The sequence below is a fragment of the Streptomyces rubellus genome (assembly GCF_036323805.1).
Taxonomy (GTDB): domain Bacteria; phylum Actinomycetota; class Actinomycetes; order Streptomycetales; family Streptomycetaceae; genus Streptomyces.
Map to the genome: position 1 here is coordinate 1 of NZ_JAZDCX010000011.1, position 113,656 is coordinate 113,656.

Genomic DNA, 113,656 nt, shown 5'->3' on the forward strand with positions numbered 1-113,656 from the left:
AATGTCCCGGTCCGGCCCGAGAAGCGTTTTCGCGAATATCTGGGAACCGTCCTCAAGGGTTACCAGACCGGCAATTGCGACCACTCCGCCGGTGGCTTTCTCCACCTCTCCGGCCGCGTATCCCGCTTCCCGGAGACGCTTGATGAGTATCTCTTCGTCAGACACCCGGAAAGCACATCATATTTTTCCCGGACACGCCAGGGGCCCGTTCCGGTCACATTCACCGGTAGCCGCGGGCCTGGAGCGTGTACAGCTCCGCGTAGAGACCGCCGCGTCGCAGCAGTGCGGCGTGGTCCCCGGCTTCCGCGATCCGTCCGCCCTCGACCACCACGATGAGGTCGGCCATTCCCACCGTGGAGAAACGGTGGGAAACCAGCAGCGTGATCCCGCCGTCGGCCGCTGACCTTTCGGCCTGCGCGGCATAACGCTGGAAAAGGGCGTGTTCCGCCTCGGCGTCGAGGGCGGCGGCCGGTTCGTCCAGAACCAGCAGAAGCGGTCGGTCCCGCATGAACGCGCGGCCGAGCGCCAGTTTCTGCCACTGGCCGCCGGAGAGCTCCGCCCCGTCGGTGTAACTCCTGCCGAGCCGGGTGGCCAGGCCCTCCGGCAGCGCGTCGAGCACACCGCCCGCCCGCGCGCGTGCCAGAGCCGTCCGCACGGCCTCCTCGGAGCCGGCGCGGGGCAGATCGCCCACGCCGACGCTCTGCCGGACCGTGAACTCGTACCGGACGAAGTCCTGGAACGCGGCAGCCGTGCGGGCCCGCCACGCCTCGGGCGGTATCCGCCGGAGATCGACGCCGTCCACGAGGATGCTGCCGGCGGTCGGCCGGTAGAGCCCGCACAGCAGCTTGACGAGCGTCGACTTGCCCGCCCCGTTCTCGCCGACGACCGCGACCACGGATCCGGCCGGCAGGTGCAGGTCCGCGTCCCGCAGCGACGGCCTCGTGGCACCCGGGTACGCGAACGACAGCCCGCTCAGCGTGATGCCGTGCCGCAGCCGTCGCGGCACCGCCGCCGCACGGGCCGCGGCGGGCGGCGGCTCCGGTTCGGACGCCTGCCGCAGCTCCCGCATCCGCCGGTCCACCCCCGTCAGCCGCTGCAGTTCGGGCACCAGCGCCACGGTCTGCGCCACCTGCGTGTTGGCCTGCGCGGCGAGCACGACCACCAGCACCACATCGCCCACCGACTGCCGGCCGGCGACCGCCTGCCGCAGCATCAGCAGCACCGCCCCCACGTAGCAGGCGGCGAACACCAACTGGCTCAGGCCCCGCAGTGCGGCGGCCCGGCGCTCCGCCCGCCACAGGATGCCGCCGGCCCGCCCCCACAGCTCCGCGTGGCTGCCGCGCACCTCCTGTTCCAACCGGTAGGCGAGGAGTTCCTTGGCGGAGGAGGCGTCGGTCGCCAGGCGGACCAGATTGAGGGCGCGCCGGGTCGGCTCGGCGGCCCTGCTCCTGGCGTCGTCCATGAGCCGTTCGGCGTGCCGCCCCGCCAGCAGCGGCGGCACGGCGGCCAGCGGGAGCAGGAGCAGCAGCGGGTGCAGCAGGGCCAGCAAGACGACCGTGAGCAGCAGCCCGCAGCCGAGACCGGCCAGGGACAGCAGCGCCTGCAGCGTGTTGCGGGTCTGCCCGACCTCGCGTTCCAGCACCCCGAACAGGTCGGCGCGGCGCGGGGTCTCGTGGCTGTCCAGGCCGGCGGTCCCGTTGGCGAGGACGATCAGCTCGTCACCGTAGTGCAGCATGTTCAGCTCGGCGAGCTCGAAGTACGCGATGTGTGCGAAGTGTGCGCAGGTGAGCGCGGCGACGAGCAGCACGGCGACCAGCACCCCCAGTGCCGTCGCCCGCTCCGCCGCGCCCTCCTGGGCCGCGTCGAACAGCCCGCGCAGCCCCAGCCCCGCCAGGGGCATCGCGACGCCGCCGGCCAGCATCAGCCCGAGCGCCGTCAGAGTCCTGGCACGGCTGTGCCGCCAGCACATCCTCAGCATGTCCGCGGATGCCCGGTACAGACCGCCGCTCATCAGCGTGCTCCCGGCAGGGCCGACGGGGGGCGCTCCTCGGTGAAACGGTACGCCTGGAGCCGGAACAGCCGCGCGTACTCGCCGTCCGCGCGCATCAGTTCGCCGTGCGAACCCTGCTCGCTCACCCTGCCGCCCGACAGGACGACGATGTGGTCGGCGTGCCGCACGGTGGCGAAGCGGTGGGAGATCAGCACGGTGGTCACCCCGGGGCGGACGAACTCCTGGTAGAACCGGGCTTCGGCGCGCACGTCCAGACTGGCGGTGGGCTCGTCGAGGACGAGGACCCCGGCGCCGTGCCGCAGCCGGAACAGGGCGCGGGCCAGCGCCACCCGCTGCCACTGCCCGCCGGACAGCTCGGTGCCGCCGGTCAGATGCCCGGCCAGCGGGGTGCCGAAGCCGCCGGGCAGCGCCTCCAGTACGTCCGCCACACCGGCTTCGGTCGCCGCGGCACGGATCTCCCTCCGCGCCCCGGCGGCGTCCTTGCGGTGGACGGCGCCGTAGCCCACGTTGTCGAGGGCGCTGGCCTCGTACCGGTTGAAGTCCTGGAAGACGACCGCGATCCGGGACCGCCAGACCTCCGCCGGACAGTGCCCGAGCGGCGTGCCGTCCACGGTGATCCGGCCCTCGTCGGGCTCGTACAGCCGGGTGAGCAGCTTGATCAGCGTGGTCTTCCCGGCGCCGTTGGCGCCGACGATCGCCGTGCACTTCCCGGCCTCGATCCTCAGGTCGAGGCACTCGAAGACGCGCCGTTCCCGGCCGGGGTAGCGGAAGGAGACCCCGGAGAAGGCGATCTCCCGCCGGGGAGCGGGCGGCGGTGTTTGCGGGGTGTCCGGGGTCTCCGGGGCGTCCGGCTGTGCCGGGTGACGGGCCACGCCCTCCTCGAACGCAGTCAGCGCGTCATGGGCGTTCATCCCGAGGATCGTCTGCATGTCGGACTCGGGATAGAACTCACCGAGCCGGACGCCGATCAGCACGGCCTGTGTCGCCAGCGCCAGCCCGGTGAGCGTGGCCCCGCCCGCTCCGGCCGCCGCGACCGCCGCCAGCACCGCCGCCGTGATCACCAGGCCGACGACGGTGTACCGCAGATGGGGCCACAGCAGCAGCCGGCGGCGCTCCGCCCAGGCCGGTGTCATCCACTCCAGGGCCACCGCCCGGTGCCGGTCGCGCAGCCAGCCGGCCAGCCCGAAGACCCGGATCTCCTTGCCCGCCGCGGGGCGTGAGGCCAGATCCCGCAGATAGCGCTCCTCCCGCCGGAGCCCCACGAGTGACGACCAGCTCGACATGTGGCCCCGCAGGCCGCGGCGGAGCGAGTGGCGCATCGCCAGTACGGCGGCACAGACCGCGAACCCGGCGATCCAGGAGAAGCAGAACCCGATGACCCCCACGCAGCCCGCCAGCTGTACCCACCGCGCCAGCAGATGCAGCAGACCGGCGCACGCCTTACCGGGGCTGTCCGCGCCGGTCTCCAGCTCCCGCCGCGCCTCGCTGAGCCGCTCCAGCAGCCGGGGGTCCTCCAGCGGACCGATGCCCGGTCCGCACAGCGAGGCCGCGACGAGCCGGTCGAAGAGCGCCCCGTCCACCCGTCGCGCGACCAGCTCACCGAGCGCCCTCTGCCACGGGGCGAGCACCTGCTGCGCGGTGAACGCGGCGGACGCCACCGCGAACGCCGTCAGCACCCCCGACCACCGCGCCGAGCCGGTGCCCGCCACCAGCGCGCCGGGCACCCGGCCCACCATCACACTGCTACTGACCACGAGCACCACGGGCAGTACGCCCAGCAGCACGTCGCAGGCGACCGCCGCCGCCACCGGACCACGTCCGGCCGCGGGCAGCAGCGCCACGATCCGCCGCGGCCCGGCCCGCCGCGAGCGGGCCGCCGCCCGGCCGGAACCGGTCAGGCGGCGGCCCATCGGGCACCTCCGTGCATCTCGGCCGCTCCCGGCTCGAAGACCCGCTGTACGGTCGCCGGCGCGTCGACCGCCGTGTCACCGAGCCGGAACGCCGACTCCACCAGCGACCGGGCGGCGGCGACGTCCCCGCCGTCGTAGCACAGCTCCGCGAGGACGTCGCCCTTGTCGACGCGGTCCCCGACCCGGCGCCGCAGCAGCACACCGGCACCGTGGTCCACGGGCGCGTCGTACGTCAGCCGCCCCGCCCCGAGCAGCAGGCTCGCGTTGCCCACGGACCGCGGTTCGATCCCGGTGACCCAGCCCGATCCGGGCGCCGTGACCGTCAGCCGCCGCCCGGCGGACGGCAGCCGCTCCGCCTCCAGCGCGGCGGCGTCCGCCCCCTGCGCAACCGCCCACCGGACGAACGTCTCGTACGCCGTCCCCTCGTCGAGGACCCGGTCGATCCTGGCCATGGCCTGCTCGTCGGTGAGCGCGGCGTCGACGCTCTGCAGCATCAGCCGGCAGACCGCCGCGCACAGGTCCCACAGTCCGGGGACGCGCTCCCCGCGGAGTACGGCCAGCGCCTGGCGGATCTCCAGCGCGTTGCCCACCGCGGGCCCGAGCGGCTGGCTCATGTCGCTCAGCACGGCCCGCGCGTTCAGCCCGAACTCGGCGGCCAGGCCGAGCATCGTGCGGACCAGCTCGGTCGCACGGTCCCGTTCCCGGATCAGCGCTCCGGCGCCCGTCTTGACGTCGAGGACCAGCCCGTCGGCCCCCACGGCGGACTTCTTGCTGATGATGCTGGCCGCGATCAGCGGGATGCTCTCCACGGTGCCGGTGACGTCGCGCAACGCGTACGTGGCGCCGTCGCCCGGTGTCAGGTCGGCACTCTGGCCGGTGAGGACCATGCCGACGGAGGCGAGCATCGGCGCGATCTCCTCGACCGGGATCGTGGTCCGAAGCCCCCTGATCGACTCCAGTTTGTCGAGCGTGCCCCCGGTGAAGCCGAGGGCCCGGCCGGTCATCTTCGCCACCGGGACCCCGCACGCCGCGACCACCGGCACCACGATCAGCGTGGTGGTGTCCCCCACGCCGCCCGTGCTGTGCTTGTCCACGACCGGGCCGTCCACCCGGCTCAGGTCCAGCCGGCCGCCGCCGGTGGTGTGGGCCCGCGTCAGGGCCACCAGTTCCGCCGCGGACAGCCCGCGGCAGGCGACCGTCGCGAGCCAGGCCGCCATCTGGTAATCCGGGATCCGGCCGTGGACGTAGTCCGTGACGATGCCCTCGATCTCCCCGGCGTCCAGGACCGCTCCGGCGCGTTTGCGGCCGGTCGAGCCGATGACCCGGGCGGACGCCGCGGCGTCGCCGAGGTCACCGGCCGGCGGGACGGGACTCATACGGACTCCTTCCGCGCTCCGGGCGCCAGATGGGCGGCGACCTTGCCGGCGACGGCCCGTACGGCGGCCAGATACCGCTCGTCCTCCTCCTCGAAGCCCGCCGGGGCACAGGGAACCGAGATCTTGAAGGTGCGCGCGGCGAGGCGCTCGGCCACCGGGAACTCCGTCCGCACACAGGCCCGGTCGTACGTGGTCACCGGCGACATCGGATGCCGGAACAGATGCAGCGTGTGCAGCGGCGACGTCGCCTTCGGGATGTCTACGTCGTCCAGCCCCTCGGCGTTGCATGCCGCCACCAGCCGGTCCCGGCCGCCCGGAACCCGGCCCGGATCGACGTCGAAGAGCAGCGCGTAGTGGGCCGAGGTCCGCTCCGGCGTCGACAGCGTCAGCGGCGTGACCCCCTCGATCCGCGTGAAGAGCCCCGCGATCTCCTCCGCGAACGCCTGCTTCCCCTTGATCCAGGACGGCAGTTCGGCGATCTGGCCCACGGCGAAGGCGACGCCCAGCGGATGCGCCCGGTACTTCAGGCCCAGACCGGTCACGGAGTACGGATAGAGCGGCCCCTGGGGATCCATCTCCTTCATCGCCCGTTTGTTGAAGTGCCCCAGCAACTGCGCCCGGTCGTACACCTCCCGGCTGCGGGTGGCCAGTACGCCGCCCTCGCCGGCGGCGACGAGCTTCTGGGTCTGCAGACTCCAGGCCGCGGCCGCGCCGAAGGTGCCCACCGGGCGCCCGCGGTAGGTCGCACCGTGCGCGTGGGAGCAGTCCTCGACCAGCGCCAGCCCGTGCTCCTCGGCGAATGCCACAACGGCGTCCATGTCACACGGCAGACCCCACATATGCGTGATGACGACCGCTTTCGTGCGCTCGGTGACCAGCCCCGCCGCAGCCTCCGGGTCGAACGAGCCGTCGGGCCGGCAGTCGGTCAGCACCGGCAGCGCGCCCAGCTGGAACAGCGACGCGGAGGTGGCGAAGAAGGTGTACGACGGGCAGAGAACCTCGTCGCCGGGGCCGAGACCGATGCCGTAGAACGCCGAATGCAGCGCGGCGGTACCGGAGTTGGTCACCAGACTGTACGGAAGGTCATGGGCGGCCGACCAGGCGTCCTCGAACTCCGCCACCACACCGGAGCGGTCGTACAGCGACAGCCTGCCGCTCTCCAGCTGCTTCAGAACGCGCTCAGACCACTCCGATCGCCGCTTCGGCCATGGATACGCCGTCGGCCGGCTCAGTACCGGCTGTCCCCCGTCGATGGCCAGATCCGAAACGGGCATCCTGGGTCTCCTCGTGCAGCGGTCGTACGGAGGTCTGTCGGGAAATGGAGCGATAGAGCGACTCGATGGTGGCGGTGACGCGTACACCGTCCTGCACCTCGCGTTCGGTGACGTCCGGGTCGGAGAGATGGTCGAGCGTGTTCACCAGCACGCCGGACGCCGAATCCCAGGAACGTTCGCCGGTCACCCGCTCGACCGGACGGTTCGAGCGGTCGAACCGCTCGAGACGGTCCCGGGTGAGCTCGATGTGCCCGCCGGAACCGTAGACGCGTATCAACTCGCTCTTCTCGGACTCACAGAGCGAGAGGCGGAGTACTCCGGTGACACCGTTCGGATAGGTCAGTGTCGACAGTGTGGTTTCTTCGACGTCGTAGGCGGCGTCCGGATTCAGCTTGGGCGCCGCACTCGCGTAGACGAGCGACGGCGTTCCGAAGAACCAGTGGAGCAGATCGATGATGTGGTAGCCCATATCGATGATGGCCCCGCCGCCGGAGGTTCTCGTCTCGGCCCGCCAGCCGGCCTGGTAGGCATCGGTACTGAGCTGGTAGGTGGCGTCGAAGTGCCTGACGGCGCCGATCCGCCCCAGCGCGTCCTTCGCCCGCAGGTACAGCGGGTGATGGCGCCGCTGGACACAGAGCCTCAGGTGGCCGCCGTGTTCCCGGACGGCCGCGGCGAGGTCGCGGGCCTCCGCCGGCGACAGGGCGAAGGGCTTCTCCTTCAGCACGGGGATGCCGCGGCGGCACAGCTCCAGAGTGATCTCGTGGTGGGTGTGGTGCGGCGTGGCGACGATGACGAGGCCGGGGTCCACGGCGTCCAGCAGGGATGCGTGATCGGGGAAGAACCGCGGACGGGTGGCGTGTCCGTTCCTGGCGAGTGCCTGGATCAGACGCGCTTCCGCTGCCGGGTCCACATCGCATGCCGCGACCAGTTCGATGCGCGACGACAGACCGACGAGGGCGGGTACGTAGTCGTCCAGGGTCCTGCGGCCGACACCGATGACTGCACAGCGAATGACAGGTAAGCCTGACAAGTTGACCGACCCTTTCCAGCGGCTCCTATGGATTTACGGGGAATCTTCAGCCGGTGATCCGGAGAGGGCGGGGCGGTCGGGCCCCGGCCCGCTTCGGTTGGCCGGATGCGGCGACGGTGGGGAGGACGGCGATGCCGTCGTGGAGACGGGCGGCCTCCTTCCCCGCCGATCCGGCGGGGGAGGAGCAGGCCGGAGAAGCCGGGCCCGTCGCCGAACGCCACGACGGAGGTGCCCGATCTCCGGCCCAGCCGGGCCCGCCCCTCCTCGTGGGGCACCCTCACGGCCGCATGGCGGTGGCAGCGGCCTCCGGTCCGTCCGCACGTGCGACCGGCATCCTCACCGTGGTGCGGACGGCTGACGAAGGCCGGTCCCGGGCGCCTTTCGCCGTGTGCGTGACCTGGGTCATCTCTGGTTCCTTTCTCACGGAACGGTGTTGCGTACATCTCGTGCGTGAGTGAGCTCATGCCGGGCAGGCGGCAGCCGCACCGCGGCCGGTCAGTCCCGGCGGTCACCGGGTGGAACCGAAGGTGGGTGCGAGACGGCAGGAGCGGCCGTGCGCCGATGGCACGGGCATACCCGGCCCCGAGGCGAACTGAGCCATCGGCCGGTCCGGAGCGGGGCGCGGACCGGCGCTCACCAGGACTGCTGAGGGATCGCCCGGTGCGGGCCGGGCCGGTGCCGACGCGTGAGGGTGACGGTCAGGGACGACGGGCGGACGCGCCTGTGAGGCGTGGCGTCGCTCCGGTGACAACCGGCGTCAGGGGACACCGGGTCCGTGCCCGGTGTGTACGGAAACCTATGGTGACGAGATGATCGGGATGTTCTGGAACGGCCATCACAGCGCTCAATTCCCCCGTAGACAACCCAGGGCGGCGATACGTCAGCACGCCGACCTCGATACGGACGCAGAACATGCTGCTCCCCGCCACCTGCGGCCCGGGAACGTTCCCATGAGCCTGGCATGGCCATGCGGCCGCGTCAACAGATCATGGGCAAGCCTCTGCCCGGCCACCCCGGTGGACGAAGCCCTCGAACCGGAACATCCCCGGTCGGAGACCTCCGCACGGCTCCCCGCGAACACCGGCGGAGCACGGCGACGGGCTGCGGCCCGCCAGGGCACCGACTTCCCGGAACAGCACTCTCAGCGCAGACGTGACGTGTCGCCGAAACGCGCATGGATGCCCCCGCTCCGGTGTGGAGACGCCTGAGGAGGGTGCCGGGGCCGGCTCCGTGGCGAACAGCGACTCGCCGGACGCTCCGAGCCTGTATCAGCACCCTGATCGCCGTGACGTGGCTGACGGCAAGGACCGTCCGACCTTGGCACCGGGAGATCAGGCCATCCCTGATCCGGGCCGTCCGCCGTGCCATGTCGGCGAAACTCGCTACGCTCCCGGTGGGCGCCGCCCCGGTCGACGCGTGCCACGCAGCCGGGTCCCCGGGGAAACGGTGCGGTGACCGGACCGGCGAGGCGGCCGTCGGCCGTGACGTGACCGAGGAGGGAGCCCTCGGCGTAGCCGTACCCGTGGTGCTCGCAGTACGCGGCGACCTCGGCCGACGGCTGGTTGCGGACGTGGAACCCGTCCGGATCGGCGACGACCCACCAGCCGCCGGGATGGGTGGCCATCACCTCCCGGACGAGCGCGGCGTCAGGTCCTCGTGCCGGGGCCCTCACACCTCGGCGAACGCGTACCCGGCCCGCCGCGCCACCTCCTGCGAGTCCCCGGGAGGGATCCTCGCGGCTCACGACGTGCCGCAGTGCCGCACCACGTGGCAACTGCCGGCGCGGGGCCGCTGGTGGTGGTCGTGATCCAGGGCGCAGGGCGACAGGGCGGTGCGACGGACATGAAGCGGATGGTCACACGGCCTCCCGCCCGTCGCGCCGCGCGGTGACGAGGAAGGTCCGGATCTCCGTCTCGACCAGCGGGCTGGGCTCACAGACGGGGTACAGCCCGGCGTCACGCAGCAACCGGGTGGCCGCCGCCAGGCGGCCGTCCAGGTCCTGGACCTCGGCCACGACCCGGTCGATGCGGGGCCAGTCGTCGGCGTCGATGCCCTCCAGCACGTCGATCTCGGCCCCTTCGACGTCGATCTTCAGCAGATCGACGCGTCCGTCCCGCGGCAGCCACCGGGAGAGGCGGTCGACGGGCGCGGTGACCTGGTAGCCCCGGTGGTTGGCCGCGGCGTCCTCGTCGGGATACTTCTCGGCGAGGACCGCGATCTGCAGCGCCTTCTGGTCGGGGTAGCGGGTCGAGTTCCCCGGCAGCCGGGGGTAGTAGGTGAAGGAGACCGCCTCCTTGGGGGTGCGGCCCACGCCGTACGCCTCGACGCGGACGTCGGCCAGCCGGTGCAGGGCGATGTTCCGGTCCAGGGCGCGCCGGGACTCGGCGACCGGCTCGAAGGCGATGACGCGGGCGTCGGGATGGCGGAGCTTGGTGTAGAGGGTGAACATGCCGATGCAGGCGCCGACGTCGACAACCAGCGCGCGCGGTGGGAGCGGCATCCCCTCGTAGCAGCCGTGCTCGAAGATCTCCCGGTACTGAAACCTCGCCTCGTCGGGGCTCTGCGCGTAAAGCCGCAGGCCGTTGGCGAAGGTCGTCAGCGTTGGTGATGCCACCCGTCCCCTCCGTTCCCTGCCTCTGCCCGTCCCCGTCCGGGTCTGTCCGCCGAGGTGAGTCTCGGAGTGGCCCCGCGGTGTTGTCAACGGACCGTCCCGGTGTCGGTCTGTCTGCCGAAGGGAGGGCCGGATGGGACCGGTCTCGCGCACCGGGTGGTTCCTGGCGCACGAGGAGTGGCAGCCTGAGACCCTGGTGGCGGGGGGCCGCACCGCCGAGGCCGCCGGTTCGACGCGTTGCCGGTCTACGGCCACCTCCAGCCGTGGGCGGACGAGGGCGGCCCGGCGCTGTGGGAAGAACGCCCTAATCGTTCGGGTGTGCGCACACCGTGTGGTCCCCAGCCGGTCCCCGAGGGGCCGGCCTGTGGGGGAGTTCCGGGCCGCGCCTCCTGCCGTGAGTTCACTGTGCGGATGCGACGGGGGCCCGTGGCTCAGGTGCAGTGCGAGCGGCACGGCTCGCAGAGGCTGCCGGTCCTGGACATCGACGGCGGGGGCTGCCTGGGAACGGCTCTCCCCTCGGCGGCGGGTGCCCGGTCTGCTGCTCATCGGCCTGTCGCCATGGCGAGCCCATCGGTAGCCGCCAGGGCAGTTCGGGGGTGAGGCCGGTGGGGATGGCGTCGAAGGTTTCTCCGACGCGGCGGGCGAGGGCCTCGGTGCCGCCGTGGCCGCGCCACCTGTCACGGCCGTCGGGGGTGCGGCCGGCCGCCCGGTCGCGGGCTCCGCAGCGTCTGCTCGGCGAAGGCGAGCGCGCCGAGCAGGCGCAGGCCCCCGGCTGGTGACCCCTCTTGCCGCGGATGCCGCCGCTGGAGTGGCGTTGACATCCTCGGCTGCCTTGGCCATGCTCTCGGAGAGCGCTCTCCGACGGTGGGGCGAGGGAGGTGGACCGGTGACCGAGGAAGACCTCACCCGGCTGCTGGAGAAGCTTGACCCGCGGCAGAAGGTGCACCTGCTCACGGGAGCCACCACCTGGCGCACTCGCGCCGAACCGGCGGTCGCGCTGGGTGGGATGACGATGTCCGACGGCCCGGCGGGGGTGCGGGGGGAGTTCTGGGATGAGCGGGACACCTCCGCGCTCCTCCCCTCCGCTTCGGCGCTCGGCGCGATGTGGGACGAGGGCCTGGTCGAGCGACTCGGGGGGCTGCTGGCGGCCGAGGCCCGGCGCAAGGGTGTGCACATCGTGCTCGCGCCCACGCTCAACCTCCACCGTTCGCCCTTGGGCGGCCGGCACTTCGAGTGCCTCTCCGAGGACCCGGAGCTCGCCGGACGCACCGGAGCCGCGCTGGTCCGCGGCATCCAAGCGCACGGGGTCGCCGCCACGGCCAAGCACTACGTTGCCAACGACTCCGAGACCGACAGGCTCACCGCTGACGTCCGGGTCGGCGAGCGCGTCCTGCGCGAGGTCTACCTCGTCCCGTTCGAGATCGCGGTGGAGGCCGGCGTCTGGCTCGTCATGGCCGGTTACAACGGCGTCAACGGAGCCACCATGACGGAGAACCTGCTGCTCGCCGCGCCCCTCAAGGAGGAGTGGGGCTTCGACGGCGTCATCGTCTCCGACTGGGGCGCGGTGCGCTCCACCGTGGCGTCCGCCCGAGCGGGCCAGGACCTCGCGATGCCGGGACCCGAGAGCCCGTGGGGGGACGTCCTGCTGGAGGCCGTGCGCGACGGGACCGTCGCCGCGGAGGCCGTCGACGACAAGGTCCGCCGCCTGCTCCGGCTCGCCGGCCGGGTCGGTGTGCTCGGGCCGACGGAGACCGGCCCCGCCCCGATCCCCGCGCCCGGCGAAGGGCGGCTGCTGCGGCAAGCCGTGGCTGCCGGCTCCGTCCTGCTGCACAACCGCGGCCTGCTGCCGCTCGACGCCTCGGTTCTGCGGACCGTGGCGGTGGTCGGCGCGCACGCCGCGGCCCCCAGGACACAGGGCGGCGGCAGCGCCGGGGTCTTCCCGCGCAGTGTGACGACACCGCTCGACGGCCTCCGTGCCGCGCTCGCGGGCCGGGCGCGCGTCGTTCACGCCCCCGGGCCCGCCGTCGCCGTGCCGCCGCCGCTCGGGACCGCGGACTGCCGGGACCCGCGCGCCGGACGGCCCGGCGTCCTGCTGCGCGTGCTCGACGAACGGGGCGGTGAGCTGTTCGCGGAGCACCGTCTGTCCGGCCGCCAACTGGAGCCGCCGCTGGTGCCCGGCGCGCACACGGTCGAGATCGGCGCGCTGCTGACCCCGGCCGTCGACGCCGAGTGGACTCTCGGAGTCGGCGGCTTCGGCCGTATGAGCCTCACGGTGGACGATCAGGTCCTGGTCGAGGGCGTCTTCCCGTGCGAGACGGACGATCCGGCGGTGATCCATGTGAACCCGCCGTGTCACCACGGTCGTATCCGCCTGGCGGCGGGCCGGACCGTGCACATCGTGGCGCGCCGTGAACTCGTGGCCGGCACCGGCCGCGCCACCCTGGTGACCGCCGGACCGCTGCCGGACCCCGACGCGGCCCTCGCGGAGGCGGTCCGGGCTGCCCGCGACGCCGATGTCGCGGTGGTCTGCGTCGGCACCACCGAGGACAGCGAGTCCGAAGGACACGACCGGACCGGCCTTGCCCTGCCGGGCCGCCAGGACGAACTGGTACGGGCGGTGACGGCCGTCAACCCGCGCACCGTGGTCGTCCTGAACGCCGGCGGCCCGGTGGAGACGCCGTGGCGCGAGGAGGCCGGAGCGGTGCTGCTGATCTGGTTCCCCGGGCAGGAAGGCGGCGCGGGCCTCGCCGACATGCTGTTCGGCCGGGCCGAACCGCAGGGGCGCCTGCCCACCACCTGGGGCGCCTGCCTGGCCGACGCACCCGTGACCGCGACCCGTCCGGACGCCGGGGTACTCCGTTACGAAGAGGGGCTGCACATCGGCTACCGGGCCTGGCTGCGCGAGAACCGCGAGCCCGCCTACTGGTTCGGGCACGGTCTCGGCTACACCACGTGGGCTTACGAGGACGCGGAGGTCCGCGCCGGGGCGCGGGGAGAGGACGCCTCCTTCGCCGTGGAGGTGCGTGTCCGCAACAACGGCGGGCGCCGCGGCCGCGAGGTGGTCCAGGTGTACCTGGCCAGACCCGGCTCGGCGGTCGAACGCCCCGCGAGGTGGCTTGCGGGGTACGCGCCGGTCGAGGCGGGACCGGGGGAGGCGGTCACCGCGGTGGTGCGGGTTCCGGCCCGTGCGCTGCGGCACTGGTCGAAGGCCGACCGCGGCTGGCGGGTGGAGCCGGGCGCGTACCGGGTGCTCGTCGGGCCGTCCGCGGGAAAGCTGCCGCTGACCGCCACCGTGGAGGTGTGAACCGGGTCCGGAGGGCCTGGACGATCCTGGTGGGAGAGCGCTCCCGCGCTCCCGGGCACCGCCGATAGGCTACGGGCATGACCAGGAAGACGCCCACCCTTGAGGACGTCGCGCGGGAGGCGGGCGTCTCCCGCGCGACGGTCTCCCGGGTCGTCAACGGCATCCGCAACGTGGACTCCGCGATCCAGGACGTGGTGCGGGACGCGATCCGGCGCACCGGTTACGCCCCGAACCGGGCGGCGCGGTCGCTGGTGACCCGGCGCGCCGAGACCATGGCCCTGGTGGTCTCCGGCGCGGGCGACGACTCCGAGAGCGAACAGAACGCGTTCGCCGCCCGGATGCTTGCCGACCCCTTCTTCGGCCGGGTCGTCAGCGGTGTCGTCGGTTTCCTGCGCCCGCGCTCGATGTACCCGGTGCTGATGTTCGCCGAGACGGAGGCTGCCCGGCAGCAGGTCGTGGCGTACCTCCGCCAGGGCAGTGCGGACGGCGCGCTGGTCTTCTCCACGCACGCAGAGGACCCGCTGCCGGTGCTCCTGGCCGCCGAGGGCCTGCCCTGCGCCCTGTTCGCGCGACCGGTCCCGCCGGCTTCCGTCACCTACGTCGACATGGCGCACCGGGACGGCGCACGGCTGGCGGCCGAGCATCTGCTCGCGCGCGGCTGCCGGCGCCTGGCCACCATCACCGGACCGCTGGACCTGCCTGCGGCTCAGGACCGGCTGGCCGGTTTCCGCGACACGCTGGCCCGCCACGGCCACCCCTACGTCCCGATGGCCGAGGGAGGCTTCACCACCGACAGCGGCAGGACCGCGATGGCACGGCTGCTGGCCGAACATCCCGATGTCGACGGGGTGTTCGCTGCCAACGACCTGATGGCGCAGGGAGCCTGCGAGGTCCTGCGGGAGGCCGGGCGGCGCGTACCGGAGGATGTGGCGGTGATCGGCTTCGACGACTCCGGGGTGGCCGCCGCCTGCCGGCCGCCGCTGACCACGGTGCGGCAGCCGATGGAGGCGATGGCGGCCACGATGGCGCGGCTCCTGCAGGAGCAGATCGAGGGGAAACTCCCCGAGCCCACGTCGGTGATCTTCGACGCGGAGCTGGTGATCCGGGCCTCGGCCTAGCGCTTCCGGCCATGGTTCGTCGTCGCTGCCGGCCCTGCCGCGTTCCTGTGGCGGGGGTGGGTGACGGGACCGGCTGAGCCTGCTCCGCTTCGGCGGACCTGTCGGCCGAGGAGGCGGTCCGCGCAGGGACGTCGCGTGCCCGCCGCTTTCCCGTGGACGGTCCCGGCGAGGGCCGGGACCGCCCACGGGAGTCCGGTCGGCGGTGAGGAAGAACGGAGAGAGCGCTCTCGCGACAGGGGGCGGGCGGCCGGCCGGGCTGCGTGCCGGTTCGGCCGTGGAGCGGGAAGGGCCGGGACCCGGCCCTTCCCGCTCCACGGGCCGGTCAGGGGAGCTCGTGATCCTCGTTGAGGACGGCTCCCTCTGCGGGGTGGAACTGGTCGTAGCCGCGGGTGTCGCACTGCAGACCACCGTTGATGCAGTGCTCGACCATGGCGGCGAGCGTTGCCTCGTCCCAGTTGTTGACGAAGTCGTAGTGGAACGAGTAGCCCTCGCCGCTGGCCAGGCGGACCCGGGAGGTGTCGCCGTCCACCGGGAAGGCCATCTTGAATTCGATCATCGGAACCGCGACCGGGTGGCTCTCGGGGCAGACGTCCTGGTTGTTCTCGATCACCGGGTAGGCCATGTGGGCCTGGTGGCCGGGTGAGTCCAGGTGCCGTCCGTCCCAGCAGCTCGGCGCCTGGAAGCGCACGTTCAGCAGACTGCCCTCGGCGCACCAGTCCGGGATGTTGTCGTTCTCGTAGTCGTCACCGCACTCCCAGCCCTTCTCCGTCGCCTCGATGAAGTCCTCGGCGCTCTGGTCCGGGCTGCCCACCACGTAGCGCAGCCCGGTGGGGAAGGGGCGCACCGACTCGTGGTCCCTGATTCCGGACTTGTAGTAGATGACCTGCGGCCCGACGGGAAGGATCTCCTCGTCGCCGTCATACATCGTCGGCATCCAGTAGGCCGACAGGTCGGCCGGCACCACGCAGGTGGTGTCACCGGCGTCCAGGGACGCCACGTCGCTGAACGCGTTGGTGGTGGTGTTCCCCATGAAGGTGTGGTTGTGCGACTTCCCCGGCATTCCCGGATAGACGATGGGGTCATCGGAAGCGGTGTGGCTCACCGAGCAGTTGGCCTGGAACTCCCGGTGCTCGGCGAACGGCGGGGCGGGGTTGGGCTCGATGCCCTCGGCCGGCTCGTCCACCGGGATCCACTCACCCGGCGGGGGATCCATCGCCGTCCGATGGGACGGGTGCTCCGCGGTGGCCGGTACGGGGGCGCGTTCCCCGGCCGGCGCGGCAGAAGCGCCCACTCCGCCCGTCCCGGCGGTGACGAGCGCGAGTGCCGCCGTCACGAGCGTGCCGGACAACAGGGTTGACCTACGTATCATCTGTACCTCCGTGCGACTGGGGTTGGAGAACGCTCTCCGAACTGAAGTGCGCGTGTGTTGAGGATCTGTCGATGCTCCATGGGCAGTCCGGACAGGCCGGAACCCTTCCGGAGCTCCACGGGACGGCGGCCGGTTCGGGAAGAGAACCCCCTGGCCGCACGCCGGAGGGCCGGGCCGTCCTCTGCGGCCCCGCTTTCCGTACGCGGACCGGCGTCAGCTGTAGACGCCGAACTCGTAGAGCGAGTAGCCCCAGCCGGTGCCCCGGGCGGTCAGGTGCAGACGTACATGGCGTGCGGTCTCCGACACGTCGATGGCGTCGATGTCACCGTTGCCGGTGGTGGTGGAGTACGCGCGGCGCCAGGTGGTGCCGTCGTCGGACACCTGCACCTCGTAGGACCTGGCGTAGGCCGGGTCCCAGTGCAGTTGCAGCCCGCGGATGGCGGTCCGCGCGCCGAGGTCGACCTGGATCCACTGCGGGTCGCTCCACTCGCTGGCCCAGCGGGTGCCGGCCCTGCCGTCCGTCGCCTTGGCGGGCGTGCACGGGCAGTCCCCGTACCCGGCCTGGTGGGAGGAGGCGGTGGTCGGCTTGTTCAGCGCCACGTTGGTGCCCTCCACGGGCGGCGGGACGACCTTGACCGACTTGGCCTCGATGCCCGCGTTGCCGTGCCCGTCCTCGGCCTGGACGTAGACCTTCCACACCCCCAGCCGCTCGGGGGCGGCGACAGCGAAGGTGCCGTCGCCGGTGGCGTGCCACTCGGCTTCCACCAGGCCCTTGTCGCCGGTGGCGTAGTTGCCGCTGAGCAGGATCCTGTACGTGATCGGGTCGCCGTCCGGATCGCGGACGTCGGCGCGGATGGTGAACTCGCCGCCGGCCGGGGCGGACGACGCCGGTGAGACGGACATGTCCGTGATCACGGGCGGGGTGTTGCTCCCGGCCGTGGAACCGGTGTACGCCTTCTTCACGGCGTAGTACGACAGCCTCTTGTGACCGCCGGGCAGCAGGTTGAACCAGACGCCGCCGAAGTCGTACTCGGTGCCGTAGTGGAAGAGCGTCGCACCGAGCGCCACGCCGCGGTGGCCGGTGACGCAGTTCCACGCCTCGGTGTAGCCCTCGGCCTTCTGCACGTCGGTGGGCTCGTCGGGGACGCCGTTGACGTCGTCCGGGACCTCCCACTCACCGGCGGGACCGGTCTCGGTGATGATGTACGGCTTGGTGTAGCCGCCCTTCTCCCAGTCCTCCCGCACGCCGCAGATGTCGCCGTAGGCGTTCATCGAGTACAGGTCGAGGTCGGGGGCGTTGCGCTGGTAGTACGGCCAGGCGCCGGTCCACGCGTCGGTGGAGGTGACGGGGTGGTCGGGGTCGATGGCGTGGATGGCCCTGGCGACGTCGTTGACGAAGGTGGTGTAGGCGTCGCGCTGCCGCTCCAGTTCCTCGCCGCCGTAGCAGTTCTGCAGGCCCAGCACCGACTCGTTGCCGACGTTCCACATCAGGGTGGCAGGGTGGTCCTTGTAGGCGTCGACCCACCTGGTGAACTCGGCGAGCATGTCGTTCTTGTACGCGGTGTCGGTCAGGTAGTTCACGCAGCCGCCGCTGCCGGGCCCGCCGCCGGGCTGGAGCCAGAAGCCGTTGATCACGCGGATGCCGTGCTCCGCGGCGGTGTCGAGCAGCGGCTTCGTCGAGCCGTCGGTGCCCCAGGTGCGGATGGTGTTGACGCCCATCGACCTCACGTCGGGCATGTAGCGCGGGGCGTCGGCGACGGACGGTCCCCAGGTCAGCCCCTTGACCGTGTACGGCTGGCCGCCCACGGTGAGCTGCCAGTCCCCCTGGGAACCGGTCACCTCGACCGCACCGCCGGCGGGTGGCGGAGTGCCGCCCTCGTCCCCGTAGACCTGGAACTCCCACAGCGAGTAGCCGTATCCGGTGGCGCGGTCCGTGCCGAGCACGCGGACGTGGCGGCCCGTGCCCGAGACGGCGAGGTCGTCGGTGCCGCCGTCACCGTCGGTCACCGTCTTCAGGGTCCTCCAGTCGGTGCCGTCGTCGGATGCCTGGATCTCGTACGCCCGGCCGTGGGCCGTCTCCCAGGTGAGCACCACGCGGCTGAGGTCCGTCCGTGTGCCGAGGTCGACCTGGATCCACTGCGGGTCGCTCCACTCGCTGGCCCAGCGAGTACCGGTGAGGTCGCCGTCGACGGCCGCGGAGGCCGTGTGGCCCGCGCCCTCCTGGGAGGAGGCGGTGGCGGGTTTCCCCTGCGAAAGCAGGGTCTCGGCGGCTTCGGCCCGCGGTGCCGTCACGACCGCGAGGGACGAGGCCAGCAGCGCGAGGAGGGTGAGGAGCGGTGTTCTGATGCGTGGGCGCGCGTGAGCGGCCGCATGGGGTCTGTACACATTCTCTCCTGGCGGTAGGAAAGGACCGGCTCCCGGAGCCGGTTCGGAGAGCGCTCTCCGAGGAGAGTCGCGCGCAGTTGTGCACCTGTCAATATTGCGAGGGCGGCTTCTTCGGATTGCCGGGCGGTCTCCCGCTGTGAACGGACTGCGCGCCGGTCCGGTGTGGCGGCGGCCGGACGGCCGCCGGTGTCGTGCGACGCGCCGTGGGCCCGGCCTGCCGGCGGGGAGTAGTGGGACGGGGCCCACGACGGGTGGACGGCGTGTGCGCTGTGGTCGGTGGTTGTGGCCCTCCCGGCGCCCGGGGGTGACACCGGGCGCCGGGAGGAAACGCGGACGGGCCGGAGGTGCCGGCCGTCAGGGGTAGGACACCACCACCGAGGGGATGGTGTCGGAGCCGTGCGGGGCCGTGGACGCGCCGGTGTCGTTGATGACGTGGTTGTAGTGGCCCATGCCGCCGAGTGAGACCACGAGCAGGTGGTGGAACCTCACGCCGGGCTTGACCGGCGCCTTGAAACCGTGGTCCTGCACGATGGTGGGATCGACGTTGTAGTTGCAGTAGCTGCCCATGGCCCAGCCCTCGTGCCGGTCGACGGAGTCGTCGACGCGGTAGGCGGCGTAGCCCTTGGTGTCGCCGTTCTGGATCGCGGCCTGGTTGGGCGCGTCGTACGCCTTCTCGTTCTGGAAGAAGATCGTGCGCCCGTCCTCGCCGTACCACTCCACGTCGTACTTGTTGAAGTGCTCGACGAACAGCCCGGTGGCCAGCACGTCGTCACCGTGGACGCGGACGCCGTAGTCGGCCCGGTTGGTCTCCCAGCCCACGCCCTCGCCGTGGTCGGCGCGCCAGACCCAGGTGTGGTCGATGATCACGTCGTCGCTGTGGACGGCCATGCTGGTGGTGGCCTTGCCCGGCCCGGCACCGCCGATCCGGATGTAGACGTCCTGGACGGTGGTCGGGTTCGCCGAGTGGTCCGCCGAGGCGTTCTCCGGCCCGACCTCCAGCAGGGTGGGGGAGTTGACGGGGCCCGCGTCGATGAGGAACCCGGCCAGCCGCACCCCGTCCACGTCGGCGACGCGCATCGCGGTCACGCCGTTCTCGGGGATGATCGTGGCCAGGCCCAGGCCCAGCACGACGGTGTCGGCGCGGTCGATCTCGATGGTCCGGTCGACGTGGTAGACGCCGGGGGTGAACAGCAGGTGCAGGCCCTGGTCGAGCGCGGCGTTGATGGTCGCCGCCGTCGCCCCGGGCTTGACCACGTAGAACCGCTCCAGCGGCAGCGACCGGCCCTGTGGGGTGCCGTTCCAGGAGACGCCGCGGGCGTTCGTGCGCTTGGCGGGGACGAACACCTTGTAGGCGTCGCCGTCGAGGTACAGGAAGGGCTTCTCGCGGGAGATCGGGGTGGTCTCCAGCGTGGTGTAGGGCGGCTCGGGGAAGCTCTGGGTGGGTGCGCCCTCCACACCGGAGAACGTCATGTTCCACACGCCGTTGGTCCAGCCGCCGATGGAGCTGTCGCGGGTGTACCACTGCTGCTGGGAGTACGGGGCCACCATGCCGTCGACCTTGCTGTCGGCGATGTAGCCGCCGCTGGCCCAGCCGTAGCCGGAGGGTGCCAGGTTCAGGCTGCCCTTGACGTGCATGCGACGGAAGGACGCGGCCTGGGAGACCGCCCACCGGTTGGTGCCGTTGACGGGGTTGACCGCCAGGTTCTCCGCGGCACGCCAGAAGTTCTGGGTGGCGTTGCCGTTGAACCAGCCGGCGTCCACGGTCACGTCGCCGTTGATGGTGGTGTCGTCGGGCTTCAGGCCGAGGCCGGCGATCTGCGTGTAGAAGCCGATCTGGGCGTTGAGGCCGTTGTACGTGCCCGGCTTGAACAGCAGGGCGTGGCGCCCGCTGCCGAACTGCGCCGACTCCTGCTCGTCGAAGATCTCGTCCAGCTTCCCCTGGATGTTCGGGGTGGAGGGGGCGAAGACGTGCACGTTGGGGCCGAGGTCGCCGCCGCCGGTGATGGGGCCGCCGGTGTCACCGGTGGTGCCGTACACCTGGAACTCCCACAGCGAGTAGCCGTAGCCGGCGGCGCGGGCGGTGCCGTACATCCGCACGTAGCGGGCGGTGCCGGAGACCTCCAGTGTCTCGGTGCCGCCGGCACTGGTGGTGGTGGAGTGGGCGGTCGTCCAGTCGGTGCCGTCGGTCGAGAGCTCGATCCGGTAGGCCTTGGCGTGCGCGGTCTCCCAGCGCAGGACTACCCGGCTGACGGTGGCGGGCGCGCCCAGGTCCACCCGGATCCACTGCGGGTCGGAGAAGGCGCTCGACCAGCGGGTTCCGGTGTCGCCGTCGACGGCGTGGGCGGCCGGGGTGCCGCCGTTCTCCTGGCTGGAGGCCGTCGCGGCCTTGCCCTGGGAGAGCAGGACCGGGGCGGCCTGTGCGGTGGTGGCGGGGACGAACGCCAGCAGGGTGGCGATCAGGGCGGTGACGATCAGGCCGACCATGGCGCGCCGGCGTGGCAGCGAGGATCTGGGCAGCGTCAGCGAACTGGCAGGGGGAGCAGGCATGTGGGGGTTCTCCTGGATCGACGAGGAAACGCTGGAGAGCGCTCTCCGGGCAGCAGATGGTTTCCTGCCCGTGTCGGCCGGGTCAAGAGGTGCGAAGGTATTTCCCCGTCAGGGAAAGGGAGTTGAGACTTCGACGCGGTCGGAGTGAGCCTTCGGGGCGATCATCGTGAAGGTGCCGGCAGCCTGCCGGGAGGGCGGCGGGGGGGCGCGTACCGGAGCGGCGGATCCGCCGGTGGCGGCCGGACGTCCACGGACCGGAACAGGGGCGCGGTGCGGCGGTCAGCCCTGGCGCGGAACGCCCGCCACCGCCCGCGGGCCCGCCCGGCCGACCGCGGCATCGGCCTCGCCAGCCGGCTCGTCCCGGCGTCCGCCGCGGGCGAAGAAGTCGGCGAGCGGCAGCGTCGCGGCGCCGACCGTCACGGCGTCGGGACCGAGCCGTCCCGGCTCGATCGTGACCCGCTCGCCGGGGTGCCGCAGCGCGTACGCCGCCGTGTAGCGCCGTACGGAGTCCAGGATGTACGGCGCGAGCTGCAGCCCGGCCCAGCCGCCGAGGAGGATGAGCTCGGGGTTGTGGAGGTTGATCAGGTTGGACAGGCCGGCGCCCAGGTACTCGGCCGTCTCGTCGAGGACGGCCAGCGCCACCGGGTCCGGCGCGGTGCCGGCTTCCCCGGGATGCGCGGCGGCGAGCAGGGCGGTGACCGCCGTCTCCTCGTCGGTGTCGGGGGGGAGTGACGCGCCGGCCTCGCGCCAGCGCTGGACCAGCGCCTCGGCCCCGGCATACGCCTCCAGGCAGCCGAGCGAACCGCACCGGCAGCGGCGGCCGCGGACATGGACGGTGATGTGCCCCCACTCCGCCGCGCTGCTGCGGGCGCCTTTCAGGACCGCTCCACCGGTGACGATGCACGCGCCGACCCCGGAGCCGAACAGCACGACGACCGCGTCACGGGCACCGCGGCCCCCGCCGAACCACATCTCGGCCTGGCCGAGGGTCTTGGCGCCGTTCTCGATGAAGAAGCGGGCCCCGGGCGGAAGGACGGCCGAGGCGCGCAGCAGCGTCTCCAGCGGGACCGCGTCCCAGCCGATGGTCTGCCCGTGCACCACCGCGCCTTCCGGCGAGCCGCGGTCCACGATGCCGGGGACGCCGACACCGGCGCCGAGGATGAGGTCGGCCGGTACGCCCGCCCGGCCGACGACGTCGGCCACACCGCCGCTGATGTGCCGCACGACCGACGCCACGTCGTGGCCGTCCCGGGGCAGGGGGCGCTCGCAGCGGGCGATTTCCGCGAGGCCGAGGTCGAACAGCTCGACCCTGACCCGGGTCTCGCCCACGTCGACGCCGATCAGATAGGCGCAGGTGGGGGAGACGCGCAGCAGGGTGCGTGGGCGGCCGCCGTCGGAGTCGACCGTGCCGGCCTCCTCCACCAGTCCCTCGCTCAGGAGCTCGGCCACGATGGTGCTGATGGATCCGGAGCTGAGCCCGGTCGGGGGGCCGAGAGCCTGCCGGCTCCTCGGGCCGTCGAAATACAACTGTTGCAGTACCGCGCTACGGCTGTTCCGCCGCAGGTCGCGCACGGTCTGTCTGCTCGGCTTGGCCATGTGGCTCCTTCCCGGTGAGCAACATACCCGTGCCCGATCCCTTGACGCGAACTTCGCTCGCCTCTTAACTCGCGCCTTGAATTAAGTCGTGAAACCGTTCGGGATCGAACAGCACCTCCATCGGCCTTCCGGAAAGGGACGACTCCGCCATGCGCAGAACCAGAGCCGCCACCGCCCTCGCCATCGTCACCGCCCTCGCCGCCACCACCGCCGGCTGCGGCGGCGGCGCCAGCACCGGTGACGGCTCCCCGAAGACGCTCACCTACTGGGCGTCCAACCAGGGACCGAACATCGAGGCGGACAAGAAGATCCTCACCGCCGAACTGAAGAAGTTCGAGAAGGAGACCGGGATCAAGGTCGAGCTGGAGGTCGTCCCCTGGTCCGACCTGCTCAACCGCATCCTCGCCGCCACCGCATCCGGCCAGGGCCCCGACGTGCTCAACATCGGCAACACCTGGTCCGCCTCCCTCCAGGCAACCGGCGCCCTCCTGCCCTGGGACCAGGAGGCCTTCGACAGGATCGGCGGCCGGGACCGCTTCGTCGACTCCGCACTCGGATCCACCGGCGCCCCGGGCGAGCACCCGGCCGCCGTCCCGCTGTACTCCATGGCCTACGCCCTCTACTACAACAAAAAGGCGTTCGAGGACGCGGGCATCGACAAGCCACCGGCCACCTGGGACGAGCTGGTCGCCGACGGGAAGAAGCTCTCCAGGGGAGGCAAGTGGGCCCTGGGCGTGGAGGGCTCGAACCTGTCCAACAACATCCACCAGGTCTTCGTCCTCGCCAAGCAGCACGACGCCGACTTCTTCGACGCCTCCGGCAAGCCCGACTTCACCTCCGACGGCGCCGTTGCCGCCGTCAAGCAGTACGTCGACTTCATGGCCGAGGACGAGATCGTCGCCCCGGGCAACGCCGAGTACGCCCAGAACCAGTCCCTCCAGGACTTCGCCAGGGGCAAGACCGCCATGGTCCTGTGGCAGACCGCCGCCACCACCTTCAAGGCCCACGGCATGAGCCCGGACGAGTGGGGCGTCGCACCCGTCCCCGTCCCCTCCGGCACTCCCGAGGACGGCAGCGTCCCGAACTCCATGGTCGCCGGCATCAACATGGCCGTCTTCAAGAACACCGACAACCTCGACGGCGCCCTGGAGTTCGTGGAGTTCATGACCAGCGACGAGGAGCAGAAGATCCTCAACAAGACCTACGGCTCCATCCCGCCGGTCAAAGCCGCCCAGCGGGACGAGGCGTTCGACACCCCCGACCTGACCGTACTGCGCGACACCCTGGCCAAGAGCGCCGTCCCGCTCCCGCAGGTCCCCCAGGAGTCGCAGTTCGAGACCGCGGTCGGCACCGCCGTCAAGGAACTCTTCGCCGACGCCGCCGCCGGGCGCCCGGTCACCACCGAGTCGGTCAGGGAGCGTCTGACCAAGGCCCAGCAGCAGATGCCGAAGTGAGCGGTCCCGCGATGACCGTCACCGCCGCCGAAGAGCACGCGCCGCCGGGCCGCCGCACCACGCGGTCCGGCGCGGGGCAGGCGGAACCGCGCCGGCGGCCCCGGCCGCCCGGGCGGCTGCGCCGCGCCGGTTTGCCCTACCTGTTGCTGCTCCCCGCCGTACTCCTGGAGCTCCTGGTCCACCTGGTGCCGATGGCCGTCGGCATCGCGGTGAGCTTCAAGGAGCTGACCCAGTTCCACATCCGCGACTGGGGCGCGGCTCCCTGGACCGGGCTGGAGAACTACCGCGTCTCGGTCGACTTCGACGCGCCGGTCGGCCAGGACCTGCTCGACTCCTTCCTCGTCACCTGCGTCTTCACCGTCCTCGCAGTCGGCCTGTGCTGGCTCATGGGGGTGGCGGCCGCGATCTTCCTGCAGGAGAACTTCCGCGGCCGGGGCCTGCTGCGGGCGGTCTTCCTCACTCCGTACGCGCTCCCGGTCTACGCCGCCGTCATCACCTGGGCCTTCATGTTCCAGCGGGACAACGGCATGGTGAACCACGTCCTGCACGACCAGCTGGGACTGACCGACGAACCGTCCTTCTGGTTGCTGGGCGACAACAGCTTCATCGCGCTCGTCGTCGTGGCCGTCTGGAAGAACTGGCCGTTCGCCTTCCTCATCATCATGGCCGCACTGCAGAACATCCCCAAGGAGATGTACGAGGCCGCCGCGATCGACGGTGCCGGAACGTGGCAGCAGATCCGCCGGATCACCCTGCCGTCCCTGCGCCCGGTCAACCAGGTTCTGGTCCTCGTCCTCTTCCTGTGGACGTTCAACGACTTCAACGTGCCGTACATCCTGTTCGGGGAGTCGGCGCCCGAGGCGGCGAACCTGATCTCGGTCCACATCTACCAGTCCTCGTTCGTCACCTGGAACTTCGGCACCGGATCGGCCATGTCGGTCCTGCTGCTGCTCTTCCTGCTCGTGGTGACGGCCGTGTACCTCCTGGCCACCTCACGGGGAAGGAAGGCAGCCGATGTCTAGTACCCGGGCCGACCGTGCCGGCACCGCCCGGCGCTCGCCGACCGCGCCGCCGCGCTCCTTCCTGTGGGCCCGCCGGGTCTTCCTCACCCTGCTGACCGGGTTCGTCCTGGTTCCGGTGTACGTCATGGTCTCCAGCTCGCTGAAACCGCTCCAGGACGTGTCGGGGAAGTTCCGCTGGCTGCCGAGCGACCTGACGATCCGTCCGTACTTCGACATCTGGGACACCGTCCCGCTCGCCGACTACTTCGTGAACTCCCTGATCGTGGCGGGCGCGGCGACGGTCTGCTCGGTGGTCGTCGCGGTCTTCGCGGCCTACGCCGTCAGCCGTTACCGCTTCCGCGGCAAGCGGGTCTTCACCGTCACGGTGCTGTCCACCCAGATGTTCCCCGGCATCCTCTTCCTGCTGCCGCTGTTCCTCATCTACGTCAACATCGGCAACGCCACCGGGATCGCCCTGTTCGGCTCCCGCGGCGGCCTGATCCTGACCTACCTCACCTTCTCGCTGCCGTTCTCCATCTGGATGCTGATCGGCTACTTCGAGTCGGTCCCGCGGGAGTTGGACGAGGCCGCCACCGTCGACGGCTGCGGGCCGCTCGGCGCGCTCTTCCGCGTGGTCGTCCCCGCCGCGATCCCCGGCATCGTCGCGGTCGCCGTCTACGCCTTCATGACCGCCTGGGGCGAGGTGCTCTTCGCCTCGGTGATGACCAACGAGGCCACCCGCACCCTCGCCGTCGGCCTCCAGGGCTACGCCACCCAGAACGACGTCTACTGGAACCAGGTCATGGCCGCCTCGCTCGTCGTCAGCGTGCCGGTCGTCGCCGGATTCCTCCTCCTCCAGCGCTACCTCGTCGCCGGACTCACCGCCGGGGCCGTCAAATGACGCACGCGCTCCCTCCCGAAAGGATCTCCGTGACCGATCCCCTCGACCTCGCCACCCTGCCCGCGGACTTCACCTGGGGCGTGGCCACCTCGGCGTACCAGATCGAGGGAGCCGTCGCCGAGGACGGCCGCGCGCCCTCCATCTGGGACACCTTCTGCCGCGTCCCCGGCGCGATCGCGGGCGGCGACACCGGTGACGTGGCCTGCGACCACTACCACCGCTGGCGCGAGGACATCACCCTGATGAAGGAGCTGGGCGTCACCGCGTACCGCTTCTCCATCGCCTGGCCGCGCGTCGTGCCCGGCGGCGACGGCGCGGTCAACAAGGCGGGGCTCGGCTTCTACGACCGGCTCGTCGACGCTCTGCTGGAGGCAGGGATCACCCCGAACGCGACCCTGTACCACTGGGACCTGCCGCAGGCCCTCCAGGACCGCGGCGGCTGGCCCGTACGCGAGACCGCCGAGCACTTCGCCGCCTACGTCTCGGCGGCCGCGTCCGCTCTCGGAGACCGCGTACGCCACTGGGCCACCCTCAACGAGCCCCTGTGCTCCGCCTGGATCGGCCACCTCGAAGGCACGATGGCGCCGGGGCTGACCGACATCACCGCCGCCGTCCGCGCCTCGTACCACCTGCTGCTGGGCCACGGCCTGGCCGCCCAGGCGGTCCGGGCCGCCGCGCCCGGCGCGGAGATCGGCATCGTCAACAACCTCTCCACCGTCGAGCCCGCCTCCGACTCCGAGGCCGATCTCACCGCCGCGCGCCGCATGGACGGACACACCAACCGCTGGTGGCTCGACCCCGTGCACGGCCGCGGATTCCCCGCCGACATGCGGGAGGTCTACGGGGTTGAGCTGCCCGAGCGCCCCGGCGACCTCGACACCATCGCCCAACCGCTGGACTGGCTGGGGCTCAACTACTACTTCCCCATGGTGGTCGCCGACGATCCCGAAGGCCCCCGGCCCTTCGCCCGGCAGATCCGCCGGGGCGGTGTGCCCCGCACCGGAATGGACTGGGAGGTCGACGCGGGGGGCCTGGAGGCCCTGCTGATGCGGCTGACCGACGAGTACGGAGCCCGCAGGCTCTACGTCACCGAGAACGGCTCCGCCTACCCCGACACCGTCGGCCCCGACGGCGCCGTCGAGGACCCCGAACGCGTCCGTTACCTGGAGGAGCACCTGGCGGCCTGTGCCCGCGCCGCGGCCAAGGGCGCGCCGCTGGCCGGCTACTACGCCTGGTCGCTGCTGGACAACTTCGAGTGGGCCTACGGCTACGACAAGCGATTCGGCCTCGTCCACGTCGACTACGCGACCCAGAAGCGCACGGTCAAGAGCAGCGGCCGGCGGTACGCCGAGATCATCGGCATTCACCGGTCCCCCACACCCGGCTCGGTCTGAGACGCCTTTCACGCCCCATGGCGGGCCGAAGCCGCAGTGAAGCGGCTCCGGCCCGTGTGGTGTGCATGAGTGGAAGGGAAGAACATGCCCTGGGGCTTCCCCGCGATGTCGGACACTTGATGCTTACGCCACGAGGGCGTGTCCTTGCTCGTGTTGCTGCCGTGTCTCCAGCGGGGTCAGGCAGCCCAAGTCCGTACGCTTCCGCAGACGTCTGCGGCTGCATAAGGTCTCGACGAAGGTGAGGATTCCGGGCCGGGCGGTGGCCCGGCCGGGCCGGTGGCGGGCGCCGATCTCTGTCCTGAGCAGCGCGAAGGACGACTCAGCGGCGGTGTCGTCGGAGTGCGAGCCGGTTCTGCCCGTGCTCTTCGCAGTCCCAACCGGTTGAGCTCGTGGCGTAGTCCGTCGGAGGTGTGCTCCGAGCCGCGATCCGGACGCGCGATGCAGCCGGGCTGGAGCCGGCCGTGTCCGGCGGCCGTTGTCAGCGCGTCCGTGACGAGCGGTGCCCGATGGTGATCGGCCACCGAGTAACCGACGATCTCGCGGGTCGCCAGATCCAGCCAGCCCTCGTCGGTGGGGATGAAGACGATGTCGCCGACCAGCTTCTGTCCCGGCGCCACGGCGGTGAAACCCCGGCCGACCGGGTCCGCAGCGGGTAGCGCCTTCCTCGCCGGGCGGGTCAGGGTCTTGCGTCCGCGCCGTGCGGTGCCGACGATGCCGCGCTCGCGTATGACATGCCCTGCCCTCCCCCGCAAGCGGGGGTTACCCCCAGCGGTTGATCCGGTGGCCGAGGCGGCACAGCTCGGCGTGAAGTGCGCGGTACCCCACAGGCGCCGCGCGAGGCGAGACGCAGCACGGTGGTCTCATGGGCAAGAGCGTCGCCCGCCGCCTTTCCCCAGGTGGAGGAGGAACGGGCGACTTTCAGCAGCCGGAACAGGCGAGCGACACCGAAGACGGCCAGTCCGGCCGGCTGCTCCCGGCCGCGCGGACGCCCTCGGCCGCCGGGACGCTGGTCATCGCCGCCGGCGCCCTCGCGCACGGTGTCACCACCGCCCCCGACCTGGCCGTCGCCGCCCTTGATGACACCCTGCTGCTGCGCTCCGGCGCGGCCCCCGAGGTCCGGCCCGACCAGGCAGCCACCGGGCCCCTGTGGTCCGCCCTGGATCAAGTGCTGGGTACCCGGCAGGGCCGGTTCTTCAGCCGGGCCGAGCAGGAACGTCCCGCGCCCCTGGCTGTCGGTGCTGCGGCAGGCGGGCGTCCCCGTGGCCGACAAGAGGGAGTACGCGGCCCGCGTCCGCGAGTACGACGGGCGGCGGCGCGTTCTCCAGGGGCCCCTGCACAGCGACGGTTGGAACGGGGACAAGGCCTGACGCTCCCCGCCGCTGTCCAGGACCACGGAGACGGGCGGGCATCGAAGATCCTCGCGTCGGGACACCACGGGCGGGCCGCCCCCATGGGAGCGATGTGCGGAATGGACTGTTCCCCGCAGGGTACTGGCGGATGGACGCTCACCACTCGGGCTGTGACGAACGACTCCGAACCGACGCGAGGAGACCATGCGGGAGTTCCTGGACCTGGGCGTCATGCTGGTGCTCGCGATCGGCGCGGTCGCCGGGCTGCGCCTGCTGCACCGGCTGACGGCCGTCCGGGCGGCTCCGCTGCTCGCCGCCCCCTTCCTCTCCGGCGATATCCCCGACGAGCATGCGCTGTCGCGCTTCCACGCCCGCTGGTACGCGCTGACGTTGCTGTTCCTCGCCTTCGACGTCGAGATGCTCTTCATGTACCCCTGGGCGGTCGTCGTCGCCGGGATGGGCGCGGCGGCGGTGGTGGAGATGTTCGTCTTCCTCGGTCTGCTGATGTGCGGAGTGCTGTACGCCTGGCGCGAGGGGGCCCTGCGGTGGGCCTGAGCACCGCCCTGCGGAACCTGACGGAGCGCCTGACGGCGTCGGCCGCCGGCGGACCCTGCGTCCTGCTGGTGGTGTGCCCCGGGGCCACGGCCGTACGGCTGGCGGCGGAGGTGGCCGTCGCCGGACTCGGCGGGCGCCTGGCGGACTCACCCGCGGAGGCGGACGTCCTGCTCGTGGCAGGAGAACCGTCCGAGGAGATGCGAGCCGCCACCGACGTGCTGTGGGGGCAGATGCCGGGGCCGCGTGTGCGGGGGGATGTGACGCGGCCACAGGACGCGGAGGCGGTACTGCGCGCTCTCCTGCCCGCGCTCACCGGTCCGGGGCAGGAGGCGGAGGCCGCACGGCGGGACGACGAGTGGGGGCGGGACGGGAAAGGGGACGATCACGGCGGGCACGGCGGTGGCCACGAAGGTCATGGTGGTGGGGACGGAGACGACGGCGGGCACGGTGGCGAGCAGCGGTCCTACGACGGTGGCGAAAACCACGTCGGTGGCCACGAAGGCCACGGTGGCGGCCACGGCGAGCACGGGAGTGGTGACGGCGGCCACGGCGGCCACGGAGGCCACGGTGGGATGCAGATGCCCGGTGGGCTGATGATGGCCGACCGCGCCGAGGACCGCGACGGACTGAAGCTGGACGTGCTGCACGTGCCGCTGGGGCCGGTGCTGCCCGACTGGCCTGCCGGACTCGTCATCGACACCGTCCTGCAGGGAGACGTCGTACAGCGGGCCGAGGGGCGGGTGCTTCCCTCCGCGGGTCCGTGTCCTCCACCCTTCTGGCACGCCGATGACGGTCGCACCGTTGCTCCCGGAGCCCGTACGGCCGCCTGCCATCTGGACTCGCTGGGACGGCTGCTCGCCCTGGCCGGCTGGGAGGACGCCGCGGCCGGGGCCCGCCGGCTGCGCGACCGGTTGCTCGCGGGCGAGCCGGCGGACGCGGTCCGCGCGGACTTCGGATCGTGGCGGCGGCGGGTGGAGCGCTCGTGCACGCTGCGGTGGGCGACGGACGGCATCGGCGTGCTCGCTCCGGCCGACGCGGTGCGGCTGGGCGTGAGCGGTCCCGCCGTACGGGCCCGGCCGCCCCACGACGCGACCGCGCGGTGGCTGCGGTGGTTGGTGGAGACGGACGAGGCGCTGGCCGGCGGGCAGACGCCCGACGGAGGACCGCGCGGCCACCGGGCCCCGGACGGCTCCCCGCCCTCGCGTGGCCTGCTGGACGCGGCCGTCGAGCTGATGCCGGGTCTGGAGCTGTCCGCGGCCCGGCTGCTGGTGGCGAGCCTCGGCCCTGACCCGGACGAACTGGCCGGGCCGGAACGGGCGGAGGCGGAGGACGGGGCGCGGGACGAGGAGACGGAGAAGGACCCGCACCGGGACCACCACGGCCACGGCGAGCACGGCCGCGGCGATGGGGGAGGTGGTGAGCGGTGACCGTCACCGGAGCGCCGGCGTGGGCGGTGGTGCCCGCGGCCGCCGTCCTGCTGGCCATGGCGTTGGCCGCCGCCGTACTCGACGCCCTCCTCGACACGGCCGGGACCGGCGGAGGCGGGGGAACGGCAGCGGCGGCACGCGGCCGGAAGTGGGCCCGTCCGCTGGTGGAGGCGGCGCGGCTGATGCGGCAGCGGGGCCGGACCACGGTGGAACCGGACCGGCTGCTGTGGCGGATCGGCACGGCGGGCCCGCTGGTGGCGGCCCTGCTGATGGCGGTGGTGGTGCCCGTGGGCGGGGCGGTGGTGGCCGATCTGCCGGTGGGTGTGGTCTGGTTCAACGCGGTGGACGTCACCCTCTGGGCGGCTGTGTGGCTGGCGGGCTGGGGGCCGAACAGCGTGTACCCGCTGATCGGCGGCTACCGTTTCGTCGCCCAGGCCCTCGGGTACGAACTGCCGCTGATGTTCGCGCTCACCGCGCCGGCGGTGGCGGCGGAGAGCCTGAACGTGGGCGAGGTGGCCCGGGCCCAGCAGGGGCTGTGGTTCGTGGTGTGGATGCCGGTGGCCTTCGCGGTGTTCCTGGGCTCGGTGACGGCCTTCAGCATGTGGGGACCGTTCTCCTCTCCGGTGGGGCGTGACGCGGTCGGGGGAGTGCTGGCGGAGGCGGCCGGGGTGGACCGGTTGCTGCTGCTGACCGGGCGGTACGCGCTGCTGGCGGCCGGGTCGGGTATGGCGGTCGCGCTGTTCCTGGGCGGCGGAGCGGGGCCGTGGCTGCCGGGCTGGCTGTGGTCGGTGATCAAGACGCTGGCCGTTCTCGCGGTGCTGGTGGCGCTGCGCCGTCGGCTGCCGGTGCTGCGCCCGGAGCGGATCGTCCGGCTCGGGTGGCTTGTGGCGCTTCCGGCGGTGCTGCTGCAGTTGCTGTTGGTGTCCGCCGTCGTGGTGGCGAAGGGGTGAGGTGAGGTGCAGACGGCGCTGTTCTGCGTGCTGGCGGTGGTGGCCGTCCTCTCGGGTGCCGCGGTGTTCGCGGTGGATTCCATGGCCCGGGCCACCTACGCCCTGGCCCTGTCGTTCGTCGCCGTCGGCACCTCGCTCCTGCTGCTGGACCTGGCCTACCTCGGCGTGGTGACGGTGTTGATGATGGTGATGGAGATGGCGATCATGGCTGTCTTCATGATCATGTTCATGATGAATCCGGCCGGGCTCATGCCGATGTCGATGCTGCACAACAAGCGGGGGGCGCTGGCCATCTCCGGCGGGGTCTTCCTGGCCCTGGGCGCGCTGGTGCTGCTCGTTCCGTGGCCGGAGCGGCGGGGCGCCGTGCCCGCCGATCCGACCCGTGCGGTGGGTGAGGCGGTCATGGGTTCGAAGATGCTGGTGATGATCGGTGTCAGCGCGGTGCTGTTCACCACCATCGTGGCGGCCCTCGTCCTGGCCACGTCCCGCGGCCGGTACGGCGGTGAGGAGGACATAGAGCACGGGCGTCACGCAGGTCGCGATCCGCATGACGGACACGGGGCCCGTGCCGGTCACGGCGGGCACGGTGGTGGCCGCGAGGGCCGGGTCGGTGACGGAGGACGTTCCCACGACGGTGGTGACCACAGCCGTCATACCGGTGACCAGGGCGACCACGGTCACCACGGCGGCCACGGTGGCCGCAAGAACCACGCCGACCACGATGCGCACGCCAGCCACGGCACGCACGCGGCCTCCCGGCCGGAGGGGAGCGACGCATGACGCTGGAACTGTTCCTGCTGCTGGCCTCGGCCCTGTTCGCCATCGGGGTGTACGGGGCGCTGAGCCAGCAGTCCGTGGTGATGGTGATGATGGGCCTGGAGCTGATGGTCAACGGCGTCGTCGTGGCGGCGGCCGCCTTCTGGTACTTCCTGGCTCCGGCGGCCCCGGACGGGCAGGTTCTGGTGCTGGTGGTCATCGCGGCCATGACCGTGGACATGGCCATGGGCTTCGCCGTGGTGACCCTGCTGTTCCGCGCGAAGGACGCCGACATGACCGACATGGCGGCGGAGCTGAAACGATGAGCACGGCGAGCGCGCTGCTGTGGGCCATGGTCCTGCTGCCCGCCGCGGCCGGGGGCTTCCTTGCTCTGTCCGGCGGCGGGCGCCGCACCGCCGGGACGTACGACCGCCCCGGCGGTACCGGCCGTACCGCGCCCGCCGTCGCCGTGGCCGTCGCGGCGGTCACCCTCGCCCTGGCGGTCACCGCCGCCGCCGTCCGTCCCACCGCGCGGACCGGCTTCGTGGCGGGCGGACCGCTGGAACTGGCGGTGGACGGACTCTCCGCCGTGGTGGTCGTGACGGTCGCAGCGGCCGGTCTGCTCGTGCTGGTCTTCGCTGCGGCCGGCATCCGCGCCGAACGGCCGCGGTTCTTCGGGCTGATGCTGTTGTTCACCGCCGCGGTCCTGGTCACCGCCACCGCCACCACCCTGACGGCCCTGCTGCTGGCCTGGGAGGTCATGGGCGCCGCCTCGTACGCGCTGATCGCCTTCCGCTGGCGGGAGGACGCCCCGGTGGCGGCCGGGACGACCGCCTTCCTCACCACCCGCGCCGGTGACCTCGGGCTTTACCTGGCGGCCGGCGCCGCCCTCGCCGCCCCAGTCGCGGGAACCGGCGCCGCCGACCGGCTCGCCCTGGGCGCCCTCGCGGACCTGACCGGTCCGTGGCTCCACCTGGTCGCCGCCGGGGTGCTGCTGGCCGCCTTCGGCAAGGCCGCCCAACTCCCCTTCTCCTTCTGGCTGTCGAAGGCGATGCTCGGCCCGAGCCCGGTCAGCGCCCTGCTGCACTCGGCCGCCATGGTGGCCATGGGCGGCTATCTGCTGCTGCGACTGCGTCCGCTGCTGGAGTCCGCCGGCTGGGCGGCGGCGGCCGCCGCCTGGGGCGGTGCGCTCACCGCGCTCGCCCTGGGCGCGGTCGCCCTGGCCCAGCGCGAACTCAAACAGCTGCTGGCCGCGTCCACCGCCGCCCAGCTCGGCTTCGTCGTCCTGGCGGCCGGAGCCGGGAGCGTGTCGGGCGGCACAGCCCACTTCGCCGCCCACGCGGCGGTCAAGTCGCTGCTGTTCCTGGCCGCCGGGGCGTGGCTGGCGGCGCTGGGCACCGATGACCTGGGTGCTCTGCGCGGGGCCGCGCGCCGGGACCGGGCGGTCGGCCTGCCGTTCGCGGTGGGCGCGCTCGCCCTGGCCGGGGTGCCGCCGCTGTCGCTGTGGGCCACCAAGGACGAGATCCTGGCCGCGGTGGAATCCCCGGCACTGTACGGGGTGGTGCTGGCCGCCGCCGTCCTGTCGGCCCTGTACGCAGGCAAGGCGCTCGGCCTCCTGCTGGGACCGGGCCCCGAACCGTCCGCCGAGGCCGGAGGGGAGCGGCGGGAGCGGTCCGCCGGACCGCTCCGGACCGTGCCCCTGGCGATTCTCGCCGCGGGGGCCGCCGTTCTGGGCGCCCTGGCCCTGCCGCCGCTGGCCGGAGAGCTGAAGCGGGCGGTCGGGGCGCCCGGTGAGCCGTCGGCCGGCGTGGCCACCATGGTCGCCACCGCCGTACTCGCCCTGGCCGCGACCGCCTTCGCGGCCGTCTCGGCGGCCCGGCTGCCGGAGCCGGCCTGGGCGCGTGCCTGGCTGTACCTGGAGACGGCCGCGCACACCGTCGCCGTACGCCCCGCTCTGGCCGCCGCCCGCGCCCTGGCCCGGTTCGACGACACCGTGCTGGACCGCGCCGCCACGGGAACCGCCGCAGGGGTGCGGCGTCTGGCCTCGTGGGCGTCGGTCGCCGACCGCTCGGGGGTGGACCGGGCCGTCCGGGGCGTCGCCGACGGCGCCCGGCACCTGGGCGAGCTGGCGCGCCGCCCGCAGACCGGACAGCTCCACCAGTACTACGCCCAGGCCCTGGTCCTGCTGACCGCGGCCGCCGTCCTGCTCCTGCTGCTGAGGTGAGCATGCTCTCGCTGACCGTCTTCCTCCCGCTGGCCGCCGCCCTGGTCCTGTCGGCCTGGCGCGGCCTGTCCGACGCGGCCGTGCGGTGGCTGTGGGTGGGGGTCTCGGGAGTGGAGCTGGCCCTGGTGGCCGCGCTGTGGACCACCTACGACGGTTCGGGCGTCGGCCATGAGACCGACCAGCCCTGGATCCCCGGCGCGGGCGCGGGCTACCACATCGGCGTCGACGGGCTCTCCCTGCCGCTGCTCGCCCTGACCGCCGTCGTCTTCCTCGCCTGCGCGGTGTACTCGCTGCGCGGCCGGCGCGACCTCCGCCGCTTCGCGGCGCTCTTCCTGGTCCTGGAGACCACCTGCCTGGGGCTGTTCGCCGCCCTGGACCTGATCCTGTTCTTCGTCTTCTTCGACCTGTCCATCGTCGGCATGTACCTCGTCATCGCCGGCTGGGGGCACGGGGAGCGGGCCGCCCGATCGGCGCTGAAGTTCTTCCTCTACACCTTCGTCGGCTCCCTCGCGCTGCTGCTGGGCTTCATCGGCCTGTACGCGGCCTCCGACCCGCACACCTTCGACATCACCGAACTGACCGCCGACCCGCCGCTCCAGGGCAGCGGAGCGGCGGGCCCGCTGGTACTGCTGGCCATCGCGGTCGGCCTGGCGGTCAAGACCCCCGTCTTCCCCTTCCACACCTGGCTGCCCCCGGCCCACACCGACGCGCCTGCCGCCGGATCGGCCGTTCTGGCGGCGATCCTGCTGAAAATGGGCACCTACGGATTCGTGCGCATCGCCATGCCGATCCTGCCGGACGCCTGGCGCACCTACGCGATGGTCTTCGTCGTCGTCGGCGTCGTCTCCGCCCTCTACGGAGCCCTGGTCGCCCTGGCGCAGAGCAGCTTCAAACGGATGATCGCCTACACCAGCGTCAACCACATGGGCTACATCCTGCTGGCCCTGGGCGCAGCCGGAATGGTCGCCGGCACCGACGAGGCAGCCCGCTCCACCGCCGTCACCGGAGCGGTCGTCCAGATGGTCAGCCACGGACTGATCACCGGGGCCCTGTTCCTGCTGTCCGGGGTTCTGATGGACCGCGGCGGCACCTATGAGATGGGCGCCTGGGGCGGGCTGGCCGGGCCCATGCCGCGCTTCGCCGCGCTGACCGCCGTCGCCGCCTTCGCGGGCCTGGGCCTGCCCGGCTTCAGCGGCTTCATCGCCGAGTTCCAGATCTTCGCCGGAAGCCTGGGCTCCGTACCGGTGGCCACCGCGCTGGCCCTGCTGGGCATCCTGATCACCGCCGGACTGTTCCTGTGGGCGCTGCACCGGCTCTTCCTCGGGGCCCGGCGGGAACCGAAGCCGGTCGGTGCGGACCTGCGCCCGGCCGAGCTGCTGTCCGTGGCGCCGCTGCTGGCGCTGTCCCTGCTCATCGGCGTCCTGCCGCGGTGGCTGCTGGACGTGATCGAGCCGGCCGCCCACACGGTCGTGGAGCTGGTCGCGCGGTGAACGGCATGCACAAGGATCCGCTCGCTCTCCTCCCGGAGATCCTGCTGCTGCTCGGCGCCGTCGTCACCCTGCTGACCGGCTCCTTCCTGCCGCGCCGGCGCCAGTGGGCCGCCCGCGCCGCGGCCGCGGCCGCGCTCGCCGTCTCCCTGACCGCCGCAGCGGTTCTCGCACCCGGAGAGGACCGCACCGTCTACGCCGGCACCTACGCGCTGGACGGCGCCACCGACGCGGCCCGCGTCATCGTCCCGGCCGCCGCGCTCGCCGTCCTGGCGCTGGCCTCGGGTCGGGTGCGCGGCGACCGGCGCGAGACCGAGTTCTGCGTCCTGGTGCTGCTCGGCTCGCTCGGCGCCGTGCTCCTGGCGGGCGCGTCCGACCTGTTGCTCTTGGCCGTCGCCTACCTGCTGGCCTCCATCCCCCTGTACGCGCTGGCCGGCTGGGGCCGCGACGCGCGCGGCGCCGAGGCGGCGCTGAAGCTCTACCTGCTCGGTGTGCTGCTGGGCATCACCATGCTGCTGGGCACCGCCGTCCTGTACGGACTGGGCGGCGCCACCGACTACGCCGCCCTGGCCGACGGGCTCGCGGGTGCGCCGGGGGCCGCCCTGGCGGTGGGGACGGTGGCGCTGCTGGCCGGACCGCTGTTCAAGGCCGGCGCGGTCCCCGCCCACTTCTGGGTGCCCGACGCCGCTTCGGGCGCGACGGTGCCGGCCGCCGCGTTCCTTACCACGGTCCCCAAGGTCGGCGCACTGATCGCCCTGTACCGGGTGCTCACGGTCCTGCCCGAGCAGGTCATCGACTGGCGGATGCTGCTCGCCGCCGTGGCGGTGGCGACCATGACGCTGGGCAACCTCGCCGCCTTCGCCCAGACCGATCCGCTGCGGCTGCTGGGCTACTCCACCATCAGCCAGGCCGGCTACGTGCTGATGACCCTCGCCGTCGCCGAACGCGTCGGCGCCCTGCGCTCCCTGCTGCTCTACCTCGCGGCCTACGCCGCCACCAACCTCGGCGCGTTCGCGGTCGCCGCCGCACTGCCCCACCTGCGCACCCTGGCCGCGTACCGCGGCTTGGGACGACGCAGGCCCTGGCTCGCCGCCGCGCTCACCGTCTGCCTGCTGGGCCTGGTGGGCACTCCGCCGACGGCGGTGTTCATGGGCAAGCTGACGGTCTTCTCCGCCACCTGGGACGGCGGCATGGCCTGGCTGGTGGTGATCGCCGCCGTCAACACCCTCGCCAGTCTCTTCTATTATCTGCGCTGGATCGCGCCAGCTCTGTCGATCCGCCGTCCCGGTCCGCCCCCGCAGGGCGCCGGGCCGTCCGATGGAGACGGGGAACAGCGGGAGGCGACGGCGGCGGCCGCCGAGCCCGAGCGCTGGGCGGCGGGCACGGCGATCGCCGCGGCATCCGCCACGCTCGTCCTCGGCGCGGGCGCGGGATGGGCGCTTGGCCTTCTTTCCGACACCCTCGTACGGTGACCGGGGCATCCCCGGTGCGGGGGTGGTCCAGGACATGCTTCGCAGATCCTTCTCCGGAGATCAACGCGGGCCCGTCAGCCCGAGGTGGCCGGGGGCTCGTTACCGGCGTGCCCGCAGTGGTGGTGGGCCTCCGCTGAAGTACTCACCGTGAGGTGCTGCCCACGGCCCAGCAGCCGCGCCACGCCGTATGTCCATGCCGTGGGTCAGGACCGGACGAGCCGCGCGACGGCCTGGGACGCCTCGCTCACCTTTTCCCGTGCCGTGTCTCCGCCACGCCCGATGGCCTCGGTGACGCAGCAGTTGAGGTGTCCGTCGAGGAGGGCGAGGGCACACGACTGGAGGGCCGCGTTGGTCGCGGACACCTGGGCGAGGACATCGGTGCAGTAGGTGTCCTGCTCGACCATCCGCTGCAGTCCGCGGGCCTGACCCTCGCTCCTGCGCAGGCGCCTGAGGATGTCGTCCCTGCGCTTCTCGTAACCGGTCATCGGCGCCTCCTCTCGTGAGTGTCCTGCGGGGAAGGGCGTGGATATGAGGACGGGCCGGGGCTGGGAGCCCCGGCCTCGCGATCTCGATGTGGTGTGTTGCGGACGGGTGGTGCCGGTGGGCCGTTTCAGGACTGGGCTTGGAAGCGGTGCAGCCGGAGGCTGTTGCCGACGACGAAGACCGAGGAGAAGGCCATGGCGGCTCCCGCGATCATCGGGTTGAGCAGTCCGGCGGCGGCCAGCGGCAGGGCGGCGACGTTGTAGGCGAAGGCCCAGAAGAGGTTGGACTTGATGGTGGACAGGGTCTTGCGGGCCAGGCGGATGGCGTCGGCGGCGGCGCGCAGGTCGCCGCGGACGAGGGTGAGGTCGCCGGCCTCGATGGCGGCGTCGGTGCCGGTGCCCATGGCCAGGCCGAGGTCGGCCTGGGCGAGGGCGGCCGCGTCGTTGACGCCGTCGCCGACCATGGCCACGGAGCGGCCCTCGGCCTGGAGGCGCTTGACGACGTCGACCTTGTCCTGGGGCATGACCTCGGCGATCACCCGGCCCCCGGAGGCGTCGATTCCGACCTCGCGGGCGACGGCCTCGGCCACGGCGCGGTTGTCGCCGGTGAGCAGGACGGGGGTGAGTCCGAGGGCGCGCAGCCGGGTGATGGCCTCGGCGCTGGTGGGCTTGACGGCGTCGGCGACCTCCAGGACGGCGCGGGCGGCTCCGTCCCAGGCGACGGCGATGGCGGTGCGGCCGGCGGCCTCGGTGTCGTGCCGGGCGCGGGCGAGGTCGGCGGGCAGCTCGATGGCCCACTGCTCCAGGAGCTGGGTGCGCCCGACGAGGACGGCGTGGCCGTCGACGATGCCCTGGACGCCGAGCCCGGGGACGTTCGCGAAGTCCTCCGGAGCGGGCAGGGAGCCGACCAGCTCGGTGGCCCCGGTGGCGACGGCCTGGGCGATGGGGTGCTCGGAGGCGTGCTCCAGGGCGCCGGCCAGGCGCAGCACCTCGCTCTCGTCCTCGCCCTCGGAGGTGTGGACGGCCAGAAGGGTCATCTTCCCAGTGGTGACGGTGCCGGTCTTGTCCAGGACGACGGTGTCCGCGCGCCGGGTGTTCTCCAGGACCTCGGGCCCCTTGATGAGGATGCCGAGCTGGGCGCCGCGTCCGGTGCCGACCATCAGGGCGGTGGGGGTGGCCAGGCCCAGGGCGCAGGGGCAGGCGATGATCAGGACGGCGACGGCCGCGGTGAAGGCCGCGGTCCAGCCCGCCCCGTTGCCGAGCCAGAAGCCCAGGGTGCCCAGGGCCAGGACGATGACGACGGGCACGAAGACGGCGGAGACGCGATCGGCCAGGCGCTGGGCGGCGGCCTTGCCGTTCTGGGCGTCCTCGACCAGCTTGGCCATCCGGGCGAGCTGGGTGTCGGAGCCGACGCGGGTGGCCTCGACGACCAGCCGGCCGCCGGCGTTGAGGGTGGCGCCGGTGACCGCGTCGCCCACGCCGACCTCGACGGGGACGGACTCTCCGGTGAGCATCGAGGCGTCCACGGCCGAGGAGCCCCCGACCACGGTGCCGTCGGTGGCGATCTTCTCACCGGGGCGGACCAGGAAGCGGTCCCCGACGGCCAGTTCGGCGACGGGGACGCGCTCCTCGCGTCCTCCCGGGCGCAGGACGGTGACCTCCCTGGCGCCCAGCTCCAGTAGGGCGCGCAGGGCGGTGCCGGCCTTGCGCTTGGAGCGGGCCTCGAAGTAGCGGCCTGCCAGGATGAAGGCGGTCACTCCCGCGGCGGCCTCCAGATAGATGTTGGCGTCTCCGTCGGTGCGGGCGATGGTCAGCTCGAAGGGGTGGGTCATGCCGGGTGTTCCGGCGGTGCCGAGGAACAGCGCCCACAGGGACCAGAGGAAGGCGGCCGAGGTGCCCACCGAGATCAGGGTGTCCATGGTGGCCGCGCCGTGCCGGGCGTTGGTGAAGGCCGCCTTGTGGAAGGGCCAGGCGGCGTAGGTGACCACGGGTGCGGCCAGGGTCAGCGACAGCCACTGCCAGTAGGTGAACTGCCAGGCCGGGACCATGGCCAGCGCGATGACGGGCACGGCCAGGACCACGGCGGTGAACAGACGCTGCTGCAGCGGCCGCAGCTCGTCATCCTCGTGTCTCCCGCCCGCGGCGGAGGCCGTCTCCCCGGAGCCGCCGCCGGCTGCCTCGCGATCGAGGGCGGGGGGCGTGGCGGTGTAGCCCGTGGCCTCGACGGTGGCAATCAGGTCCTCCACACCGACGCCCTCGCCGAAGGAGACCTTGGCCTTCTCCGTGGCGTAGTTGACGGTGGCGCTCACACCGTCCATGCGGTTGAGCTTCCTCTCGACACGGGCGGCGCAGGAGGCGCAGGTCATGCCGCCGATGGCGAGTTCGACTTCAGCTGCTTCGCTGGCGGTGGTGGTCATCACTGCTCCTCGGACAGAAGTGATCAGGCGCTGGGTGTGGTGTGGGGGACGGACGGGAGGCCGGGATTCCGCGGCCGGTGACCGCGCCGGCCACGGTCGCGCCTCCCGCCCTCGCCGGACGGGAGGAGCGGGTGCCGGGCCCGCCGGACGGGGGGCCCGGCATGGGGAAGGCGCGAGGCGAGGACGGGTCAGGCGGCCCGGCCGGTGAGCTCGTATCCGGCCTCGTCGACGACCTCGGCGATCCGGGTGTCGTCGGGCGCGCCGGCGGTGGTGACGGTGACGTGGCCGGCCGCGACGTCGACCTCGACGGCCAGTACGCCGTCGAGGTCGCCGATGACCTTGGTGAGGGTGGCCTTGCAGTGGCCGCAGGTCATGCCGGCGACCGCGTAGACCGTGGTGGTGCCCTTGAGGGTGGCGGTCTGGGTGGTGCCGGTCGAGCAGCTTCCGTCGGGGGTGCAGCAGGACGACATGGTGTTCCTCCGAGAGATCTCTTCTATACCCCTGGGGGGTATTAATGGTGTCGTCATGTATACCCCCCGCCCCTATGTTTGACAAGTCCTCGCCGTTCACTTGCATATACCCCCTAGGGGTATATGCTTCCGTGTCGAGACCTGATTGGGCAGGGCACGTTCAAGGAGGGTGAGAGCACCATGAACACCGGGCTCAGGATCACCGCGTTCGCCGCCGCGCTCGCGGCCGCGTTCGGGGCGGCGTACGGGGTGGGGAACGCCGTGGACCCCGTATCCGCCGAACCCGCTCACGTGGCGCACGCCGGCCACCAGGACGTCGCGCCGGGGCACAGGGGAGAGGAGGCCGGACACGGGGAGACGCCGGCCGGCGGCCTGCAGATCTCCGAAGGTGGCTACACCCTGGACCTGGACACCTCGCGCGTGAAGGCGGGCGAGGAGACGGAGCTGAGCTTCACCATCCGGGGCGAGGACGGCCGGCCGCTCACCTCCTACCGCACCGAGCACGGCAAGCAGCTCCATCTGATCCTGGCCTCGCGGGACCTGGCGGTCTACCGCCATCTGCACCCGAAGCGGGTCGCCGGCGGCGCCTGGAGCGTCCCGTTGGACCTCCCCGCCGCCGGCGACTACCGCGTCTTCGCCGACTTCGTCCCCGCTGCCGAGGGCGCGAAGCCCCTCACCCTGGGCGCCGACCTCGCCGCCGTCGGCGAGTACGAGCCCGAGGAACTCCCCGAGCCGTCCCCCACCGCCACTGTCGACGGCTACACCGTCACCCTCGACGGCTCCCTGCGCCCCGGGGCGACCGGAACCCTCGGCCTGAAGGTCGCCAAGGACGGCCGTCCCGTCACCGACCTCCAGCCTTACCTCGGCGCCTACGGCCACCTGGTCGCCCTGCGCGCCGGCGACCTCGCCTACCTCCACGTCCACCCGGGCGGTGAGCCCGGCAACGGCACCACCGAGCCCGGCCCCACCGTCTCCTTCTCCGCCACCGCGCCCAGTGCCGGTTCCTACCGCCTCTTCCTCGACTTCAAGCACGACGGGAAGGTCCGCACCGCCGCCTTCACCGTCACCGCAGGCGCGAAGGCCAGTGAGGAGAAGAAGGACGGAGTGGTCCACGAAGAAGGCGGTGCGCACCAGCACTGACGAGGGCGGCTGAACGGATCGACCTCTCACCGGCCATCGTGGGGTTATCGTTCAACGGCCCGGCTCGTGGGCTGCTCCGTGGCCTGTCGGCCTTGAAGTGTCAAGGTGCCGTGAGGTGCCGGGCGAGGAAGGCCCGCACGGCCGGGGCCATGGCCCCGGCCGAGATCCTCAGCGGTGCGCAGGGTCTCGGAGAGCGCGACGTCCGCCAGGTGTCCGTGGGGGAGGGTCGCCGAGGGCGGAGACCTGCACGGCGTCCAGGACGGCGGTGCCGATGTGGCCCCCGCGGATCATGCCGAAGGAGAGCGCGGAGTCGAAGAAGGAGGCGCCGGGGAGCACGGTGACGGTCTCCTTGCCGGCGTTGACGAGGTCCGGGCCGACCTCGTGCTCGGCCGGGTACGGGCCGACACCCAGCAGCCCGTTCTCGGACTCCAGCCCCACGTTCACGCCCTCGGGCAGGTGGTTGGGAATCCGGGTCGGCAGGCCGATACCGAGGTTGACGTAACTGCCGTTGGTGAGTTCGGCGGCGGCACGGGCGGCCATCTCCTCCCCGGACCAGGGCATCAGCTCCGTACCGCCTCTCGCGCCGGTGCGACGGTGCGCCGTCCGATGGCCTTGTCGGCCGCCTGCTCGGGAGTGAGCGCGACCAGCCGCTGGACGAAGACGCCCGGCAGGTGGACGTGGTCGGGATCGATCTCCCCGGGCTCGACCAGCTCCTCCACCTCCGCCAGGGTGACGCGGCCGGCCATGGCGGCCGGCGGATTGAAATTGCGGGCGGACTTGGCGAAGACCAGGTTGCCGTGGCGATCGCCGCGGGCGGCCCGCACGAGGGCGTAGTCCGTGGTGATGCCGTGCTCCAGAACGTATTCGCGGCCGCCGAACTCGCGCACCTCTCTCGGCGGGGAGGCCGCCACCACGGTGCCGTCGGGGGCGTACCGCCAGGGCAGTCCTCCCTCGGCGGCCAGGGTGCCGACGCCGGCCGGGGTGTAGAAGGCGGGGATCCCGCAGCCGCCGGCGCGCAGCCGCTCGGCCAGGGTGCCCTGGTGGATCAGCTCCAGCTCGATCCCCCGGCCAGGTACTGGCGGGCGAACTCCTCGTTCTCGCCCACACAGGAGCCGGTGACCCGGGCGATCCGGCCCTGCCGGACGCCTGCCCGCCGCGCCTGGCGGCCCTGGTGCACGAGTCGGCGTCGTCCACGGGCATGCCGCACGGCGACGGCGCTCAGCGCGTCGCCCGCGTGTCCAACGGATGGGCCACGAACGTCGTCGTCACCGTGGGCAGCCACTTCCTGCCTTCGCCACCTCCATGGGCCGGGTGCCGCCGGCCGGTCCGCCGGAAACGGTGCGGTCGCCCGGCCGCCGCACCGCGGCCCCGCACACCGTCACCATCAGCGCGCCCGGGGAAGACGGTGGCCAGTCCCGGCCGGACGCGCTGGTGGTGGGGGAATCAGAGGTCAGGGGATGAAGGTGAGGTGGTTGAGGGTGACGGCGCCGGTGGTGGTGATGTAGACGGTGTGAGTCCCGGTGGGCTTGGGGTAGCAGCTGTTGGCCTTCAGGTGCCAGGTGCCGTTGCCGTCCGGGTAGACGGTGCAGGCGGGAGAAACCGTGGCGCTGCCGAGGCGGACGTGGACGTTGACGCCCGATGCGGTGGTGGCTGCGCGGAGCCGGACGCTGCCGGCGCTGGTGGTGCCGAACTGCACGTCGCTGAGGGCGATATGGCTGCCGGAGCCGGTGAAGTGCACGACGGTGCCACTGTCGTCGCTACGGGTGGTGACGCCGGAGGAGGCGTCGTAGGACTCGGCTTCGAGGGTGGCGTAGGCGTCCCGGGTCCGGGGAGTGGCGGTGGCGGTGGCGGTGGCCTCGTTCGACCAGGCGGACTCGCCCACTGCGTTGACCGCCTTGATCCGGTAGGTGTAGGCGGTTCCGGCGGTCAGTCCGGTGTCGGTGTGGGTCGTGGTCCCGGCGGCGGGGGAGGCGAGCTGGGTCCAGCTGCCGGAGCCGGTGCGGCGTTCGACGCGGAAGCCGGTCTCGTTGTGGGCGTTGTCGCTCCACTTGAGCGTGATCGACAGGGCGCCGCCGGGGGTGGCCGTCAGCGAACCGGGCGCGGCCGGTGCGGTGTCGGCGGGCGGCTCGTCGGGGGCACCGTCGGGATGGTAGATGCGGAAGTTGCCGCTGGCGTGCAGCAGGGCCATGAAGTTCAGGAGACCGTCGTAGTAGCGGTACTGGCCGGTGGGCGGCTGGAGGTTCCACAACTGCTCGACGTACTGCCAGGCGCGGGAGTGGGTGGCGGAGAGGGACGCGGCGCCGTTGGTGGCGATGAGCCCTGGTGAGCGGTCGGAGGAGAGCGGGTTGCCGGCCAGGGAGTACTGGTTGACGTAGGCGTTGATGCCTTCGGACTCGAAGAAGGTCTGGAGCCGGTTGGTGAGGGTGACGGCGGTGTTGTCGGCGGCCCACCAGGCGTGGTCGACGGCCCAGTTCATCGAGGTGCGCCAGGCGTCGAAGCGGAAGTCGCCGTGGTTGCCGGTGTTGTTGGGGGTGCCGTTGAACTCGGCGTAGTCGGGGTTCAGACCGGTGGTGGGATGGGTGACCTTGGCGAAGTAGGCGCGGCTGGTCCGGGCCGCCTCCCGCCAGAACTGCCGGTCCGCGGCCTGCTGGTCCTGGTAGCCCTCGGCCCAGCGGGCCCACAGCTCGTAGAACGCGGGCAGGTGGTAGGAGGGGTCGGAGAACGTGGCCGAGTTGGCGTAGGGCACGAACACCGGCATCTTGTGGGTGCGGTTGAACATGTTGGTGACGCTCTCGACGACGCCGCCGTTCATGTCCTCCTTGTGGAGCATGACGTCCAGGATGGCGTTGGCCTCGTCCGTGTAGTCGTAGATGCCCTGGCCGTCGCCCCAGCGGTGTCCGGCGAAGAACAGCGCGGTGGCGAAGTACTCCTCGCCGTCGGTGGCCGGATTGTTGTCCTGGCAGGAGCCGCTGTAGGTGGCCTGCCAGCAGAAGTAGCCGGCGCGGGCGCCGCTCTTGTGCTGCATGTAGGTCTTGGCCCAGTTCCACATGGCGTCGAACTCGGCCTTCTTGCCCATCTGGACGGCGATCATCATGCCGTAGCTGATGCCTTCGGAGCGTACGTCGCCGTTGCCGGTGTCCCTGATGTAGGCCATGGGTCCGTCGGCGTTCGAACCGGAGGGGTAGTACAGGCGCCGGGTGTCGTCGGTGCTGGTGAAGAAGGAGTTCCAGTAGGTGTCGAGCTTGGCCCGCACGGCGGCGTCGGTGAGGCTCCCGTCCCACTCCTGGAACAGGTTGCGGTACTCACCGCTGGCGTAGGCGCCCGTGGAGGGCGGCACCGGCGCGGGCGGTGTGGGCGGCGTGGGACCTTCGTAGGTGAGCGTGTACTCGTCCAGGTAGGTGTCGTTGCTGCCGTTGTCGGTCTCCAGGGTGAACCGGACCTCTCCCGGACCGGCCGCGGCGATGTCGAAGACCGCCTCCTGCTCGCTCCAGGCGGTACCGGAGAAAGACAGCGCCGCGGTCTTCCGGCCGCCGATCGAGACACTGATCCCGGCGGTGTTGGCGGCGCTCGACGCGCCGGTGACCTCGATCCGGTAACGCCCCGCGCGGTCGAAGGTGTGTGTGGCGTAGGTGCTGTCGTTGTTGCAGTAGTAGACCGCCCGGTCGGCTTCCAGACTGGTGCAGCCCCCGTCGGCGGTCATGGCCTCGGCCTGCGCGGTGGACAGGACCGCCGCGGCCTGCGCGGGCAGTGCGGCCGGGGCGACCAGACCGGCGCAGAGCGCTGCCAAAGCGGCACTCAGGGCGAAACGGCTGAGTGGGAAGTGCGGCCCACGTCGTCGGCGTGCGTACACCGCGTCCTCCTGGAAGGGGTCCGGCTGGAAGGGGCCCAGGAAATGACAGGTGCGGGTCAATCCCGGGCGGTCGCACTGATTCTGAAGCTCTGTCAGGACTCCGGTCAACACTCGTGTAACGGAAACATTTCGAAAAACTCTCAGCGCCGTTCAAGTTATGTTGCCAGTTCACAGGGTCAGCGCTTGCTCACTTCACTCAGTGAACATCCATGTGAAAACCGATCTGAGGTCAGTCGATTCCGGAATCTTTTCGGCCCTTCCGGAGGTGTCTGTCTCCCCTCCCCGGCAGGCACGTCCCAGGCCGCGACCTCTCGATCCGGCGGGCGACGCGGCGATGTGAACCCCTCGGAGCCTGTGCGTCATCCCGTTCCAGGAGCCCTTCATGGCCGGGCCCTGCGGGGATTCCCCGGTGCCTGGCGGGCGCCGCCCGTTGCGGTGGTCGGGCAGCCCTCGGCGGACCGTGACGGATCGGCTGCTTTCGCCCTCGGGCCCTCGGGCCGGACGCGGCGGAGCGGCGTCGGTGCGGCCGGGTGTCAGGTCAGGGCGGTGTTTCCGGGTCCGTTCGGTCGGCGTGCCCTCATCGGATCGACATGGCCGGCCGATACCAGGGTCCCGCTCCATGCACCGCGAAAGATCGCCAGGCACGGATCGCTGGCTGCCGTCGGCCTTGTCTCACCCGGGCCTGCGGCCGGTCACCGGGGTGGGCCGCTCGCCCGGCGGCCATCTGTCGGTGGCGGCCGGCCCGCCGAAGCCGACGGGGGTGGCGCTCCGGGTGTTGTAGGAACCCGACAATCGAGCAGAGACCGGGCATGATCTTGGTTCCCAAGAAAACGTGCTCTGGTCTGCGGTTTCTTCCCGGGGCTGGTCCCCAGGTGGTCCCCGCAGGGGCGGCGGCGCCCCGGTCGGTCTGGTGTGCCGTCAGACGGCAAAAGGCGCTCCGACCTGGGATTTCTCCCCGGCCGAAGCGCCTTCCGACACTGTCGGGACGACAGGATTTGAACCTGCGACCCCTTGACCCCCAGTCAAGTGCGCTACCAAGCTGCGCCACGTCCCGGTGCCTCTCGGCTCGGGGCTGGCCCCTCGCCGATCGCGCACAGAAACCATACCGCACTCCGAAGGGTGGATGCGCACACCGGGTGCCGGGGCGGTGGTGGGTGGGCAGGGCTTTTCGGCGGCGCTCCGCCCGGCTCCACCGGTCCGGCGCGGGATGCGCACTGTCCCGGTCAACCCCTCTGTAACATTAGTATCACTCACCGTGTGAAGCGGAATCCGGTCCGCCACTCTGGTGTCATGCACGCACGACTCGCCCCACGCGCCCTGGCAGCCTTCGCCTGCCTCCTCCTCCCGGTCACCGCCTGCCAGCAGAGCGACAGCGACGCGGCCAGTGAGCCCACCCCCACCGAGATGCCCCTCTACTCCGTCATCGAGGAGGAGGAGAGCGGGCCGTCGCGGAACATCGTCGTCGAGGTCAGCACCACCGAGGGGCTGCGGCTCGTCTTCGACGACGTGGTCGCGCGCCTGACCGACGAGGCGGGCTATGTCGTCCGGATCAACTGCGCCGGCAGCTATCCGGAGAACCGCCTCGCCACCGGCCGGTACGCCGCCGGTGACACCGGCGCGACCGTCACCGGGCTGAAGCGGAACCAGAAGGAGTTCAAGCCCGCTCCCGGGGCGGAGTGCCCGCGTGAGTGATCCCTGCCGGGAGGAGTGAGCGCGGCGGCGTCGCACAGGGTGGGTATCCGGTCCTGGTTTGTCCGGGCCCTGGCGGGAAACGCGGTCTCCCTGGCCGTTGGTCCCGAGGACTGGAGTAGCACGTGAGCCGTTCGCGGATAGTGATCGTCGGTGCGGGTTTCGCCGGATACCAGACCGCCAGGACGCTGTCGCGCAAGCTCCGGGGAGCGGCCGAGATCGTCCTGGTGAACCCGAACGACTACTTCCTGTACCTGCCGCTGCTGCCCGAGGTGTCGGCGGGCCTGCTGGAGGCCCGCCGGGTCTCGGTGTCACTGGCCGGGACGCTGCCCAGGGTGCGGCTGGTGCTCGGCGAGGTGCACGGGGTGGACCTGGACGGGCAGGCGATCTCGTACACCGACCCCGAGGGGCGTGAGAAGCGGCTGGGGTACGACCGGCTGGTCCTCACCGTCGGCAGCGTGAACAAGCTGCTGCCCATCCCGGGCGTGGCCGAGCACGCGGTCGGGTTCCGGGGCATGCCGGAGGCGCTGTACCTGCGCGACCACATCAGCCGGCAGATCGCCCTGGCCGCCAACGCCGAGGACCCGGAGGAGTGCCGGGCGCGCTGCACCTTCGTGGTGGTGGGCGCCGGCTACACGGGGACCGAGGTGGCCGCGCACGGCAAGATGTTCACCGACTCGCTCGCCCGCCAGCACGCCCGCAGCGCCGGCGGGCTGCGGGCCGACGCCCGGCCCCGCTGGATGCTGATCGACGTCGCGGACCGGGTGCTGCCCGGGCTGGACGAGAAGCTGTCCCGGACGGCGGACCGGGTGCTGCGCAAGCGGGGGGTGGAGATCCGCACCGGGACCTCCGTGAAGGAGGCCACCCGGGACGGGGTGGTGCTGAACACCGGCGAGTACGTTCCCACCCGCTCGCTGATCTGGTGCGTCGGGGTGCGGCCCGACCCGCTGGTGGAGCAGCTCGGGCTGCCCACCGAGAAGGGGCGGCTGGTGGTCGACGAGTACCTCAACGTCCCCGGTCACCCGAAGGTGTTCGCCTGCGGTGACGCCGCGGCGGTGCCGGACCTGACCAAGCCGGGGGAGTACACGCCGATGACCGCCCAGCACGCCCACCGGCAGGGCAAGGCGGCCGCCAACAACATCATGGCCTCCTACGGCATCGGCACCCGCCGTCCCTACAAGCACAGCGACCTGGGCTTCGTCGTCGACCTCGGCGGACTGCAGGCCGCGGCGAACCCCTTCAACATCCCGCTGTCCGGGCCGGTCGCCAACCTCGTCACCCGCGGCTACCACCTCGCCGCGATGCCCGGGAACCGGATCCGGGTGGCCGCCGACTGGGCGCTGGACGCCGTGCTGCGGCGGCAGGCCGTCCAGCTCGGGGTGCTGGACGCCTGGTCGGTGCCGCTGGACACCGCCTCGCCCGAGACGGCCCGGCTGCCGGGCGAACAGGAGGCCGCCGGGCAGCGCGGATAGCGCGCCTCCGGGGCGTTCCGCCCCACCTCGCGGATGCCCGTGGCGGGCCGGAAGCGGCCCGCCACGGGCATCCGCGTGTGCGGCCGCGGTCCGGATCCGGGCGAATAACGGGCAGCCATGGACGGCCTTTCGGGCACGCTCGGGCATGCCCGGGCGCCGTGCAAGACTTCGAGCAGCGCTTTCCGTCGCCCGGAAGTCCTCGGAAGCGGGCCCAAGCGGTCATGATCCCTGCCGGGAAGAACCTGGCCAGGCCTCCTCCCGGAGGGTAGAAATCTCCCCACGCATCCGAACGGGCAGGTTCGGGCGCCCGGAACTGGAACGACCGGCACAGGGAGGAGCGGCGATTGAACGCCGAGGAGCGGCAGCGAGAGATCCTCGCCATGGCCCGCCGGCTGGGCTCGGTCGAGGTCGTCGCGCTCGCCGAGAAACTGTCCGTCGCCAAGGAGACGGTCCGCCGCGATCTGCGGGTCCTGGAGGACCACGGTCTGGTGCGGCGCACGCACGGAGGCGCCTACCCGGTGGAGAGCGCCGGCTTCGAGACGACCCTCGCCGTCCGCACGACCCGGCACGTTCCGGAGAAGCGGCGGATCGCCGCTGCCGCGGTCGAACTGCTCGGTGACGCCGAGACGCTCTTCGTCGACGAGGGCTTCACCCCCCAGCTCATCGCCGAGGCGCTGCCGCGCGACCGGCCGCTGACCGTCGTCACCACCTCGCTGGCCACCGCCGGAATACTGGCCAAGGCGGACAACTTCACCGTGCTGCTCCTCGGCGGCCGGGTGCGGGGCGGGACGCTGGCCACGGTCGACCACTGGGCCACCCGCATGCTCTCCGGATTCGTCATCGACCTGGCGTACGTGGGGGCCAACGGCATCTCCCGCGACCACGGGCTCACCACGCCCGACCCGGCGGTCGGCGAGGTGAAGGCCGCGGCCGTACGCGCCGCGCGCCGCAGGATCTTCGCGGGGACGCACACCAAGTTCGGGGCGGTCAGCTTCTGCCGGTTCGCGGAGGTGTCCGACTTCGAGACGATCGTCACCGGCAACGCGCTGCCCTTCGCCGAGGCGCACCGCTACTCGCTCCGGGGACCGCACGTCATCCGGGTGTAGCGCCCCGCGGCCGGACCGGACCGGCCACCGCCTCACCGACCGATCCTCCACACCGCGAACGAGCACCGTCCGCCGGCGGCACGGCACCCGCATGCCCGCGGACGGCGCCCCACCGACTTCAGACAACACCATGCACCAGGCAACACCAGGCAAGGAGCCCGCCATGTACAGAAGGACCCGGCACACCGCACGTGCCCTGATCGCCGCGACCGCGGCCGGAACCCTCCTCGCGTCCTGCAGCGGAGCCGGCGGCACCGCCTCCTCCGACGGTGACTCCATCAACGTCCTGATGGTGAACAACCCGCCGATGGCCGAACTGCAGAAGCTGACCGCCGAGCACTTCACCGAGGAGACCGGCATCGAGGTCAACTTCACCGTCCTGCCCGAGAACGACGTCCGCGACAAGATCAGCCAGGACTTCTCCAACCAGGCCGGGCAGTACGACGTCGCCACCATCAGCAACTACGAGACGCCCATCTACGCCAAGAACGGCTGGCTGCACGCCCTCGACGAGTACATCCAGGACGACGCGGAGTACGACCACGACGACATCCTGCCCTCGATGCGGCAGTCGCTCACCGGCGAGGACGGCAGGCTCTACGCCCAGCCGTTCTACGGCGAGTCGTCCTTCCTGATGTACCGCAAGGACGTCTTCGACAAGCACGGTCTGGAGATGCCCGACAAGCCCACCTGGCAGCAGGTCGCCGACCTCGCCGAGAAGGTGGACACCGCCGAGCAGGACATGAAGGGCATCTGCCTGCGCGGTCTGCCCGGCTGGGGCGAGGTGATCGCCCCGCTGACCACCGTCATCAACACCTTCGGCGGCACCTGGTTCGACGCGGACTGGAACGCGAAGCTGACCTCGCCCGAGACCACCGAGGCCGTGAAGTTCTACGTCGACCTGGTGCGCGAGCACGGCGAGGCGGGCGCCGCGCAGGCCGGGTACGCCGAGTGCCTGAACAACATGACCCAGGGCAAGACCGCCATGTGGTACGACGCCACCGCCGGCGCCGGATCGCTGGAGGCCGGCGACTCGCCGGTGAAGGGGAAGATCGGCTACGTCCCCGCCCCCGTGGAGGAGACCGAGAGCTCCGGCTGGCTCTACACCTGGGCCTGGGGCATGCAGAAGGCCTCCAAGAACGCCGACAACGCCTGGAAGTTCATCTCCTGGGCCTCCGGCAAGGAGTACGAGAAGCTGGTCGGCGAGGAGATCGGCTGGGCCAGCGTCCCGGCCGGCAAGCGCACCTCCACCTACGAGATCCCCGAGTACCTCGAGGAGGCCGGCGCCTTCGCCGACATCACCCGGGACGCCATCGCCTCGGCCGACCCGGAGTCCCCGGGCACGCAGAAGCGGCCCGCGCCCGGCATCCAGTTCGTCGGCATCCCGGAGTTCACCGACCTGGGCACCAAGGTCTCCCAGCAGATCAGCGCGGCCATCGCCGGGAACAAGTCCGTCGAGGAGGCGCTGGAGGCGTCGCAGCGGCTGGCCGAGAAGGTCGGCGAGGAGTACCGGAACCGATGACCGTGCAGCTCACGGCGGAGTCCCCGCCGCCCACCGCGCCCCCCTCCCGGGCCCCCGTGCGGCCCGCCGTCCGGCCCCCCGGCCGACTGCGGGCCTGGGCCACCCGGGCACCCCTGCTGCCCGCGCTGGTCTTCCTGATCGCCGTCACCCAGCTGCCGTTCGCGGTGACACTGGTGATCTCCCTCTTCGACTGGTACGCCCTGGACCCCGACGCCCGGGAGTTCACGGGGCTGTCCAACTACGGTTCGGTGCTCTCCGACCCGGCCATGCGGTCCTCGGTGGTCACCACGGCGGTGCTGACCGCCACCGTGGTCCTGGCCAGCCTCGTCCTGGGGCTCGTCCTGGCGCTGCTGCTGAACCGCTCCTTCCGGGGCCGCGGCCTGGTGCGCACCATGCTCATCGCGCCCTTCCTGATCGTCCCCGTAGCCGCCGCCCTGCTGTGGAAGCACGCCCTGTTCAACCCGGAGTACGGGCTGTTCAACGGCGCGCTGAACTGGCTGGGCTCACTGGTGGGGATGGAGGAGGTCGTCCAGCCCGACTGGATCTCCGAGATGCCGCTGCTGGCGGTGGAGGCCTCGCTGGTGTGGCAGTGGACGCCGTTCATGATGCTCATCGTGCTGGCCGGACTGCAGAGCTTCCCGACGGAGACGCTGGAGGCCGCCCGGCTGGACGGCGCCGGCGGCTGGCAGATCTTCCGCCATCTGACGCTGCCGCACCTGCGGCGCTATCTGGAACTGGGCGGGCTGCTGGGCTCGATCTACATCGTGCAGCACTTCGACGCGGTGTTCACGATCACCGCCGGTTCGCTGGGCACCGCCAACCTGCCGTACACGATCTACCACACCTTCTACCGGGCGCACGAGTACGGCCTGGCCTCCGCCGCGGGTGTCCTCGTCGTCATCGGCTCGATCGTCATCGCCACCTTCGCCCTGCGGGTGGTCTCGTCCCTGTTCAGTGAGGAGGTGTCCCGATGACGTCCACCGTGCCCGCCCCGGCCGCGCCGGGCACCGCGCCGGCCCGCCCGGCGCCGCGCCCGGCGGCGCATCCGGACCTGCGCCGCACCCGGCGCCGCAACGCCGCCCTCGGCCTGCTGGCCTGGGTGGTGGGGCTCGTCTTCTTCCTGCCGGTCGCCTGGATGGTGCTCACCTCGCTGCACTCCGAGGCCGACGCCGCCACCAACCCGCCCTCGCTCGCCGCGCCCCTCACCCTGGAGGGCTACCGGGAGTTCTTCGGCGCCGGGGGCGGGGCCAGCCCCTGGCCGCCGCTGATCAACTCGGCCATGGCGTCGGTCTTCTCCACGGCCTTCGTGCTGCTGCTGGCGTTCCCGGCGGCGTACGCCCTGTCCATCCGGCCGGTGCGCAAGTGGCGGGACGTGCTGTTCTTCTTCCTGTCCACCAAGATGCTGCCGATCGTGGCCGGACTGCTGCCGATCTACCTGTTCGCGAAGAACACCGGCATGCTCGACAACATCTGGCTGCTGGTCATCCTCTACACCTCGATGAACCTGCCGATCGCGGTGTGGATGATGCAGTCCTTCCTCGCCGAGGTGCCCACCGCGCTCATCGAGGCCGCCCAGCTCGACGGGGCGCGGCTGCCCACCGTCCTGGCCCGGGTCATCGCGCCGGTGGTGGGGCCCGGTATCGCCGCCACCGCGCTGATCTGCTTCATCTTCAGCTGGAACGAGATGCTGTTCGCCCGGGTGCTGACCTCGGTGACCGCGCAGACCGCGCCCGTGTTCCTGACCGGGTTCATCACCAGCCAGGGGCTGTTCCTGGCCCAGGTGTGCGCCGCCTCGGTCGTCATCTCCCTGCCGGTGCTCGCCGCAGGGTTCGCCGCCCAGGACAAGCTGGTCCAGGGCCTGTCGCTAGGAGCCGTGAAGTGAGAGCCGCCGTCATCGAGTCCGTCGGCAAGGCCGTCCTGACCACCGTGCCCGACCCCACTCCCGGGCCGCGCGAGGTGGTCGTGAAGGTCGCCGCCTGCGGGCTGTGCGGTACCGACCTGCACATCATGCAGGGGGAGTTCGCGCCCACGCTCCCCGTCGTGCCCGGGCACGAGTTCGCCGGCGAGGTCGTCGCCGTCGGGACCGGGGTGACCGAGCTGGCCGCCGGTGACCGGGTGGCGGTGGATCCCTCGCTGTACTGCCACGAGTGCCGCTACTGCCGCGTCGGCCACAACAACATGTGCGAGCGCTGGGCGGCCATCGGTGTCACCGTGGCGGGTGGCGCCGCCGAGTACGCCGTGGCCCCGGTGGCCAACTGCGTGAAGCTCCCCGAGCACGTCGACGTCCAGGACGCGGCGCTGATCGAGCCGCTGTCCTGCGCGGTGCGGGGCTACGACGTGCTCGCCGCGCGGATGGGCGCCAGCGTCCTGGTCTACGGCTCGGGGACGATGGGCCTGATGATGCTGGAGCTGGCCAAGCGCACGGGCGCGGCGCGGGTCGACGTGGTCGACGTCAATCCCGGGCGGCTGGCCACCGCCCGGGAGCTGGGCTGCTCGGCCGCGGCCGCCGCGGCCGACGAGCTCGACCGCCCGCAGGGCTGGGACGTGGTCATCGACGCCACCGGCAACGCCAAGGCGATCCAGGACGGGCTGGGCCGGGTGGCCAAGGCCGGAACGTTTCTGCAGTTCGGCGTCTCCGACTACGCCACGAAGGTGACCATCGAGCCCTACCGCATCTACAACCAGGAGATCACCATCACCGGTTCCATGGCGGTGCTCCACAGCTACGAGCGCGCCGCCGACCTCTTCGCGACGGGGATCATCGACCCGAAGGTCTTCATCAGCGACCGGCTGCCGCTGGAGGGCTACCCGGACGCGCTGGAGCGGTTCGCGGCGGGGGTGGGGCGGAAGATCGTGGTGGTGCCGTAAGGGCGTGCCCGCCGCAAGGGGATCAGGGAGTGCCAGGGGTGTCCGCGGGCGGCCGGGAGACCGGCTGCCCGTACGGGCCGACCAGCTCCCGGTCCCACCAGGCGCCCGTGGAGCGCAGCTCCCGCCAGGTGGTGAAGCGGTAGCGGTACAGCAGGGCGCGCACCTGGGCGGGCGGACGGTCGGGGAAGGGGTTGGTGCGCAGCAGCCGCAGCGTGTCCGGGTCGTTCTCCAGCAGTTTGCGCAGCAGCCGGGTGAACCAGGGCGCGGCGTAGGAGGGCGAGAGCGCGGCGAACCACAGCAGCCAGTCCAGCCGCAGGTGGTACGGCGCGTACTGCCGGGGCAGCCGCCGCAGGTCGCCCGGCTTGCCCTTGAACCCGTACTCCCGCCACCGGGTGCTCCCGGTGATCCGCTCCTCGTCGGTGCCCTCGATCACCACCTCGTGGCGCAGCCGGGTGACGCTGCCGAAGGCGCCGTAGGTGTTCACCAGGTGCAGGGGGTTGAAGGAGCGGTTCATCTGCTGCCGGCGGGTGAGCAGGTTGCGCACCGGCCACCAGCTGAGCACCAGCACCAGCACCGTCACCCCGATGACGACGGCCACGTACCACGGCGGCACCTGGCCGTACTCCCGCGTCCCGGCGACGGGGGAGCTGTCCACGGCCGCCAGGGCGAGCACGACCGTCAGCCAGTTGAGCCAGGCGAAGTTGCCGGAGGCCACCAGCCACAGCTGGGTGACGATCACGGCCAGCCCGGCCGCGCTCGCCACCGGCTGCGGGAAGAACAGCAGGAAGGGGACGACGAGCTGGGTGAGGTGGTTGGCCGCCACCTCCACCCGGTGCACCGGCTTCGGGAGGTGGTGGAAGAACCAGCTCAGCGGTCCCGGCATCGGCTGCGTCTCGTGGTGGTAGTCCAGGCAGGTCAGGTTCCGCCAGCAGGGGTCGCCGCGCCACTTGATCAGGCCCGCGCCGAACTCCAGCCGGAACAGCAGCCACCGCAGCAGCAGGAGCACCAGCATCGGCGGGGCCACGTCCGCGTTGCCGAGGAAGACCACCAGGAAGCCGGTCTCCAGCAGCAGCGACTCCCAGCCGAAGGCGTACCAGGTCTGCCCGACGTTGACGATCGACAGGTACAGCGCCCACAGCAGGGCCCACATCAGCATGGACACCGCCAGCGGCACCCGGTCGGCGGCACCCAGCAGGACCGCGGCCGACAGCGCCGCCCCCGACCAGGCCACGGCCGCGAAGAGGCGGTCGGAGTAGCGCCAGTGGAACAGCGAAGGCGAGGCGCGGAAGGGCACCCGGCGCAGGAAGTCCGGCGCCGGGGTCAGCCCGCGCTCGCCGATCAGCGCCCGGAACTGCAGGGCCGCCGAGACGAACGCGACCAGATAGAGGGCGGCCACGGCCCGCTGCAGGACCAGTCGGCTCAGCCAGTACTCGGGTGCCTCGAACCACTCCATGGCGCCCATGGGTACCACCGGGGGCCGCCGCCATGCGGCAGCCCCGGGCGGGAGCGGGTCCGTACGGGTGACGGGCGGGCGCCGCGGAATGCGGGGCGGCGGCGGTCCTTACGGATCGCTGACGTGCCGTCGCCCCGGCACCCGCGGCGCCCGCCGGGTCCCTAGCGTGGCGGCATGCGCGTACTGGTCACCGGAGGAGCGGGCTTCATCGGCTCGCACATCACCGACGCCCTGCGGACGGCGGGTCACGAACCCGTCGTCCTGGACACCGCCTCCGCCGCCGGGGGCACCGGGGTGCGGGCCGACGTCCGCGACGGGGAGGCGGTGGCCCGTGCCCTGCGCGGGGTGGACGCGGTCTGCCACCAGGCCGCGATGGTCGGCCTCGGCCGGGACTTCGCCGACGCCCCCGCCTATGTGGGCGCCAACGACCTGGGCACCGCCGTGCTGCTGGCCGCGATGGCTGACGCGGGGGTACGGCGCCTGGTGCTCGCCGGGTCGATGGTCGTGTACGGCGAGGGCCGGTACGACTGTCCCCGCCACGGCACGGTGCGGCCCGGCCCCCGCCGCCCGGCGGACCTGGCGGCGGGCCGTTTCGAGCCGCCCTGCCCGCGCTGCGGCGCCGGACTGGTCCCCGGCGCGGTCGGCGAGGACGCCCCGGCCGACCCGCGCAACGTCTACGCCGCCACCAAGCTGGCACAGGAGCACCTGAGCGCGGCCTGGGCCCGGGCCACCGGCGGACGGGCCGTCAGCCTGCGCTACCACAACGTGTACGGACCCGGGATGCCGCGCGACACCCCCTACGCCGGGGTGGCCTCCTTCTTCCGTTCCGCGCTGGAGCGCGGCGAGCCGCCCCGGGTGTACGAGGACGGGGCGCAGCGCCGCGACTTCGTCCATGTGGCGGATGTCGCCGCGGCCAACCTCGTGGCCCTGGAGGCGGCCGGCGGGCTGCCGGAGGGCACCCTGCGGGCGTACAACACCGGCAGCGGCGAGCCGCACACCGTCGGCGAGACGGCCCGCGCGCTGGCGGCGGCCTTCGGCGGGCCCGAGCCGGTGGTGACGGGGGAGTACCGGCTGGGGGACGTACGGCACATCACCGCCTCCTCGGCGCGGCTGCGCCGGGAGCTGGGCTGGCGGCCGGCGGTCGGCTTCGGCGAGGGGATGGCGCGCTTCGCGAAGGAGCCCCTGCGGGAGCGGGAGCCGCCGCGGGCAGGGTGACCTCGAAGCGGCAGCCGCCGGGCACGTTGCGCACCGAGGCCCGCCCGGCGTGCGCCTCGACGATGCCGCGCACGATGGCCAGCCCCAGCCCGGCGCCGGCCGGGGGCGTACGGGCGTCGCTGCCGCGCCAGCCGGTGTCGAACACGCGCGGCAGGTCCTCGGCGGGAATGCCGCCGCATCCGTCGGTCACCGACAGCACCACCGTGTCCCCTGGCCCTCCCGCGTCTTCCGCGCGGCGGGCGGCGACGGCCACCGTGCCGTCGGCCGGGGTCCGGTGGATGGCGTTGACCAGCAGGTTCGCCAGGACCCGGGTCATCTCCCGGCCGTCCACCTCCACGGGCACGGTGTCCACGCCGTCGTCGGCCAGCCGCACGCCGCGCTCGGCGGCCAGCGGCCCGGCGCCCGCGATGGCGTCGCTGACCAGGTCGTACACCGACATCCGGGTGGGGGACAGGGCCAGCGAACCGGCCTGGATGCGGGAGAGTTCGAACAGGTCGCCGACCATCGCGCTGAGCCGCTCGACCTCGGAGCGGATCTGCCGGTGGTAGCGGTCGGGGTCCTCGGCGATGCCGTCCTCCAGCGCCTCGGCCATGGCGCGCAGCCCGGCCAGCGGGGAGCGCAGATCGTGGCTGATCCAGGCGACCAGTTCGCGCCGGGAGGACTCCAGGGCGCGCTCCCGCTCCCGGGCGGCGGCCAGCGAGGCGCTGGCCTCGGCCAGCCGCCGGGCCAGGGAGGCCAGTTCGGCGGGGGCGGGGGAGTCCGGCGGGGTGAAACCGCCCTCCCGGCCGAGGGTGCGGGCGGCGCGCTCCAGCGCGCGGTGCCCGGCGATGAGCCGGCGGCCCAGCAGCAGCGCGGTCAGGGCGGACGCGGCGGCGGCCACCGCGCACACCACCGTCACCACCGTCAGGTCGTGCCGGTTGAGGAACATCGCCCAGGCCACCGAGAGCGTCCCGGCCAGCATCGCGCCGACCGTGGCGGCGGTCAGGACGGCCAGCGAGACGGCCACCGAGCGGCGGCGCAGCGCGCGCAGCGCCAGCGCGCCCGCCGCGCCCACGGCGGCGGCCCCGGCCCCGGCGTACAGGGCGATGAGCAGCAGGTCGGAGACGGGCGGCATCAGTCCTCCTCCCGGGCACCGTGGGGAGCGTCCGCCGGAGCGCCGTCCGGGCCGCCGTCGAAGCGGTAACCCACGCCCCACACGGTGACGACCAGCCGGGGACGGGCCGGGTCGGCCTCCACCTTGTGGCGCAGCCGCCGCACGTGCACGGTTACGGTCGACAGATCGCCGAAGTCCCAGCCCCACACCGCCGACATCAGCTCCGCGCGGCCGAAGGCCCGGCCCGGGTGGCGCAGGAAGTGCGCCAGCAGGTCGAACTCGCGCAGGGTCAGGGAGAGCGGTCCGCGCGCGTCGCGCACGGTCCGCGCCACCGGGTCCAGGGTGATGCCGCCGCCGTGCAGCAGCGGCCCGGCGGCGGGCGGCTGCCGCCCGGCGGCGGCCCGGCGCAGCACCGACGACACCCGCAGCACCAGCTCGCGCGGGCTGAACGGTTTGGTGACGTAGTCGTCCGCGCCGACCTCCAGGCCCAGGACCCGGTCCTCCTCGTCACCGCGGGCGGTGAGCATCACCACCGGCACCGGGCCGCGCTCGCGCAGCCGGCGGCACACCTCCAGGCCGTCCAGGCCGGGCAGCATCAGGTCCAGCACCACCAGGTCGGGCGGCGCCTGCCGGGCGCGGGCGAGCGCCTCGGGGCCGTCGGCGGCCCGGTCCACGGCGAAGCCCGCCCGGTCCAGATAGCCGGCCACGACCTCGGTGACGGTCGGGTCGTCGTCGACGACGAGCACCCGGCGGGACGGGGCGGAGGGCGGCGGAGGGACGGTCATGAAGGGAGTCTGGCACCCGCCCCGGCCGGTGTCCCCGGGGCGGGACGGGCCGGCGGACAGGCGTCCGCGTTTCGTAAGACCGTCAAGTCCGTTACGTCCTTTATGTGTCCGTAGGGTGAGGGGAATGACCGACCCCATGACCCCACGCGGGGAGATAGTGCTGCCCTGTCTGAACGAGGCCCGGGCGCTGCCCTGGGTGCTGTCCAGGATCCCGGACGGCTGGCGGGCCGTCGTCGTCGACAACGGCTCGACGGACGGCTCGGCCGGGCTCGCCCGCGAGCTCGGCGCCCGGGTGGTGTCCGAACCGCGCCGCGGCTTCGGCGCGGCCTGCCACGCCGGACTGCTGGCCGCCGAGGCGGAGCTCGTCGCCTTCTGCGACTGCGACGCCTCCCTCGACCCCGGCGCGGTGGAACGGGTCGCCGCCCCCCTCCGGGCCGGCACCGCCGACCTCGTCCTGGCCCGCCGCCGGCCCACCGGGCGCGGGGCCTGGCCGCTGCACGCCCGGGCCGGGAACCTGGCCCTGGCCCGCATGGTGCGCCGCCGCACCGGCCTGCGCCTGCACGACCTGGGACCCCTGCGGGCGGCCCGGCGCCGGCCGCTGCTGGAGCTGGGGCTGACCGACCGGCGCAGCGGCTATCCGCTGCAGATGGTGGTGCGCGCCGCCGACGCCGGCTGGCGGGTGGCCGAGACCGAGGTGCCCTACCGGCCGCGCACCGGCCGCTCCAAGGTGACCGGCACCTGGCGCGGCACCTGGCAGACCGTCCACGACATGCGCGGGGTGCTGCGGTGAGCGCCCCGGGCCCGCGGGACGGGCTCACCCTGCTGGTGATCGCCAAGGAGCCGGTGCCGGGCCGGGTCAAGACCCGGCTCACCCCGCCCTTCACCCCCGCCGAGGCGGCCGCGCTGGCCGCGGCGGCACTCGCCGACACCCTGGCCGCCGTCTCGGTGCTGCCCGCCCGCCGCCGGGTGCTTGTCCTCGACGGACGGCCCGGCCCCTGGCTGCCGGGCGGCTGGGAGGTGCTGCCCCAGTGCCCCGGCGGTCTGGACGAGCGGATCGCCCACGCCTTCGCCCACTGCGACGGTCCCGCCCTGCTGGTGGGCATGGACACCCCGCAGCTCACCGGCGCCCTGCCGGCCCCGGTGCTCGCCCCGGACGCCTGGGCCGGGCGCACCGCCTGGTTCGGCCCGGCCACCGACGGCGGGTTCTGGGCGCTGGGCCTGGCCGAACCCGATCCGGACCTGGTGCGCGGTGTGCCGATGTCCACCGCGCGCACCGGCGCCGTCCAGCGGCGGCGGCTGCTGGACGCCGGGCTGGCCGTACGGGACCTGCCGGTGCTGCGGGACGTGGACACCGCCGACGACGCGGCCCGCGTCGCCGCCGAGACCGCCGCGCGCCCGGGCGGCCGCTTCGCCGCGGAGTACGCGCGGTGCGCCCGGCGGGTACGGGACGGGGCCCGGCCACGGCGGGCGGCGGCACGGTGACCGCCCCGCCGCACCCGCCGCGCCCGGCACCGTCCCCGGCGGGGGACGGGCTCCCCTGGCGCGCCGGCCCGTACGCCCGCGCGCTGCGCACCGGGCGCGGCCCCCTGTACCTGCGGCGCTCCGACGACGGCCGGCTGCTGCCGCTGGAGGTCGAGCGGTGGTGCGCCGGGGCGGACGAGGCCGACCGCACGGTGCTGCGGCGCTGCGCCGGCCCGGTGCTCGACATCGGCTGCGGGCCGGGCCGGCTGGTCGCCGCCCTGGCCGCGCTGGGCCGCCCGGTGCTGGGCATCGACACCGCGCCGGAAGCCGTCGCCCGCACCCGCGCCCTGGGCGGGGCCGCGCTGTGCCGCTCGGTGTTCGGCCCGCTGCCGGGCGAGGGGCGCTGGGGCAGCGCCCTGCTGCTCGACGGCAACATCGGGATAGGCGGCGACCCGGCCGCCCTGCTGGAGCGGGTGCGAGCCCTGCTGGCCCCCGGCGGTCTGCTGCTGGCCGAGGCGGCGCCGGAGGAGGTCGAGGAACGGGTGGAGGTCCGGCTGGACGACGGCGGCGGTGGTGGTGCGCACCCCTGGTTCCCGTGGGCCCGGCTGGGCCGGACGGCCCTGCGGCGGCGGGCCCGGGCGGGCGGCTGGACGGTGACGGCCCAGTGGAGCGCCTACGGGCGCTCCTTCCTCGCCCTGCGCGGTCCCGCCGACCGGGCCGACCGCGGTACCCACCGGGCCGGCAGCCCGCGCGCCACCGGGGCACCGGCCGCCGCCGCGGCCGTCACCAGCGCCGTCACCGACACCGCCAGCAGCCAGGAACGCGGATAGTCCAGCGGCAGCAGCGACGGGTGACGGGGGCCGGGCCGCAGCAGCACCGGCAGCGCCACCAGCGTCAGGCACCCGGCCACCACCAGCCCGCCCCGCCACACCGGCCGGGCGGGCAACCGCCGCAGCGCCCGTCCGGCCGCCAGCACCAGCGGGACCAGCAGCAGGTCGTGCACCGCGACCGCGCCCGCCAGCCACACCGCCACCGCCGCCGGGGTGCCCGCGCGGGTGCCGGTCAGCAGCAGCCAGGCGCCGACCGCCAGCAGTCCCCCGCCCGCGAGGCCCAGCAGCGTCCGCACCGTCCGCATCACAGCACCTCCAGCCGGGTGACCCACTTGGTCTGGAGCACTCCCGGCCGGTTGGGGGCGATGAGCCGCGCCGGGTAACCGTGGTCGGGGTGCAGCACCTCGCCGTCGATCCGCAGCGCCAGCAGCGTCAGCGGGTCACGGGCGTACGACGGGCCCAGCTCCGTCACGGCGAAGGCGCCCCGGCGCTGGAGCGAGACCACCCGAACCCGGCTGCCGTCCGGTGCCCCGGCCCGCCGCAGCAGGTCGCGCACCCGCACCCCGCCCCAGCGGGCCGACGCGCTCCAGCCCTCCACACAGGCGATCGGCAGCCGCGCCTCGTGCTGCTCCAGCTCCGCGAGCCCCTCCAGGGTCAGCGCGTACGGCCGGGGCCCGTCGACGACCAGCCGCCAGTCGCGCAGCGCCTCGCGCCCGATGCCCGCGGCGGCGGCCGTACGGTTGACCGGCAGGCCCTGCGGACCGCGCCCGGGATGGCGCGGGGCGAGCAGCAGCAGCGGCCGCAGCGGGGGGAAGGTCTGACCCGCCGTCACCGCCGTCACCGCGGCGGCCGCCGTGCCCACGCCCAGCAGCAGCGACCGGCGGTCGGGGGCGTCGGCGGCGGGCAGCGCCCGGGTGCCCGCCGAGCGGTGCCGCCAGTGCGCGGCGATCACCGGCGCCCTGACGGCCAGATGCAGCAGCAGGGCGCCCGCCAGCACCCAGGCCAGCGCCCAGTGCACCCGCCGGAACGAGAACGGCCAGACGTACCACTGCGCGGTGTTCAGCAGCCCGAGGAACACCTCCAGCAGCGCCGCGCCCACCAGCAGCCCCGCCGACAGCCGCTCCAGGGCGTGCAGCGGCGAGCGCACCACGGGACGGGCGAACAGCCGCGGATAGACCGTCCACAGCTTGGCCAGCAGCAGCGGGACCGCGGCGATGCCCGTCGCCACGTGCAGTCCCTGGGTGAGGCGGTAGCCCCACACCGGGCGGGACGGCAGCCGCGGCGCCGCCCAGCCGGGCGGCTCCTGGAGCACGTGGCTCACCAGCCCGGTGCCGAAGCACACCAGGACCGCCGCGCCAAGCCACCGGCCCAGGACGGTCGCGGTGCGCGGATCGTGCAGGGCGCCGCGGAAGCGCGGCCACCACGACGGGACGCGGGGGGATCCGGCGGGCACGTTCCTCACCACCCGGTGATCAGCAGATGGTTGACGGCCAGCGCCACGGCCGCCTGCGCGGCCAGCCACCGGCGGTGGTGCCGGGCCGGCAGCAGCGCGGCGGCCGGGAGCAGCCACAGCGTGAACGGCAGCCAGATGCGCTCGGTCTCGGCCTTGCTCATCCCCGACAGGTCCGCCGCCAGCACGGCGCACAGCGCGCCCGCCGCCAGCACCGCCAGGGCGCCGGCCCCGGCGACCCGGGCGGCGCCACCGCGCCACCGCGCCGCCGCCCGCCGCAGCCCGGCGGCCGTGGCCGGCCCCACCACGGCGACCTGCGCGGCGAGATTGGCCCACACGTAGTACGCGTACGGCCGCACCCCTCCCGCGCCCTGGTGGTAGCGCTCGACCAGCGTGGTGTAGCCCTCGTACCACCAGAAGCCGCCCGCGGTGAACGCCACCGCCCACGGCGCGAGCCCCGGCAGCGCGTACGGCACCGGCCGCGCGGTACGCGCCGCCACCAGCACCGCCGCCGCGAGCGGCGCCAGCAGCACCAGCCCGTAGGACAGGTACAGCGCCCAGCCCAGCAGCAGTCCCGCGCCCAGCGCGGCGGCGCGCGGCGCGCGCACCGCGCCGGTGGCGGACAGGGCCAGCAGGGCGAGGCCCCAGGCGGCGACGGCGGCGAAGTAGCCGTCCGCCGAGACGCCGACCCACACCGCGGCCGGGGCCAGGACGAGGAAGGGCGCCGCCCGCCGCGCGGCCCGCTCGGCGCCCAGCGCCCGCAGTGCCACCAGCACCGCCACCACCGCGGAGGTGCCGGTGGTCACGCACCAGGCGGCCGCCCAGCCGCCGCCCGCCAGCCCGATCCGGTCCAGCCCGGCGAAGGTCAGCACCGCCCCCGGCGGGTGCCCGGCGACATGGGCCGGCCAGTTGCCGGGGGACTGGAGCAGGATGCGGTCGGTGAAGGTGCCCAGGAACTCCCCGAGGCCGTGGACCTCGCCGACCGACCGCAGGTACTCGTGCTCCGAGGTCAGCTGCCCGGCGGCCCCCCGCTGCCAGCCGTCGACCAGCGCCAGCGACCACGTCCAGGCCAGCGCGGCCGCCCAGGAGAGCGCCAGCAGGGGCCGCCAGCGCAGCCGCCGGGCCAGGACGGGGCCGTACACGACGGTCGCGGCGGCCAGGGCGAGGGCGGCCGGGGTGCCCGGACCGGCGTGCGGCAGCCACCGCGCGAGCAGCGGCGGCCAGGACACCCGCAGCGTCTCGCGGGGGTCGTACGCGGACCAGCCCACGAGCGCGGCCAGGGCGAACAGCGCGCAGGCGGCGCCCGCGGCGTACAGGTCGTACCGGACCCGGCCGTCCTCCCGGTGCGGCTCCGGGCGCGGTGCGCGGCGGGGCCGCCCGCGGGCCTTCGGACGGGGAGCCGTACGGGGAGGCCGGGGCGGGCGGAGTGGCGGAGTGCTCACCCGTCTCACGCTAGGCCGGTGCGCAGCCGCCGGGACCCCGGAGCGGCCGGACGTCACCGGGCCGTCAGATCCGTACCGCCCCGCCTCCGCCGGGGTGTCGTTGACCCGGGCGGGGAGCGGACCGTAGCTTTCCGGGAAAGCGCTTGCCGCGACGAGGGGACGCCCGTATGCCGCTGACCGACCTGCCGCTGGACCAACTGCGCGCCTACCGGCCCGAGGTGGCCGAACCGGAGGACTTCGACGACTTCTGGGCCAAGACCCTGGCGGCGGCCCGGGCGGCGGAGTCCGGCCCGGCGGAGTACCGGCGGATCGCCGACGCCCCGCTGACCGGTGTGGAGGTGTACGACGTGCGCTTCCCCGGCTGGGCCGGCCAGCCCGTCGCGGCCTGGCTGATCCTGCCGCGCGGTGCCGGCGGCCCGCTGCCCGCGGTGGTCAACTACATCGGCTACAGCGGCGGCCGCGGTCTGTACACCGAGCACCTGCTGTGGAGCGCGGCCGGATACGCCACCCTCGTCGTCGACAGCCGGGGCCAGGGCCACGACACCCCCGACCCGCACCCGGAGACCAGCCCGCAGTACGTGGGCGGCTTCATGACCCGCGGCCTGGACGACCCCGCGAACCACTACTACCGGCGGCTGATGACCGACTGCGTGCGCGCGGTGGACGCGGTGCGCGGGCACCCGGCGGTGGACCCGGACCGGGTGGTGGCCGCCGGCGCCAGCCAGGGCGGCGGACTGGCCCTGGCGGTGGCCGCGCTGGCACCGGAGAAGGTGGCGGCGGCCCTGGTGGACGTGCCGTTCCTGTGCCACTTCCGGCGCGGCGCGGAACTGGCCACGGCCGGTCCGTACCCGGAGATCGCCCACTACCTGGGAGTGCACCGGCGCACCGACCCCGACGCCGTCTTCGCCGTCCTGAACTACTTCGACGGACTGCACTTCGCGCGCCGCGCCACCGCCCCCGCGCTGTTCAGCGTCGGTCTGATGGACCCGGTCTGCCCGCCCTCGACGGTCTTCGCCGCCTACCACCGCTACGCGGGCACCGAGAAGGACATCCGGGTGTGGCACTTCGCCGACCACGGCGGGGGCCGCGCCTCGCAGCCCTACGAGCAGCTGCTGTGGCTGCGCGGGCGCGGTCTGGCGGTGGCCGGGTGAGCCGGTCCGCGGAGCCGTGCGGGGAGCACCCGCCGGGGCAGCGGCCGCCCGCGGCCGTGGCCGCCGACGCGCTGCTCGCCCTGGCCGACGGCCACCACGCCCGTACCGTACGCGCGCTGGGCGTCCACGAGGCCGGCGGGCAGCTGGCGAAGGCGTACGCACTCGCCGCGCCGGGGCGCGGGGTGACGGAGGAGTTCGCGGCGGCGGCGCTGCGCGTGGCCGGCGCGCACCTCTCCCTCGGGGACGTCCGGGGCTCCCTCGGGCTCGCCGTGGTGATCGCGCATGCGGGCGGCGACGGGGACTACGTCCTGGTCCACAGCTGGATCGAGGGCCACATGTCCGACCTGGCGGTCTTCACCGGCCCGGCCGGCCGGCCCGGTCTGCTGCGCCCGGGCCGTACGGGACTGGCCCCCTGCGTCTGGGAGGCGGCCGTACTGGCCCACGAGCGCGAGGCGTTCGGCCGCCGCGTGCTGGACGGCACCGGCCCGCTCGCCGACCGGCTCGCCGCCTGGGGCGCGGACTTCCTGGCGGGCGAGGTCCGCTGAGCGCCCCGGCGGGCGGGGCGCTCCTCCCCGGGCGTGGCGTCAGTCGCCGCGGTCGCGGCGGCCGCCGAGGATCTCGGTGATCTCCTCGGAGGTCTCGCGCGCCGCGGTGGCCGGATCGGCGCCGCGCAGCACGGCCGTCTGGTAGTCCTTGACCGGGTTGTCCGCCTCCAGTTCGCCCCACCGGGGCGAGTTGGGGGTGGCGTGGCCGTTCCGGGAGCCCTCGGCCATCGCCGCCGTACCGGGGTCGCCGCGCAGTTCGCCGACCAGTTCGGTGCTGTTGGGCACCACGCTCATCGTCCGGGCCAGCTTCCGCTGCCACTTCTCGCCGGTCAGCAGTTTGACGAAGGCGTACGCCGGGTCCCAGGCGTCCGTCCGCTCGGGGACGATCAGCACCGAGCCGCCGGTGAACACCGCCCCCGGCTCGCCCTCGCGTTTGCCCGGGACGGGGAAGAAGCCGAGCCTGCCCGTCAGCCCCGGGTTGGTCTCGGTGATCAGCTCCGCGGCGCCGGGCACGTCGATGATCTGGGCCACCTCGCCCGCCGCGAAGACCTCGCGCTGGTCGGGCTCGGCCTCGTCGGCGTCGGCGGGGCCGGCGCCGTGGGAGTGGAGCTCGCGGTAGAACTCCATGCCGCGCAGCGCCTCGGGGGTGTGGAGGGCGCCCGACCACCGGCCGCTGCGTTCGACGGCGAGGTCGCCGCCCTCGTCCCAGACGAAGCCCGCCAGGACGTACCAGTTCCGGCCGGGGAGGTAGATGCCCTGCTGTCCGGGCCGGTCGAGCCGGTCGGTGGCCTCGATCCACTCCTCGCGGTCGGCGGGCGGCTCGGTGATCCCGGCCCGCTCGAAGAGGTCCTTGCGGTAGATGACGACGCGGTTGGCGGCGTAGAAGGGGACGCCGTACTGGAAGCCGCCGATCTTCCCCGGCTCCTTCAGGCCGGGGATCCAGTAGTCGCCGCCGAGGTCGTACACCCAGTTGGTGAGGTTCCGGACGCCGCCCTCGGCCACGTACCGGGCCACCTGGGTGTTCCCCACCTCGATCACGTCCGGCGGATCGTCCGAGGCCAGGGCTTCGGCGACCTTGTCGCCGATGCCGGACCAGTCCTGGACGGCGACCTCCACCTCCACACCGGGGTTGCTCCGCTCGTAGTCCCGTACGACGGCCGCGGTGAGGCCCTCGGAGAGGCTGCCCCGCATCAGCCAGACCCGCAGGCTCCGGGGCGGGTCGTCGGATCCCGGCAGGGTGCCGCAGCCGCCGACGGGCAGCAGGACGGCCAGGGCCGCGAGAAGCGTGGCAAGGCGACGGCGGACGGGCATGGCGGGGCCCCCGGGGGGTGGTGCGGATACGGCGGATGAGACGGTCACAGATTTGGTGCATACCAAGCGCATGTCAAGGTTCAGGCCATTATGGAGTGGGGGGAAGGTCCCCCCGAGCCGATCCGTGATCGCGCGGTGACCGGAGAGCGATGTGAACGGCGTTCCCCCGCCACCGCGCCCGTCGTCGCCCCTGCCGCTCACCGCCGCCCGCCGACCGGTCGACGGCCGCCGGCCTTCACCGTCGCCCGGCCCGCCGGGGAGGGGCTCGCGGCGCCCCGGTCGTGCCGGGCCCGCCCGCGGGGGACGGCGGTACGTCTCCTCGTCCGGTGTGAAGCGCACACCCGGCGCCCGGGGCCTCCCGGTGTCCCCCTGCCCCCTTTCCGGCCCTCTTCGGTGCTCGCCGGAACGGGCGGGGACGATCCTCCGGAAATTCTCCGCGGCGACGGAGAACGGCATTGCGGCGGAGATTTCCCACCGCTAGGCTGCATACCGTGACTGCCGGGTCGGCCATGGGCCACACACGAGTGAGGTACCCGGCCTCGACATGAGGCCGAGGCGGGCGAGAGGCCCGCCCCCGCACACCTCGATCCCCTTTCTTTCTCCGCGCGTTCGCGCGCTGTTCCGCGTGTCCGGCGATCCGCCGCTGCCACCGCCGTTCCCCTGTTGCCGGCCGCACGAGCGCCGGTCCGGCGGATGAGCCGCGGACCGAATGAATTCCGGCACGCCCCCGTGCAATGCCCGCTTCGGCGAAAACACCGAAGGGTGAAATCGCCATGCCCGCGTACGGCTCGCGGGCCGCATTTCCCGAGTAGAGAGCAGAGAATGCCGAACGATTTCAACCAGCAGGTCATCGAGGAATTCCGCGCCAACAACGGACGGGTCGGCGGGCCTTTCGAGGGGGCCCGGCTGATCCTCCTGACGACCACCGGGATCCGCTCCGGCGCCCCGCACACCACCCCGGTCGGTTATCTCCCGGACGGCGACCGCATCCTGGTCATCGCCTCGGCCGGGGGAGCGCCCCGCCACCCGGACTGGTACCGCAACCTGGTGGCCGAACCGCGGGTCACCGTCGAGGACGGCGTCTTCACCTACGAGGCGGAGGCCACCGTCCTGACCGGCGCGGAACGCGACCGCCTCTTCGCCCGGGCCGCCGAGGCGGACCCGGGCTGGGCCGAGTACCAGGACCGGACGGAGCGCGTCATCCCGGTGGTGGCCCTCCGGGAGATCCCGGGGCCCCCGGACCTGGGCGCGAGGTCGATGGGGGAGGGGCTGAAGCTCGTGCACGACGCGTTCCGGCGCGAACTCGCCCTGATCCGTGCGGAGGTCGCCGCGTCCGGTCCCGGGCTGGGCGCCCAGCTGAGGGTCAACTGCCTGACCTTCTGCGGCGGGCTGCTGCACCACCACACCATGGAGGACACCGGGATGTTCCCGGCCCTGGCCGGGCAGCGCCCCGAACTCGCCCCGGTCGTGGAGCGGCTGCACGAGGAACACCGGCACATCGCGGACCTGGTGGCGGAGCTGCGTGAGGTGGTGTCCGCCGACGGCGCGGGCCGCGCCCGTACGCTCGCCGAGGTCGAGCGGCTCACGGCCGAGCTGGAGGGCCATCTGGCGTACGAGGAGGAGAAGTTGATCCCCGTCCTCGACGCCGCGCTGCCCTGAGAGGCCGCTTGCTCCCGGCGTCCCGCCCCGGAACCGGCCGGGATGTTCTCCGCCCCCGGCCGCCCTGCCTCCGCGGACGACCTCGCCAGGCTCCTCGGAGCCGTCCCGTAGCCCACCCGCACGGGGCACCGCCGCCCGTGCCGCGTCGGCGCGCACCCCGCAGCAGTCACCGGCGCCGTCGGCCAGGCCCGGCGGCCCCCCGGGAGACTCCGTTGAAGGCGGCAGCCGACACCGCCTTCAACGGGTCACCGCGCCACCGCGGCCCGTGCCGTCACGGCCCGAGCCGCTCGGCGACACCGCCCACCGCCACGCCGAGCACGAACAGCACGACGCTCGTGTAGAGCTCGTGGCCGTCCAGGAAGCCGACGCGGTGGACCAGCGCCCACAGGTCGAACCAGTCGAAGAAGTGGTGGGCGACCCCGCCGAGGCCCTGGGCGATCAGCAGGAAGGCCAGGAGTTCCAGGAGCTTCCTCATGCCCGCAGGCTAGGGACGCCACCCGGCCGCGGACGACCGACCAAAGTATGCGGCCGCGCGACTTCGGTATCCGTTCGGACGGCACCGGGCGCGGGGCGGGGCGGACGGCCGCTAGGTTCCCCGCATGACCCGTCCCCTCCCCGCGGCGCCGGTCCGGCGCGGCAGACGCGAATGGGCCGTCGACATCGGTGCCTTCGTGCTGGCCGCCGTCTTCAGCGTCATCACATCGGAGCCGGTCGTCGACAACCCGGACATCTCCGCGACCCGGCTGGCCGCCGACCAGACGGCCGGTGCCCTGGCCTGTGCCGCGCTGTGGCTGCGGCGGCGGTGGCCGGTGGGGGTGGCGCTGGCGATCCTGCCGGTCCCGGTCTTCTCGCACTTCGCGGCCGGCCCGCTGGAAGTGGCCCTGTTCACCGTGGCCGTGCACCGCCGGCCGCGCACCGTCGCCTGGATCACCGGGCTCGCCCTCGTCTGCCTGGTGGCCTCCGTGCTGGTCCGGCCCGATCCCGAGACACCGCCGGAACTGGACGTGTTCCTCGGCCTGGTGCTGATCGGCGGGGTGATCGGCTGGGGCATGTACGTGCGCTCCCGGCGCCAGCTGCTCGCCTCCCGCTACGAGAAGGTCCGGCGCGACACCCGCGAGGCCGTCGCCCGCGAGATGCACGACGTCCTCGCCCACCGGCTCTCGCTGCTCAGCGTCCACGCGGGCGCCCTGGAGTTCCGGCCCGACGCACCGCCCGCCGGGAGTGGACGGACTGGCCGCCACCGAGGAGCTGCGCCGCCCCGGCCCGCCCGAGGTGATCGTCCTGACCACCTTCAACGCCGACGACCACGTGCTGCGCGCGCTGCGGGCCGGGGCCGCCGGCTTCCTGCTCAAGGACACCCCGCCCGCCGAGATCGTCGAGGCGGTGCGGCGGGTGGCCGCCGGCGACCCGGTGCTCTCCCCGGCCGTCGCCCGGCGGCTCATCGCCCATGTCACCGCCGCCGGCCGCGACGGGCGCCGGGAGCGGGCCCGCGGACGGCTGGCGGAACTGGGCGAGCGGGAGCGGCAGATCGCCCTCGCCGTGGCACAGGGCCGCTCCAACGCCGAGATCGCCGCCGTGCTCCACCTGGGCCTCCCCACGGTGAAGACGCACGTCTCGCGGATCCTCACCAGGCTCGCCCTGAACAACCGGGTCCAGATCGCCCTGCTGGTCCACGACGCCGGACTGCTGGAGGAGCCGGAGGGACCGGGGGGATCCGGAGGGCCGGGAGGCGGCGCCCGGCGGCGCTGACCGCCCCGTGCGGGCCCCCGGGAATCCCGTACGGCCGGCGGTGTTGAACGGTGCATGGCCGCCGATCCCCTGAGCACCGTCCGCCTCTCGGTCCTCGACCGCTCCCTGGTCCGGCGGGGCGAGGGGGCGGACGGTGCGCTGCGCGCCACCGTCCGCTTCGCCCGGGAGATCGAGGCGCTGGGCTACCACCGCTTCTGGGTCGCCGAGCACCACGGGGTGCCCGGGGTGGCCGGTGCCGCGCCGACGGTGCTGGCCGCGGCCGTCGCCTCGGCCACCACCCGCATCAGGGTCGGCACCGGCGGGGTGATGCTGCCCAATCACCGGCCGCTGGTGGTCGCCGAGCAGTTCGGGGTGCTGGCCTCGCTCTTCCCCGGCCGGATCGACATGGGTCTGGGCCGCTCGGTCGGCTTCACCGGCGCCGTCCGCCGGGCCCTGGGAGCGCAGAAGGACGCCGCCGAACGGTTCGGCACGGATCTGGCCGAACTGCTGGAGTGGTTCTCCGGCGACCACTCCCGGGGAGTGGCCGCGGTACCGGCCGAGGGGCTGCGGGTACCGGTGTTCCTGCTGGCCACCGGAGCGGGCGCGGCGCTCGCCGCCGAGCACGGGCTGCCGCTGGTGATCGCCCCGGCCCGCGGCGAGGAGCGGATGCTGCGCGCGATCGACGGCTACCGAGCGGCCTTCCGCCCCTCCGCCCTCCCGGGAACGTCCCCGGAACCCCGGGTGATCGTCTCGGTGAACGCGGCGGTCGGCGCCACCGCCGAGGAGGCGGCGCTGACCCAGCTGCCCGAGGCGTGGGCGACGGTGGTCTCCCGCGTCCGGGGCGTCTTCCCGCCGCTCGAACCGCCCGAGGAGGTGGCGGCCCGGGAGATGACCGAACGCGAGCGCACCCTGCTCGCCGAGGCGCGTTCCGCGCAGGTCCACGGGACGGAGGAGGAGGTGGCGGCGGCGCTCGCCGCCCTGGTGGTGCGCACCGGCGCCGACGAGCTGCTGCTCACCCTCAGCGCCCACGACCACGGCCGGCGCCTGGACTCCTACCGCAGACTGGCCCGTCTGGCGGGCCTGGCCCCCGGCGCCGGGACCGGGCCGTCACGGCCTGGCCGCTGACGACCCGGTCCCGCGCGCCGGGAGTCCGCGGGCCGGTCCGTCACGGCCCCACGACGCCACGGGCGACGCCCAGCTCCACCAGGTCCTGCGGACGCAGCCGCAGCGCGTCGGCGGTGGCGCGCACCTGGTCCGGGCCGCGCTTGAGGATGGCCGCCGCCGACTCCGGCGCGATGACGGAGAAGTAGCCGTCCGGGGTGATCCAGGTGTTCCCCGGCGCCGCCAGTGCCAGGGCGCCGCCCGAGCCGCCCTCCCCGATCACCAGGGTCGTCACCGGCACCCGGGCCTCGGCGAGGGCCGCGAAGGCCTCCGCGACGGCCGGGCCCGCGCCGGAGCGCTCGGCCGCCGCGTCGTTGGCCGCACCCGGGGTGTCCACCAGGGTGAGCACCGGGATGCCCAGCCGGCCGGCCAGCCGGATCAGCCGGGCGGCGGTGCGGAAGCCCGCCGGCCGGGTCGGGGTGCCGCACTGGGCGGCGTAGGCGACCGTACGGCCGTCCCGCCGCCGTCCGAAACCGCAGCGCACCCCCGGGTCGTTGCCGCCGCAGCGGTCGCCGGAGAGCTCCTCGCGGAACTCGAAGTACGCCTCCAGGTAGGCGTCGGCGCGCGGCCGGTGCGGCGAGCGGGCCCGCTGGACCGCCGCCCAGCCGGACTCCGGCGGTCCCGGCTCGCCCCCCGGGGTGCCGAGCGCGCGCGGCGGCTCGGCCGGTGCGGTGTCCGGGGAGGTGCCCGGCGGGGAGAGCAGGGACAGCCAGCGGCCCAGCACCCCCCGCAGCTCGCCGGGCGGCACGATCCGGTCCACCTGCCCGGCCGCCAGTTTCTCCGCGGCGCCGTACGCGGCCGGGTCGGCGTCCGGGGGCCGGACCCGGGAGCCCGCGAAGGCGACCTGCGCCCCCGGCAGCGCCAGCACCACGTCCGAGCCCGCGCCCAGCGTCGCCCAGCCGCCGCCGGTCGTCGGGTCGCGGGCCACGGCGAGCTGCGGCAGGCCCGCCGCGCGGGTCAGCGCGGACTGCCGGGCCACGCGCTGGAGCTGGGTCAGGGCCACCATGCCCTCCTGCATCCGGCTGCCGCCGGTCGCGATCAGCGACACCACCGGCAGCCGCCGTTCGCGGGCGCACCGGTGGGCGGCCTCGATCCGGTCGCCGGCGCGCCGCCCGAGGGAGCCGCCGAGGAAGGCGAACTCGAAGGCGACCAGTACCGCCGGGGTGCCGTCGACCGTGCCGGTGCCGCACACCACCGACTCCTCCTCGCCGGTCAGCGCGCGGGCCCGGGCGCGGGCCGCGCCGTAGTCCGGCCAGCCGAGCGGGCCGTCGCCGTCGGCCCCGTCGTCGCCGTCGTCGGCGGCGGCCCCGTCCGTACCGCCGCCGGGCAGTTCGGTGAAGTCGTCGGCCAGCGCGTCGAGCACCGCGCGGGCCGGGAGCCGGTCAGCCATGGGACAGCTCCCGCTTCATCACCTTGCCCATGTCGTTGCGGGGCAGGGCCGCCAGGAACCGCACGGTCCGGGGCCGCTTGTGCGGGGCGAGCCGCCCGGCGACGTACCCGGCCAGCTCCTCGGCGCCGGGCCGCGGCCCGTCCGCCGCCGGGACGACCCAGGCCACGATCCGCTCGCCCAGGTCCGGGTCGGGCTCGCCGGTGACGGCGGCCTCGGCCACCGCGGGGTGTCCCAGCAGACAGTTCTCGATCTCCCCGGCGCCGATCTTGTAGCCGCCGCTCTTGATCAGGTCGGTCGATTTGCGGCCCACGATCCGGTAGTGGCCGTCGGCGTCCCGGACCGCCATGTCGCCGGTGCGGAACCAGCCGCCCGCGAAGGCGTCCGCGGTGGCGTCCGGACGGCCCAGGTACTCGGTGAACAGGTTCGGTCCGCGCACCTGGATCTCGCCGACGGTCTCCCCGTCGCTCTCCTCGATCCGCTTCTCCTGCTCGTCGACCAGCCGTACGTCCACGCTGCGCAGCGGGGTGCCCACCGTGCCGGGGCGGCTCGCGCCGTCCGGCCGGACACTGGTGATCATCAGCGTCTCGGTCATCCCGTAGCGCTCGACGACACGCCGTCCGGTGGCGGCCTCGATCCGCTCGTGGTCGTGCCGGGGCAGCGCGGCCGAGCCGGAGACCAGCAGCCGGGCGCCGCGCAGGGCCGAGGCCAGCCGGGCGGCGCTCCCCTCCCGGCCCGCCCCGTCGCCGTCGAGGACCTCGGCCAGCCGGTGGTACATCGTCGGCACCCCGAACAGCATGGTGCCGCCCGCCTCCAGCGCGGCGGCGACGCCCCCGGGTGAGAACCGGCCCAGGTGGTGGAGGGTCCCGCCGTGCCGCAGCGGTCCCAGCACGCCCAGGATCAGTCCGTGCACATGGAACAGCGGCAGGGCGTGCACCAGTACGTCGTCCCCGGTCCACCCCCAGGCGTCGGCCAGGTCGTCCAGGGTGACCGCGATGGCCCGGCGCGGCAGGACCACGCCCTTGGGCGGGCCGGTGGTGCCGGAGGTGTAGACGATCAGGGCGGGGCGGTTCTCGTCGGGCTCCGTGGCGTCCGCGGGATGCCGGACCTCCGTACCGGGCTCCTCGGACTCCAGCGGGACATCGGCGCGGGGGAGCGCGGCGAGCGCCTCGGGCAGGTCGTCGCCGGGAGCGGCCAGCACCGTCGAGGGTGTGCTGTCGGAGAGGATGTGGGCCAGTTCGCCGTCGCCGATCCGCGGGTTGACGGGGACGGCGGGCACCCCGGCCAGCAGCGCGGCCAGGACGCCGACACAGGTGTGCGGGGAGGGCGTCGCCCACACGGCGACCCGCCGGGCGTCGGCGATCCGCAGGGCGAGCGAACGGGCGGCGCCGGCCAGCCGGCCGTAGTCGATCACCTCGTCCGCCTCGCCGCCGGAGTCGCCGAAGCGGAGCGCGGGCCTGGCCGGCGCCTTGTACAGCTGGGGGAAGAGTGTGGGCACCTGGTGGCTCCTCGTTCCTGGGTCCGTCCGTGGTCAGTCTCGGGTCCGTCCTGCCGGCCGCTGGTCTCCAGGGTGGCCCACGTGCCGGGCGGCGCGCAGCCCGGGGTGATCTTCGCCGCCGCGCGGCGGCGCGTACCGCCCGGGTTGATCCTTCCCCGGGCGGTACGCACCGTGCGGTGTCCCGGCTCAGCCGAATGTGAGAACGCGCCGGGCCAGGCCCGGACGGCGGGCGGCGAAGCGCAGCTGGCCGACGGTGGAACGCACCACCTGCTCCTTGATCCAGGCGGCCCGGCGGCCGGTGACGATCCTCTCGCGGGGGGAGTCGTCGGAACGCGTGAACTGGACCAGCCCGTCGTCGCGTCCCAGACTCACGCACTGGCCCAGGTAGCGGAAGCGCAGCGGCCGCGGCCGTGCGCCGCGGGCCTCCGCCAGGACGGTCTCCGCCGCCCGTACGCCGGTGGGCATCGCGGTGGCGCAGGACATGCGCAGCCCGGCGGCGGCGTCCCCGGCGACCAGGATCTCCGGGTGCGTCACCGAGCGGAGGGCCGCGTCGACGCGCAGCTGCCCGGTGCCCTCCTCGACGGCGAGCCCGGCGTCCGCCGCGAGCCGTGTGTTCGGCACCGTCGAGGCCGCCCAGACGACGGCGTCGGCGTCGGCCTCGGCGACGGAGGAGAGGCGCCGCCCCTCCGTCACGGACACCCCCAGCTCCGTCAGGACCGCGCGGACGTGGGCGCGCCCGGGGCCGGAGAGCCCGCCGCCCAGCTCCCCGGCGGTGACCAGGCGCACCCGCCAGTCCGGGTGGCGCTGTGCGATCTCGGCGGCCGTCTCGATGCCGGTGAGCCCGCCGCCCACCACGGTGAGCCGGCCGGGGCCGCCGCGCAGCCGCGCGTGGAGCGCGGCGGCCGTCTCGGGGGTGTGGACCCGCACGTCGCCGGCCGCGTCGCCGGGCGTCCGGGTGCGGCTGCCGAGCGCGTAGACGAGCCGGTCGTAGCCGAGGACGTCCCCGCCGTCCGTGGTGACCTCGCGGGTGGCCGGGTCGAGTGCCGTGGCACGGGCGGGGACATGCCGGATCCCGGTGCCGGCCAGGAGCCGGGACAGGGGGTGGCCGACGGACTCGCGCCCTCCGGCGGCGAGTTCGTGAAGCCGTATCCGTTCGGTGAAGTCGCCCCCCGGCGCCACGAGGACCACCCGGTGGTGCGGTGCCAGCCGCAGGGCCGCCGAGAGACCGGCGTACCCCGCGCCGAGCACCACGATCCGCCGTCCGCCGTACCGGTTGCCGTTCCTTCTGCTGATGTCGGTAGCTGTCATGCAAGGGGGACGGCACGGCCGCGGCGAGTGTGACAGTGAGGTGCCTCACACCGGGTCAGGGCAGGAAACGGGGCGCGACGTGGCGCAGTTTGTCGGGGTTGACGACGAGGTCGACACGGGTGATCCGGCCCTCGTGCACGGTGAGGGCGAAGACGCCGACCAGCCCGCGGGACCGGTCGGCGAAGACCACTCCCGGGGCGCCGTTGACGTCCCGCGGCAGCAGGCTCGCGGTCTCCGGGTCGTACTGCCGGGCGATCCCCGCCAGCAGACGCAGGACCCGCTCCGCGCCGGCCACCGGGACGCGGGCCGCGGTCACCCGGCCGCCGCCGTCGGAGTGCCACACCACGTCCGGGTCGAGGACACGCGCCAGGGCCGCGAGGTCACCGCCGGCCGCGGCCGTCAGGAAGGCGTCGACGACCCGGCGGTGCTCGGCGCGGTCCGCGGACCGGTGCGGGGCCTGGTCCCGGACCCGTCCGCGCGCCCGGGAGGCCAGTTGCCGTACCGCCTGCGGACTTCTCCCCACCACCTCGGCGATCTGCGGGAACGGGACGCCGAAGACGTCGTGCAGGACGAACGCCGTGCGTTCGGCGGGGGTGAGCCGCTCCAGGACCGCCAGCAGGGCGAGTCCCACCGACTCGTCCAGGGTGGCCCGCTCCTCGGGACCGGGGTCGGTGACGACCGGCTCGGGGAGCCAGGGCCCCGGATACGTCTCCCGGCGGGCCCGCGCGGAGCCGAGCCGGTCGTAGCAGATGCGGCTGACGACGGTCGTGAGGTACGCCCGGGGGTTGTCCGCCGCCCCGTCCGGCAGCGCCTGCCAGCGCAGCCACGCCTCCTGGACGGCGTCGTCGGCGTCCATCACCGAACCGGTCAGCCGGTACGCGATGCCCCACAGCCGTCCGCGCTGCTCCTCGAACGCCGCCAGTTCAGCCATGGGGGGACTCTCCCACACCGGCCCCCGTGAGCCACCGGTGCCCGGCGCCCCGGGACCGTCAGACGCGGTGGGCCAGCGGATCGTCCAGGACCGCCCGCACCACCGAGTGGGCCGCGCCCCGCAGCGGGCCCTCCGGGCCGAGCCGGGAGACCGCCACCGTCGGCGGGCCGGCCAGCCGGCGGTCCAGCTCCCGCTCCAGCGCGGGCAGCAGCCAGGGCGCCAGCCGGGCGAGGGCGCCGCCCAGGACCACGGTGCGCGGGTCCAGCAGGTTGACCGCGCCGGTCAGCGCGGTGCCCAGGGCCGTCCCGGCCTCGCGCAGCGCCCGGCGCACCGCCCGGTCGCCGTCCTCCGCGCGGGCCAGCAGCAGGTCGATGCGGGCACCGGGGCCGGGGTGGCGGGCGGCGGTGGCCGCCGGGTCGAAACCGGCGGCCCGCAGGACCGCCTCCTCGCCCGCGTACTGCTCCAGACAGCCGATCCCGCCGCAGACGCACGGGCGGCCCTGCGGGCGTACCGGCACATGGCCCAGCTCGCCGGCGAACCCGCGCGCACCGCGCAGCAGCTCGCCGTCCACCACGACCGCGGCGCCGATGCCGATCTCCGCCGAGACGTGCACGAAGTCGCCGGGCGGCGGGGTGTGGCCGCCCAGCCACAGCTCGGCCAGGGCGCCGAGGTTGGCCTCGTTGTCGACGGCGCACACCGCGCCGGCCCCCGGCACCGCCGCGCCGAGCAGGGGCGCGAGGTCGAGGTCCGTCCAGCCCAGGTTGGGGGCGCGTACGACGGTGGTGGTGCCGCGGGCGACCAGGCCCGGCACGGCCACGGTGAGCCCGGCCGGCCGCAGTCCCAGCCCGCGGACCTCCTCGGCCGTCTCCCGCACCAGGCCGGCCAGCTGCCGCAGCACCGGGACCGGATCGCTGTCGCGGTTCGCCGCGTCCACCGCCGTGCGGGCGCGGACCTCGCCGCGCAGGTCGACGGCGCACACGGCGAGGTGGTCGACGCCGATCTCGGCGCCGATCCCGCAGGGACCGCGGTCACTGAGCGCCAGCGCGGTGCCGGGACGGCCCACCGCGCCGGACCGGCCCGGTCCCAGCTCCGTCAGCAGCCCGGCCCCGAGGAGCTCGTCCACCAGGGTGGAGACGGCGGCGCGGGTGAGCCCTATCCGCGCCGCCACCCCGGCCCGCGACAGCCGGCCCCCGGCGGCCACCGTGTGCAGCACGCGCGCCAGGTTCCGCTGCCGCATCTCCTGCTGGGTGGTGGGCGCGGGGGCTGCCATCGGTCCTTGTGCTCCTTCTTGAGTTCTCCGGTGCCGGGCCGGCCCCGGTGAGGGCGCCGTCAGTGCCGGTGCAGTAGCGGGCCCGCGCCCTCCAGGACGGCGGCGAGCCGGGCCAGCGCCTCCTCGTCGCGCTCCACCGCCTCGTGGGCCGGACCGTCGGCGGTGGACCAGCGGCGGGCCACCGCGGCCGCGTCCTCGCCCAGCAGCAGGGCGGCGGCCTGCGCCGCGGCGCCGAGCGCGACCAGCTCCTGTGCGCGCGGCACCTGGACCGGGCGGCCGGACAGCCGGCGGACGGTCTCGCGCCAGGCCGTGCCCCTGGCACCGCCGCCGATCAGCAGGATCGGGGTGTCGGGGGCGGCGTCGGCGTCCAGCACCAGGTCCAGGGCGCCCAGCAGCGCGTAGACCGCGCCGTCGTAGGTGGCCTGGAGGATCTGGCCGGGCGTGGTGTCGTGCCGCAGCCCGGTCAGGGTGCCGGAGGCGTAGGGCAGGTTGGGGGTGCGCTCGCCGTCCAGGAAGGGCAGCACGGTGACGCCGCCGCCCGGCTCGACCGCCTCGCGGTCCAGGCCGAACAGGGCCGCGACCCGGTCCACGGCCAGGGTGCAGTTGAGGGTGCAGGCCAGCGGCAGCCAGTCGGTGCGGGCGTCGGCGAAGCCGGCGACGGTGCCGGTGGGGTCGGCGGGGCGGCGGGTGGTCACGGCGTAGACCGTGCCGGAGGTGCCCAGGCTCAGCACCGGCTGGCCCGGGCGCAGGCCCAGTCCCAGCGCGGCGGCCATGTTGTCGCCGGTGCCGGCGGCGACCAGCGCGCCCTGCGGCAGCGGCAGCCCCTCCAGCGGCCGTACGGTGCCGGCCGCCTCGCCGTGGCCCAGCACCCTGGGCAGCGCGTCGGCGGAGAGGCCGACGTGCTCCAGGATCTCCTGGTCGTAGGACTCGGTGGCCGTCGACCACCAGCCGGTGCCCGAGGCGTCGCCGCGGTCGGTGGTGCCCTGGCCGGTCAGCCGCCCGGTCAGGTAGTCGTGCGGCAGCCGTACCGCCGCCACGGCCGCGGCGTTCTCCGGCTCCCTCTCGCGCAGCCAGGCCCACTTGGTGACGGTGAAGGACGCCGCCGGGACGCTGCCGAAGCGCTCGGCCCACACCTCGGGACCGCCCAGCTCCGCCACCAGGCGGTCGCGCTGCGGGGCGGAGCGCACGTCGTTCCACAGCAGGGCGGGGCGGACCGGACGGCCCTGCCCGTCCAGGGTCACCAGGCCGTGCTGCTGCCCGCCGACGGAGACCGCGGCGGCCTGGTGGACGACCGGGCCGCACTGCTCCAGCGCGGCGCACAGCGCCTCCCACCACTGCTCGGGATCGCTCTCGTGGTCGGGCGTCACGGTGTGCGGCGCCTGGCCGCGCGCGACCACCTCGCCGGTGGCCGCGTCGACGACCAGCGCTTTCGTGGACTGCGTCGAGCTGTCCACACCGACAACGAGCGGACCTTCGGGTGCGGCCATGTCGCCTCTTCCTCTCTGCGGCTTCTGGGCGCATACTAATTTGTAAACGGCCATGACGAAATACCCGAGAGGCATGCCATGAGTTACGAGCCGGCACCGGAGCACAAGTTCACCTTCGGTCTGTGGACCGTCGGCTGGCAGGGACGCGACCCCTTCGGCGACGCCACCCGTCCCGCCCTCGACCCGGTCGAGTCCGTCCAGAGGCTCTCCGAGCTGGGCGCCTACGGCGTCACCTTCCACGACGACGACCTGATCCCCTTCGGCTCCTCCGACACCGAGCGCGAGGGCATCGTCAAGCGCTTCCGCCAGGCGCTGGACGCCACCGGCATGAAGGTGCCGATGGCCACCACCAACCTCTTCACCCACCCGGTCTTCAAGGACGGCGCCTTCACCGCCAACGACCGGGACGTGCGCCGCTACGCGCTGCGCAAGACCATGCGCAACATCGACCTGGCCGTGGAGCTGGGCGCCACCACCTACGTCGCCTGGGGCGGCCGCGAGGGCGCCGAGTCGGGTGCCGCCAAGGACGTGCGGGTCGCGCTGGACCGCCTCAAGGAGGCCTTCGACTTCCTCGGCGACTACGTGGTCTCGCAGGGCTACGACCTGCGCTTCGCCATCGAGCCCAAGCCCAACGAGCCGCGCGGCGACATCCTGCTGCCGACGGTCGGACACGCCCTGGCGTTCATCAACGAGCTGGAGCACGCCGACCGGGTGGGCCTCAACCCCGAGGTCGGCCACGAGCAGATGGCCGGGCTGAACTTCCCGCACGGCATCGCCCAGGCGCTGTGGCACGGCAAGCTGTTCCACATCGACCTCAACGGCCAGTCCGGGATCAAGTACGACCAGGACTTCCGCTTCGGCGCCGGCGACCTGCGCCAGGCGTTCTGGCTGGTGGACCTGCTGGAGTCGGCCGGCTACGAGGGCCCGCGGCACTTCGACTTCAAGCCGCCGCGCACCGAGGACTTCGACGGTGTGTGGGCCTCGGCGGCCGGCTGCATGCGCAACTACCTGATCCTCAAGGAGAAGGCGCTCGCCTTCCGCGCCGACCCCGAGGTCCAGGAGGCGCTGCGCGCCTCGCGGCTGGACGAGCTGGCCGAGCCCACCCTGAACGAGGGGGAGACCCCCGCCGACCTGCTGGCCGACACCGGCGCGTTCGAGTCGTTCGACGTGGACGCCGCGGCGAAGCGCGGCATGGCCTTCGAGAAGCTGGACCAGCTGGCGATGGACCACCTGCTGGGCGTCCGCGGCTGACGCGGCCGGTACGGCCGGCGGCCGGTGCGTGCGGGGGTACGGGCACCACGCCCGTGCCCCCGCGCGGCGCACGGGGGACGGCGGGCACGGCCGTACCCGGGGGGTGTCCGGCGGGCTCAGCCCTTGCGTCGGCGCCACCACCGCCCCTTGCGGCGCTTCCCGGCCCCGGGCCCGAGTCCGCCGGCCGGGGGCCCGTCCGCCCGCCACGGCTGCGGCTCGGGCGGGTCGTCCCGCCAGCGGGCCCGCAGCATGCGGGTGCGCGCCGCGGGTTCGTTCATCCGGGCGTCGCGTACGAACTCCTCGTCGAGGACGAGATCGTCCCAGGGATCCCGGGCTTCCTCGCCGTCCCCCTGGCGTGCCGGTCCAGTGCCCATGGGGTACCTCCTGGTCCGGCAAACGAGCGGTGCGGGCGGTGAGTTCCGGGGGATCCCCGGGGAGTACCGGGGGCACGGCCCCGGCCGCGCGGGCCGGGAGGGCGGGGCGCTCACACCGGTGTCACCCGGTAGCGGCCGCCCGCCAGGGTGTCGAACTCGACCACCCCCGGCAGCGGCCGCCCGACCGGCACCGCACGCCCGTCGTGGCGGACGCCGACCTCCCCGGCCGTCCGCACCCGCGCCCGGCGTCCCAGCCGGGAGACCAGCTCCGCACCGGTCAGCGCGCCGCCGCGCCAGGCGACGTCCACCTCGAACCCGTCGCGCGCCAGCAGCCCCCGCACCGCGCCGTCGGGCAGCGCGGGCGGCAGGGCGGGCAGCAGCTGGATCTCACCGGCGTGGCTCTGCACCAGCCACTCCGTGATCCCGGCGGTGGCGCCGAAGTTGCCGTCGATCTGGAAGGGCGGGTGCAGGTCGAAGAGGTTCGGCGCGGTGCGCTCCGGGGTGAGCAGGCCGGCCAGCAGTTTGTAGGAGCGGGCGCCGTCCGCCAGCCGCGCCCAGAAATTGATCTTCCAGGCGAGCGACCAGCCGGTGCCGGCGTCGCCCCGCAGCTCCAGCGTGGTGCGCGCCGCCTCGAACAGCGCTGGGGTGCCGTGCCGGGTGATCCCGGCCCCTGGGTGCAGCCCGTACAGGTGCGAGACGTGCCGGTGGTCGCGTTCGGGCGCCCGCGCGTCCCAGTCCTCGCGCCACTCCTGGAGCTGGCCCAGTGCCCCGATCCGCATCGGGGCCAGCCGCTCGCGCGCCGCCCGCGCCCGCTCGGCCAGCTCCGGCTCCGTGTCCAGCAGTTCGGCGGCCGCGGCGGTGGCGTCGAACAGGTCGCGCAGGATCTCGTTGTCCATGGTGGGCCCCGCGCACAGCGAGCCGCCGGGGCCCGGGTGGTGGGCGTTCTCCGGGGACAGCGAGGGACAGGTGACCAGTTCCCCGGTCGCCGGGTCGGTCACCAGGGTGTCGAGGAAGAAGCGGGCCGCGCCGGCCAGGACCGGGAAGCGCCGCCGCAGCGCGCCGGTGTCACCGGTGAAGCGGTGGTGCTCCCACACCGACAGCGCCAGCCAGGCACCGCCGGTGGGCCACAGTCCCCAGAAGGCGCCGTCCACGGGCGCGGTGCCGCGCCAGAGGTCGGTGTTGTGGTGGGCGACCCAGCCGTCTGCCCCGTAGCAGGCGCGGGCGGTGCGGGCGCCGGAGACCGCGAGGTCGTCCAGCAGGTCGAACAGCGGTTCCCAGCATTCCAGGAGATTGGCCGGGGCGGCGGGCCAGTAGTTCATCTGCGTGTTGATGTTGATGGTGTACTTGCCGCCCCACGGCGGGTCGGGCAGGTCGTTCCACAGCCCCTGGAGGTTGGCGGGCTGGGTGCCCGGCCGGGAGCAGGCGATCAGCAGGTACCGGCCGTAGGCGAAGTACAGGGCGACCAGTTGCGGGTCGCCGCCGTCGGCGAAGCGCGCCACCCGCTCGTCGGTGGGCAGCGCGGCGGCCGACGACCCGGGCACCGGAGGGATCTCCAGCCGGACGCGGTCGAACAGCGCGGCGTGGTCGGCGACATGGCGGGCGCGCAGCTCGCCGTAGGGGCGGGCCGCCGCGGCGGTCAGCGGCCGGGCCGCGCGGACGGCGGCGGCGGGCTCCCCGGCCGGGCCGCGCCAGTCGCGGTGGTCGGTGGCGGCCGAGACCAGCAGGGTGACGGCGGTGGCGTCCGTCACGCGCAGGACGCCGTCCCCGGAGCGGACGACGGCGCCGGGGCCCTCGGCCACCGCCCGGACCAGGCAGCGGAAACGCAGCACACCCGGTATGCCCTCGGCGTCGTCGCCGGTGCCGTCCAGCGCGGCGCACGAGGGGCCGGGGGAGGAGACGGTGACGCGCAGCGGACTGCGCAGGGCGGCGGTGAGGGACAGCGCGCCGGGGGTGTCCACGGTCAGCCGGACGACGAGGACCTGGTCGGGGGCGCTGGCGAACACCTCGCGGCGGTGGCGCACCCCGCCGCGCACGTACTCCACCGAGGCGACGGCGGTGGCGAGGTCGAGCTCGCGGCGGTAACCGGAGACCTCCGCCGTTCCGCCGCGGCCGTCACCCGGGCCGGTGCCGGAGCCGGTGCCCGGGGCGCCACCGGGGAAGGACAGCAGCAGCTCGCCGACCGTCTGGTACGGCATCTGCCGCACGGGGACGCCCATCAGATCGCGGTCGGCCAGCGCCTGGGCCTCGTCCCGGCGGCCGGCGAGGACCAGCCGGCGCACCTCGGGCAGCGCGGCGAGGGCGCGGGGATTGCCGTAGTCGTGCGGCCCGCCCGCCCAGAGGGTGTCCTCATTGAGCTGGAGGCGTTCCGTGCCGGTGCCGCCGAACACCATGGCCCCCAGCCGGCCGTTGCCCACCGGCAGCGCCTGGAGCCACTCGGCGGCGGGACGGGGGTACCACAGCCGCAGGCCGGGGTCGTGGTGGCGGTCGTCCGTGCTCACAGGCGGCTCCGGGATCCGGGACGGTACGGGTGGGGCCGTGGGCGGGGAGGGCGTTTGCCGGGCGTCCGCGGCACGGTTCCGCGAGGCGGTCCGGAGGGCGGGGGTGGTACTTCCGCACTGTGGCGCCGGAAGTACCGCCCCCGGCGCGCGCCCACCCCCCGTGGGCGCGCGGCGGGACCCCCGGCCTCCCCCGCCCGGGGCCGGTCCGTCCCGCGTCTACACGGCGGGCCGTGCGCAGCGCAGCTCCGCCCAGACCACGTGCCCCCTGCCGCCGCCCGGCCGTACGCCCCACTCCTCGGCCAGTGCGCCGACCAGCAGCAGCCCGCGACCGCCCTCCCCCTCGGCATCGACGGCGCCGGCCGCGAACCGGGGCCGGGCGGGCCCGCTGCCCCGGTCGGTGACCTCCAGCCGCAGCAGGCGGCCCGTGAACCGCAGTTCGCAGTCGACCTTGTCGCTGTCGGTGTGCCGGACGGCGTTGGTGAAGAGCTCGGAGACGACCAGTTGCGCGTTGTCGCGGACCATGGCCCCGATGCCCCACTCGGTGAGCCGGGCGCGCACCCTTCTGCGGGCCTCGGCCACGGAGGCGCCGATGGCGGGAAGGTGGAACACGTCCCGCAGGCTCCCGTCGATGTTCCCGGTGACGGGGCCGCGGCGGTCCTCTAACGGGCGAACATCGGGAAAGGAAGCCACGCCCATAGTGTGGGGTGCGTCGGCAACATCTGGCAAGGATCAATCTGTTGTTTGCAGAAACGCGCATCCCACCCTGTCGGAGCGAGCCGACGGCATGACAGACTGCGGCGGCACAGCGGTGGTTCGGAGCATCGGGACGTCGGGAAGGGGACGGCAGTGGTGGACTCCCGGGCGGGAGGCGCCCCGACGGTGCTGCGGGTGGTCCTCGGCAAGCGGCTGCGGGAACTCCGCGTCAGGGCGGGCTTCACCTACGAGAAGGCCGGCGCGGCGCTCGATGTCACCCACGCCACCATCCGCCGGATGGAACGGGCCGAGGTCGGCCTGAAGGTCCCCTACGTCGAGAAGCTGCTGCGCACCTACGGGGTCACCGAGCAGCCGGAGATCGACAGCTTCCTCGCCCTCACCCGGGAGGCGAACCGGCCCGGCTGGTGGCACCGCTACCGTGACGTGCTGCCCGAGTGGTTCAGCGCCTTCGTCGCCCTGGAGAGCGAGTCCCAGGTCATCCGCGCCTACGAGCCGCACTACGCGCCCGGCCTGCTCCAGACCGAGGACTACGCGCGGGCGGTGCTGCGGGCGGGCATGCCGCACGCCGCCGAGGAGGAGGTGGAGCGCGGTGTCGGCCTGCGGCTGGAGCGCCAGCGGCTGCTGACCCGCGCGGAGCCGCCGCTGCTGTGGGTGGTGATGGACGAGACCGTGCTGCGCAGGTCCATCGGCGACCGGGAGATCATGCAGGCGCAGATCTCCCGGCTGATCGAGGCGTGCTCGATGCCGAACGTGCGGCTGCAGGTCATGCCCTTCTCCGCCGGCCCGCACTCCGCCATGTACGGGCCCTTCCACATCTTCCGCTTCCCCCTTCCGGAACTGCCCGACGTCGCCTACAGCGAGAGCCTGGTGGGTGCCGTGTACTTCGACCAGCGCGACGACGTGTCGGCCTTCCAGGAGGCACTGGACCGGATGTGCGCGCAGGCCGCGCCGGTACGGCGGACCGAGGCCGTTCTCGACGGCCTCCGCAAGGAGCTGTGAGAGAAAGAGCTGATGAAACGTATCTACAACGGCATGCCTGCCGGGCTCCTGGGGAGCGAGGGCTGGCACAAGCCGTGGAGCGGCGGCAACGGGGGAAGCTGCGTGGAGGTCATGAGACTGGCGGACGGCAGGATCGCGCTGCGCCAGTCCACCGACCCCGACGGGCCCGCCCTCATCTACGCCCATCAGGCGATCGTGAAGTTCATCCAGGGCGCCAAGGCGGGGAAGGCCGACTTCCTGCTCAGCCGGGAGACGGCGTAGTCCGCGCAGAGGGCCGGAAAACCGTGACGGAGGACGGTATGACCAACCAGTCCCATCAGTTCCACCGGGGCTTCACGCCCGAGCAGATCGACACCAGCAGACCGCACCCCGCCCGCATGTACGACTACTACCTGGGGGGAAGCGACAACTACGAGGTCGACCGCGAGGCCGCCGAGCGGCTGATGTCGATGACCCCGGACGTACGGGTGAGCGCCCGGGCCAACCGCGACTTCCTCGGCCGGGCGGTGCGGACGGTGGTGCGGGAGCACGGCATCCGCCAGATCATCGACGTCGGCACCGGCATCCCCACCTCGCCCAACACCCACGAGCTGGCCCGGTCCGTGTCCCCGGACGTCCGGGTGGTGTACGTGGACAACGACCCCATCGTGGCCGCCCACGCGGACGCCAAGCTCCTCAACTCGGGCAACGCCGAGTTCGTCCTGGCCGACATCCGCAGGCCCGAGGAGATCCTCGAGGCGCCGGCGGTCCGCGAACTGATCGACTTCGACCAGCCGGTGGCCCTGCTGCTGATCGCGGTCCTGCACTTCGTCGGCGACGCGGAGGACCCGGCGGGCGTGGTGTCGGCCCTGAGCGGTGCCCTGCCGTCCGGCAGCTGCCTCGTCCTCACCCATGCCACCCTCGACTTCCACGAGGAGTGGGAGGTGGACGAGCGCGCCGACGTCTACAAGAACGCCACCGCTCAGCTGAGCCTGCGCGACCGTGCGGGGATACTGCCGTTCTTCGACGGCTTCGAGCTGGTCGACCCCGGGCTGGTGCAGCTGTCGCGGTGGCGGCCGGACGACCCGCCGCGGGACGCCGAGCCGGGCCGGGTCGCGCTCTACGGCGGGGTCGGCGTCAAGCCCTGAGCCGGCGTCAGGTCCCGGACCGGCGCCGGGCCCCGGACGGCGACGGGCCCTGGCCCGGCGACGGTACGTGCACCGGCACCGGGACCCGGACGGGCGCCGGACCGGGGACGGGCGCCGCCGGTATCCGCTCCAGCACACCGCCCGCGAAGACGTCGTACAGCGGCAGCGACTCCAGGTGCACATAGCCGATGTGGCAGTCGCAGACCGCCAGCGGACAGGGCCTGGGCCGCAGCGCCGCCCGCCACGAACCGTCGTAGAGGTTGCCCAGCGGCTCGGGGACGAAGTGGCAGCGCCGTACCGTGCCCTCGCCGTCCACGGAGACCACCGACTCGCCGGTGCGGCAGGGCAGCCCGGCGCTGCGGTGCGGATACCGGCTGTACGGGAAGAGGGGATCGACCGCCGTCCAGCGGTCGGCCTCCTCGTCCGTGTAGGAACGTCCCTCGGCGGCGTTCACCCACAGGTACACGTGCTCGGGCAGGTCCGCGCGGAGCCGGCGGGCGCGGTCGAGGTGCTCGGGCAGGCCGACGATCCCGACGCTGTACCGCACGCCCCGCTCCGCCAGCTCCCGGCACCTGCCCAGGAAGCGGTCGTAGGGGGTCTGGTCGGGGTGGTGGGTGCACCACAGCGCCAGGGCGGACAGATCGGCACCGGCCAGCCAGTCGGTGCGGCAGCTCAGATTCGTCTGGATGGCCACCCGGCGCACCTGCGGCAGCCGGCTCAGCTCGACCAGCGCGCGCCGGTACCAGGACCGCACCAGCCCCTCGCCCCACGGTGTGAACAGCACCGACAGCCGGTCGTCGCGCCGCTCGGCGACCCAGCCGGTGAAGCGCTCCAGTGCCGCCCGGTCGGCGCGCAGCCGCTCCGGGGGGTCGCGCCGCTTGGCGAACGGGCAGTACGGGCAGTCGTAGTCGCACGAGGCCAGCGGCCCGCGGTACAGCAGGGTCAGCTCCACTCCCGCCCCCGTCACCTGAGGTCGTACTCGGCCATGGCGGCGCGCACCGCCGGGGAGAACAGCGCGGGGCCGACCGCGTCGGAGTGGGCCAGGCCCTCCGCGGACAGCCGCAGCCGCTCCGGCGCGGCGCCGGTGTCCAGCCAGCCCCGCCCGGCGAACGCGGCCAGCTCGGCGGGGAAGTGCTCGCCGGGCGGAGCGCCGAACCGGGCCGTGTAGGCGGCCGTCTCCAGCCCCTCGGCCTGGAGCAGCGACTGCAGCAGGTGCCTGCGCCGGGCCTCGTCGGTGCCGTCGGGGCCGTCGGCGTCCATCCACCGGCCGTACTCGGCGCGGGCGAAGTCCCGCGCGGGCCGGGAGACGTAGTCGTCGACGATCCCGCGTATCCGGCGCATGTCCACGGCGTAGTCGAAGGAGTAGTGCAGGCGCGCGGTGTAGGAGCGGGCACCGCAGCCCAGACCCACCATGCCGTCGGTCTGGCAGGTGTGGTCGCAGGCCGCGGCGGGGGCCCCGGCACGGCGGAACATCCGCATCGACACCTGCTCGTAGCCGTGGGCGAGCAGGTGGTCGCGGCCCAGGCGGTAGAGGGTCAGCCGCTGCGCGTCCCAGTCCGGATCGGAGGCCGGGGCGGACCCCGGCGGGGTGCCGCCGCGGCCCAGGCCCGTCAGCGGCCGGACGTACAGCGGGTAGAGGTACAGCTCCTCCGGCTCCCAGGCCAGGGCGGCGTCGAGGGACTGCCGCCAGGTGGCGGCGGTCTGCCCCGCGATGCCGTAGATCAGGTCGATGTTGAGCACCGGGAAGCCCGCCTCGCGGATACGGGCGAGGGCGGCCTCGACGTCCGAGCGCCGCTGGGGGCGCACCGCGGCGCGTGCCTCGGCGTCGACGAAGCTCTGCACGCCCAGGCTCAGCCGGGTGGTGCCGCGGGAGGCGAGGACGGCCAGCCGGTCGGCGGTGGCGGTCGCGGGGGAGGCCTCCACCGACAGCGGCACCGCGCGCAGGTCCGCACCCATGCGCTCCTCGGCGATGTCGCACAGCCGCTCCAGCTCGGCGGCGGTCAGGAAGGTGGGGGTGCCGCCGCCGAAGGCCGCGGCGGCGAACCGGGCGTCCTCGCCCAGCGCCTCGCGCACCGGCCCCGACTGGCGCTCCAGCGCGTCCAGATAGGCGCCGGTCAGCCCGTCGGGCGCGCCGATGCGGGTGAACAGGTTGCAGAAGCCGCAGCGCACCTCGCAGAAGGGGATGTGCAGGTAGAGCGAGAGCGCGTCGGTCCGCTCGGCCGCCCACAGTTCGCACAGCGCGGGCCGGTCCGGCAGCGGCCGGTAGGCCGTCTTGTGCGGGTAGGCGTACACATAGCTCTGGTAGGGGCTCCGGTACGGGCCCGGGGCGGCGGAGGCGGACACGGCCGCCGGTGCTGTGCTCATGGTTTCTCGCAGTGGTCGAGGACGAAGTGGGCGTACGGCACCGTCCAGACGGTCTCGTGGCCGATCCGGTGGCCGGTGTGGCCGTCCTCGCCGTAGGCCGTGCCGTGGTCGGAACAGACGACGGCGAAGCACGGCCGGCGGCTGCTCGCGGCGGCGAACAGCCGCCCGATGTGCCGGTCGACGTAGCGCAGCGCCGCGGCGTGGGTGGCGCGCGAGTCACCGGACCCGGCCGTGGCGCCGGGCAGATGGAACCAGTTGGGCTGGTGCAGCGCCGAGACGTTGACGAACAGGAACAGGCGTCGCCCGGCGGGCAGCGCGGCCACCACCTCCTCGGCCCGGTCGACCTGCGCCTCGAAGGAGACGGGGGAGGCCACCCCGAACTCCGGCTCCCAGTGGCTCTCGGCGAACAGACCGGGCAGTACCGAGCCGAGCGCGCCGCGCTTGTTGAAGAACCCCACGCCGCCCACGCACACGGTGTGGTACCCGGCGTCGGCCAGTCCGGTCACCAGATCCGGCGCGTCGAAGACCCAGGTGCCCTCCGCGGTGCTCTCGCTGCCCTCGAAGCGCGCCGCGAACAGCCGCGGATGCGGTCCCGGGGAGGCGGGGGTGGGCAGGAACCCGGCGAAGAACGCCTGGTGGGCGGCGTAGGTGAAGCTGCCGGGGGAGTGGCGCTGCTCCCAGCGCCCGCCCGGCAGATGCCGCGCCAGGTTGGGCAGGGCGCCCTCGTCGGCCAGCTCCCGGGCCACGTCGTACCGCAGGGTGTCCAGGGTGACCAGCAGCAGGTCATGGCTGCCCACGATCCGGTTCATGTCGGGCCGGGGCGTGTCCGCCTCCCGGGCGCCCGTCCCGGTGGTGTCAGGCCGCGGCATGCCGGACCTCCTCCCGCCGTACCGCCCAGCCCGGCACCGCCCCGCGCACGACGGCCGCCACCTGGGCAGCGTAGGTGTCCCGTCCCTCGGCGCGGCTGCCGGGCAGGCCCGTCAGCCGGGGCAGCAGATCGCCGAAGGCGTTCACCTCGCCGACGGCGAACCGCCGCCAGCCGACCGCCGGGAGCAGGTCCACCCCGACGCACAGGGTGCCGGGGAAGCGGGCCGCGGCCCGCTCGCAGATCTCCAGCGCCTCCGTCCAGGACGCCCCGGCCGCCTTCACCGCGGCGCGGACCCGCTCCAGATCGCCGCGAGCGCCGCCGAGATGGAGGTTCGTCATGGGCGAGCGGCTGGTGCGTACCAGGGCGTGGGCGGCCTCCCCGGCCACCACGACCACCCGCAGGTCGGCCGTCCGCCCGTCCTGGGAGGCCTTGGGCAGCCAGCGCTCGACGTGCAGACCGTCCGGTGCCAGGGCGTCCACCACGGCCGCGATCTCCCGCTCGTCGGTGTAGCGCCGTACCCGCAGGGAGTTGAACAGCCGCCCGTCCGCGGTCCGCTCGACGGAGGTCGCCGCACGCCACCGGCCGCGTCCGTCCCACTCCACGGCCAGCACCCCGGAGGCGGAGGAGGCGTGGGCGGGCTTGACGAAGATCCGGCGCATGCCCGGCTCGTGCAGCACCGCGCGTACGTCCGCCCAACCCGTCACCGGCGCGGCGCCGGGACCGGAGGTCGGGGAGGGCGGCACCGGCACACCCGCCTCGCGCAGCACCCCGTGGCACAGCCGCTTGTCGAAGAGGACCGCCAGCTCCTCCGGGTCGTCCAGCAGGGTGGCACCGGCGGACCGGGCGGCGTCGGCCACCTGCCGTACGGCCGCGGTGAACCGTGCGTACCAGCGGGCCGTGCCCTCCACCCGGGTCGGATCGGTCACGCCGCGCAGCAGGCGCTCGACCGCCGGGTCCTCGCCGGGGGAGTCGATCCGCACCGTCTCGTCCGGGGCGAACGACGCACCGCGGGTGAGGACCTCCGTCCAGGGCAGCACCCGGGGCGCGGGCAGCCCGGCGGCGGCGACGGCTGCCGTGAACAGGGCCGTGCGGCGGTTGCCGGGGTTGCCGACGAGGGCGAACCGCGGTGCCGGGGGCACCGGGCCGTTCCGGGGGCGGGGGTTACTCGGAGACCGCGACATAGCGCCAGACCTCGCCGTTGAACTCCTCGGGCTTCTCCTGCTCGGAGAGGTCCACGTCCACCCCGGCGCCCTCCAGTTCGTCGCGGATCCGTTCCATCATGGCGTCGCTGAGGAAGTGGTGGCACAGGTCGAGCTTCGTCAGGTGGGTCAGGGGCTGGCCGCTGAGCAGTGCTTCGGCGCCGGTGTCGGTGAGGGTGCCCATGGACAGGTCCAGGGTGTGCAGCCGCGCCACCACCGGGGCGCCCGCGACCGCGGCGGCGATCTCGTCCTGGATCTCGCTGTCCGTCAGGCCCAGGCCGCGCAGTGCGGGCAGGCGGTCGCCGGCCAGGATCGGCGCCAGGTCCGCCACCGTGGCGTCGCCGCCGTAGTCGGTGACGCCCAGCCACATCTCCAGGTGCTCCAGGGCGGGCAGTTCGCTGGCGGCGACCCCGCGCACCACGCCACCGGGCAGGCCGCCGGACTCGAACCTCAGGGTGCGCAGCTGCTCGTGGCGCACGGGGCGGAACACCAGGCCGGAACCGCCGCGCACCCCGAACTCGCGCAGTCGCGGGTAGGCCTCCAGCACCGGGGTGACGTCGGACTGCTCGATCCAGGAGATCTCCGCCTCCTCCATCACAAGGTCGCCGAGGAAGACGGCCTCCAGGGCGGGGAAGCGATCGGTGTTCGAGGTGAGCCACTCGACGATGAAACCTGAGTCGTCCTCGTACGGCGACTCGCTCCACTGGCCGATGACCAGTCCGCGGACCGCCGTGGTGTCCACGGTCTCCAGGAAACTCTGCCAGAGGCCCTCGAAGCCGCCCTCCGGGCTTTCGTCGCGGAAGGGGTTGTAGGACAGGCGCCAGGCCACGGAGCCGGCCGCGGGCAGCTCACCGGCCGGAGTGTTCTGGGTGAATCTGTGGACGGGCAGCCCGTGCAGTTCCCGCAAGTGCTCGACCATGGAGCTCTCCTGATCTCGGGGGATGGTGCGAACGTTCTATCAACCCCCACTGACACGGCTTCCGCCGGGCCGCCCGGCGGTCCCCCGGTCCACTGTCAGACCCCCGCCCTAGCGTCTTGGGACATCGCAGCCGGACGGACCGGCGCGGATGTGGAGGGGAGTGCCGTGTATCGGCAGGGAGACGTGCTGATCGTGCCGGTGCCCGAGGAGACGGTGCCGGAGCGGACGGCCGGGCAGCCCGGTCTGCCCCGGGACGGGAGGGGCCGGATGGTGCTCGCCCTGGGCGAGGTCACCGGGCACTCGCACGCAGTGGTGGGGCCGGGGAAGCTCGTGCGGGAGCCGGGGCCGGCCGGGGGACTGCTGCTCCACCTCCCGGACGGCGGGCGGGTGGTGCACGAGGAACACGCCGCGATACCGCTGCCCAGAGGGTGGTACCGGGTGGTGCGGCAGCGGGAGTACGTCCCGGGTGCCGTGCGGATCGTCGCCGACTGACTGATGGCTGACCGACGGACAAGCAGGCAGAGCAGAGGAAGCAGGGAGATGGCGGTGGCGGTGGCGGTGGAGACCGTGCGGACGGATCTGGTGGCGGGAGCGACGGGGGCGGTGGTCGAGGAGTGGCGCCGGGTGGCGGCGCGGACCGGCCCGGCCGACCGGGCCGCCGCGGAGGCGGGGGTACGGCTGGCGTACCGCGCGGCCGGGCTCGACGGGCCGGAGCGGATCGTGTGGGCCGGCTCGCCGCGGGCGGCCGTGGCCGCCGTACGGGAGCTGACGGGGGCGGGCCGCAGCGTACGGCGGGAGGTGCGCACCACACCGTGGGCGGCCGAGCGTGAGCGGCTGCACGCGCGGCTGGGACCGGCGGGCTGGACGGAGCACTGGGCGCGCACCGGCGCGGTGCTGTGGGACACCACCCGCTCCCTCGTCGAACGCGTACGCACCGGGATCGCCGAGGAGCTGGCCGGTTCGCCGGAGGAGGAGTCGGAGGTGCGGCTGATCATGCTGGACGCGGTGCTCGGCCAGCACGACGCGCCCTGGCTGGCCGCCCTCGGCGCCGGTGACGGAGCGGAGGCCGGACCGCTCGGCGGACTCGCGGCGGTCGCCCGCACGGCCGGCTGGTGGTGGCCCTACGAGCGGGTGGCGGTCGTCGCCGAACGCCCTCTGGAACTCCACCGCGACGAGGTCGGGCGGCTGGACCGGGGTGACGGTCCGGCGCTGGTCTTCCCCGACGGGTTCGCCCTGCACGCGTGGAAGGGCATGCCGGTCCCGGCTGACTTCCTGGCCTCCCTGGACGCCATCACCCCGGAGCGGATACGCGCCGAGGAGAACGCCGAGCTGCGCCGGGTGATGCTGGAGCACTACGGCTACGACCGCTATCTCGCCGAGTCCGGCGCGCGGCCGGTCCACCGGGACTCCACCGGTGTGCTGTGGCGCATCGACCTGGCGGACGACGAACCCGTGCTGACCGTCGAGGTCGTCAACTCCACGCCGGAGCCGGACGGCAGCCGCCGCACGTACTGGCTGCGGGTGCCGCCGTCCGTCCGGACGGCCCGGGAGGGCGTCGCCTGGACGTTCGGTCTGGAGGCCGACGGTTACGAGCCGGTGGTGCAGACCTGACGGCCCGTCGGCCGGGACCGTGCGGGGGTGGCGGCCGGAGTGACGGCCGTCCGGGTGGTGCCGTCGTACCCGGCCGGCCGGCCGGGTGACCTTCCGTCAGGAAAGCGGTTCTAACCGGAGAATGTGGGCCGGGACGGAGTCCGGAGGTCGCGGTGTTTTTGGCATGCACACTTCCTCAAAGTGCTCCGCACTGCTACTACGTAGTAGGCACCGATCCCCTTCACCCGTCCTCCCCACCCCCGGAGGTTCCATGAAGTCGTACCGCCTTGCCACGGTGGCGGCCGCCCTCGCCGCCGTCGCCGGACTCGGCCTCGGCGGCGCGGGCGTCGCCGCCGCCCAGGAGGCAGCCGCCACCTCCTACGTCGCGCTCGGCGACTCGTACTCCTCGGGAGTCGGCGCCGGGAGCTACGACAGCGCCAGCGGCTCCTGCAAGCGCAGCGCCAACGCCTATCCGGTGCTGTGGAAGAACGCCAACTCGCCCGCCTCCTTCCACTTCACCGCCTGCTCCGGCGCGAAGACCACCGATGTCGTCAACAACCAGCTCGGCCCGCTGAACTCGGGCACCACCCTGGTCAGCATCACCGTCGGCGGCAACGACGCCGGGTTCGCCGACACCATGACCGCCTGCGTGCTGGGCGGCGAGAGCACCTGCCTGTCACGGGTCGCCCAGGCCCGCGAGTACATCGCGGGCACCCTGCCCGGACGTCTCGACGCGGTCTACGACGCCATCCGCGCCAAGGCGCCCAACGCCGAGGTCGCCGTACTCAACTACCCGCGTTTCTACAAGCTCGGCGGCAGCTGCCTGGTGGGCCTGAGCGAGAGGTCGCGGGCGGCCATCAACGCCGCCGCCGACCACCTCAGCGAGGTCATCGCCAAGCGCGCCGCGGACCACGGCTTCACCTTCGGCGATGTGCGCGGGCCGTTCACCGGGCACGAGATCTGCTCCGGTGACTCCTGGCTGCACAGCGTCGACTGGCTCAACATCACCAACTCGTACCACCCCAAGGCCGCGGGCCAGTCCGGGGGCTACTACCCCGTGCTGGAACGGCTCGCCTGACACAGCCCGGCCAGGACGGCGGCCGGATCGCGGCCCGCGGGCCCCGCGGGCCACCACCGGCCGCCCTCCTTCCGGTACGGCCACCAGCGCCTGTCGCGTCCGAGACGGAGCTGGAGGTCGGTACCGTCGGCCGTCCACCGGTTGCGCACGACGCGCAGCCGTGGTGCCGCCGTCCCCGCCGGGCGACGCCGTCCGCACCGGAGATCCCGGCCACTCCCTCGCGGACCACCGCCTCGTGGAGACCGGCCTGCTCCGCCGCCAGCACGACCGCGCGGTCGGTCTCGGTCTCGGGCGGAAGCTCGGGGGCGATGCCCGGTTCGCCCTTGCGGCGGCGCAGCAGGAAGGGGCGTACCAGCCGGGCCAGCCGCTCGGCCGCGTCAGGTGCCGGGGCACCGGCGCCGGACGCCGGCACGGCCCGCTCCGCGGCGTCGGCGTGGAGCATGCGGAAGGTGCCCGGCGGGCCCAGCAGCCCGGGGGCGGCCCAGTCCAGGACGGCCCACAGCTCGGAGAGGTCGTTCCCGCCCGGGCCCGGGCGGGAACGGTGCGCAGCTGCCGGGCGGTGGCGGAGAACGGGTTCTTCACATGCTGAGCCTCGCCGGCGACGACCAGAGACCAGTCGACGGCGGCCGGACCGGCCGCGTCCAGCCGCATCGTGCCGTGGGTGGTCAGCACGAACTCGCCGTCGGCCGGGGCCGGGCCCGACAGGTCGCGGCCGGTGCCGTGGTGGCGGCGGCCGGGGACGGCCGGCCGGCCGTCCCCGGCCGCCGGAACGCGACCCGTCCGGCGCGCGGCGGGTCGGCGGGCAGGAAGACGGCGGCGCAGTCGGGGAACGGACCGGAAGGAGGCCGGTGGGACGGAGACGGGGCCGGTGCCATGGACGATGCCACGGGCTGGCTTCTCCTCAGGTTTGACCGGTGAAGGACGGCCGTGCTGTACACCGGGGCCGGGAGGCGGCGGGAGGGAACCCGGCGGTCCGCGGAGGCGTTCCCGTAGTGAACGGCGGCCGTCCCGCCGTACGAGGGAGGCGTGGAAGATGACCAACCGAGGAAAGGTCGCGGTCGGCGGTGTGGCCGCTGGGCTGCTTCTGTGGTGGCTGACCGGCAGTTTCCTGATCGCGATGGCGGTGGTGGTCGGTGTTCCGGCGATCGCCTATCTGACGCTCGACCCCTCGCAGCGGCGCCGGATGCGCCGGATCACCCGCAAGGAGCTCGGCCGCTGAGCCGTGCCGGGTGCTCCCGGGCGGGGGCGCGCCGGGCCGTGCGGCCTCCGGCGAGCCGGAGGCCGTCTGCGTCCGGGGATCTCAGGCGGCCGCGTCCGGGCGGATGGCCAGTTCGTCCAGCGCCTTGAGCAGGCCGGGCAGCTCCGGACCGCGGCCGACCGGAAGGATCTCCCCCGGTTCCTCGTCCAGCAGGACGAACGCGATGTCGTCGGTCCGTGCCACCAGGCTCCAGCCGGGCCCGTCCGCGCGCACCGTCCGTGCCTGCTCGGTGGCGAAGGTCGAGCGGACGCGGCCGGGGGGCGGCGGCGAGTCCAGATAGGCGCGGGCCTCCTTCAGGACGTGACGCACCCGGCCGTCCGGCTGCTCACCGGGCTCGACGAACGTCACGTCCGCGTCGACCCGGGCGCGCCAGTGGGCCCACTGCAGGGCGATCTCGTCCGCGCCCAGCCGCCGCTGTGCCGGTCCCCAGCTCGCGGTGTCCGGCGGGGACAGCGGGGCGCGGCCGTCGTCCAGCTCCGGGTCGGGCCCGGGGTCGTGGGGGGCGGGGATGCCCGGCGCGGCCACCGCCACGGCCAGCGGCCACCCGGGGAGCACGGCGGCGACCGTGCGTTCGCCCGGAGAGAGGTCGTACTCCATGCCGCAGTCCCAGGCGGCGATCGCGCACGCCACGAGGGAGACGTCCTCGGTGGCCACCGTCCAGCGCGCACCCTGCCCGTCCTGACCGAGGACGAGCCCGTAGCCCTCGGCGTACGGCTCCAGTCCGAGCGCGGTGCACGCCTCGGGGTAGTCGTCGCCGAGAACGCTCGGGAACTGCGCGGGTGTGAGCAGTACGGCGGTCAGCACGTACAGCGCGTCGTCGTCTCCGCCGTCCATGCCGCCTCCGCCCCCACTCTCCTTCTCCGCCACGCCGCCCTCCTTTCGACAAATTGTCCGCGAACCCTAACCAGGTGGCGGGCGCGCCGTCGAGAGACCGGGAACACACCGGGACGCGGCCCTGTCCTCCCCGTTCCCCCCGCTTCCGTCCCGGGGGCCGTCTGCCGGCTTTCCGGATCTGTCTCCCGCGGCCGGATCGGTGGTTGCCCGGACGACTGTCGTGGGTAAGGCTGGCACGGCATTGACCATGAGACAGGGGGCAACCGGGGATGGCGCTGAACAGTGAGCTGGACTGGCTGCTGGACGATCTGACGCAACGGGTGTCGGCGGTGCGGCACGCGATGGTGCTCTCGAACGACGGGCTGGTCACGGGGGCCAGCCAGGGACTGGAGAGAAGCGAGGCGGAACATCTCGCCGCCGTGTCCTCGGGTCTGCACAGCCTGGCCCGGGGGACGGGGGAGCGCTTCCGGTTGGGCCGGGCGTGCCAGACGATGATCGAGTTCGAGGAGGGGATGCTTTTCGTGACGGCGGCGGGGGAGGGCAGCTGTCTGTGCGTGCTCGCCGACGCGGACGCCGACATGGGCCTGGTCGCCTACGAGATGACCCTGCTGGTGAACCGGGTCGGTGAGCACCTGGGCGTGGCCATGCGCAACGGCGGCTGAACGGTCGCCCGCCGGTGCCGTTCCGGACCTGCCCGGTGGATCGCCGGACGCTCCCCCCCCCGGGGGGCTCCGGGCGCCACGGGTCACGCCGGGTGCCGCCCGGCCGCCGGCCGGCTGCCCCCGGCCCGGTGTCCTGGGCCACCGTCCGGACAGAGCACGACCTGGCGTTTCTCCAGGTTTTCCACAGGCTCCGCGAGGTTGCTCGCCCGCGGGTTACGGTCGTCGCGCAAGGTGATCGGAGCACTGCGGAGAGGATCGGTCATGTCGATGGGACCGGCAGGAGTGGACACGGCGGAGGCGGCGAGGGCGGCGGTGGACGCCGTGTCCCCGGGGGACTCCGTGTCCCTGGTGGAGGCGCGTCGCGGGCTGGAGTTGCGGCCGCGTGAGCTGGAGCTGGCCGTCCGGCTCGGGGAGGTGGCGACGGTGCCCGCCGCGGTGCCGGGGCGGGAGCGCCCCGGCCGCCGGGTACCGGTGGCGGAGCTGGCCCGGCTGCGGGCCGAGGAGGGATTTCCGGCCACCCTGCGGGCCCGGCTGCGGCTGGTCGGTGCCCGGGAGGGCGCCGGGCTGCTGGGGGTCTGCCCGGCCCGCTTCACCCGGCTGGCCCGTGCGGGCTGCTTCGGCCCGGTGCGCTTCTCGCTCAACCGCTACCGGCGGGTGGTCTGGTTCTACCGGGCCGCCGAGCTGCGGGACGTCGCCGAACAGCAGCCGGAGCTGCTCGGCGGCGCCCTGCCGGAAGGGCTGCGGCTCCTGCTGGCCGAGGGCGCGGACTGGCGTCCGAGACACTGGCGCAGCCGCCGTGTCGCCCAGGTGCTGCGGACGGCGGACGGCCCGTGGGAGGCGGCGGCCGCCCACGCCGCGGTGCTCCCCCCGGAGGTGCTGGCGGAGGCCGTACCGGATCCGGCCGAGCGGCTCCGGCTGGCGCGGCTGCGCCCCGATCTGGCGCCCACCCGGCCGGACTCGCCCGCCGCCCGTGAGGTCGTCCGGGGTCTGCTCGTCACCCGTGACGAGGAGGAGACGGTCTGGCACCGGCTGGTACTGGAACTGGCGCTGGACACGGCACGGTCGGTGTGCCCACTGCCCCGGCCGCCGGACGGGGCGGCCTCAGCCGTCCGTCTTCCGGAACAGGCCCTCCTGCATCACGGAGACGATCAGCCGGCCCCGGCGGTCGTAGAGCTGGCCTCGGGCGAGCCCGCGGGCACCGGTCGCGACGGGTGACTCCTGCTGGTAGAGGAACCACTCGTCGGCGCGGAACGGGCGGTGGAACCACATCGCGTGGTCCAGGGAGGCCATGTCGAAGCCCCTCGGCCCCCACAGCGGCTCGATCGGCAGGCGCACCGCGTCGAGCAGCGTCATGTCGCTGGCATAGGTGATCGCGCAGGTGTGCACGAGCGGATCGTCGCCCAGCGGCCCCACCGCCCGCATCCACACCGCGGTGCGCGGCTCCACACCCGCCAGTTCCCGGGATGTCCACCGCAGCCGGTCCACATAGCGGATGTCGAACGGCTGGCGGTGCGCCATGTGCTCCAGCGGCTCGGGCAGCGCCCCGAGGTGCTCCCGGATCTCGTCGGCCAGCCTCGGCAGCGACTCGGGGTCCGGCACCCGGGGCATCGGCAGCTGGTGCTCGAAACCCGGTTCGTCCCGATGGAAGGAGGCGGTCAGATTGAAGATCGTCCGGCCCTGTTGTACGGCCACCACCCGCCGGGTGGTGAAGGAGCGACCGTCGCGTACCCGCTCGACCTGGTACACGATCGGCACCCCGGGCACTCCCGGCCGCAGGAAGTACGCGTGCAGCGAGTGCACCGGGCGCTCGCCGTCGGTGGTGCGCCCCGCCGCGACCAGGGCCTGTCCGGCGACCTGGCCGCCGAAGACGCGCTGCAGCGGTTCGTCGGGGCTGTGCCCGCGGAAGATGTTCTCCTCGATCCGTTCCAGGTCGAGCAGATCCACCAGACGTTCGGCCGGACTGCCCGGGGCGGCCGGGGGTACCGGCCGGGTGGATTCGGTCATCGTCCGTACTCCCTCGTGTGTTCCGGCCTCGCCGTCACAGCCGCCCGACGTCGATGATCTTGATCACCGCTCGGCCCTCCTCGTCGGAGGCCGTGAGGTCGACCTCGGCGGAGATGCCCCAGTCCCGGTCGCCGGCCGGGTCGTGGAAGGTCTGACGGACTTTCCACAGACCGTCCTCGGGGCGCTCCTCGATCCGCAGCAGCTTCGGCCCGCGGGCGTCCGGGCCGGTTCCCAGCTCGTCGTACTCCTCCCAGTACGCGTCCAGGGCGGTCGCCCAGGCGTCGGCGTCCCAGCCGGCGTCGGCGTCCAGCTCGCCCAGCTCCTCGACCTTGTCCAGCGCGGCCAGCTCCACCCTGCGGAACATCGCGTTGCGCACCAGGACGCGGAAGGCACGGGGGTTGGCGGTGACGGGCTTGACCTGGTCGGCGCGGTCCTGGGCCTCCTCGGCCGTCTCGTCCTCGGGATTGGCCAGCTGCTCCCACTCGTCCAGCAGGCTGGAGTCGACCTGGCGGACCATCTCGCCGAGCCAGGCGACGATGTCCTGGAAGTCCTCGGACTTCAGGTCGTCCGGCACGGTGTGCTCCAGCGCCTTGTAGGCACTCGCCAGGTAGCGCAGCACGATGCCCTCGGTGCGGGCCAGCTCGTAGTGCGAGACGAACTCCCCGAAGGTCATCGCCCGCTCGTACATGTCACGGACGACGGACTTCGGCGACAGGGGGTGGTCGCCGACCCAGGGGTGGCTCTTGCGGTAGACGCCGTAGGCGTGGAAGAGCAGCTCCTCCAGCGGCTTGGGGTGACCGATGTCGGCCAGCCGCTCCATGCGCTCCTCGTACTCGACGCCGTCCGCCTTCATCTGCGCCACCGCCTCGCCTCTGGCCTTGTTCTGCTGGGCGGCCAGGATCTGCCGGGGGTCGTCCAGCGTGGACTCCACGACGGAGACCATGTCCAGGGCGTACGAGGGCGACTCGGGATCCAGCAGTTCGAAGGCGGCCAGTGCGAAGGTGGACAGCGGCTGGTTGAGGGCGAAGTCCTGCTGGAGGTCGACGGTCAGCCGGATGCGGCGTCCCGCCCCTCCTTCGCCTCCGGCGGCCGGGGCGTCGAGCTGTTCGACGACACCGCCGTCCAGCAGCGAGCGGTAGATGGCGATCGCCCGCCGGATGTGGCGCAGCTGGCTGCGCCGGTCCTCGTGGTTGTCCTCCAGCAGCTTGCGCATCGCCTGGAAGGGGTCGCCGGGCCGCGCGATGACGGACAGCAGCATCGCGTGGGTCACCCGGAAGCGGGAGGTGAGCGGCTCCGGCTCGGAGGCGATCAGCTTCTCGAAGGTCTTCTCGCTCCAGTTGACGAAGCCCTCCGGCGCCTTCTTCCGGACCACTTTGCGGCGTTTCTTCGGGTCGTCGCCGGCCTTGGCGAGGGCCTTCTCGTTCTCGATGACGTGCTCGGGCGCCTGGGCCACCACCAGGCCCGCCGTGTCGAAGCCCGCCCGCCCGGCACGGCCGGCGATCTGGTGGAACTCCCGGGCCCGCAGCACGCGCACCCGGCTGCCGTCGTACTTGGCCAGCGCGGTGAACAGCACCGTGCGGATGGGCACGTTGACGCCCACACCGAGGGTGTCGGTGCCGCAGATGACCTTCAGCAGTCCCGCCTGGGCCAGTCTCTCGACCAGCCGCCGGTACTTCGGCAGCATCCCGGCGTGGTGCACCCCGATCCCGTGCCGGACGTAGCGCGAGAGGTTCCGCCCGAACCGGGTGGTGAAGCGGAAGTTGCCGATCAGCTTGGCGATCTCGTCCTTCTCCGCACGCGAGCACATGTTGATGCTCATGAGCGCCTGGGCCCGCTCCACCGCCTGCGCCTGGGTGAAGTGCACGATGTACACCGGGGCCTGGTGGGTCTCGAGCAGCTCGGTCAGCGTCTCGGTCAGACCGGTCGTGCGGTACTCGTAGCTCAGCGGCACCGGGCGGGTGGCGGAGCGCACCACGGCGGTCGGACGCCCGGTGCGGCGGGTCAGGTCCTCCTCGAAGCGGCTGACGTCGCCGAGAGTCGCCGACATCAGGACGAACTGCGCCTGCGGCAGTTCCAGCAGGGGGATCTGCCAGGCCCAGCCCCGGTCCGGCTCGGCGTAGAAGTGGAACTCGTCCATCACGACCTGGCCGATGTCGGCGTCCGCGCCGTCCCGCAGCGCGATGGAGGCGAGCACCTCGGCGGTGCAGCAGATCACGGGCGCGTCGGCGTTGACCGAGGCGTCACCGGTGAGCATGCCGACGTTCTCGGTGCCGAAGATCTTGCACAGGTCGAAGAACTTCTCCGACACCAGTGCCTTGATGGGGGCGGTGTAGAAGGTGACCTTGTCCTGGGCGAGCGCGGCGAAGTGCGCTCCGGCCGCGACCAGGCTCTTGCCGGAGCCCGTCGGGGTGGACAGGATGACGTTCGCCCCGGAGACCACTTCGATCAGTGCCTCCTCCTGGGCGGGATAGAGCGTGATGCCCCGTCCCTCGGCCCAGGAGGAGAAGGCGTCGTAGAGAGCGTCGGGGTCTGCGGTGCTCGGCATCTGATCGATAAGGGTCACGCACTCCATACTGCCTTCCGTGACCGCCCCGGGGGGAACCGGCCGACGGTACGAAGATCACCGGCGCTACGCTGTGTCGCCGGCAGGGCGGCGCAACGAGCACGAGGGGTGGGGGGCGCACATGATGGGACCGGCGCATTCGCTGTCGGGGGCGGCGGCGTGGCTGGTGGTGGGGGCGGTGACGTACAGCCTGGACCGGCCGATGCCCTGGCCGGTCCTGCTGGCCGGTGCGCTGATCTGCGCGGGCGCGGCGCTGGCCCCCGACCTCGACCACAAGTCGGCGACGATCTCCCGGGCCTTCGGCCCGTTCTCCAAGTGGCTGTGCGTGGTGATCGAGCGGCTGTCGTGCGCGGTCTACAAGGCCACCCGCAAGTCCGGGGACCCCAGCCGGGCGGGCGGCCACCGCACCCTCACCCACACCTGGCTGTGGGCGGTCGCGGTGGGGGCGGGCTTCTCGGCGCTGGCGGTGCTGGGCGGCCGCTGGGCTGTCCTGGCCATTCTCTTCGTCCACCTGGTGCTGGCCGTCGAGGGGCTGCTGTGGCGGGCGGCACGCGTCTCCAGCGATGTCCTGGTCTGGCTGCTGGGCGCGACCAGCGCCTGGATACTGGCCGGCATCCTGGACAGGCCGGGCAACGGGGCGGACTGGCTGTTCACCGGAGCCGGACAGGAGTACCTGTGGCTCGGACTGCCGATCGTGCTCGGCTCCCTGGTCCACAACGTCGGCGACGCCATCACCGTCTCCGGCTGCCCGATACTGTGGCCGATCCCCGTGGGAAGCAGGCGCTGGTATCCGCTGGGCCCGCCCAAGCCGGTGCGTTTCCGGGCGGGCAGCTGGGTGGAGCTGAAGATCCTGATGCCGGGCTTCATGCTGACCGGCGCGCTGAGCGGGCTGTGGGCCCTGGGGTTCGCCGGCTGAACCCGTCCGGCCCTCCCCGTACCGTCGCCACGCTCCGGCGGGGAGGCGGGAGGAGGAGGGCCGGCGGTACGGGTGGTCCGGGTGGTGCCCGGACGGGCTCAGCCGTGCCAGGAGCGCCACAGCGCCGCGTAGGCGCCGTCCGCGGCGACCAGGTCGTCGTGGCTGCCCAGCTCGCTGATCCTGCCGTTCTCCACCACCGCGATCACGTCCGCGTCGTGCGCGGTGTGCAGCCGGTGGGCGATCGCCACCACGGTGCGCCCCCGGAGCACCCGGGCGAGCGAACGCTCCAGACGACGGGCGGCACGCGGGTCCAGCAGCGAGGTCGCCTCGTCCAGCACCAGGGTGTGCGGGTCGGCCAGCACCAGCCGGGCCAGCGCGATCTGCTGGGCCCGGGCGGGGGTGACCGCCAGTCCGCCGGAACCGACCTCACTGTCCAGGCCGTCCACCAGACCGTGCGCCCAGCCGTCGGCGTCCACCGCCGCCAGCGCGCCCCACAGCTCGGTGTCGGAGGCGTCCGCCCTCGCCAGTCGCAGATTGTCGCGCAGCGAACCGACGAACACATGGTGCTCCTGGTTGACCAGCGCCACGTGCTCGCGCACCCGCTCCGTGGGCATCCGGGCGAGCTCGGCGCCGCCGAGGGTGACCGCGCCCGTCCGCGGGGCGTAGATGCCCGCCAGCAGCCGCCCCAGCGTCGACTTGCCCGCGCCCGACGGACCGACCAGCGCGACCCGGGTACCGGGCGCCACGTCCAGCGACACACCGTGCAGTACGTCGTCGCCGGCCCGGTAGCCGAACCGCACCTCGTCGGCCCGCACCTCGCGGCCCGCGGGCTCCACCGTGCCGTCGCCGGTGTCCGGGGCGATCTCCCGCACCCCGACCAGCCGGGCCAGGGAGACCTGGGCCACCTGCAGCTCGTCGTACCAGCGCAGGATCATGCCGATCGGCTCGACCAGCATCTGGGCGAGCAGCGCACCGGTGGTCAGCTCCCCCACCGAGATCCAGCCCTCCAGCACGAAGAGACCGCCGAGCATCAGCACCGAGCCCAGGATCAGCACGTTGAACGCGTTGACCACGGGGAAGAGCACCGTCCGCAGCCACAGGGTGCGCCTCTCCCAGGCGGTCCACTCGCGGATACGGCGCTCGGACAGGGCCACCCGGCGAGCGCCCAGCCGGTGGGCCTCCACCGTCCGCCCCGCGTCCACGGTCTCGGCCAGTGCCGCGGCGACGGCGGCGTAGCCCGCCGCCTCGGAGCGGTAGGCGCCGGGCGCCCGCCGGTAGTACCAGCGGCAGCCCACCAGCAGCACCGGCAGGGCCACCACCACGGCCACCGCCAGCGGCGGCGCGGTGAACGCGAGCGCCCCCAGCAGCAGCCCCGCCCACACGACACCGATGGACAGCTGCGGCACGGCCTCCCGCATGGCGCCCGCCAGCCGGTCGATGTCGGTGGTGATCCGGGACAGCAGATCCCCGGTACCGGCCCGCTCCAGCACACCCGGCGGCAGCCCCACCGAGCGGACGAGGAAGTCCTCGCGCAGATCCGCCAGCATGCGCTCGCCCAGCACGGCACCGCGCAGCCGCACCTGCCGCACGAACAGGGTCTGGACGGCCAGGGCGACGGCGAACAGGGCGACGGCGCGTTCCAGCTGCGGCTCGCGGGTACCGGAGGCGAGGTCCTCCACAACGCGCCCCAGCAGCTGGGGGCCGACCATGGAGGCCACCACCGCCACCGTGTTCACCGCCACCAGTACCGCGAACGCGCCGCGGTGCCGCCGCAGCAGCTCACCGGCGTAGGCGCGCACGGTCCGCGGGGTGCCGACCGGCAGGGTCGTGGCCGACTCCGGCGCGGCCGGATCGTACTCGGGGGGCGGGACACCGATCACGCCGTTTCCTCCATCCGCTCGCGCTCGCGCTCCCGCGGCCGCCGGACCTCTCCGGCCGCACCGCCGTCACCGCTGCCGTCACCGTCACCGTCGCCGCCCGTCACACCGCCGGTCTCGCGGGTGACCACCGCGCGGTACTCCGTCCCGTTCGCCAGCAGCTCCCGGTGGGTGCCGACGGCGGTCACCGCGCCGCCCCGGACGAACGCCACCCGGTCGGCCCGGTCCAGCAGCGGCGGACTGGAGGAGAACACCACCGTGGTGCGGCCTGCGCGGACCTGCCGCAGCGCGTCGGCGATCCGGGCCTCGGTGTGCGAGTCCACCGCGCTGGTCGGCTCGTCCAGCACCAGCACCCCGGGGTCGGCGACCAGTGACCGGGCCAGTGCCAGCCTCTGGCGCTGGCCGCCCGACAGGGACCTGCCGCGCTCGGTGATCCGCGCCTCCACCGGGTCCCCGTCCGGGCCGGTGCCGCCGCGTGCCAGGGCGTGCAGCACATCACCGCACTGGGCGGCCTCCAGCGCCCGTCGGGGAGTGACCCTGCCGGAGGAGGGCACGTCGAGCAGTTCGCGCAGCGTGCCCGACAGCAGCACCGGGTCCTTGTCCTGTACCAGCACGGCGGCACGGGCCGCCGCCGGCGGCACCTCCTCCAGGGGCACCCCACCCAGCAGCACCGACGGGACCCTCTCGTCCCGGGCGGCACCGTGTCCGCCCAGCCGCTCGGCGAGCCGTCCGGCCGAGTCCGGGTCGCCGCACACCACCGCGGTGAACCGTCCGTCCGGTGCGAGCAGCCCGCTCACCGGGTCGTACAGATCACCGCGGGGCGCCTCGGCGGCTCCGGGCCCGGTGCGCCCGGCGTCTCCGGTCCCCGGATGGCGCCGCAGGGCCAGGATCCGGGCCGCCCTGCCGGCCGAGGGCCGGGCGAAGGAACACGCCATGGCGAACTCCTGGAACAGCCGCAGCGGGAAGAGCAGGAAGGTCACCGCGCCGTACACCGCCACCAGCTCGCCCACGGCGATCCGGCCTTCCAGCACCAGCCGGGCGCCGGACCAGACCACCGAGATCAGCAGCAGTCCGGACAGGGCCACCTGCACGGCGTCGATCAGCGACCACATCCGCGCGGTGCGCACCGCCGCCCACCGCACCTCCTGCGAGGCCCGGCGGTACCGGGCCAGGAACAGCTCCTCCCCGCCGATGCCACGCAGCACCCGCAGCCCGGCGACCGTGTCCGCGGCCAGCTCGGTGGCCCGGCCCGCCTTCGCGCGCTGCGCGTCGGCGCGCCGGGTCGCCGGCGGCAGCAACGGCAGTACGGCCAGTGCCAGTGCCAGCACGCCCAGGACCACCAGACCACCCAGTGGCGGTTCGTACACCACCAGGGCCGTGCACACCCCGACCGTGCCCAGCAGCGCCGCGCCGAAGCGGGAGGCGCTCTCCACGCACCAGCCGATCTTCTCGATGTCCCCGGTGGAGACGGCGACGACCTCCCCGGCCGCCACCCGCCGGGTCAGGGCGGCCCCCAGTTCCGCGGTCCGCCGGGCCAGCAGCTGCTGTATCCGGGCCGCCGCGGTGATCCAGTTGGTGACGGCGGTGCGGTGCAGCATGGTGTCGCCGACCGTGACCACCAGCCCCAGCACCGCCATCAGTGCGCCCGCCGCGGCGAGCCCTCTCCCGGAGCGGTCGGCGGCGGCCTGCACGGCCAGCCCCACGGCCAGCGGGAAGGCGGCGACCGCCGTCATGTGGAGGGTGCCCCAGGCCAGGGATCTCAGCTGGCCGCCGAGTTGCGCGCGGTACAGCCACAGCAGGAAGCGGAATCCGGACCGGGTGTCGGGATCACCGGGATCGGAGTACGGAAGATCACGAATCTGCATGGCGTCCCAGGGGCGGTCTCGGCGGCGGGCAACCGTGCAAGGCTCCTCCGGTATCCGTTGGCGGGCAAAGGATTTTCCGCACGGCCGCGCACAACCGGCCGTCACCGCCCTTTTCCGCTGCCCCGGCGCTGCTCCGCCGTTCCCGCCGGGGCAGCGGCCCCGGGGGTCGCCGGGGCGCCCGGCGGCCGTGGCGGGCGACCGGGAGAGCCCGGTCCGCCAGGCCACCCGGCCCACCGCTCCCGGCCGTAGGCTGGTGAACCGGCCGCCCCCATCGATCGCCCACCGCCGAAGGAGCGCGTTGCACCACGACGAACCCGCCTGGACCCCGCCGCCCCGGGAGAAGGGCGCACCGCAGCCGCCCGCCCAGATGAGCCGCATCCTGCGGCTGTTCCGCCCCTACCGGGGGCGGTTGGCAGTCGTCGGCCTGCTCGTCGGAGCGTCCTCGCTGGTCTCGGTCGCCTCCCCGTTCCTGCTGCGCGAGATCCTCGACGTGGCGATCCCGCAGCAGCGCACCGGCCTGCTGTCCCTGCTCGCCCTCGGCATGATCGCCACGGCGGTGCTGACCAGTGTCTTCAACGTCCTCCAGACGCTGATCAGCACCACGGTCGGCCAGCGCGTCATGCACGATCTGCGCACCGGTGTCTACGCCAAGCTCCAGCGAATGCCCCTGGCGTTCTTCACCCGCACCCGCACCGGTGAGGTCCAGTCCCGCATCGCCAACGACATCGGCGGCATGCAGGCCACCGTCACCTCCACCGCGACCTCCCTGGTGTCCAACCTCACCAGCGTGGTGGCGACCCTCGTCGCCATGCTGGTGCTGGACTGGCGGCTGACGATCGTCTCGCTGGTGCTGCTGCCGCTGTTCGTCTGGATCAGCCGCCGGGTCGGCCGCGAGCGCAAGACGATCGCCACCCGGCGGCAGCGGCAGATGGCCGCGATGTCGGCGATGGTGACCGAGTCGCTGTCGGTCAGCGGTATCCTGCTGGGCCGCACCATGGGCCGCGCCGACTCCCTCACCCGGGTCTTCGCGGAGGAGTCCGATCGCCTGGCGGACCTGGAGGTCCGTGCCAACATGGCCGGGCGCTGGCGCATGTCGGTCATCGGCATCGTGATGGCCGCCATCCCGGCGCTGCTGTACTGGACGGCCGGCCTGCTCCTCCAGCTCGGCGGTCCGGCCTTCTCCATCGGCACGCTGGTCGCCTTCGTCACCCTCCAGCAGGGCCTGCTGCGGCCGACCGTCTCACTGCTGAACACCGGTGTGCAGATACAGACCTCGCTGGCCCTCTTCCAGCGCATCTTCGAGTACCTGGACCTGCCGGTGGACATCACCGAGCCCGCCCGGCCCGTGCGGCTGGCCCGGGCACGCGGCGAGGTCCGCTTCGAGGACGTCTCCTTCTCCTACGATCCGGCCGCCGGGTCCCCCGCCCTCAGCGGCATCGACCTGACCGTCCCCGCGGGCGGCAGCCTCGCCGTCGTCGGCCCCACCGGATCCGGCAAGAGCACGCTGAGCTATCTGGTGCCCCGGCTGTACGACGTCACCTCCGGCCGGGTCACCATCGACGGGATCGACGTACGGGACCTGGACTTCGACTCCCTGGCCCGGGCGGTGGGCGTGGTCTCCCAGGAGACCTACCTCTTCCACGCCTCCGTCGCGGACAACCTCCGCTTCGCCCGGCCCGGCGCCACGGACGCCGAGCTGGAGGCCGCGGCGCGCGCCGCCCAGATCCACGACCACATCGTCTCGCTGCCCCAGGGGTACGACACCCTCGTCGGCGAGCGCGGCTACCGCTTCTCGGGCGGTGAGAAGCAGCGGCTGGCCATCGCCCGGACGATCCTGCGCGACCCGCCCGTCCTCATTCTCGACGAGGCCACCAGCGCCCTGGACACCCGTACCGAGCAGGCGGTCCAGCGGGCGATCGACGCGCTCTCCTCGGGACGTACGACGCTGACGATCGCCCACCGGCTGTCGACGATCCGCGACGCCGACCAGATCGTCGTGCTCGACGGCGGCCGGATCGCCGAGCGCGGCACCCACGAGGAGCTCCTCGCCCGCGACGGACGCTACGCGGCCCTGCTGCGCCGCGACGCCGTCCTGCCCGCCGCCCCGGAGGACGCCGCCCCGGGTTCCGCCGCCCCGGGGCCCGGAGCGGTGGAGCCGGCCTCCGCCTGAACCGCCCGGACACCGGCCCGGCCACCGCTGTCGGTGCCGTGGGGCAGAATCCGGCGGTATGACTGGTGACTGGAGTGCTCGAGCGGTGATCGAGCGGTACTGGTCCGCGGCGCAGGCCCGGGACTGGGACGCCTTCGGAGCCCTGCTGGCGCCCGGCGTCGTCTACGAGCTGCCCCAGACCCGCGAACGGGTCCGCGGCCGGGAGGCCTGTGTGCGTTTCAACGCCGAGTACCCCGGTGCCTGGCGGGTGACCGTGGAGCGCGTCGTGGCCGAGGAGCGCCAGGCAGTGAGCTGGACGGGCTTCACCGTGGACGGCGACACCGTGCCCGGCCTGTGCTTCTTCACCCTGGACGGCGACGGACTGATCGACACCGTCACCGACTTCTGGCCCGAGCCGTACGAACCGCCCGCCGGCCGCGGGCACCTGGTCGAGCGCTACTGAGCCGGTCGCTCCGGCCGCCCGGCCGCCGGCCCGGTCACGACAGCTCGCCCGCCGCGCGCAGTTCGTCGAAGACCAGCTGGTCCACCGGCGGCACCCGGTCGCGGTCGGCGTACGACAACCAGGCGATCTCCTCGATCTCGCTGCTGGCGGTGAGCGTGCCGCGGTGGTCGCCGGTGTAGCAGGCCATTCTGACCATCACATCCGGTGTGCGGTGGTCGACCGGTGCCTCGTAGGTGCCCACGTGGACGACGCTGCCGGGGACGATCGCCACGGTCAGCTCCTCCTCGACCTCCCGCAGCAGGGTCTGGACATCACTCTCGCCGTCGTGGCGCTTGCCGCCGGGAATGTAGAAGAGCTCCTTGCCGCGGGTCCGGGTGCCCAGGATCCTGCCGTCGCGCAGGTGGACCCACGCCACCGTGTCGATCAGCCGTGTCCCCGGGCCCGTCACGGAGCCCGTCGTGGCGTCCGTCACCGGCCCTCGCTCCCGCCCGGCCCGAGGGAACCCGGCCTGCGCGGGGCGAACACGCAGAACTCGTTCCCCTCCGGGTCGGCCAGGACGTCCCACTCGATCTCCCGGTCGCGCCGCCGCACCAGGGTGGCACCCAGCGCGAGCAGTTCCTCGGTGTCGCCCCAGACATCGAAGTGCACCCGGTTCTTGCCGGTCTTCGGCTCGGGCACCGAGTGGAACCAGATCACCGGGGTGGCGTCCTGCGGGTGGTGGATGGCCACCGGCCACTCGGGCGGGGGCGGTGGGTGCCCCATCGGCCTGCGGCGTTCGTATCCCAGTGCGGTGCACCACCAGTCGGCGAGCGCCTGGTGGTCACCGGCGTCCACGACGAGATCCTTCAAACGGGCTGCGGGCATGCCCCCGAGGGTAGTGGCCGGAGGCCCGCGGTGTTCCCGGCCACGCCGACCGCCTGCCACCCGGACGGAGCGGGGAGCATGGAGTCATGACTTACACAGGGATCCTCGTCTTCACCCGGACCGCCGACTACCGGCACGACTCCATCCCGGACGGCGTCGACGCCTTCCGGTCCCTCGGCGACGAGCACGGCTTCGCCGTCACCGCCACCGAGGAACCCGGCGAGTTCGCCGCCGCCCTGGCGGACGGCTGCCGGGCCGTGGTGTTCCTCTCCACCAGCGGCGAGGTGCTCACACCCGGCAGCCGCGCCGCCCTGCGGACGTACGTGGAGGGCGGCGGCGCGTTCGTCGGCGTCCATGCCGCCGCCACCACCGAGTACGACTGGCCCTGGTACGGGGAGCTGGTGGGGGCCCGCTTCGAGCGGCACCCCGACCTCCAGCCGGGGAGCGCGGTCGTGGAGGACCACGACCACCCGGCCACCGCGCACCTGGACGCCGTCTGGCCGTTCACCGACGAGTGGTACGACTTCCGGACCAGTCCGCGCGGCCGGGTACGGGTGCTGCTCTCCGCCGACGAGACCACGTACGAGGGCGGTGGGATGGGGGAGGACCACCCGCTGGCCTGGTGCCACGAGAACACCGGGGGCCGGTCCTTCTACACCGCTCTGGGCCACACCCGCGAGTCCTACTCCGATCCCGCCTTCCGCCGTCATCTGCTCGGCGGGCTGGCCTGGGCGGCGCGGCTTCCCGTGCGGCTCCCGGCGCGGCCGTGAGCGAGGTGGAGAGAAGCGGCCGCCCGGTGACGGGGACCGCGGCCACGGGGCCGGCCGCGGGGTCCCGCCGAGAGCGCCGGGGAGAGGCGGGGAAGCCCCGCCGAGTGGACCCGGCCCGATGGCAGGATGACTGCATGGTCACAATCCACCTCGTCCCAGGAGATATCACCGAGCAGTCCGTCGACGCGATGGTCAACGCCGCCAACTCCACGCTGCTGGGCGGCGGAGGCGTCGACGGGGCGATCCACCGCAGGGGAGGCCCGGAGATCCTCGCCGAGTGCCGCGCCCTGCGCGCCTCCCGCTACCCCGGGGGGCTGCCGACCGGCCGGGCGGTGGCCACCACGGCCGGACGGCTGCCCGCGCGCTGGGTGATCCACACGGTGGGACCGGTCTGGTCCGCCACCGAGGACCGCTCGGAGCAACTCGCCTCCTGCTACCGGGAGTCGCTGCGCGTGGCACGCGAACTGGGCGCCCGCACCGTCGCCTTCCCCGCCATCTCCACCGGCGTCTACGGCTGGCCGATGGACGACGGGGCCCGCATCGCGCTGCGCGCGGTGCGGGAGGAGGCCGGCAAGGGCGCGGGGGCCGCCGGGGACGCCGGGAGGGAAGCCTTCGAGGAGATCCGCTTCGTCCTGTTCGGACGGGAGGCCTACGAGGCCTTCACCGCCGAACTGTGACCGGTACCGCGCTCCGCTCCCCGCCCGGGCCGGCCGGCGGATCCGGCACGGCGCGGTCACAGGTCACCTGGACGGTGTACAGGTCGTCGGTGCCACCGCCGGCCAGGGTGTAGCGCCAGCCGTGGCCGGGGTACGACGGAACCCCGGCCGCACCCTCCGGTCCCTCCTCCTCCGAGGGTTCGGACAGGGCGAGAAGCACCAGGGGCAGAGTGGTGAGCGGCGTGACGATGCGCAGCACGGGGGACTCCTTCACACGGGATCGAGGGGTGTGACGGACTCAGACCCTCCCGCCCCCGCGATACAGGCCGACGACTCGTGCGAGAACACGGCGTTACGTCTGCCGTGCGGCGGCGGCCCGGCGGACGCGTCCGGGGCCCGCCGCGGCCGGCGCCCCGCCGAGAAACCTGTTTTCTGCCGGAAATTCCCTCCCCCGGACCGCGACCGTGCGCTAGAACGGGACGGCACAGCAGGGTGACGGGGGGTAGGAAGACATGGACGCACAGTCAGGGACGCGGCCGGGGACACCGGTCCGGGCGCGTGACAGCGGAGCCGCTCTGCCGCGGGGCACCGGGGTGTTCCTCGAACTGATCGCACTGCTGGTGCGACGCCCCCGCCGCACGGAGTCCCCGCTGCCGCTCCTGTGGCTCACCGGTGAGCGGGGGGAGGCGGTGCTCGACGCGGTGGAGGACGGCCTGAACGGCGCCTCGGTCGTGCGGCGCCAGGTGCCCCACGCACGGATCCGGATCGGCCGGCCGGGCGACGGGGCCACCATCGGCGATCTGCTGACCAGGACGAGCACGGCGCTGTCGGGGCGGAGTTCCGCCGCCGGACGGCTGTGGTTCCGGCACCTGGGACTGTTGCGGTGGCTGCTGGCGCAGCGCCTGTCGGGATACCCGGCGGACGAGATCCCCGCCGAGCTCGTCCGCCGGCTCCACGAGCGCCGGCGTCCCTCCCGGGCGGGCCAGGGGGATCCCGGCGCCGTCGGCCAGCTCGGGCTGGTCCCCTATCTGCTGTGGCGCCTGGCCCACGGAGTGCTCCCGGCGGTGCTGTTCCGGGCCGCGGTCTCCGACCGGATCCCGGGCCCGGGCCGCACCTACCGGTGGTTCGCGCGCCAGCGCTACCCGGAGCCGAAGCCGCCCGGCACCTTCCTGGCCCTGGCCGAGCGGCTCACCACCGAGGCCCGGGACGACACGGACCCCGAGCAGATCGACCGGCTGCAGGTCCATGCCTTCCTGGAGGACCTCCGGCAGGCGTACGCCCGCTCGCTCCGCCACGGCCGGGGATGGCGGCGCACCGCCCATCCCGTGGTGCTGCTCCAGGGGCCCGGCCGGCAGCGGGAGGGCACCGGCGACACCGGCGACACCGGAGACGGCGAGGACCTGGGCGAGCGGCTGCTCGGCCTGGTCAACGACGTACGCGTCGAGACCGGGGAGTGGGACCCGCTGCTGCTGGTGTACGCAGGGCCCCGGCCGCCCCGCCGGATCGCCGGACAGGCCCCGGAGGACGCCCGCACCGTCCTGCTGGAGGAGCTCGCCGACGGCGGCGAGGACTGGCGCAGGTGGCGGCAGACGCTGCGCCGCAGACGGCTGACGCAGCCGCGCACGGCCTGGTACCTGCCCGTGCGGCTGCCCGGGCCGGACGCCACCGAGCGGACCGGCCGGACCAGGGGGATCGAGGCACCCCGCCCGCCGTGGTTCACCCACCGGTCGTTCGCCGCGGCGGTGTGCCTGGCGCTCCTCCTCCCGCTCCTCGGCTGGACGGGGCGGGAACTGGGCTGGCCGGGCTGTGCCCACCGGCCCTTCGCCGGGCAGATCTCGGTGCGCGGCGTGGACGGCGAGTGCATCGGCTACAGCGACAGCGGTGCCTTCAGGTTCAACGACGAACCGGGCCAGGAGAGGCTGCAGGGGGTCCAGCGGACGATCTTCGACCAGAACCGGGAGGTGCGCGAGCTGTGGGAGCGCAGCGACCGGCGCCGCCCCTATGCCACCCTCGTCTACCTGGGGTCGCTGACGGGCCGCTCCACCAAGGAGAACGAGGAGGCCTACGCCGCCGAGCGGGAGGAGCTGGAGGGCCTGGCCGTCGCCCAGTACG

General features: G+C 73.6%; 90 protein-coding genes, 1 tRNA gene and 7 pseudogenes (1 of these 98 cut by a window edge). 48 read left to right on the forward strand and 50 right to left on the reverse strand.

All coding sequences use genetic code 11. The features are described from left to right. Positions 1–220 precede the first annotated feature (220 nt). The 7 genes from V1L54_RS14715 to V1L54_RS14745 all read right to left on the reverse strand — a co-directional run bounded on the left by V1L54_RS14715 (position 221) and on the right by V1L54_RS14745 (position 10,215). The gene (locus V1L54_RS14715) at positions 221–2,011 is read right to left on the reverse strand and encodes an ATP-binding cassette domain-containing protein (RefSeq protein WP_330118439.1); all 1,791 of its coding nucleotides are present in this window, start codon (positions 2,009–2,011) and stop codon (positions 221–223) included. Further along, complete coding sequence (locus tag V1L54_RS14720) at positions 2,011–3,921, reverse strand: ATP-binding cassette domain-containing protein (RefSeq protein ID WP_330118440.1); 1,911 nt, start codon at positions 3,919–3,921, stop codon at positions 2,011–2,013. The genes V1L54_RS14715 and V1L54_RS14720 overlap by 1 nt, the downstream gene beginning before the upstream one ends. Then, the gene (locus tag V1L54_RS14725; RefSeq protein WP_330118441.1) at positions 3,906–5,297 is read right to left on the reverse strand and encodes a thymidine phosphorylase; all 1,392 of its coding nucleotides are present in this window, start codon (positions 5,295–5,297) and stop codon (positions 3,906–3,908) included. The genes V1L54_RS14720 and V1L54_RS14725 overlap by 16 nt, the downstream gene beginning before the upstream one ends. Then, positions 5,294–6,571 carry a DegT/DnrJ/EryC1/StrS family aminotransferase gene (locus V1L54_RS14730; protein WP_330118442.1) on the reverse strand — a complete coding sequence of 426 codons (1,278 nt, stop codon included), beginning with the start codon at positions 6,569–6,571 and terminating at the stop codon, positions 5,294–5,296. The genes V1L54_RS14725 and V1L54_RS14730 overlap by 4 nt, the downstream gene beginning before the upstream one ends. Further along, positions 6,477–7,601, reverse strand: a complete 1,125-nt coding sequence (locus tag V1L54_RS14735; protein WP_330118443.1) for a Gfo/Idh/MocA family protein — start codon at positions 7,599–7,601, stop codon at positions 6,477–6,479. Before V1L54_RS14735 ends, V1L54_RS14730 begins: the two co-directional genes overlap by 95 nt. Before the next feature lie 978 nt (positions 7,602–8,579). Continuing rightward, positions 8,580–9,215 (reverse strand): histidine phosphatase family protein, encoded by a 636-nt coding sequence (locus tag V1L54_RS14740; RefSeq protein ID WP_330118623.1) that lies wholly within the window; start codon positions 9,213–9,215, stop codon positions 8,580–8,582. Positions 9,216–9,456: 241 nt separating this feature from the next. Beyond that, complete coding sequence (locus V1L54_RS14745; RefSeq protein WP_330118444.1) at positions 9,457–10,215, reverse strand: FkbM family methyltransferase; 759 nt, start codon at positions 10,213–10,215, stop codon at positions 9,457–9,459. An 835-nt stretch (positions 10,216–11,050) separates the two neighbouring features. On the opposite strand from V1L54_RS14745, the gene V1L54_RS14750 reads away from it, so the two are divergent. Both V1L54_RS14750 and V1L54_RS14755 read left to right on the forward strand, forming a co-directional pair. After that, a complete protein-coding gene (locus tag V1L54_RS14750; RefSeq protein ID WP_330118624.1) occupies positions 11,051–13,516 on the forward strand; it encodes a glycoside hydrolase family 3 C-terminal domain-containing protein in 2,466 nt (821 codons plus the stop codon). A gap of 77 nt (positions 13,517–13,593) precedes the next feature. Further along, on the forward strand, positions 13,594–14,634 hold the full coding sequence (locus V1L54_RS14755) for a LacI family DNA-binding transcriptional regulator (protein WP_330118445.1): 1,041 nt from the start codon (positions 13,594–13,596) through the stop codon (positions 14,632–14,634). Positions 14,635–14,956: 322 nt separating this feature from the next. On the opposite strand, the gene V1L54_RS14760 is transcribed toward V1L54_RS14755, so the two are convergent. The 4 genes from V1L54_RS14760 to V1L54_RS14775 form a co-directional block, all read right to left on the reverse strand. Next, a complete protein-coding gene (locus V1L54_RS14760) occupies positions 14,957–16,003 on the reverse strand; it encodes a DUF1996 domain-containing protein (protein ID WP_330118446.1) in 1,047 nt (348 codons plus the stop codon). Between the two features lie 213 nt (positions 16,004–16,216). Continuing rightward, positions 16,217–18,388: a discoidin domain-containing protein gene (locus V1L54_RS14765; protein WP_330118447.1), complete on the reverse strand. Its 2,172-nt coding sequence runs from the start codon at positions 18,386–18,388 to the stop codon at positions 16,217–16,219. A 354-nt stretch (positions 18,389–18,742) separates the two neighbouring features. Next, a complete protein-coding gene (locus V1L54_RS14770) occupies positions 18,743–20,935 on the reverse strand; it encodes a pectate lyase-like domain-containing protein (protein ID WP_330118448.1) in 2,193 nt (730 codons plus the stop codon). Positions 20,936–21,214: 279 nt separating this feature from the next. Then, positions 21,215–22,531, reverse strand: coding sequence for an ROK family protein (locus V1L54_RS14775; protein ID WP_330118449.1), 1,317 nt, complete (start codon positions 22,529–22,531; stop codon positions 21,215–21,217). Between the two features lie 149 nt (positions 22,532–22,680). Between V1L54_RS14775 and V1L54_RS14780 the strand changes: the two genes are divergently transcribed. From V1L54_RS14780 to V1L54_RS14795, 4 genes are read left to right on the forward strand one after another with little or no spacing between them, the layout of a single operon-like run. Next, entirely contained in the window at positions 22,681–23,985 is a 1,305-nt protein-coding gene (locus tag V1L54_RS14780; protein ID WP_330118450.1) for an ABC transporter substrate-binding protein, read from the forward strand. Between the two features lie 11 nt (positions 23,986–23,996). Then, positions 23,997–25,007, forward strand: coding sequence for a carbohydrate ABC transporter permease (locus tag V1L54_RS14785; RefSeq protein ID WP_330118451.1), 1,011 nt, complete (start codon positions 23,997–23,999; stop codon positions 25,005–25,007). Next, complete coding sequence (locus tag V1L54_RS14790; RefSeq protein WP_330118452.1) at positions 25,000–25,887, forward strand: carbohydrate ABC transporter permease; 888 nt, start codon at positions 25,000–25,002, stop codon at positions 25,885–25,887. The genes V1L54_RS14785 and V1L54_RS14790 overlap by 8 nt, the downstream gene beginning before the upstream one ends. Then, a complete protein-coding gene (locus V1L54_RS14795; protein ID WP_330118453.1) occupies positions 25,884–27,281 on the forward strand; it encodes a GH1 family beta-glucosidase in 1,398 nt (465 codons plus the stop codon). The genes V1L54_RS14790 and V1L54_RS14795 overlap by 4 nt, the downstream gene beginning before the upstream one ends. Positions 27,282–27,457: 176 nt before the next feature. Here V1L54_RS14795 and V1L54_RS29485 read toward each other — a convergent pair whose 3' ends face one another. Beyond that, positions 27,458–27,898, reverse strand: a complete 441-nt coding sequence (locus V1L54_RS29485; RefSeq protein ID WP_443076634.1) for a DDE-type integrase/transposase/recombinase — start codon at positions 27,896–27,898, stop codon at positions 27,458–27,460. Between the two features lie 936 nt (positions 27,899–28,834). Here V1L54_RS29485 and V1L54_RS14800 point away from each other — a divergent pair. Next, on the forward strand, positions 28,835–29,185 hold the full coding sequence (locus tag V1L54_RS14800; RefSeq protein WP_330118454.1) for an NADH-quinone oxidoreductase subunit A: 351 nt from the start codon (positions 28,835–28,837) through the stop codon (positions 29,183–29,185). Positions 29,186–29,331: 146 nt separating this feature from the next. Here the strand turns inward: V1L54_RS14800 and V1L54_RS14805 are convergent, their stop codons facing one another. Next, on the reverse strand, positions 29,332–29,742 hold the full coding sequence (locus tag V1L54_RS14805) for a hypothetical protein (RefSeq protein WP_330118455.1): 411 nt from the start codon (positions 29,740–29,742) through the stop codon (positions 29,332–29,334). Positions 29,743–29,757: 15 nt separating this feature from the next. Between V1L54_RS14805 and V1L54_RS14810 the strand changes: the two genes are divergently transcribed. The 7 genes and pseudogenes from V1L54_RS14810 to V1L54_RS14840 all read left to right on the forward strand — a co-directional run bounded on the left by V1L54_RS14810 (position 29,758) and on the right by V1L54_RS14840 (position 37,501). Further along, positions 29,758–30,612: a hypothetical protein gene (locus tag V1L54_RS14810; RefSeq protein WP_330118456.1), complete on the forward strand. Its 855-nt coding sequence runs from the start codon at positions 29,758–29,760 to the stop codon at positions 30,610–30,612. Beyond that, positions 30,609–31,562, forward strand: coding sequence for an NADH-quinone oxidoreductase subunit H (locus V1L54_RS14815; RefSeq protein WP_330118457.1), 954 nt, complete (start codon positions 30,609–30,611; stop codon positions 31,560–31,562). The genes V1L54_RS14810 and V1L54_RS14815 overlap by 4 nt, the downstream gene beginning before the upstream one ends. 6 nt (positions 31,563–31,568) lie before the next feature. Next, positions 31,569–32,060, forward strand: a pseudogene (locus V1L54_RS14820) (NADH-quinone oxidoreductase subunit J); the annotation flags it as partial. A gap of 278 nt (positions 32,061–32,338) precedes the next feature. Further along, positions 32,339–32,644 carry an NADH-quinone oxidoreductase subunit NuoK gene (locus tag V1L54_RS14825; protein WP_330118458.1) on the forward strand — a complete coding sequence of 102 codons (306 nt, stop codon included), beginning with the start codon at positions 32,339–32,341 and terminating at the stop codon, positions 32,642–32,644. Further along, the gene (locus V1L54_RS14830) at positions 32,641–34,542 is read left to right on the forward strand and encodes a proton-conducting transporter transmembrane domain-containing protein (RefSeq protein ID WP_330118459.1); all 1,902 of its coding nucleotides are present in this window, start codon (positions 32,641–32,643) and stop codon (positions 34,540–34,542) included. Before V1L54_RS14825 ends, V1L54_RS14830 begins: the two co-directional genes overlap by 4 nt. 2 nt (positions 34,543–34,544) lie before the next feature. Continuing rightward, positions 34,545–36,032 (forward strand): complex I subunit 4 family protein, encoded by a 1,488-nt coding sequence (locus V1L54_RS14835; protein WP_330118460.1) that lies wholly within the window; start codon positions 34,545–34,547, stop codon positions 36,030–36,032. Between the two features lie 5 nt (positions 36,033–36,037). Further along, the gene (locus V1L54_RS14840) at positions 36,038–37,501 is read left to right on the forward strand and encodes an NADH-quinone oxidoreductase subunit N (RefSeq protein WP_330118625.1); all 1,464 of its coding nucleotides are present in this window, start codon (positions 36,038–36,040) and stop codon (positions 37,499–37,501) included. 203 nt (positions 37,502–37,704) lie between these two features. On the opposite strand, the gene V1L54_RS14845 is transcribed toward V1L54_RS14840, so the two are convergent. The 3 genes from V1L54_RS14845 to V1L54_RS14855 all read right to left on the reverse strand — a co-directional run bounded on the left by V1L54_RS14845 (position 37,705) and on the right by V1L54_RS14855 (position 40,870). Beyond that, the gene (locus tag V1L54_RS14845; protein ID WP_330118461.1) at positions 37,705–37,986 is read right to left on the reverse strand and encodes a metal-sensitive transcriptional regulator; all 282 of its coding nucleotides are present in this window, start codon (positions 37,984–37,986) and stop codon (positions 37,705–37,707) included. 125 nt (positions 37,987–38,111) lie between these two features. Continuing rightward, positions 38,112–40,400 carry a heavy metal translocating P-type ATPase gene (locus V1L54_RS14850; protein ID WP_330118462.1) on the reverse strand — a complete coding sequence of 763 codons (2,289 nt, stop codon included), beginning with the start codon at positions 40,398–40,400 and terminating at the stop codon, positions 38,112–38,114. 188 nt (positions 40,401–40,588) lie between these two features. Continuing rightward, positions 40,589–40,870 (reverse strand): heavy-metal-associated domain-containing protein, encoded by a 282-nt coding sequence (locus V1L54_RS14855; RefSeq protein ID WP_330118463.1) that lies wholly within the window; start codon positions 40,868–40,870, stop codon positions 40,589–40,591. A gap of 180 nt (positions 40,871–41,050) precedes the next feature. On the opposite strand from V1L54_RS14855, the gene V1L54_RS14860 reads away from it, so the two are divergent. Continuing rightward, on the forward strand, positions 41,051–42,010 hold the full coding sequence (locus V1L54_RS14860) for a DUF8832 domain-containing protein (RefSeq protein ID WP_330118464.1): 960 nt from the start codon (positions 41,051–41,053) through the stop codon (positions 42,008–42,010). 225 nt (positions 42,011–42,235) lie between these two features. Here the strand turns inward: V1L54_RS14860 and V1L54_RS14865 are convergent. The 4 genes and pseudogenes from V1L54_RS14865 to V1L54_RS14880 all read right to left on the reverse strand — a co-directional run. Further along, a pseudogene (locus tag V1L54_RS14865) lies at positions 42,236–42,571 on the reverse strand (CoA-transferase); the annotation flags it as partial. Further along, positions 42,571–43,292: pseudogene (locus V1L54_RS14870) on the reverse strand (CoA transferase subunit A). The pseudogenes V1L54_RS14870 and V1L54_RS14865, both read right to left, overlap by 1 nt. 168 nt (positions 43,293–43,460) lie before the next feature. After that, the gene (locus V1L54_RS14875) at positions 43,461–45,797 is read right to left on the reverse strand and encodes a glycosyl hydrolase family 8 (RefSeq protein WP_330118465.1); all 2,337 of its coding nucleotides are present in this window, start codon (positions 45,795–45,797) and stop codon (positions 43,461–43,463) included. Positions 45,798–46,840: 1,043 nt separating this feature from the next. Beyond that, positions 46,841–46,914: transfer RNA gene (locus V1L54_RS14880), tRNA-Pro, on the reverse strand. A gap of 236 nt (positions 46,915–47,150) precedes the next feature. On the opposite strand from V1L54_RS14880, the gene V1L54_RS14885 reads away from it, so the two are divergent. The 7 genes from V1L54_RS14885 (at position 47,151) to V1L54_RS14915 (ending at position 54,517) form a co-directional block, all read left to right on the forward strand. Next, on the forward strand, positions 47,151–47,552 hold the full coding sequence (locus V1L54_RS14885) for a hypothetical protein (RefSeq protein ID WP_330118466.1): 402 nt from the start codon (positions 47,151–47,153) through the stop codon (positions 47,550–47,552). A gap of 122 nt (positions 47,553–47,674) precedes the next feature. Beyond that, entirely contained in the window at positions 47,675–49,021 is a 1,347-nt protein-coding gene (locus V1L54_RS14890; RefSeq protein ID WP_330118467.1) for an NAD(P)/FAD-dependent oxidoreductase, read from the forward strand. A gap of 380 nt (positions 49,022–49,401) precedes the next feature. Beyond that, on the forward strand, positions 49,402–50,127 hold the full coding sequence (locus tag V1L54_RS14895; RefSeq protein WP_443076644.1) for a DeoR/GlpR family DNA-binding transcription regulator: 726 nt from the start codon (positions 49,402–49,404) through the stop codon (positions 50,125–50,127). A 163-nt stretch (positions 50,128–50,290) separates the two neighbouring features. Further along, on the forward strand, positions 50,291–51,649 hold the full coding sequence (locus tag V1L54_RS14900; protein ID WP_330118469.1) for an ABC transporter substrate-binding protein: 1,359 nt from the start codon (positions 50,291–50,293) through the stop codon (positions 51,647–51,649). Beyond that, positions 51,646–52,623, forward strand: coding sequence for a carbohydrate ABC transporter permease (locus V1L54_RS14905; RefSeq protein WP_330118470.1), 978 nt, complete (start codon positions 51,646–51,648; stop codon positions 52,621–52,623). The genes V1L54_RS14900 and V1L54_RS14905 overlap by 4 nt, the downstream gene beginning before the upstream one ends. Then, the gene (locus V1L54_RS14910) at positions 52,620–53,531 is read left to right on the forward strand and encodes a carbohydrate ABC transporter permease (RefSeq protein ID WP_330118471.1); all 912 of its coding nucleotides are present in this window, start codon (positions 52,620–52,622) and stop codon (positions 53,529–53,531) included. Before V1L54_RS14905 ends, V1L54_RS14910 begins: the two co-directional genes overlap by 4 nt. Then, positions 53,528–54,517: a zinc-dependent alcohol dehydrogenase family protein gene (locus tag V1L54_RS14915; protein ID WP_330118472.1), complete on the forward strand. Its 990-nt coding sequence runs from the start codon at positions 53,528–53,530 to the stop codon at positions 54,515–54,517. Before V1L54_RS14910 ends, V1L54_RS14915 begins: the two co-directional genes overlap by 4 nt. 22 nt (positions 54,518–54,539) lie before the next feature. On the opposite strand, the gene V1L54_RS14920 is transcribed toward V1L54_RS14915, so the two are convergent. Continuing rightward, positions 54,540–55,970 (reverse strand): lipase maturation factor family protein, encoded by a 1,431-nt coding sequence (locus V1L54_RS14920; protein WP_330118626.1) that lies wholly within the window; start codon positions 55,968–55,970, stop codon positions 54,540–54,542. A 174-nt stretch (positions 55,971–56,144) separates the two neighbouring features. On the opposite strand from V1L54_RS14920, the gene V1L54_RS14925 reads away from it, so the two are divergent. After that, the gene (locus V1L54_RS14925) at positions 56,145–57,185 is read left to right on the forward strand and encodes an NAD-dependent epimerase/dehydratase family protein (protein ID WP_330118473.1); all 1,041 of its coding nucleotides are present in this window, start codon (positions 56,145–56,147) and stop codon (positions 57,183–57,185) included. Here V1L54_RS14925 and V1L54_RS14930 read toward each other — a convergent pair. Together V1L54_RS14930 and V1L54_RS14935 are read right to left on the reverse strand one after the other, a co-directional pair. Beyond that, a pseudogene (locus V1L54_RS14930) lies at positions 57,169–58,299 on the reverse strand (sensor histidine kinase); the annotation flags it as partial. The gene V1L54_RS14925 and the pseudogene V1L54_RS14930 overlap by 17 nt on opposite strands. Further along, positions 58,299–59,063, reverse strand: a complete 765-nt coding sequence (locus tag V1L54_RS14935; protein ID WP_330118474.1) for a response regulator transcription factor — start codon at positions 59,061–59,063, stop codon at positions 58,299–58,301. The gene V1L54_RS14935 and the pseudogene V1L54_RS14930, both read right to left, overlap by 1 nt. Positions 59,064–59,187: 124 nt before the next feature. Between V1L54_RS14935 and V1L54_RS14940 the strand changes: the two genes are divergently transcribed. Genes V1L54_RS14940 through V1L54_RS14950 form a run of 3 tightly spaced genes read left to right on the forward strand, consistent with a single transcriptional unit; the run spans position 59,188 to position 61,354 of the window. Continuing rightward, positions 59,188–59,853: a glycosyltransferase family 2 protein gene (locus V1L54_RS14940; protein WP_330118475.1), complete on the forward strand. Its 666-nt coding sequence runs from the start codon at positions 59,188–59,190 to the stop codon at positions 59,851–59,853. Beyond that, positions 59,850–60,545, forward strand: coding sequence for a TIGR04282 family arsenosugar biosynthesis glycosyltransferase (locus tag V1L54_RS14945; protein WP_330118476.1), 696 nt, complete (start codon positions 59,850–59,852; stop codon positions 60,543–60,545). Before V1L54_RS14940 ends, V1L54_RS14945 begins: the two co-directional genes overlap by 4 nt. Further along, positions 60,542–61,354: a class I SAM-dependent methyltransferase gene (locus V1L54_RS14950; RefSeq protein ID WP_330118477.1), complete on the forward strand. Its 813-nt coding sequence runs from the start codon at positions 60,542–60,544 to the stop codon at positions 61,352–61,354. The genes V1L54_RS14945 and V1L54_RS14950 overlap by 4 nt, the downstream gene beginning before the upstream one ends. 304 nt (positions 61,355–61,658) lie before the next feature. Here the strand turns inward: V1L54_RS14950 and V1L54_RS14955 are convergent, their stop codons facing one another. Together V1L54_RS14955 and V1L54_RS14960 are read right to left on the reverse strand one after the other, a co-directional pair. Continuing rightward, on the reverse strand, positions 61,659–62,807 hold the full coding sequence (locus V1L54_RS14955; RefSeq protein ID WP_330118478.1) for a molybdopterin-dependent oxidoreductase: 1,149 nt from the start codon (positions 62,805–62,807) through the stop codon (positions 61,659–61,661). 5 nt (positions 62,808–62,812) lie between these two features. Then, on the reverse strand, positions 62,813–64,246 hold the full coding sequence (locus V1L54_RS14960) for a hypothetical protein (protein ID WP_443076635.1): 1,434 nt from the start codon (positions 64,244–64,246) through the stop codon (positions 62,813–62,815). A gap of 167 nt (positions 64,247–64,413) precedes the next feature. On the opposite strand from V1L54_RS14960, the gene V1L54_RS14965 reads away from it, so the two are divergent. Beyond that, positions 64,414–65,397, forward strand: coding sequence for an acetylxylan esterase (locus V1L54_RS14965; RefSeq protein WP_330118479.1), 984 nt, complete (start codon positions 64,414–64,416; stop codon positions 65,395–65,397). After that, complete coding sequence (locus tag V1L54_RS14970) at positions 65,394–65,942, forward strand: hypothetical protein (protein WP_330118480.1); 549 nt, start codon at positions 65,394–65,396, stop codon at positions 65,940–65,942. The genes V1L54_RS14965 and V1L54_RS14970 overlap by 4 nt, the downstream gene beginning before the upstream one ends. Positions 65,943–65,981: 39 nt before the next feature. Here V1L54_RS14970 and V1L54_RS14975 read toward each other — a convergent pair whose 3' ends face one another. Further along, entirely contained in the window at positions 65,982–67,253 is a 1,272-nt protein-coding gene (locus tag V1L54_RS14975; RefSeq protein WP_330118481.1) for an extracellular solute-binding protein, read from the reverse strand. A gap of 822 nt (positions 67,254–68,075) precedes the next feature. Between V1L54_RS14975 and V1L54_RS14980 the strand changes: the two genes are divergently transcribed. Further along, positions 68,076–68,912, forward strand: a complete 837-nt coding sequence (locus V1L54_RS14980) for a nitroreductase/quinone reductase family protein (RefSeq protein ID WP_330118482.1) — start codon at positions 68,076–68,078, stop codon at positions 68,910–68,912. Between the two features lie 271 nt (positions 68,913–69,183). Here V1L54_RS14980 and V1L54_RS14985 read toward each other — a convergent pair whose 3' ends face one another. Then, positions 69,184–69,387, reverse strand: a complete 204-nt coding sequence (locus V1L54_RS14985; RefSeq protein ID WP_330118483.1) for a hypothetical protein — start codon at positions 69,385–69,387, stop codon at positions 69,184–69,186. Between the two features lie 124 nt (positions 69,388–69,511). On the opposite strand from V1L54_RS14985, the pseudogene V1L54_RS29630 reads away from it, so the two are divergent. The 3 genes and pseudogenes from V1L54_RS29630 to V1L54_RS14995 form a co-directional block, all read left to right on the forward strand. After that, a pseudogene (locus tag V1L54_RS29630) lies at positions 69,512–70,078 on the forward strand (sensor histidine kinase); the annotation flags it as partial. Between the two features lie 43 nt (positions 70,079–70,121). Beyond that, positions 70,122–70,661: pseudogene (locus V1L54_RS14990) on the forward strand (LuxR C-terminal-related transcriptional regulator); the annotation flags it as partial. 54 nt (positions 70,662–70,715) lie between these two features. After that, positions 70,716–71,765 carry an MsnO8 family LLM class oxidoreductase gene (locus V1L54_RS14995; protein ID WP_330118484.1) on the forward strand — a complete coding sequence of 350 codons (1,050 nt, stop codon included), beginning with the start codon at positions 70,716–70,718 and terminating at the stop codon, positions 71,763–71,765. 40 nt (positions 71,766–71,805) lie between these two features. On the opposite strand, the gene V1L54_RS15000 is transcribed toward V1L54_RS14995, so the two are convergent. From V1L54_RS15000 to xylB, 6 genes are all read right to left on the reverse strand, one after another. Then, complete coding sequence (locus tag V1L54_RS15000; RefSeq protein WP_330118485.1) at positions 71,806–73,191, reverse strand: carboxyl transferase domain-containing protein; 1,386 nt, start codon at positions 73,189–73,191, stop codon at positions 71,806–71,808. Continuing rightward, complete coding sequence (locus V1L54_RS15005) at positions 73,184–74,686, reverse strand: acyl-CoA synthetase (protein ID WP_330118486.1); 1,503 nt, start codon at positions 74,684–74,686, stop codon at positions 73,184–73,186. The genes V1L54_RS15000 and V1L54_RS15005 overlap by 8 nt, the downstream gene beginning before the upstream one ends. Before the next feature lie 186 nt (positions 74,687–74,872). Next, entirely contained in the window at positions 74,873–75,994 is a 1,122-nt protein-coding gene (locus V1L54_RS15010; protein WP_330118487.1) for an NAD(P)/FAD-dependent oxidoreductase, read from the reverse strand. A 55-nt stretch (positions 75,995–76,049) separates the two neighbouring features. Beyond that, the gene (gene sigJ, locus V1L54_RS15015) at positions 76,050–76,925 is read right to left on the reverse strand and encodes an RNA polymerase sigma factor SigJ (RefSeq protein WP_330118488.1); all 876 of its coding nucleotides are present in this window, start codon (positions 76,923–76,925) and stop codon (positions 76,050–76,052) included. A gap of 58 nt (positions 76,926–76,983) precedes the next feature. Beyond that, positions 76,984–78,195, reverse strand: a complete 1,212-nt coding sequence (locus tag V1L54_RS15020) for an ROK family protein (RefSeq protein WP_330118489.1) — start codon at positions 78,193–78,195, stop codon at positions 76,984–76,986. Positions 78,196–78,254: 59 nt separating this feature from the next. After that, on the reverse strand, positions 78,255–79,682 hold the full coding sequence (gene xylB, locus V1L54_RS15025) for a xylulokinase (RefSeq protein ID WP_330118490.1): 1,428 nt from the start codon (positions 79,680–79,682) through the stop codon (positions 78,255–78,257). Between the two features lie 78 nt (positions 79,683–79,760). On the opposite strand from xylB, the gene xylA reads away from it, so the two are divergent. After that, complete coding sequence (gene xylA / locus V1L54_RS15030) at positions 79,761–80,933, forward strand: xylose isomerase (RefSeq protein WP_330118491.1); 1,173 nt, start codon at positions 79,761–79,763, stop codon at positions 80,931–80,933. Positions 80,934–81,049: 116 nt separating this feature from the next. Here the strand turns inward: xylA and V1L54_RS15035 are convergent, their stop codons facing one another. The 3 genes from V1L54_RS15035 to V1L54_RS15045 form a co-directional block, all read right to left on the reverse strand. After that, on the reverse strand, positions 81,050–81,307 hold the full coding sequence (locus tag V1L54_RS15035) for an SGM_3592 family protein (RefSeq protein ID WP_330118492.1): 258 nt from the start codon (positions 81,305–81,307) through the stop codon (positions 81,050–81,052). Positions 81,308–81,417: 110 nt separating this feature from the next. Beyond that, positions 81,418–83,805 (reverse strand): glycoside hydrolase family 95 protein, encoded by a 2,388-nt coding sequence (locus V1L54_RS15040; protein ID WP_330118493.1) that lies wholly within the window; start codon positions 83,803–83,805, stop codon positions 81,418–81,420. 216 nt (positions 83,806–84,021) lie between these two features. Beyond that, positions 84,022–84,414 carry an ATP-binding protein gene (locus tag V1L54_RS15045; protein ID WP_330118494.1) on the reverse strand — a complete coding sequence of 131 codons (393 nt, stop codon included), beginning with the start codon at positions 84,412–84,414 and terminating at the stop codon, positions 84,022–84,024. Positions 84,415–84,651: 237 nt separating this feature from the next. On the opposite strand from V1L54_RS15045, the gene V1L54_RS15050 reads away from it, so the two are divergent. Genes V1L54_RS15050 through V1L54_RS15060 form a run of 3 tightly spaced genes read left to right on the forward strand, consistent with a single transcriptional unit; the run spans position 84,652 to position 86,645 of the window. After that, positions 84,652–85,518, forward strand: a complete 867-nt coding sequence (locus V1L54_RS15050; protein WP_330118495.1) for a Sco1979 family transcriptional regulator — start codon at positions 84,652–84,654, stop codon at positions 85,516–85,518. A gap of 12 nt (positions 85,519–85,530) precedes the next feature. Further along, positions 85,531–85,779 carry a DUF397 domain-containing protein gene (locus V1L54_RS15055; RefSeq protein WP_330118496.1) on the forward strand — a complete coding sequence of 83 codons (249 nt, stop codon included), beginning with the start codon at positions 85,531–85,533 and terminating at the stop codon, positions 85,777–85,779. A 38-nt stretch (positions 85,780–85,817) separates the two neighbouring features. Continuing rightward, on the forward strand, positions 85,818–86,645 hold the full coding sequence (locus V1L54_RS15060) for an SAM-dependent methyltransferase (RefSeq protein ID WP_330118497.1): 828 nt from the start codon (positions 85,818–85,820) through the stop codon (positions 86,643–86,645). Positions 86,646–86,652: 7 nt separating this feature from the next. On the opposite strand, the gene V1L54_RS15065 is transcribed toward V1L54_RS15060, so the two are convergent. The 5 genes from V1L54_RS15065 to V1L54_RS15085 are packed head-to-tail and all read right to left on the reverse strand — an operon-like array spanning position 86,653 to position 91,995. After that, positions 86,653–87,597 (reverse strand): STM4011 family radical SAM protein, encoded by a 945-nt coding sequence (locus V1L54_RS15065; protein ID WP_330118628.1) that lies wholly within the window; start codon positions 87,595–87,597, stop codon positions 86,653–86,655. An 11-nt stretch (positions 87,598–87,608) separates the two neighbouring features. Then, a complete protein-coding gene (locus V1L54_RS15070; protein ID WP_330118498.1) occupies positions 87,609–89,009 on the reverse strand; it encodes an STM4012 family radical SAM protein in 1,401 nt (466 codons plus the stop codon). Further along, positions 89,006–89,818, reverse strand: a complete 813-nt coding sequence (locus V1L54_RS15075; RefSeq protein WP_330118629.1) for an STM4013/SEN3800 family hydrolase — start codon at positions 89,816–89,818, stop codon at positions 89,006–89,008. Before V1L54_RS15075 ends, V1L54_RS15070 begins: the two co-directional genes overlap by 4 nt. Positions 89,819–89,864: 46 nt before the next feature. Beyond that, positions 89,865–91,058, reverse strand: a complete 1,194-nt coding sequence (locus V1L54_RS15080; RefSeq protein WP_330118499.1) for an STM4014 family protein — start codon at positions 91,056–91,058, stop codon at positions 89,865–89,867. Next, a complete protein-coding gene (locus tag V1L54_RS15085; RefSeq protein WP_330118500.1) occupies positions 91,039–91,995 on the reverse strand; it encodes an STM4015 family protein in 957 nt (318 codons plus the stop codon). Before V1L54_RS15085 ends, V1L54_RS15080 begins: the two co-directional genes overlap by 20 nt. A 165-nt stretch (positions 91,996–92,160) precedes the next feature. Between V1L54_RS15085 and V1L54_RS15090 the strand changes: the two genes are divergently transcribed. From V1L54_RS15090 to V1L54_RS15100, 3 genes are all read left to right on the forward strand, one after another. After that, positions 92,161–92,487 carry a DUF8820 family protein gene (locus V1L54_RS15090; protein WP_330118501.1) on the forward strand — a complete coding sequence of 109 codons (327 nt, stop codon included), beginning with the start codon at positions 92,161–92,163 and terminating at the stop codon, positions 92,485–92,487. A gap of 48 nt (positions 92,488–92,535) precedes the next feature. Further along, positions 92,536–93,606: a DUF6745 domain-containing protein gene (locus V1L54_RS15095; RefSeq protein WP_330118502.1), complete on the forward strand. Its 1,071-nt coding sequence runs from the start codon at positions 92,536–92,538 to the stop codon at positions 93,604–93,606. Between the two features lie 250 nt (positions 93,607–93,856). Then, entirely contained in the window at positions 93,857–94,663 is an 807-nt protein-coding gene (locus V1L54_RS15100; protein ID WP_330118503.1) for an SGNH/GDSL hydrolase family protein, read from the forward strand. A 172-nt stretch (positions 94,664–94,835) separates the two neighbouring features. Here the strand turns inward: V1L54_RS15100 and V1L54_RS15110 are convergent. Further along, a pseudogene (locus tag V1L54_RS15110) lies at positions 94,836–95,410 on the reverse strand (SNF2-related protein); the annotation flags it as partial. A 286-nt stretch (positions 95,411–95,696) separates the two neighbouring features. Here V1L54_RS15110 and V1L54_RS15115 point away from each other — a divergent pair. After that, a complete protein-coding gene (locus V1L54_RS15115; protein ID WP_330118504.1) occupies positions 95,697–95,882 on the forward strand; it encodes a tail-anchor membrane protein in 186 nt (61 codons plus the stop codon). An 81-nt stretch (positions 95,883–95,963) separates the two neighbouring features. On the opposite strand, the gene V1L54_RS15120 is transcribed toward V1L54_RS15115, so the two are convergent. Beyond that, complete coding sequence (locus V1L54_RS15120) at positions 95,964–96,755, reverse strand: hypothetical protein (protein ID WP_330118630.1); 792 nt, start codon at positions 96,753–96,755, stop codon at positions 95,964–95,966. Positions 96,756–97,024: 269 nt separating this feature from the next. Here V1L54_RS15120 and V1L54_RS15125 point away from each other — a divergent pair, with 269 nt between their 5' ends. Both V1L54_RS15125 and V1L54_RS15130 read left to right on the forward strand, forming a co-directional pair. Further along, a complete protein-coding gene (locus V1L54_RS15125; RefSeq protein ID WP_330118505.1) occupies positions 97,025–97,417 on the forward strand; it encodes a roadblock/LC7 domain-containing protein in 393 nt (130 codons plus the stop codon). A gap of 261 nt (positions 97,418–97,678) precedes the next feature. Continuing rightward, entirely contained in the window at positions 97,679–98,632 is a 954-nt protein-coding gene (locus tag V1L54_RS15130; protein ID WP_330118506.1) for a DUF6397 family protein, read from the forward strand. Here the strand turns inward: V1L54_RS15130 and V1L54_RS15135 are convergent. Both V1L54_RS15135 and V1L54_RS15140 read right to left on the reverse strand, forming a co-directional pair. Further along, the gene (locus V1L54_RS15135) at positions 98,519–99,421 is read right to left on the reverse strand and encodes an acyl-CoA thioesterase (RefSeq protein ID WP_330118507.1); all 903 of its coding nucleotides are present in this window, start codon (positions 99,419–99,421) and stop codon (positions 98,519–98,521) included. The two genes, V1L54_RS15130 and V1L54_RS15135, sit on opposite strands and share 114 nt — an antisense overlap. A gap of 34 nt (positions 99,422–99,455) precedes the next feature. Beyond that, positions 99,456–101,984, reverse strand: a complete 2,529-nt coding sequence (locus tag V1L54_RS15140; protein WP_330118508.1) for a DEAD/DEAH box helicase — start codon at positions 101,982–101,984, stop codon at positions 99,456–99,458. A 121-nt stretch (positions 101,985–102,105) separates the two neighbouring features. On the opposite strand from V1L54_RS15140, the gene V1L54_RS15145 reads away from it, so the two are divergent. Further along, positions 102,106–102,900, forward strand: a complete 795-nt coding sequence (locus V1L54_RS15145) for a metal-dependent hydrolase (protein ID WP_330118509.1) — start codon at positions 102,106–102,108, stop codon at positions 102,898–102,900. Positions 102,901–102,998: 98 nt separating this feature from the next. Here V1L54_RS15145 and V1L54_RS15150 read toward each other — a convergent pair whose 3' ends face one another. Together V1L54_RS15150 and V1L54_RS15155 are read right to left on the reverse strand one after the other, a co-directional pair. Next, a complete protein-coding gene (locus tag V1L54_RS15150) occupies positions 102,999–104,780 on the reverse strand; it encodes an ABC transporter ATP-binding protein (protein WP_330118510.1) in 1,782 nt (593 codons plus the stop codon). Beyond that, the gene (locus V1L54_RS15155) at positions 104,777–106,642 is read right to left on the reverse strand and encodes an ABC transporter transmembrane domain-containing protein (RefSeq protein WP_330118511.1); all 1,866 of its coding nucleotides are present in this window, start codon (positions 106,640–106,642) and stop codon (positions 104,777–104,779) included. The genes V1L54_RS15150 and V1L54_RS15155 overlap by 4 nt, the downstream gene beginning before the upstream one ends. A gap of 298 nt (positions 106,643–106,940) precedes the next feature. Between V1L54_RS15155 and V1L54_RS15160 the strand changes: the two genes are divergently transcribed. Both V1L54_RS15160 and V1L54_RS15165 read left to right on the forward strand, forming a co-directional pair. Next, complete coding sequence (locus V1L54_RS15160; RefSeq protein ID WP_330118512.1) at positions 106,941–108,812, forward strand: ABC transporter ATP-binding protein; 1,872 nt, start codon at positions 106,941–106,943, stop codon at positions 108,810–108,812. A 58-nt stretch (positions 108,813–108,870) separates the two neighbouring features. Continuing rightward, a complete protein-coding gene (locus tag V1L54_RS15165) occupies positions 108,871–109,254 on the forward strand; it encodes a nuclear transport factor 2 family protein (RefSeq protein ID WP_330118513.1) in 384 nt (127 codons plus the stop codon). A 34-nt stretch (positions 109,255–109,288) separates the two neighbouring features. Here the strand turns inward: V1L54_RS15165 and V1L54_RS15170 are convergent, their stop codons facing one another. Continuing rightward, a complete protein-coding gene (locus V1L54_RS15170; protein WP_330118514.1) occupies positions 109,289–109,726 on the reverse strand; it encodes an NUDIX hydrolase in 438 nt (145 codons plus the stop codon). Beyond that, complete coding sequence (locus V1L54_RS15175; RefSeq protein WP_330118515.1) at positions 109,723–110,118, reverse strand: VOC family protein; 396 nt, start codon at positions 110,116–110,118, stop codon at positions 109,723–109,725. The genes V1L54_RS15170 and V1L54_RS15175 overlap by 4 nt, the downstream gene beginning before the upstream one ends. Positions 110,119–110,204: 86 nt before the next feature. Here V1L54_RS15175 and V1L54_RS15180 point away from each other — a divergent pair, with 86 nt between their 5' ends. Together V1L54_RS15180 and V1L54_RS15185 are read left to right on the forward strand one after the other, a co-directional pair. Beyond that, entirely contained in the window at positions 110,205–110,888 is a 684-nt protein-coding gene (locus V1L54_RS15180) for a ThuA domain-containing protein (protein WP_330118516.1), read from the forward strand. A gap of 134 nt (positions 110,889–111,022) precedes the next feature. Then, positions 111,023–111,565, forward strand: coding sequence for an O-acetyl-ADP-ribose deacetylase (locus V1L54_RS15185; protein WP_330118517.1), 543 nt, complete (start codon positions 111,023–111,025; stop codon positions 111,563–111,565). On the opposite strand, the gene V1L54_RS15190 is transcribed toward V1L54_RS15185, so the two are convergent. Then, positions 111,549–111,803 carry a hypothetical protein gene (locus V1L54_RS15190; protein ID WP_330118518.1) on the reverse strand — a complete coding sequence of 85 codons (255 nt, stop codon included), beginning with the start codon at positions 111,801–111,803 and terminating at the stop codon, positions 111,549–111,551. The two genes, V1L54_RS15185 and V1L54_RS15190, sit on opposite strands and share 17 nt — an antisense overlap. A gap of 253 nt (positions 111,804–112,056) precedes the next feature. Here V1L54_RS15190 and V1L54_RS15195 point away from each other — a divergent pair, with 253 nt between their 5' ends. Beyond that, a protein-coding gene (locus V1L54_RS15195) for a type 1 periplasmic-binding domain-containing protein (protein WP_330118519.1) crosses the window boundary here: on the forward strand, positions 112,057–113,656 show its 5' portion. 1,181 nt of this gene lie beyond the right edge of the window; 1,600 of the gene's 2,781 nt are visible here — the first part of the coding sequence; its start codon is at positions 112,057–112,059; its stop codon lies beyond the right edge, outside the window.

Bases quoted from the DNA above. Each gene is read 5' to 3' on its own strand.
- V1L54_RS14715 (WP_330118439.1), bottom strand. From the start codon at position 2,011: ATGAGCGGCGGTCTGTACCGGGCATCCGCGGACATGCTGAGGATGTGC.
- V1L54_RS14720 (WP_330118440.1), bottom strand. From the start codon at position 3,921: ATGGGCCGCCGCCTGACCGGTTCCGGCCGGGCGGCGGCCCGCTCGCGG.
- V1L54_RS14725 (WP_330118441.1), bottom strand. From the start codon at position 5,297: ATGAGTCCCGTCCCGCCGGCCGGTGACCTCGGCGACGCCGCGGCGTCC.
- V1L54_RS14730 (WP_330118442.1), bottom strand. From the start codon at position 6,571: ATGCCCGTTTCGGATCTGGCCATCGACGGGGGACAGCCGGTACTGAGC.
- V1L54_RS14750 (WP_330118624.1), top strand. From the start codon at position 11,051: ATGCTCTCGGAGAGCGCTCTCCGACGGTGGGGCGAGGGAGGTGGACCG.
- V1L54_RS14755 (WP_330118445.1), top strand. From the start codon at position 13,594: ATGACCAGGAAGACGCCCACCCTTGAGGACGTCGCGCGGGAGGCGGGC.
- V1L54_RS14760 (WP_330118446.1), bottom strand. From the start codon at position 16,003: ATGATACGTAGGTCAACCCTGTTGTCCGGCACGCTCGTGACGGCGGCA.
- V1L54_RS14770 (WP_330118448.1), bottom strand. From the start codon at position 20,935: ATGCCTGCTCCCCCTGCCAGTTCGCTGACGCTGCCCAGATCCTCGCTG.
- V1L54_RS14775 (WP_330118449.1), bottom strand. From the start codon at position 22,531: ATGGCCAAGCCGAGCAGACAGACCGTGCGCGACCTGCGGCGGAACAGC.
- V1L54_RS14780 (WP_330118450.1), top strand. From the start codon at position 22,681: ATGCGCAGAACCAGAGCCGCCACCGCCCTCGCCATCGTCACCGCCCTC.
- V1L54_RS14785 (WP_330118451.1), top strand. From the start codon at position 23,997: ATGACCGTCACCGCCGCCGAAGAGCACGCGCCGCCGGGCCGCCGCACC.
- V1L54_RS14790 (WP_330118452.1), top strand. From the start codon at position 25,000: ATGTCTAGTACCCGGGCCGACCGTGCCGGCACCGCCCGGCGCTCGCCG.
- V1L54_RS14795 (WP_330118453.1), top strand. From the start codon at position 25,884: ATGACGCACGCGCTCCCTCCCGAAAGGATCTCCGTGACCGATCCCCTC.
- V1L54_RS14800 (WP_330118454.1), top strand. From the start codon at position 28,835: ATGCGGGAGTTCCTGGACCTGGGCGTCATGCTGGTGCTCGCGATCGGC.
- V1L54_RS14810 (WP_330118456.1), top strand. From the start codon at position 29,758: ATGCAGATGCCCGGTGGGCTGATGATGGCCGACCGCGCCGAGGACCGC.
- V1L54_RS14825 (WP_330118458.1), top strand. From the start codon at position 32,339: ATGACGCTGGAACTGTTCCTGCTGCTGGCCTCGGCCCTGTTCGCCATC.
- V1L54_RS14830 (WP_330118459.1), top strand. From the start codon at position 32,641: ATGAGCACGGCGAGCGCGCTGCTGTGGGCCATGGTCCTGCTGCCCGCC.
- V1L54_RS14835 (WP_330118460.1), top strand. From the start codon at position 34,545: ATGCTCTCGCTGACCGTCTTCCTCCCGCTGGCCGCCGCCCTGGTCCTG.
- V1L54_RS14840 (WP_330118625.1), top strand. From the start codon at position 36,038: ATGCACAAGGATCCGCTCGCTCTCCTCCCGGAGATCCTGCTGCTGCTC.
- V1L54_RS14845 (WP_330118461.1), bottom strand. From the start codon at position 37,986: ATGACCGGTTACGAGAAGCGCAGGGACGACATCCTCAGGCGCCTGCGC.
- V1L54_RS14850 (WP_330118462.1), bottom strand. From the start codon at position 40,400: ATGACCACCACCGCCAGCGAAGCAGCTGAAGTCGAACTCGCCATCGGC.
- V1L54_RS14855 (WP_330118463.1), bottom strand. From the start codon at position 40,870: ATGTCGTCCTGCTGCACCCCCGACGGAAGCTGCTCGACCGGCACCACC.
- V1L54_RS14860 (WP_330118464.1), top strand. From the start codon at position 41,051: ATGAACACCGGGCTCAGGATCACCGCGTTCGCCGCCGCGCTCGCGGCC.
- V1L54_RS14885 (WP_330118466.1), top strand. From the start codon at position 47,151: ATGCACGCACGACTCGCCCCACGCGCCCTGGCAGCCTTCGCCTGCCTC.
- V1L54_RS14895 (WP_443076644.1), top strand. From the start codon at position 49,402: ATGGCCCGCCGGCTGGGCTCGGTCGAGGTCGTCGCGCTCGCCGAGAAA.
- V1L54_RS14900 (WP_330118469.1), top strand. From the start codon at position 50,291: ATGTACAGAAGGACCCGGCACACCGCACGTGCCCTGATCGCCGCGACC.
- V1L54_RS14905 (WP_330118470.1), top strand. From the start codon at position 51,646: ATGACCGTGCAGCTCACGGCGGAGTCCCCGCCGCCCACCGCGCCCCCC.
- V1L54_RS14910 (WP_330118471.1), top strand. From the start codon at position 52,620: ATGACGTCCACCGTGCCCGCCCCGGCCGCGCCGGGCACCGCGCCGGCC.
- V1L54_RS14920 (WP_330118626.1), bottom strand. From the start codon at position 55,970: ATGGAGTGGTTCGAGGCACCCGAGTACTGGCTGAGCCGACTGGTCCTG.
- V1L54_RS14925 (WP_330118473.1), top strand. From the start codon at position 56,145: ATGCGCGTACTGGTCACCGGAGGAGCGGGCTTCATCGGCTCGCACATC.
- V1L54_RS14935 (WP_330118474.1), bottom strand. From the start codon at position 59,063: ATGACCGTCCCTCCGCCGCCCTCCGCCCCGTCCCGCCGGGTGCTCGTC.
- V1L54_RS14940 (WP_330118475.1), top strand. From the start codon at position 59,188: ATGACCGACCCCATGACCCCACGCGGGGAGATAGTGCTGCCCTGTCTG.
- V1L54_RS14965 (WP_330118479.1), top strand. From the start codon at position 64,414: ATGCCGCTGACCGACCTGCCGCTGGACCAACTGCGCGCCTACCGGCCC.
- V1L54_RS14975 (WP_330118481.1), bottom strand. From the start codon at position 67,253: ATGCCCGTCCGCCGTCGCCTTGCCACGCTTCTCGCGGCCCTGGCCGTC.
- V1L54_RS14980 (WP_330118482.1), top strand. From the start codon at position 68,076: ATGCCGAACGATTTCAACCAGCAGGTCATCGAGGAATTCCGCGCCAAC.
- V1L54_RS14985 (WP_330118483.1), bottom strand. From the start codon at position 69,387: ATGAGGAAGCTCCTGGAACTCCTGGCCTTCCTGCTGATCGCCCAGGGC.
- V1L54_RS14995 (WP_330118484.1), top strand. From the start codon at position 70,716: ATGGCCGCCGATCCCCTGAGCACCGTCCGCCTCTCGGTCCTCGACCGC.
- V1L54_RS15000 (WP_330118485.1), bottom strand. From the start codon at position 73,191: ATGGCTGACCGGCTCCCGGCCCGCGCGGTGCTCGACGCGCTGGCCGAC.
- V1L54_RS15010 (WP_330118487.1), bottom strand. From the start codon at position 75,994: ATGACAGCTACCGACATCAGCAGAAGGAACGGCAACCGGTACGGCGGA.
- sigJ (WP_330118488.1), bottom strand. From the start codon at position 76,925: ATGGCTGAACTGGCGGCGTTCGAGGAGCAGCGCGGACGGCTGTGGGGC.
- V1L54_RS15020 (WP_330118489.1), bottom strand. From the start codon at position 78,195: ATGGCAGCCCCCGCGCCCACCACCCAGCAGGAGATGCGGCAGCGGAAC.
- xylB (WP_330118490.1), bottom strand. From the start codon at position 79,682: ATGGCCGCACCCGAAGGTCCGCTCGTTGTCGGTGTGGACAGCTCGACG.
- xylA (WP_330118491.1), top strand. From the start codon at position 79,761: ATGAGTTACGAGCCGGCACCGGAGCACAAGTTCACCTTCGGTCTGTGG.
- V1L54_RS15035 (WP_330118492.1), bottom strand. From the start codon at position 81,307: ATGGGCACTGGACCGGCACGCCAGGGGGACGGCGAGGAAGCCCGGGAT.
- V1L54_RS15055 (WP_330118496.1), top strand. From the start codon at position 85,531: ATGAAACGTATCTACAACGGCATGCCTGCCGGGCTCCTGGGGAGCGAG.
- V1L54_RS15060 (WP_330118497.1), top strand. From the start codon at position 85,818: ATGACCAACCAGTCCCATCAGTTCCACCGGGGCTTCACGCCCGAGCAG.
- V1L54_RS15070 (WP_330118498.1), bottom strand. From the start codon at position 89,009: ATGAGCACAGCACCGGCGGCCGTGTCCGCCTCCGCCGCCCCGGGCCCG.
- V1L54_RS15075 (WP_330118629.1), bottom strand. From the start codon at position 89,818: ATGAACCGGATCGTGGGCAGCCATGACCTGCTGCTGGTCACCCTGGAC.
- V1L54_RS15080 (WP_330118499.1), bottom strand. From the start codon at position 91,058: ATGTCGCGGTCTCCGAGTAACCCCCGCCCCCGGAACGGCCCGGTGCCC.
- V1L54_RS15085 (WP_330118500.1), bottom strand. From the start codon at position 91,995: ATGGTCGAGCACTTGCGGGAACTGCACGGGCTGCCCGTCCACAGATTC.
- V1L54_RS15095 (WP_330118502.1), top strand. From the start codon at position 92,536: ATGGCGGTGGCGGTGGCGGTGGAGACCGTGCGGACGGATCTGGTGGCG.
- V1L54_RS15100 (WP_330118503.1), top strand. From the start codon at position 93,857: ATGAAGTCGTACCGCCTTGCCACGGTGGCGGCCGCCCTCGCCGCCGTC.
- V1L54_RS15115 (WP_330118504.1), top strand. From the start codon at position 95,697: ATGACCAACCGAGGAAAGGTCGCGGTCGGCGGTGTGGCCGCTGGGCTG.
- V1L54_RS15120 (WP_330118630.1), bottom strand. From the start codon at position 96,755: ATGGACGGCGGAGACGACGACGCGCTGTACGTGCTGACCGCCGTACTG.
- V1L54_RS15125 (WP_330118505.1), top strand. From the start codon at position 97,025: ATGGCGCTGAACAGTGAGCTGGACTGGCTGCTGGACGATCTGACGCAA.
- V1L54_RS15130 (WP_330118506.1), top strand. From the start codon at position 97,679: ATGTCGATGGGACCGGCAGGAGTGGACACGGCGGAGGCGGCGAGGGCG.
- V1L54_RS15135 (WP_330118507.1), bottom strand. From the start codon at position 99,421: ATGACCGAATCCACCCGGCCGGTACCCCCGGCCGCCCCGGGCAGTCCG.
- V1L54_RS15145 (WP_330118509.1), top strand. From the start codon at position 102,106: ATGATGGGACCGGCGCATTCGCTGTCGGGGGCGGCGGCGTGGCTGGTG.
- V1L54_RS15155 (WP_330118511.1), bottom strand. From the start codon at position 106,642: ATGCAGATTCGTGATCTTCCGTACTCCGATCCCGGTGATCCCGACACC.
- V1L54_RS15165 (WP_330118513.1), top strand. From the start codon at position 108,871: ATGACTGGTGACTGGAGTGCTCGAGCGGTGATCGAGCGGTACTGGTCC.
- V1L54_RS15175 (WP_330118515.1), bottom strand. From the start codon at position 110,118: ATGCCCGCAGCCCGTTTGAAGGATCTCGTCGTGGACGCCGGTGACCAC.
- V1L54_RS15180 (WP_330118516.1), top strand. From the start codon at position 110,205: ATGACTTACACAGGGATCCTCGTCTTCACCCGGACCGCCGACTACCGG.
- V1L54_RS15185 (WP_330118517.1), top strand. From the start codon at position 111,023: ATGGTCACAATCCACCTCGTCCCAGGAGATATCACCGAGCAGTCCGTC.